The sequence below is a fragment of the Streptomyces sp. NPDC048462 genome, from assembly GCF_043200175.1.
GTDB lineage: Bacteria > Actinomycetota > Actinomycetes > Streptomycetales > Streptomycetaceae > Streptomyces.
Genome location: NZ_JBICXG010000014.1, coordinates 111,830 through 206,611 on the forward strand (window position 1 = coordinate 111,830; position 94,782 = coordinate 206,611).

The following is a 94,782-nucleotide window of genomic DNA, read 5'->3' on the forward strand; positions in this document are numbered from 1 at the left end:
CGATTCCCCAAGGGCACGTTCAAGCTCCAGTCCATCCCGTCGACCGTCGTCATCGACCGGGACGGCAAGCTGGCCGCCCGGTTCGTGGGCCCGCTCGACGACACCAACCTGCACAAGATGCTCGACCCGCTGATCGCGGAGAAGTGATCAGGTGATCACCCTCGCCTCCGCCACACAGAACGAGACGGTCCTGAACGGGGCCCTGCTGGTCGCCCTGCCCGTCGCCCTGCTCGGCGGGCTCGTCTCCTTCTTCTCGCCCTGCGTCCTGCCGCTCGTCCCCGGCTACCTCAGTTACGTCACCGGAGTCAGCGGCGCCGATCTGGCGGACGCGCGGCGGGGGCGGATGGTCGCGGGTGCCTCGCTCTTCGTGGCCGGATTCACCGCCGTGTTCGTCTCCGGCGGCGCGCTCTTCGGTTACTTCGGCGACACGCTCCAGGCGAACAGCGGCCCGCTCACCAAGGTCCTCGGCGTGCTGATGATCCTGATGGGCGTCTTCTTCATGGGCCTGATGCCGTGGATGACCCAGCGCGAGTTCCGTATCCACAAGAAGCCGGTGACCGGCCTGCTGGGCGCCCCGCTGCTCGGTGCGCTCTTCGGGATCGGCTGGACGCCCTGTCTCGGGCCGACCCTGAGCTCGGTGAGCATCCTGGCGATGGGCCAGGGCACCGCCGGACGCGGGGCGATACTGACCGTCGCCTACTGCCTCGGCCTCGGCATCCCGTTCGTGCTCGCCGCTGTCGCCTTCCGCAAGGCACTCGGCGCGTTCGGCTGGGTCAAGCGCCACTACGCCTGGGTCATGCGCATCGGCGGCGGCATGATGATCGTGACCGGACTGCTCCTGCTGACCGGCGTGTGGGGCAGCATGATGCAGGAACTACAGGGCTGGTCCGCCGGCTTCACGGTGGGGATCTGAGTACCGATGAGCAACACCAAGTCCAACCCGTCCCAGGAGCGCGAGCGCCCCGACGAGCGTGAGGTACGTGCCGAGCAGGACCGGGAGACCGCCCGTGAGCTGGGCGCCGCCGGCTCCCAGCTCTCCACCGCCCCGCGCGAGGAGTCCCTGGCGAACCTCCCCGCCATGGGGGTCATCGGCTGGGTCCGCTGGTTCTGGCGGCAGCTCACCTCCATGCGGGTCGCCCTGATCCTGCTGTTCCTGCTGTCGCTCGGCGCCATCCCCGGCTCGCTGATCCCGCAGAACAGCGTCGACGAGCTCAAGGTGCAGACCTTCAAGGGCCTCCACCCCACCGTCTCGCCGATCTACGAGAAGCTCCAGTTCTTCGACGTCTACAGCTCGGTGTGGTTCTCCGCGATCTACATCCTGCTGTTCATCTCGCTCATCGGCTGCATCGTGCCGCGCACCGGCACCTTCGTCGGCCAGCTGCGCAGCCGTGCCCCCGGCGCGCCCAGGCGGCTGACCCGGCTGCCCGCGTACACCACCTGGCGCACCGAGGCCGAACCCGAAGACGTCCGCGAGGCCGCCCGCGCGATGCTGCGCAGGCGCCGCTACCGGGCCCATGTCGAGGGTGACGCGGTCGCCGCCGAGAAGGGCTATCTGCGCGAGGCCGGGAACCTGATGTTCCACATCGCGCTGATCGTGATGCTGGTGGCCTTCGCCTGGGGGCAGCTGTTCAAGTCCGAGGGCGCCAAGCTGATCGTCGAGGGTGACGGGTTCTCCAACACGATCACCCAGTACGACGACTTCAAGTCCGGCTCCCTCTTCGACCAGGATTCGCTGGCCCCCTTCAGCTTCACCCTCGACAAGTTCGTCGGCACGTACGAGCGCAGCGGCCCGCAGATCGGCACTCCCCGGACGTACGAGGCGCACGTGACGTACGCCGACGGCGCCTACGGCAAGCCGAAGAAGAAGGTCATCAAGGTCAACGAGCCGCTCGTCGTCGACGGTACGAAGGTCTACCTCAACGCCCACGGCTACGCGCCCGTCGTCTCCGTACGGGACGGCCGGGGCAAGGAGGTCTACAAGGCCGCCGTGCCGCTGCTGCCCATCGACAACAACGTCACCTCGTCCGGTGCGATCAAGGTGATGGACGGCTACCGCGACAAGAACGGCAAGAAGGACCAGCTGGGCTTCCAGGCCTTCTTCGTGCCGACCTTCGCCGGCAACGGCAAGGGCACGATGTTCTCGCAGTTCCCGGCCGCCGACATGCCGGTCCTCGCGCTCAACGGCTTCCACGGCTCGCTCGGCGTCGACTCCGGCCTGGCGCAGAACGTGTACCAGCTCGACAAGACCAAGATGAAGGAGTTCAAGGACTCCAAGGGCAAGCAGCTCAAGCAGCGCCTCCTGGTCGGCGAGACGATGAAGCTGCCCGAGGGCGCCGGCTCCATCAAGTTCGAGGGCATCCAGGAGTGGGCCAGCTTCCAGATCTCCGAGCAGCCCGCCAGCGGCTGGGCGCTCACCGGTGCGATCGGTGCGATCGCCGGGCTGGCCGGCTCGCTGTTCATCCAGCGGCGCCGGATCTGGGTCCGTGCCGTGCGTGGCGCCGACGGTGTCACCGTCGTCGAGATGGCGGGGCTCGGCCGCAGCGAGTCCGCGAAGCTTCCCGAGGAGCTGGCCGATCTCGCGGTCACGCTCAACGCCGCGGCGCCCATGGCGTCCGGCCCCGACAACGACCCCGACACCGATCCGGACCCCGACGTAGTCGACGCGTCCTCCGCAGAACCTTCCGAAGGGGCTGAGAAGTGAATCTCGCCGCCGCAACCAACGAGAATCTGGCACACACCAGCAATGTGCTGATCTATTCGTCGATGGCCGTCTACACGCTGGCCTTCTTCGCGCACATCGCGGAGTGGGTGTTCGGCAGCCGCAGCAAGGTGGGCCGCACCGCCGCCGCGCTGACCACCGAGGAGTCCGCCGCAGCGACGGTGAAGGTCGAGGTCGCGCAGAAGTCCGGGGGCACCGCCGTACTGGACCGGCCGAAGATCGTCACCCGGTCCGCAGCCGGATCCCGCGATGTCCCGGACGGGCCCGGCGCGGCCGGCGGCACGTTCAAGGGCGACCTGTACGGGCGGATCGCGGTCTCGCTGACCGTGCTCGCCTTCCTCGTCCAGGCCGGCGGGGTCATCGCCCGCGCGATGTCCGTGCAGCGTGCCCCCTGGGGCAACATGTACGAGTTCTCCATCACCTTCTCCGTGGTGGTGGTGGCCGCGTACCTGGTGCTGCTCGCGCTGAAGAAGAACGTGCGCTGGATGGGGCTGCTGCTGGTCACGGCGGTGCTGCTGGACCTCGGTATCGCGACGACGCTGCTGTACACCTCCAGCGACCAGCTGGTGCCCGCGCTGCACTCGTACTGGCTGTGGATCCACGTCTCCACCGCGATCATCTGCGGTGCGGTGTTCTTCATCGGCGGGGCCGGCACGCTGATGTACCTCTTCCGCGACAGCTACGAGAGCAAGATCGCCAACGGGGGCCGGCCGGGCGCGTTCGCCGAGTCCGTGCTCTCGCGGCTGCCCGCCGCCTCCAGCCTCGACAAGTTCTCGTACCGGATCAACGCGGCGGTCTTCCCGCTGTGGACGTTCACGATCATCGCGGGCGCGATCTGGGCGGGCGACGCCTGGGGCCGGTACTGGGGCTGGGACCCCAAGGAGGTCTGGTCCTTCATCACCTGGGTCGCGTACGCCTGCTACCTGCACGCCCGCGCCACCGCCGGCTGGAAGGGCCGCAAGGCCGCCTACCTGGCGCTGATCGCCTTCGGCTGCTGGATCTTCAACTACTACGGCGTGAACATCTTCGTCACCGGCAAGCACTCCTACGCCGGAGTCTGATCCGGCCGGTACACGGCGACGGCCCGCATCCCTTTTCTCCGGGGTGCGGGCCGTCGCCGTTGCCGCGCTCAGGCGAGAGGCGTGTCCAGGACCGCCTTGCGGTGGCTGAACGTCTCCAGTGAGTAGCGGCCGTGGTAGCTGCCCATGCCGCTCTCGCCGACCCCGCCGAATGGCAGGTCCGAGACGGTCAGGTGGGCCAGCGGCAGCCCGATCCCGACGGCGCCCGAGGACGTCTCGGCGACCAGCCGTTCGCGTACCGCGTCCGATTCGGTGAACGCGTACAGGGCCAGCGGCTTGTCCCGGTCGTTGATGAACGCGATCGCCTCGTCGAGGCCGTCCACCGTGACGACCGGCAGCACCGGGCCGAAGATCTCCTCCCGCATGACGGGCGCGTCCGGTGCCACGTCGGCCAGCACGGTCGGGGCGATGTACTTGCCGTCCCGGTCGTACGTGCCGCCGGTCACGGTGCGGCCCGAGCCGAGGAGGGCGGTCAGCCGGTCGAAGTGGCGCCGGTTCACGATCCGGCCGTACTCCGGGTGCGTGGAGGCGTCCGCCCCGTAGAGCTCCTCGACGGCGGTGGCGAGCGCGTCCGCGAGGGCGGGGGCGGTCTGCGGGTCGGTCAGTACGTAGTCGGGGGCGACGCAGGTCTGGCCCGCGTTCAGGAACTTGCCTGCTGCCAGCCGTCCCGCGACGGCCTTCAGGTCCGTGTCCCGGTCGACGAAGACCGGCGACTTGCCGCCCAGTTCGAGGGTCACCGGGGTCAGGTGCTTCGCCGCGGCGGCCATCACGATCCGGCCCACCGTGCCGTTGCCGGTGTAGAAGATGTGGTCGAAGCGCTCGGCGAGCAGCGCGGTGGTCTCGGGGACCGCGCCCTCCACGACGGCGACCGCGTCCTCGTCGAGGTAGCGGGGCAGCAGCCGTGCGACGGCCGCGGAGGTGGCGGGCGCCAGTTCGCTCGGCTTGGCCAGCACGGTGTTGCCGGCGGCCAGCGCGCCGACGACCGGGGCGAGCAGCAGCTGGACCGGGTAGTTCCAGGGCGCGATGACCAGGACGACGCCGAGCGGGTCCTGCACGGTGCGTGCCGTGGCCCCGCCGAGGCGGGCCGGTACGGGGGCGGGCTCGGGCCGCAGCCACTCGGCCAGGTGCTCCAGTGTGTGGTCGATCTCGCGGACCGTGAAGTCGATCTCGGTGCGGTAGGCCTCCTTGCGGCTCTTGCCGAGGTCGGCGTGGAGCGCGTCGGCCAGTTCGTCACCGCGTTCGGTGAGCAGCGCGCGCAGCTGCGTGAGCTGGGCGGTGCGCCAGTCGAGGCTCTTGGTGCGGCCGGTACGGAAGGTGCAGCGGAGGCGGTCGACGGTCTCGGCCGGGGTCTCGACGGGGGCGAGGGCGTCGACGATCTCGTGGGCGAGCTGCTCGGAGGAGGCCGGGTTCTGGCCGGTGTGCAGGGTGCGGTCGGTGACGGTGTTCGGGGCGAAGGGGGCGGCGGCGGTGTAGTCGGCGCCCAGTTGGACGAGCCGGTCCTCCAGCAGCCAGGGCGCCTTGTCGGCGAGCCCGCCGATGGACTCCTCGGCGTTGCTGAAGCCGGTCATGCGGTAGCCGGCGAAGGGCCAGGAGCCGTCCTCGCGGCGGGCGGCGAGCAGGGCGGCCGGGGCGTGGCAGAGCATGCCGAGGTGGGTGCCGGAGTCGAGCGCGGCGGTCAGCAGCCGCCCGGAGAGCTCGCTGACGGCGAGGTCCTCCATGGGCCCGTGGCCGCCCGGGTAGAACACGGCGTCGTAGCGGTCCGGGTGGATGTCCTCCAGCCGGGCCGGTGCGCGGAGCTCGGGGCCGATCGAGTCGAGGTACGCGGCGACGGTGTCGGCCTGCGCCTGTCCGCCGTTGGCGGCGGCGCTCAGGCTGCCCGCGTCGACGGTGGGGGTGACGCCGCCGGGGGTGGCGAGGGTGACGGCGTATCCGGCTTCGGTGAAGACCCGGTGCGGTGCGGCCAGCTCCTCGGCCCAGAACCCGGTGGGGTGGGTGGTGGCGTCGTTGAGGGTCCAGTGGTCGGCGCCGGTGAGAACGAACAGTACGGAGGGCATGGGGGTACTCCCTGCAAAGCTGGCGAGCGGGTCTGGCTCAGAACTTGATATGCTCAAGCAATTCATTTCATGTAACTGCCAAATATTGAGCATGTCAAATAAATGTCGGCTGATGCCGATCGAAGAATGGCCGACCATGACCACCGAACCGACGCCCCGCGCCGACACTGCTCCGGACGATCGGGCCGCCCCCGCCCCGGAAGACCTCCTGGAGCCGCTGGCCCTCGTCGTGCGCGGCCACCACGACGACCTCACCGCCGTCGCCGCCCGCCACGGACTGTCCACCTCGCAGGCCCGCGCGCTGATCGCGCTCAACGCGCCCATGCCGATGAGCGCCCTGGCCGCCCACCTCGTCTGCGACGCGTCCAACGCCACCGGCCTCATCGGCCGCATGGAGGCCCGCGGCCTGGTCGTCCGCACCCCCGCACCTGGCGACCGCCGCTCCAAGGTCGCGAGCCGCACCCCCGAGGGCACCGCGCTCGCCCACACCATCCGCGCCGAGATGCGCGCCGTGCACGGCGCCCTCGAAGCGCTCACACCGCAGGAGCGCACAGCGCTGCTGCCGCTGCTCGAACGGCTGGGGCGGCTGCTGTACGCGCGGTAGCCGGCGGGGGCCGCCGGCGCCCGGTCAGGCTCCGGCGGGCCCGGGACGCCCGTAGCGCCCCGGGGTCGTACCCGTGTGCCGTACGAAGTGGCGGTTCAGGTGGGCCTGGAGACGGGCGAGCTGTTCGTCGTTCCCCGAGGAGTGGAGCACTGCCCCGTGGCGGACGGGGAGACCGCGATCCTGCTGTTCGAACCGGCCGGAACGCTCAACACCGGTGACGCCGGGGGCCCGATGACGAAGGCGGCCGAACCGCTCGACCGCCCGTGAAGCACCGCGGGGCCGGGGCCGGGCATCCTGCCCGGACCCGGCCCCGCACACACCGGTCAGACGCCGGGCGCGGGATCGTCCAGGCCGCCGCTCTCACGCCGCTTGAGCTCGTCCTCGCGGCGGCGCAGGTCCGCCTCCCAGTCCTTGAGGACCGCCTCGTCCTGCTGGTTCTCTTCCTTCAGGGACTTGAGGAACTCGGGATTGTCGTCCGGCGCCACCCACCGGGAGCGCCCGTTGCGGTGCCACTCCGAGGGCGTACGGCCGTCGGCCGGCACCTCGCGCACCTTGCCCGCGGCCAGCCACACGATCGGGCCGACGATCCAGAACAGCAGGATGATGAAGACCCAGGCGATCTTCGGCAGGTGCTTCGCCTCGTCCTCCGGGGTGTTCAGGCAGTCGATGAACGCGAAGATCGTCAGCGCCAGCGGCAGGAGATAGATCAGGGCCCGGAGCATGGTGGAAGTTTCCCCCCGAGGAGAGTTGGCGGGGCGAAGCCCCGCCCCGGTGACGGGCCCAGGGTAGCGGGTGGCCGATACTGGGGCGTATGGCTTACGACGATCTTCGATCCCTCCTCCGGGCTCTGGAGCGCGAGGGCGAGCTCAAGCGCATCAAGGCCGAGGTCGACCCCTATCTGGAGGTCGGTGAGATCGTCGACCGGGTGAACAAGGCCGGCGGGCCCGCGCTGCTCTTCGAGAACGTCAAGGGCTCCTCGATGCCCCTGGCCATGAACGTGTTCGGCACCGACAAGCGGCTCCTGAAGGCGCTCGGGCTGACGTCCTACTCCGAGATCAGCGACAAGATCGGCGGGCTCCTCAAGCCGGAGCTGCCGCACGGCTTCGTCGGCGTCCGGGAGGCCTTCGGCAAGCTCGGCACGATGGTCCACGTACCGCCGAAGAAGGTGAAGGCGGAGAACGCCCCCGTCCAGGAGGTCGTCCTCACCGGCGACGACGTGGACCTGGACCAGCTGCCCGCACTGTTCACCTGGCCCAAGGACGGCGGCTCGTTCTTCAACCTCGGGCTCACCCACACCAAGCACCCCGAGACGGGCGTGCGGAACCTGGGGCTCTACCGGCTCCAGCGCCATGACCGCCGCACCATCGGGATGCACTGGCAGATCCACAAGGACAGCCGCAACCACTACCAGGTCGCCGCCAGGCGCGGCGAACGCCTGCCGGTCGCCATCGCCTTCGGGGCGCCGCCCGCGGTGACGTACGCCTCCACCGCGCCGCTGCCCGGCGACATCGACGAGTACCTGTTCGCCGGGTTCATCCAGGGCAAGCGCATCGAGATGGTCGACTGCAAGACCGTCCCGCTCCAGGTCCCGGCCAACGCCGAGGTCGTCATCGAGGGCTGGCTGGAGCCCGGTGAGACGCTGCCCGAGGGACCGTTCGGCGACCACACCGGCTTCTACACGCCGCAGGAGCCGTTCCCCGCGCTGACCATCGACTGCGTGACCATGCGCAAGCGTCCGCTGCTCCAGTCGATCGTGGTCGGCCGGCCGCCGACCGAGGACGGGCCGCTGGGCCGGGCCACCGAGCGGTTCTTCCTGCCGCTGCTCAAGATCATCGTGCCGGACATCGTGGACTACCACCTGCCCGAGTCCGGTGGCTTCCACAACTGCGCGATCGTCTCGATCGACAAGAAGTACCCGAAGCACGCCCAGAAGGTGATGAGCGCCATCTGGGGCGCCCACATGATGTCGCTGACCAAGCTGATCGTCGTCGTGGACTCCGACTGCGACGTCCACGATCTGCACGAGGTGTCCTGGCGGGCGCTCGGCAACACCGACTACGCGCGGGACCTGACCGTCGCCGAGGGGCCCGTCGACCATCTCGACCACGCCTCCTACCAGCAGTTCTGGGGCGGCAAGGCGGGCATCGACGCGACGGAGAAGTGGCCCGAGGAGGGCTACACCCGGGACGGGGGCTGGCCGGACATGGTCGAGTCCGACCCGGACACGGCGGCGAAGGTCGACCGCCGGTGGAAGGAATACGGACTGTGAGCGCCGCCGAAGCGACCCTGGGCTCCGAGCCCGCGCGACCGAACAGCAAGGTCAGAGCGTTCCTGCGGCTCGTGATGATCGAGCACTCGGTCTTCGCGCTGCCCTTCGCGTTCATCGCCGCCCTCACCGCGATGTTCCACGACGACGAGTCGATCCACTGGGTCACCCTGCTGCTCGTCACCGTCGCGATGGTCGGGCTGCGCACCTTCGCGATGGCCGCGAACCGGATCATCGACCGGGAGATCGACGCCCGCAATCCGCGCACCGCCGGGCGTGAGCTGGTGACCGGCGCGGTGTCGGTGCGCTCGGCGTGGACGGGGGCGCTCGTCGCCGTCGTCGTCTTCCTCGGCGCGGCGGCGCTGCTCAACCCGCTCTGTCTGGCCCTCGCACCGCTCGCGGTGATCCCGATGGTCGTCTACCCGTACGGGAAGCGGTTCACGAACTACCCGCACGCGATCCTGGGTATCGCCCAGGCCATGGGGCCGGTCGGCGCCTGGCTGGCGGTGACCGGGAGCTGGTCGTGGGACGCGGTGATCCTGGGGCTCGCCGTCGGGATCTGGATCGGCGGCTTCGACCTGATCTTCGCCTGCCAGGACGTGCAGGCCGACCGCGCCCACGGGGTGCTGTCGTTCCCGGCGCGCTTCGGCATCCCGGCGGCGCTGTGGGGCGCGCGGGTCTGTCACGCGGTGACGACGGGACTGCTGGTCTGGTTCGGCCTGGCCACCGGGGCGGGGCTCTTCTACTGGATCGGCATGGTGATCGTCGCCGTCGCCTTCGTGTACGAGCACCGGGTGGTGCGGCCGCACGATCTGTCGCGGCTGAACCGGGCGTTCTTCTCGGTCAACGGGTTCATCGGAATGGCCCTGTTCGCGTGTGCCCTGCTGGATCTGCTGCTGCGGGGCCTGACGGTCTGAGCGGCCGGGCGCCCCGGCGCAGGACGAACGCGGCCAGCGCCCCGCCGGCCAGGCCGAAGAGGTGGCCCTGCCAGCTGACGCCCGGGTCGGTCGGCAGGACGCCCTGGAGCAGCGAGCCGTACACCGCGGCGACGATCACGCCGATGACCACGTCCAGCGGGCGGCGGTCCACGAAGCCGCGGACCAGCAGGTAGCCGAAGAGGCCGAAGACCACGCCCGACGCGCCGAGCGTGATCGTGTTCGCAGGGGCGACGAGCCAGACGCCCAGGCCGCCGGTGACGATCACGGTGAGCACCACGCCGGCGAAGCGGCGCAGCCCGCCCAGCGCGGCTATGAAGCCGAGGACCAGCAGCGGGACGCTGTTCGACGCGACGTGGGCCCAGCCGCCGTGCAGGAAGGCGGCGGGCACGATGTCGAGCAGTTCACCCGGCTCGCGGGGGCTTATCCCGTGGCTGTCGAGGCTGTGGCCGGTCGCGAGGTCGATGCCCTCCAGGACCCAGAGCAGCCCGACCCAGCCCAGCATGACCGCGCCCGCCGCGAGGACGCGGGCCCCGGTCGTCATGCGCATGCCGTTCATGGAACGCCCCCCTTCACACGTCGGAACGCACGGAGCCCCTGGCTCGGTTCCGGATGGCGCGTGCCGGATAGGCTCGGTTCTGTGGATTCCGGGATTTCAGTGAGTCAGCAGCAGCGGCAGCCTTGGATTGTCGGGGTTTCGGGCGCTTCGGGCACGCCATTCGCCGCCGCGGTGCTGCGTGGTCTGCTGGCCGCGGGGGAGAGCGTCGATCTCGTGGTGAGCCGGGCGTCGCGGCTGACCCTGCTGGACGAGACGGGGATCGCGTTCCGCGACGCGCACTGGCAGGAGGACCTGCGCGGCTGGCTGGCGCGTGGCGCCGACGGCAAGCCGCACACCTTCGACGTGGACGTGTCGGGGGTACGGCACTGGGCGGCCGGTGACCTGGCGGCCGGGCCGTCCTCGGGTTCGTACCCGGCGAAGGGCATGCTGATCGTCCCGGCCTCGACGGCGTGCGTGGCCGGGGTGGCGCTCGGGCTCTCGAAGGATCTGCTGCAGCGGGCCGCGAGCGTGACGCTCAAGGAGCGGCGGAAGCTGGTCGTCGCCGTCCGCGAGACCCCGCTCAGCGGACAGACGCTCAAGGCGCTGGTGGCCCTGGACGAGGCGGGCGCGGTCGTGCTGCCCGCCTCTCCGGCGTTCTACGCGGGTGCGACGCACATCCAGGATCTGGTGGACTTCGTCGCGGGGCGGGTGCTGGACGCGGCAGGGGTGCCGCACCAGCTGTACCGCCGCTGGGAGGGAGAGCTCGGTGGCGGCTCCCGTGGCTGAACCGGGAGGGGTCAGCGCTTCTTGGGCGCGCGCGGGGTGCGGGTCCGGTCGACCCGGTGCGCGGCGGCGGGCTGATGGGCACGCGAGCGGTTGGCCAGGTCCTGCAGCTCGCGCATCCGGGCGTAGGCCATCTCGATCGTGTACACGGTGTTCTCACTCCTGAAGATTCGAAGATTCGAAAGCATTTTTTGGATGCTCGGGAAGATTTGCAGGCTCTGACGCCTGCGTGCCTTAGATTCTACACATAGACTCGCGATACTGCTGATTAATGGAAGGTTCCATTCACATGGACGCGGTGGACAGGCAGCTCATCCAGGCCCTCAGGGAGAACGGCAGGGCCTCGTACGCCGAGCTGGGCCGGCTCGTGGGGCTCTCCGGGCCCAGCGTCACCGACCGCATCAACCGGCTGGAGTCCGCCGGGGTCATCACCGGCTACCGCGCCACCGTCGACGCGGCCTCCCTGGGCCTCGGCGTCACGGCCCTGATCGGCATCTCGCTCTCCGACGCCGCCGACCACGAGGACGTCGCGCACCGGCTGAAGGACCTCGCCGAGATCGAGGACGCCTGGTTCATCGCGGGGGACGACTCCTACATGCTCAAGGTGCGCGTCGGCGACGTGGACGGCCTGGAGAAGACCATCCGCCGCCTCAGCGGCACCCGGGGCGTCTCGCGCACCCGCACCACGATCGTGCTGTCCACCAAGTGGGAGAACCGCGTCGGCGAGCTGCCCGAAGAGGGCTGACGGGGAGAGCCGAGGGGGTCCCCGGGCCGCTCCGGGCGGGGGAGTACGGTGAGCGAAGTCTGTTACGTAGAGAAATGGGAGGCGCCCTAGTGGACGCGGGACTCAAGCGCGAGCTGGAGCAGAAGGTCCGGGCCGGCGAGCGGCTGACCCGCGAGGACGGGATCGCGCTCTACGAGTCCGACGACCTGGCCTGGCTCGGCGGTCTGGCCCATGAGGTGCGTACGCGCAAGAACGGCGACGTCGTCCACTTCAACGTCAACCGCCACCTCAACATGACGAACGTGTGCACCGCGTCCTGCGCGTACTGCTCGTTCCAGCGCAAGCCGGGCGAGAAGGACGCGTACACGATGCGCATCGAGGAGGCCGTGCGCCTCGCGAAGGCGATGCAGGGCGAGAACCTCACCGAGCTGCACATCGTCAACGGGCTGCACCCCACCCTGCCGTGGCGCTACTACCCGCGTTCGCTGAGCGCGCTGAAGGAAGCGCTGCCGGAGGTCTCCCTCAAGGCGTTCACCGCCACCGAGATCCACCACTTCGAGACCATCTCCGGGCTCTCCGCCTCCGAGATCCTCGACGAGCTGATCGACGCCGGTCTGGAGTCGCTGACCGGCGGCGGCGCGGAGATCTTCGACTGGGAGGTCCGTCAGCACATCGTCGACCACGCCACCCACTGGGAGGACTGGTCGCGCATCCACCGGCTCGCGCACGAGAAGGGTCTCAAGACCCCGGCGACGATGCTGTACGGGCACATCGAGGAGCCCCGTCACCGCGTCGACCACGTGCTGCGGCTGCGTGAGCTCCAGGACGAGACCGGCGGCTTCCAGGTCTTCATCCCGCTGCGCTACCAGCACGACTTCGTGGACATGAAGGACGGCAAGGTCCGCAACAAGCTCCAGGCGCGCACGACGATGGCGACCGGCGCGGAGGCGCTGAAGACCTTCGCGGTCTCCCGGCTGCTCTTCGACAACGTCCCGCACGTCAAGGTGTTCTGGGTGATGCACGGTGTGCAGACCGCCCAGCTCGCGCTGCAGCACGGCGCGGACGACATGGACGGCTCGGTCGTCGAGTACAAGATCACGCACGACGCGGACAACTACGGCACGCCGAACAAGCTCGGCCGCGAGGACCTGCTGGACCTGATCCGCGACGCCGGCTTCCGGCCCGTCGAGCGCAACACCCGGTACGAGATCCTCCGCGAGTACCCGGGCCCGGACGCGGACCGGCGCGAGTCGCCGCAGCCCATGCGGGTCTGAACCCCGGCGCGCCCCCGGGGTGCGCGCAACGCCGTACGAGAGCTCCGGCCGCCGTCCCCGGCCGGAGCTTTCTCGCGTTCCGGACAGGGTTTGAGGGCAGCGTCCGTAATAGTTAATCTGCCTGTATGGCACTTACGTTTGAGTTGGACCCGCCGTTCGACAGGCCGCTGCGGGACGGCATCGCCGCACTCTGGGCCGATGTGTCCAACGCGGGCGGCGCGGTGGGCTTTGTGCCGCCCGTCACGGTCGAGGACGTCCGGCCCGAGCTGGTCAAGCACCTCGTCGCCATGACCGAGGAGCGCACCCGGCTGCTGGTCGGCCGCGACGAGGACGGCGCCGTGGCCGCCACCGCCTTCCTGACCCGCAACACCCACCGGCTGATGACGCACTGGGTCTGGCTCTACACGGTGATGGTCCACCCCCGCCACCAGGGCCGGGGCTACGGACGCGACCTGATGGCCTCGGCCGCCGACGCCGCACGCTCCATCGAGGGCATCGAGGCCATCCGGCTCACCTGCCGGGGCGGCACGGGCGCCGACCGCTTCTACGCCGCCTGCGGCTACAAGGAGGTCGGGCGGGTGCCGGGGGCGATCCGGGTGGCCGACGGGGACGACCGCGACGACATCGTCATGCTGCTGCCGCTCGGCTGAGGAGGGCGGGCTCCTCAGGGGTCCTCGGAGCCTCTCGTCGAACCGGCCCTTGTGCGGAGCCCCGCGAACCGCTCGATTACGGGGCATGCTTCACTGGACGGGCAGGACTGTCACGTAGAGAGAAGGCGAGCTGTGTCCGCTGCAAAGCCGAGCGCAATGATCCGGTACACCGCGATGCGTCTCAGTATCTTCGTCGGCTGCTTCGCGCTCGCCGCCGTGGCCGTCAACTACGGGCTGCTGCCGTCCGGGGCGGGCGGCTCGAACATCATCTGGGTCATCCTGCTCGCCCTCGTGCTCTCCGCGCCGCTCAGCTACGTACTGCTGCGCAAGCAGCGCGACGAGATGTCCGAGCAGATCGTGTCCAAGGTCGACCGGACCAAGGCGCGCCTGGAGGCGAACCGGACCCGCGAGGACAGCGTCACCCAGTAGGGGAAATGTAAGCTGCCTCACACCCGCACCAATTCTTCCCGAAACCCCAGCGCTGGAGCGAACGCTCCTGTACTGGGGTTTTCGCGTTCCCCCGGGGCCAGTTGGGGACTGCTGCCGGGTGTCGCCGGGTGTACAGGCGCAGTCTCACATCAAAGAAGACCTTTGAGGTTCTCAAAGTTCAAGTGTTAACGTGTTCGGCATGAAGACAGCTGTGCGCCTACGACCTGCCCCGAGCATCCCGCTCGTGGCGCGCCTGCATGTCGATCTCTGCCGCTGTATGTCCGCGGTCTGTTGCCGCAACGTCTGAACGGCATCATGCAGCGGCGCCGCCTCTGACGCGGGCGCCGCACCCCGTCCCCTCCGCACACCGTCCCCGTGCGTCCCGATGCGTCACATCTGGAGTGTGTCCGTGTCCGCGAACCCCGCGTCCGCCACCACCGAAGAGCCCTCCGGCTCCGGTTTCCGCATACCCAAGGTCCCGTTCTGGGCCCAGATAGTCGCCGGTCTCGTCCTCGGCGTACTGCTCGGCTGGCTCGCCCGCAGCCAGGACATCGGCTGGCTCTACACCACGCTCGACAAGGTGGGCCACATCTTCGTCCAGCTGCTGAAGCTGGCCGTCGCCCCCCTCGTCTTCTTCGCGATCCTGGTGTCGGTCACCAATCTGCGCAAGGTCAACAACGCCGCCCGGCTGGCCGGCCGCACCGTCCTCTGGTTCATGATCACCTCACTGATCGCGGTCGCCATCGGCCTCGCGATCGGCCTGATCACCAACCCGGGCTCCGGCACCGGCCTCTCGCCGAAGGACGGCAAGCTCTCCGAGACCAAGGGCTCCTGGCTCGACTTCCTGACCGGCATCATCCCGGACAACGTGATCACGCCGTTCACCGAGCTGAACGTCCTCCAGATCGTCTTCATGGCCGCCGTCGCGGGTATCGCCGCGATCCAGCTCGGCGAGAAGGCCAAGCCGATCCTCACCCTCAGCGAGTCGATCCTGGAGCTCCTCCAGAAGGCCCTGTGGTGGGTCATCCGGCTCGCCCCGATCGGCACCATCGGCCTCATCGGCTACGCCATCGCGGACTACGGCTGGGACCTGATCGGCAAGTACGCGACCTTCACCGCCGACGTCTACATCGGCTGCGCCCTGGTCATGTTCGGCGTCTACCCGCTGCTCCTGGCCACCGTCGCCAAGGTCAGCCCGCTCCAGTTCTTCAAGGGCGCCTGGCCCGCGATCCAGCTGGGCTTCGTCTCGCGCTCCTCGGTCGGCACCATGCCGGTCACCCAGCAGGTCACCGAGCGCCTCGGCGTCCCGAAGGAGTACGCCTCCTTCTCGGTCCCGTTCGGTGCGACGACCAAGATGGACGGCTGCGCCGCGATCTACCCGGCACTGGCCGCGATCTTCATCGCGCAGATCTTCGACGTCCAGCTGGGTGTCGGTGACTACATCCTGATCGCGTTCGTCTCCGTGATCGGCTCGGCGGCCACCGCCGGCCTCACCGGCGCCACGGTCATGCTGACCCTGACCCTGTCGACCCTGGGCCTCCCGCTGGAGGGCGTCGGCCTGCTGATGGCCATCGACCCGATCCTGGACATGATGCGGACCGCCACCAACGTGACCGGCCAGGCCCTCGTCCCGGTGCTGGTCTCGGCCCGCGAGAAGATCCTCGACCACGACATGTACAACTCGGCCTCGGCCTCCCCGGTCGACGGAGCCGAAGCCGAGGTCCGCGACAGCGAGCCGGACCGGGTGCCCGTCGCCGTCTGACCGGCTCCCGCCCGTCGTTCGCGTGTGGGCCTCTCCCCCCTTGTGGGGGAGGGGCCCATTTCGCGTTGCCGGGCGGTTTGCGCCCGGTGGCTCGCAGAGGGCCTGTTTCGGTCACCCGCGTTGCTCCGGATGTCGCGTAACGGGTGATTCGCGAGGGCTGAACTCATCGGAATCAGCCAGCCCGAATGGTCCATACCATTGACTTGCGGGGGGTCGCCTTCTAGCGTTGCGGTTGCCGCGAGGCCGATGCCAGACGGGGCCCTGGGAAGCACAACTCCCTTACCCGTCAAGGAATATGACGGTCCGTCGGCGGATTCCTGCGGCGTGGACCCCGTCTTCCTCGGGGTCCGTGCCGCGCGGCACACGGGGGGCACGGCACATGAGGGGCACTACCGGTACGGACTTCACGGGAGGCGGCGGTCTGCCGCTGAGCCACGGACAGGAACGGCTCTGGTTCCTGGACCAGCTGGACCCCGGGGACGCCTCCTACAACATTCCACTGGTGCTCCGGCTGTCCGGTCCCCTGTCCGTGGAGGCGCTGCGGACGGCGTTCGACGGGACCGTGGCCCGGCACGAGGCACTGCGCACCAGGTTCCCCGACGCGGACGGCCGCCCCGTCGCGGTCGTCGAACCGGCGGCCGCCTTCCCCGTCGAGGTCCTGGACCTGCGGGCGGACGGCGCGGCGGGGCGGGCCGACGCGATCCTCGCCGCCCGGACCAACGGCGCGTTCGACCTCGCAGGCGGCCCGTTGCTGCGGGTCACCCTGCTGCGCACCGCCGACGAGGAACACCTGCTGTGCGTGGTGCTCCACCACATCGTCGCCGACGGCTGGTCGCTGAACCTGCTCCGCACGGAGCTTGAGACCCGGTACGCCGCACACCTGGACGGCCGCGTCGTCGAGCTGCCGGACGTCCTGCCGTACACCGTCCACGCGGCCCGCGAGCGGGAGTCCGCGCAGGGCCCCGAGGCGCAGCGGGCGCTGGACTACTGGCGGGAGCGGCTGGCCGGTGCCCCGGTGCTGGACCTGCACTCCGGGGACGGGACCGCGGGGCCGGACGGGCCCGACGGGCCGGACGGACAGGGCGGACTCGGCAGACAAGGTGCCTTCCACACCCGGCGGCTGGCCGGAGCGGCGGCCGGGGTGGACGCGCTCGCCAAGGAACGCCGCTGTACGCCGTTCATGGTGCTGCTGGCCGCCTACCAGTGCCTGCTGCACCGCTGGACCGGGCAGGACGACTTCTGCGTGGGCGTCCCGGCGGCCGGCCGGGGCGAACCCGAACTGGAGGAGCTGATCGGCTACTTCTCCACCACGCTCGTCCTGCGGGCGGAGCTGGCGGACGGCCCGGCCTTCGGTGAACTGCTGCGGCGCGTGCGCAGGTCCGCGCTGGCCGCCTTCACCCACGACCGGGTGCCGTTCGAGCGCCTCATCGACGAACTGGGCGTCGAACGCAGGCTGGGAGGCAGCCCGCTGTTCCAGACCCTGCTCACCGTCCACACCCAGGACGAGGGCGACGGCGGCGAGCGGACGTTCGCCGGTCTGCGGTGCGCGGAGGCCGACGGCGGGCATGCGGCGAGCAAGTTCGAACTGATGCTGGACATCCGCCGCGAGGGCGCCGACCTGGTCACCGTCTTCGGCTACCGGACCGGCCTGCTGGACGCGGACCGGGTGGCCGTGCTCGCCGGGAGCTTCGAGACGCTGCTGCGCGGCGCGCTCGGCGCGCCGGACACCCCGGTACCCGAGCTGCCCGTCCTCACCGGGCCGGAGCGCGAGGAACTGCGCACGCTGGGCACCGGTCCCGAGGCGCACGCGGCCGACGCCGTCGCGCTGCCCCGGGTACTGGCCGGGGTGGCGGCCGGGGAACACGGCGCGTCCGTCGCCGTGCGGGGGCCGGACGCCACGCTGACCCACCGCGCACTGTGGGACGCGGCCGGGGCGCTGGCCGTGCGGCTGCACGGGGCCGGGGTGCGGCGCGGCGATGTCGTCGGGGTCTGCCTGCCGCGTGGTGCGGCGGCCGTCACGGCGATGCTGGGCGCGTGGCGGGCAGGTGCCGCGTATCTGCCGCTCGACCTCGCCTACCCGGCGCCCCGGCTGGAGTTCATGGTCCGGGACGCGGGTGTCCGCGTCGTGGTCGGGCCCGCCGCCGGCACCGCGCCCTGGCTCCCCGACGGGGTCGCCGTACTCGGCGAGGAGGCCGGCGAGCCCGGCACCCCCGACCCCGCCTGGCAGGCCGGGCCGGACGACGCCGCCTACCTGATCCACACCTCCGGCTCCACCGGCACTCCCAAGGGCGTGGTGGTGCCGCACCGCGCGCTGGCGGCCCGGGTCGCCGGGATGCGCCGGGACTACGGGATCACACCCGGGGACCGGATCCTCCAGTTCGCCTCGCTCAGCTTCGACACCCACGCGGAGGAGATCTACCCCGCGCTCACCGCGGGGGCCCGCCTCGTCGTCGCGGAGAGCGGCGACACCCTGCCGGACCTGCTCGCCGCCGGGCACGGGCGGGAGGTGACGGTGCTGGACCTGCCCACCCCGTACTGGCACCAGCTGGCCGACACCGTCGACACCGTGGCCTGGCCGCCCGGACTGCGGCTGCTGATCCTCGGCGCCGACCAGGTCTCACCCGCGGCGGTCGCCGCCTGGCGGGCGCATTTCGGGGAGCGGGTCCGCGTCGTCAACTCCTACGGCCCGACCGAGACCACGGTGATCGCCAGCGCGGCGGACCTGGGCCCGGCCGACGCGACGCGCCGGCCCCCCGTCGGACGCCCGCTCGACGGAACGACCCTTGCGGTGTGCGACGCGCGGGGCCGGCTGCTGCCGCGCGGCGCCGCCGGTGAGCTGCTGATCGGCGGCGCCGGGGTGACGTACGGCTACCGGGGCCGCCCGGGTGCCACCGCCCGGGTCTTCGTGCCCGACCCGTGGGGGCCGCCGGGCGCGCTGCGCTACCGGTCCGGGGACCTGGTGCGGTGGCGGTCCGACGGGCAGCTGGAGTTCCTGGGCCGGATCGACGCGCAGATCAAGGTACGCGGCTTCCGGGTGGAGCCCGGGGAGGTCGAGGCGGCACTGCTGGGCCTGCCCGGCGTGGGCCGGGCCGCTGTCGTCGTCCGCGACGAGGCCCTGGTCGGCTATGTCGTCGCGGCGGCGGAGCACCGGGGCGATGCGCTCCGGCCCGCGTCGCTGCGGGCCGCCCTCGCCGACACCCTGCCGGCCCATCTGGTGCCGAACTCGCTGGTCGTGCTGGACGGTCTGCCGCTCACCCCGAACGGCAAGCTGGACCGGCGGGCGCTGCCCGCCCCCGAACGGCGGCCCGAACTCCGGGGCGGCTACGTGGCCCCGCGTACGGACGCCGAGTCCCTGGTCACCGACGTCTGGGCGGAGGTCCTGGGCCTCGACCGGGTCGGGGCCCTGGACGACTTCTTCGACCTCGGCGGGCATTCACTGCTCGCCACCCGGGTGGTCGCCCGCATCCGCGCGGCGGCCGGTCTCACGGTGCCGCTGCGGGTGCTGTTCGCCCACCGGACCGCCCAGGCCTTCGCCGTCGCGGTGGAAGACCTCCTGCTGGCGGAGATCGACGCCCTGTCCGAAGCGGACGCGGAGGAACTCCTCGCGGCCTCGGCCGCACCGGAAAGAAACGGAACCACGGCGTGAGCAGCACCGAAGCCATATCCGGTACGGACGCGGCGGGACCGGACACGGGGACCGCCGCGCCGGAGCCCGCCGGGACACCGGAGCCCGCCGGTCCCCCCGGCAGACCGTCAGCGGCCGCGCTCTCCGAGGCCAAGCGGGCGCTGCTCGCCCAGCGGCTGCGCGGCCGGGACCGCACCGTACGGGCGATCCCCGCCCGTACCGCCGGGAGCGTGCCGCCGCTGTCCTTCGCGCAGGAGCGGCTCTGGTTCATGGAGCAGTTCGCGCCCGGCACCGCCGCGTACAACATCCCCGTCGCCAGGCGGCTGCGCGGCCCGCTGGACCGTCCCGCGCTCCAGCGGGCGCTGGACGCGGTGACCGCCCGGCACGAGACCCTGCGCTCCCGCTACCCGTCCACCGACGACGGCCGCCCGGTCCTGGAGATCGCCGAACCGGGCCCGTTCGCGTTGCGCACCGCCGACGCCGGCAGCGTCGAGGAGGCCGGCCGGCTGGTGGACGAACTGGCGGCGGAACCCTTCGACGTGGTCACCGGCCCGCTGGTCAACGCGGCTCTGATCCGGCTGGCCGACGACGACCACGTGCTGCTCCTGGTCGTGCACCACAGCGTCAGCGACGGCTGGTCCAGCGAGGTGCTGGTCTCCGAGATCCTGCGCGGCTACACCGCGTACGCCTCGGGCCGCCCCGACCCGCTTCCCGAACTCCCCGTCCAGTACGGCGATTTCGCCGTCTGGCAGCGGGAACGGCTCACCGGCGCGCGGCTCGCCGGGGAGGTCGCGTACTGGCAGGAGGAACTCGCCGGCGTCCAGCCGCTGGAGCTGCCCCGCGCCCGCCCCCGCCCCGAGCGGCAGACCTTCGACGGAGCCGGCTACGGCTTCGACGTCGACCGTGAGCTGCTGGACCGGCTCACCGAGCTCGGCCGGGCCCACGGCGCGACCGCGCACATGGTGCTCCTCGCCGCGTTCCAGCTGGTGCTCGCCCGGTTCAGCGGACAGCGGGACTTCGCGGTCGGCTCACCGGTCGCCGGCCGCCCCGAGCCGGAACTGGAGGGCCTGGTGGGGATGTTCGTCAACGTCCTGGCCTTCCGCGCCCGGCTGGACGGCGACCCCACCTTCACCGAGCTCGTCGCCAGGACCAGGGAGACCTGTCTGGAGGCCTACGCACACCAGGAACTGCCGTTCGCCCAGATGGTGTCGGAGCTCAAGGTGGAACGCGACGTCTCGCGCTCCCCGGTGTTCCAGGCGGTGCTCGCCATCCAGAACTACGCGGTGCGCGGCGACGGGGCCGGCGAGCGGACGGACCTGGACGTGGAGGCGTTCGGGCTGCGCGCCGCAGGCACCCGGTTCGACATCGAGCTCTTCCTGATGGAGTGGCCCGACGGGCTGCACGGCGCCTTCAACTACAACACCGACCTGTTCGACGAGGCGGACGTCGCCCGGATCGGCGGCTGCCTCGGCCGGCTGCTGCGGGCCGTCGCCGACCGTCCCGACGTGCCCCTGTCCACGCTGGACCTCCTCGCACCCGATGAGCGGGAGCAGTTGGTCGTCGAGTGGAACGACACCGCGCGCGCCTTCCCGGACGACGCCACCCTCCCCGGGCTCGTCGCCGCGCAGACCGCCGCCACCCCGGACGCCGTCGCCGTCGACTTCGAGGGCGCCACCCTCACGTACGCGGAGCTCGACCTGGCCGCCGCCCGGGTCGCCAGGCGGCTGCACGCCGAGGGCGTGGGGCCCGGCTCGCTCGTCGCGGTCAGCGCGGAACGCTCGCCGGAGCTCGTCGCCGGGCTCCTCGGCGTGCTGCGGACCGGGGCCGGCTACACCCCGCTGGACCCGGAGTACCCGGCCGAACGCCTCGCGTCGATGCTGGCCGACAGCGGTGCCGCGGTGCTGCTCACGCAGGCCCGGCTGCCCGTCCCCGAGGAGTGCGGGGCGCGCGTCCTGCTGCTGGAGGAGTCGGCGTCCTGGCCCGGCGACGGACCGCTGCCCGGGGGGCCGGCCGCCGACGACACCGCGTACATGATCTACACCTCCGGTTCGACCGGCCGGCCCAAGGGGGTGCCCAACACCCACCGTGCCCTCGTCAACCGGCTGCTGTGGATGCGCCGCACCTACGGGGTGGGGCCGGACGACGCGGTGCTGCACAAGACCCCGACCGGCTTCGACGTCTCGGTGTGGGAGCTGTTCCTGCCGCTGCTGTCCGGGGCCCGTCTGGTCGTCACCAGGCCGGGTGGTCACAAGGACGCCGCCCACCTGCGGGACACCATCGCCGACCGGGGCGTCACCCTCGCCCACTTCGTGCCCTCGATGCTCGACATGTTCCTCGCCGAGGACGGCATCGAGCGCTGCGCGGGGCTGCGCCAGGTCGTGTGCAGCGGTGAGGAGCTCCCGCCGCGCACCGCAAGGGAGTTCACCGCCAGGCTGCCGCACTGCGGGCTCGCGAACCTGTACGGCCCGACCGAGGCCGCCATCGACGTCAGCAGCTGGGAGTGCGCGGGCCCGCTGGAGACCGTGCCGATCGGCGCGCCCGTCGACAACACCCGGCTGTACGTCCTGGACGCGGACCTGCGCCCCGCCCCCGTCGGCACCCCGGGCGAGCTGCACATCGGCGGCGTACAGGTCTCGCTGGGCTACCACCGCAGACCCGGGCTGACGGCCTCCCGCTATGTCCCCGACCCGTTCGGTGAGCCCGGCTCCCGGCTCTACCGGACCGGTGACCTGGCCCGCTGGCGCCCGGACGGGCAGCTCGAACACCTCGGCAGGATCGACCAGCAGGTCAAGCTGCGCGGCATGCGCATCGAACCCGGCGAGATCGAGGCCGCGCTGTGCGCCGAACCCGAGGTGGCCGCCGCCGCGGTCGTCGTGCGCGAGGACAACCCGGGGGACAAGCGGCTGGTCGCATACGTGGTGCCCCGGCCGGACACCGCCGCCGGTGAGGCCCCCGAGCCCGACACGAAGGCGCTGCGGACCGCGCTGCGGCGCACCCTTCCCGACTACATGGTGCCGGCCGCGTTCGTCGGCCTGGCCGCGCTGCCGCTCTCCCCGAACGGCAAGCTTGACCGCCGCGCCCTGCCCGCCCCGCAGATCCGGCGGTCCGGCGGCGACGCGCCCGTCGCGCCCGGGACCGGGACCGAGCGGGTGCTGGCGGACATCTGGGCCGAGGTGCTGACCCTGCCCGAGGTCGGCATCGACGACGACTTCTTCGACCTCGGCGGCCACTCGCTGCTCGCCACCCAGGTGGTGGCACGGGTCCGCAAGCGGCTGCCCGGTGTGGGCGCCCGACCGGTCAGTGTGATGGACCTGTTCACCTGCCGCACGGTGCGCGAACTGGCCGCCCTCGCCGACCTCGACGAGTCCGAGCGCGGCCCCAGCCGGCTGCTGCACCGGCTCACGAAGCCGGCTCCCGAGGCCACCCGCACCCTGTCGCTGGTCTGTGTGCCCTACGGCGGCGGCAGCGCGGTCGTCTACCAGCCGGTCGCCGACGAACTGCCCGACGGCTACGACCTGTGGTCGGTCGCCATCCCCGGACACGACATCGGGGTCACCGAACGCCACCTGCCGTTCGGTGAACTCGCCGAGGGCATCGCCGCCGAGGTGGCCGAACGGGTCGCCGGCCCCATCGCCCTGTACGGGCACTGCGGCGTCGGCAGCGCCCTGACCGTGGCGGTGGCCCGGCTCCTGGAACGCTCCGGCCGGGAGCTGGAAGCCGTCTACATCGGCGCGCAGTTCCCCTTCGCCCGGCCCCGCAGCAAGGTGCTCGGCGCGCTCAGCAGGATCTCCGCCCTCGAACCGCTGCTGGGCGACCGGGTGTACGTCAACTGGCTGCGCTCCATGGGCGCCGAGGTCGGCGAACTCGACGAGACACAGACGCGGTTCATCATCGGCAACATGCGCAGCGACTCCAAGGCCGCCGAGGAGTACTTCACCTCGGTGCTGGACGAGGTCGAGCGGGGCGGCGACCGGCTGCGGGCACCGGTGATCTCCGTCATCGGCAACCGCGACCCGGCCACCGACTTCTACCAGGAGCGCTACCGCGAGTGGCAGATGCTCGCCGAACGCTCCGCCGTCGCCGTCCTCGACGAGGGCGGGCACTTCTTCCTGAAGTACCGTGCCGCCGAGCTCGCCGAGATCGTCACCCGTACCCACCCCGCCCTCGTGACCGGGACGGCGGCCGACGAGCTGCCCGCGCGGGCCGACGACGGTCCGTGGTGGTTCCACGGCGTCAGCGACCGCGTCCCGGAGGGCCCGGACGGGACGGGGACCGGGCAGGCACCGCCGGGCACCCCGCCACCACCGGCGCCGGAGAGCGGCCCGGCCCCCAGCATGGTGCGCTTCCTGCTGGTCGCCCTCGGCCAGCTGCTGTCCATCACCGGCTCCGCGCTCACCGAGTTCGCACTGCCCGTCTGGATCTACCTGGAGACCGGCTCGATGGGCCGGTACGCGCTGTACGCCGTGATCGGGATGCTGCCCGGCATCCTGATCGGCCCGGTGGCCGGGGCGATCGTGGACCGGCTCGACCGTCGCCGGGTGATGCTGGTCAGCGACGTGGTCGCCGCCGTCACCCAGGCAGCGCTCCTCACCCTGCTGCTCTCCGGACACCTCCACTCCTGGCACATCTACGTACTGCTCGCCGTCCTGTCGATGGCGCTGACCTTCCAGCGCCTGGCCTACGCCTCGGCGGTGCCGCAGCTGGTGCCCAAGCAGTACCTCGGCCACGCCAACGGCATCGTCCAGATGGCCTTCGGCGTCGCGCAGTTCGTCGTCCCGCTGGTCGCGGTCGCCCTGATGGCGGCGATCGGACTGAAGGGCATCCTCATCCTGGACGTGGCGAGCTACGCGGTCGCCATCGGTGTGCTGCTGTGCGTGAGGTTCCCCGTCACGATGGCCTGGAGCCGTCGCGAGTCCCTGATCGCCGAGATCAAGCACGGCTTCCAGCACTCCTGGCACAACCGGGGCTTTCGCGCGATGCTGCTCTGGTTCGCCGGACTGAACATCTTCCTCTCGCCGCTCTTCCTGCTGCTCACCCCGCTGGTGCTGTCCTTCGACTCGCTGGCGGCGGCGGCCCGCGTCGCGGTGGCCGGCGGCGCCGGAGCCATCCTCGGCGGAATCGCGATGGGCTTCTGGGGCGGGCCGGTGCGCCACCGGCTGCGCGGCATGCTCGGCCTCGCCGCGCTGCTGGCGGTGGCCTGCGCCCTGGTGGGCGTCCGGGCCGACCTGTGGGTGATCGGGGCCGGGGCGTTCGGGATGTCGTTCGCCCTGTCCATGGTCAACGGCGTCTACACGACGATCGTCCAGATCAAGGTCCCGCAGCGCTTCCACGGGCGGGTGTTCGCGCTCAACACGATGGTCGCCTGGTCGACCCTGCCGATCGGGCACGGGATCATCGCCCCGGCCGGTGCCGCGCTGTTCGGGCCGCTGCTGGAGGACGACGGACCACTCGCGTCCACGGTCGGCGCCGTCATCGGCACCGGGCCGGGCCGGGGCATCGGCTTCATGTACGTGCTGTTCGGCGCGGCGATGCTGGTCCTGGTCGCGGTGGGCCTGCGGATGCGGGTGCTGTCCCGCTTCGACCTGGACGTCCCCGACGCGCTCCCGGACGACCTGGTGGGCATCCAGGAACTCGAACGCCGGATGGCCGGGGCGCGCGCGGGGAAGGCGAAGGCCGGGGCCCGGGGCGGTGGCCTCGTCACCACCGGACCGGCAGGCTCCGCAGGCCGTTCGCAGGGCGAGGCATGAGCGCCGCCCCGGCCCCGGCGCGGCGGGTGCGGCCCGCCGGCCCCACGAGCCTGCCTGCCCTGCTGGAGCACCGCGCCGCCACCGCCCCAGACCGCCCGGCGCTGCTGTGCGGCCCCCACCGGCTGGCCTTCGGCCAGTGGCACGACCGGGCGCGGGCGCTGGCGTCCGGGCTGCGGGCCCGGGGGCACGCGGCCGGGGACCGGGTGGCGCTGCGCTACGGGAGCGCAGACTGGGCCGAGTACGCGGTCGCCTACTGCGGGGTCCTGATGGCCGGCTGCGTGGCCGTCCCGGTGTCGGACCGTCAGGCCCCGGCGGTGTTCGCCCATGTGCTGCGGGACAGCGGGGCCGCTCTGGTGCTGCACGCGGCCGGGGAACCCCCGCCGGCCCTCCCGGCACCGGACGGCCCGGCCCCGCCGGTCCGTACGGCGACCGTCGCCGAGGTCACCACGGCCCGTGACCCGAGCGCCGGGGCGCTCCCGCTCCCCGCCCCGGACACGCTCGCCCAGATCCTCTACACCTCCGGCACCACAGGTGTGCCCAAGGGGGTCACCGCCACCCACGGCAACCTGGCGCACGGCTGCACCCTCGACGAACGCCGCCGCCCGCTGCGGCACTCCGCGTACTTCCTGCACGCCTTCCCGGTGGGGACGAACGCGGGACAGACGATGCTGGTCAACGCGCTGGACTCGGCGGCGGCCGGGATCGCCGCACCCCGGTTCACGCCCGCCCGCTTCGCCCGCCTCATCGAGGAGCACGCCGTGGGCAGCGTCTTCCTCGTCCCGGCCATGGCCATCGAACTGCTCGGCTCGGGCCCCGCGCGGCGGTTCTCCACCGACAGTGTCCGGCTGGTCGGCTCGACCGCCGCCGCCCTCCCGCAGCCCGTCGCCGTCGGGCTCGCGGACGCCTTCCCCCGGGCCCAGATCGTCAACTACTACACCTCGACCGAGGCGGCCCCCGCACAGGTCACCCTCCTGTTCGACCCCGAGCGGCCCGAGTCGCCCGGCCGCCCCGCATCCCTGAGCGAGCTGCGGATCACCGCCGCCGACGGCACCCCGCTGCCGGCCGGGGAACCCGGCGAGGTGTGGCTGCGTACCCCCGCGTCGCCGCGCACCTACCTCGGGGACCCGGAGGCCGGCGCCGAGGTGTTCCAGGGCCGCTGGGTCCGGATGGGAGACCTCGGCCGGCTCGACGACGAGGGCTACCTGCACCTGCTCGACCGCGAACGGGACGTGGTCAAGTCCGGTGCCCACAAGGTGTCCACCCTCCAGGTGGAGAACGCGCTGCACGCCCACCCGGCCGTGGCCGACGCCGCCGCCCTCGGAGTGCCGCACCCCGTGCTCGGATCCGTGGTCGCCGCCGTCGTCGTGCCACGCGGCGAGGTGACGGTGCCGGAGCTGCGCACCTTCCTGCTGGACCGGCTGGCCCCGCACGAGCTCCCGGCCCGGCTGCTGTTCCGTTCCGGCCTGCCCCGCAACGAGGGCGGCAAGATCCTCAAGCGCGAACTGCGCCTGCTCCTGGACGACGAGGCACCGCGATGACGAATACCGCCCCCCAGGGCCTCAGCCCGGCCCAGCACGGCATGTGGGTCACCGAACAGGTGCTGCACGCCGGTTCGGCCCACCACCTGTCGCTCACCGTCCGCTTCACCGGCCCGCCGGACGCCGCAGCGCTCGCCGCCGCCTGCGCGCGCGTCACCCGCCTCCACCCGGTGCTGACGGCGCGCCTCGACCCGGCCGGCCCCGCTCTCGAACCGGGCGTCGCCGGCGCGGAGCTGCGCCGGCTCAGCTGCGCCCCGCAGGAGGTGGAGGCGGTGCTGCGCGCGGAGACGGTGCGCCCCTTCGACCTGTCCGGGGGACCACTGGTGCGGTTCGCACTCGTGGCCGGCGGCCGCGACCGGCAGCTGCTCCACGTCGTCGCCCACCACCTGGTGTTCGACGGCACGTCCAAGGACGTCCTGCTGGCCGCGCTGGGCGGCGCCCCCGCTCCCGCCGCGCGGCCGGGGCCGCCCCCGGTGCCGGAGGAGTCCGCCGTCGCCGCCGCGGCCGCGTTCTGGTCGGGCCGCGACCACGACACCGGCACCCCGGCTCTTCCCGGACTGTCCGCCGCGCCGAAGGACACGTGTGCGCCCGCGCCCGGCGCGTCCGTCCCCTTCACCATGGACACCGCGCTGCGTGACCGCCTCACCCGGGCCGCCGCAGACCTGGGTGCCACCCCCTTCGAGGTGCTGCTCGCCACCTGGCACACCCTGCTCCTGCGCTACGGCAGCACGGCGCCCGCCACCGCCCTGGAGCTGAGCATCCGCCGCCCCGAGGACGCCGGGCACATCGGCCTGTACGTCAACGAACTGCCGGTCCTCACCCACCCGGACCCACAGCGCCCCTTCGCCCTGTTCGTCCAGGACGTACGGACCGAACTGCGGGCCCTGTACGAGCACCGCACCGTCCCGCTGGCCCGCGCGGTGCGCGGGCTCACCCCGCGCACCGCGCTCACCCCGGTCTCGGTCAGCTACCGGCGCCGCGGCGGAGGGGACCTGCCGGAACTCGGCTTCGGCCGCGCCGAGACGGTGGACTGGACGGGCTTCACCCACACCGTCCGCAACCTGCTGCACCTCCAGCTCGTCGACGGCCCCGCCCGGATCGACGGCTCACTCCAGTACCGCGCCGACGCCTTCGCCCCCGGCGCACCGGAACGCATCGCCGGCCACTTCCTCACGCTGCTCGACGCGGCGCTGGCCGCACCGCGCACCCCGCTCGCCGGACTCCCCCTGCTGACCGGGCAGGAGCGGCGGCGGGTCCTGGGCTCCGCCGGCGCCGGGCCCGCCGCCTGCCCGCCCGGTGCCACGGTCGTCGGCATGTTCAGCGCGCAGGCCGGCCGGACCCCGGACTCGGTCGCCGTGACCGGAACCGACGGCGAGGAGCTGACGTATCGCGAACTGCACGCCTCGGCAGCCGCGTTCGCCGCCCGGCTCGGCGCGCGCGGGCTGGGCGCCGGCGACCTCGTGGGTGTCCTGCTGCCACGTTCCGTCGACCAGCTGGTGGCCGTGCTCGGCGTGCTGACGGCGGGCGCCGCCTACCTCCCGCTGGACCCGGACCACCCGGCCGAGCGGCTCGCCCTCATCCTGGGCGACGCCGCACCGGCCGCCCTGGTCACCGGGGGCGACGTCCCCGCGGGGCTCCCGGCCGGCGTGCCCGTGCTCACCGTCGCCGGGCCCGCCGCCCCGGCCGCCGCCGACCCCGCACCGCCGGAGGCCGGCGATCCCGCCTACGTCATCTACACCTCGGGCTCGACCGGAACCCCCAAGGGGGTCGAGGTCCCGCACCGGGCGCTCGCCAACCTCCTCGCCACGATGGCCGAGCGGCTGGGGACGGGCGCGGCCGACCGCTGGCTCGGACTGACCACCCTGTCGTTCGACATCTCCACCGTGGAGCTGCTTCTCCCCCTGACCGCCGGGGCCCGCGTGGTCCTGGTCCCCGAGGCGCAGCAGCGCGACGGCGCGGCCCTGCTGAAGCTGATCGACGCACAGGACGTCACCCATGTGCAGGCGACGCCGAGCAGCTGGCGGCTGATGCTCGCCGCCGGGCTGCACCGGCCCGACCTGGTCGCCGTCGCCGGCGGTGAGGCGCTGCCCGGCCCGCTGGCGCGTGGTCTGGCGGACGCCACGGGCAGGCTCGTCAACGTGTACGGGCCCACCGAGACCACGGTCTGGTCGACCCTGGCCGAACTCACCGCAGGCGAGCCGGTCACCATCGGCGGCCCGCTCGCCGCCACCTCCGTCCAGGTGCTCGACGCGTACGGCGCACCGGTGCCGGACGGCATCACCGGCGAGCTGTACCTGGGCGGCGCGGGTGTCGCGCACGGCTACCGGGGGCGTCCCGGGCTGACCGCGCAGCGCTTCGTCCCCGACCCGTACGGGCCGCCCGGCTCGCGGCTGTACCGCACCGGCGACCTCGTACGACGGACGCGGGACGGCCTGCTGGAGTTCGCCGGACGCGCCGACACCCAGATCAAACTGCGCGGCCACCGCATCGAACTCGGCGAGATCGAGGCGCGGATCGGCGAGCACCCGGCGGTGGCCCAGGCGGTCGTCGTCCTCGACGCGGGCACGGACGACCCGGACGGCGGGCAGGCCCGGCTGGTCGCCTACACCGTCCCGGCGGCCGCGCCGGGCGCCCCCGCCTCGCCCGAGGCGCTGCGCGCCCATGTGGCGGCCGCCCTCCCGGCGGCGATGACCCCGGGGGTCTGGGTGTCCCTCGACACGTTCCCCCTCACCCCGAACGGCAAGCTCGACCGGGGCCGCCTGCCCGCACCGCCGCGCACCCGGGAGCAGCCGGTACCGCCGGTGTCCGGTGCGCGGGGCGCGAGCGCGGCGGACGGCGGGACGGACCGGGTCACCTCGGTGGTCCGTGACATCTGGCAGCACGTGCTGCGGCTCGACGACATCGGCCTCGACGAGGACCTCTTCGACCTCGGCGGGCACTCCCTGACGGTCACCGCCATCGCCGGCCGGATCCGCCGGGAACTCGGCGTCGACGTACCGCTCGACGTCTTCTTCGACACCCCCACGATCAACGGCGTAGCGGCCGAGGCGGCCCTACTTCAGCAGGAGGAACAGCGATGAGCGAGCAGGCGTCGTACCAGGTCGTCGTCAACGACGAGGAGCAGCACGCACTGTGGCCCGCCGGCGGCGAACTCCCCGCCGGGTGGCGGGCCGAGGGTTTCACCGGTTCGGAGGAGGCGTGCATGGCACACGTCGACGAGGTGTGGGAGGACATCCGGCCGCTGAGCCTGCGCCGCCGGCTGGCCGAGTCCGCGACGGGCGCGCGGTGACCGCCGTGCGGGAGCGGCTGGCCGGCCTCGTCGAGGTGGCGACCGACGGCGAGATCACCGCGACGGATGTCCTGGCCGAGGGGGGTTCCCTCACCGCGATCGGGGTCACCTCGCTGGCCATGCTGCGGCTGATCGATGCCCTGGAGGAGGAGTTCGGCGTGCTGATCGACCTCGACGGATCGTTCCGGCAGCTGGACGACTTCGACGCGCTCGCGGACCGGCTGGCCGCACCGGACGGGGGAGGCGGACGTGGCTGACACCGTCACGGCCGACGCCCCGGCGGACTCGTACCCGTCCGGCGTCGGCGTCGGCGTCGTGGAGGTGGCCTTCCGCGGCGAGCGGTCCGGGCGGGCCCCGCTGACCTGGGGGCAGCGGGCGATCTGGCACGCCGTACTGAGGACCGTCCCCAACGACCACTACTTCAACCTGGGCCGCGTCCTGCCCCTGGGTTCGCGCGGAAGGACCGTCGCCGTGCCCGCGGCCCTGACCGCGCTCAGCGCCCTGATGACACGTCACGAGGCGCTGCGCACCAGGCTGGTGAACGATGACGGCAGTGCGGAGCAGTCGCTCTCCGCTGACGGGACGCTGCCGGTGGCCCTCGTGGCGGCACCGGACGCCGACGCCGCGTCGCGGGTCGCGGACGACCTCCTGGACCGGCTGTCCGGCACCCGCTTCGACTACACCGGTGAGTGGCCGCTGCGCGTCGCCCTCGTCACCGTGGACGGCCTGGTCACCCACGTGGTGCTGGTCCTGTGCCACCTGGCCGCGGACGGGCACGGCGCCGAGGTCCTCGTACGGGACCTGCGCCTGCTGGCCCTGCGCGGCTCCGCAGGCCGGCCGCCCGCCACCGGCCCCCTCGACCTGGCACGCGAGCAGCACGGCGAACGGGGCAGGCGACGCGGTGCGGCGGCCCTCGACCACTGGGAGCGGGGGTACCGGTCGGCGCCGCCGACGATGTTCCCCACCGAGGTCGCCGAGCCCCGCAGCCCGCGCTTTTGGACCGGGCGGATCGTCTCCGCGGCGATGGCCCGCTCCGTCGGAGCCGTCGCGGCCGCCCACCGGGTCAGCGGCTCCACCGTGCTGCTCGCCGCGTCCGCCGCCCTGGTGGCCGCGGACCAGGGCCACCGCACCGCCGCCGTGATGCCCATCGTCGGGAACCGGACCGCCCCCGCCCTGCGCGACCTCGTCTCGACCCTCTCCCAGGACGGGCTGTTCGTCCTCGATCCGGGGGCGGTGGACGCGGACGCCCCGTTCACCGATCTGCTCCCGGACGCCTACCGGACCGCGCTGCGCACCTACCGGGCCGCCGGGTACGACCCGGTGGAGTGGGACCGGCTCGGCGAGCGGATGAGCCGGGAGCGGGGTACCGAGGTCCACCCGTACTGCTGCTTCAACGACATGCGGCTGGTGGACCGGCACGGGCCCGCCGGACCGGCGCCCACCCGGGAGGAGCTCGCGGGGGCGCGCGGGTCGACCCGGTTCGACTTCCCCGCCACCCAGGAACGGGTGGCGTGCCGCTACTGCCTGCACATCACGGAGGTCGGACCGGCCCTCGCCGTGACGCTCACCGCGGACACCGCGTATCTGCCGCCGGACGCCATCCGAGGCCACCTGTACGCGATGGAGCACCTGATCGTCGCGAGCGCGACGGGCGATGCGCCGTCCCTCGGTGAACTGCCGGAGCTGCTGAGGCGATCGTGGGGGGACGAGCGGCCATGACCCACAGCACCCACGCGACCGGCGGCGGGACGGAGCCCGGTGCGCCGGCCGTGATCCGCGCCTGGGCCGAGCGGACGTCCGCCGTGCAGGGCGGCACCCTGGCCTTCCACCGCACCGGCGGGCCCGCCAGGGTCGTCGTCACCGACGCGGTCGGCGGCGAGGTACGGCTCACCGCACCGGTCACCGGCCCGGACTGGACCCTGCGGATCCCGGAGGACTGGCCCAGCTCCCTGTACCGGGCCACGTTCGAACCGCTCGTCGACACCCCGGGGGCGCTGCGGGGCGGTGCGGACGGCGGCCTTCTCGACGAGACCGAGCACGAGGTGTGGTTCGTCGTCCGGGCCGCCCGGCCGGGCACCGGCTCGGCGATCCTCGTCTCCATCCCGTTCGCCACCTGGCGGGCGTACACCCACAGCGGCCGGCCCGGCCGGGGCCTCTACTACACCGAGCAGCCCGACCGGGCGGCCCGGGTCTCCTTCGCCTCGCCCGGCGGCGGCCCGCCCCCGGAGCGCTGGGAGGAGGGGCTGCTGCGCTGGCTGCCCCGCGCCGGATACCGGGTCGACTTCTGTTCGGGTCTCGACCTGCACGAAGGCGACGAACTCCTCTCCCACTACCGGCTGCTGGTCGTCAACGGCCACGACGAGTACTGGACGATGGAGATGCGCGACAGCGTCGAGACGTTCGCCCGGCGCGGCGGCAACCTCGCGTTCTTCGCGGCCAACACCGCGTGGTGGCAGATGCGGCTGGAGGACGGCCTGAGCACGATGGTCTGCCACCGGGACGCGGTCACCGACCCGATGACCGCGACCGACCCGAGGCGGGTCACCGTCGAGTGGTCGAGCTCCCCGGTCGACCGCCCGGAGAACTCCATGACCGGGCTCAGCTTCCGCCGGGGCGCGGGAGCCTGGGGCGAGGGCATGAAGGTGATGCTCAAGGACGCCTACACCGCACGGTTCGCCGGGCACTGGGTCTTCGAGGGGACCGGACTGGCCCAGGGCGAATCGTTCGCCCGGGGCGCGCTCGGGTACGAGACCGACGCCTGCGACCTGGAGTGGACCGGGGACGTGCCCCGGGCCACCGGCGCCGACGGCACCCCCTCCTCCTTCGTCGTCCTCGCCACCGCGGACCTGCGGCACTGGCGCGACTACGGCCAGGGCGGCGCCGCCACGATGGGGACGTTCCGGCTGGGCGCGGGCACGGTGTTCAACGCGGGCACCATCAACTGGGGCAGCGTCCTGGCGGAGGACCCGGTCGTCGACCGCATCACCCGCAACGTCCTGGACCGCCTCACGGGCGCGGTGCCCGGCGACGCCTGGGAGGTGGCGTCCGCCCCCGACGGGGTGCGCGCACTCGCGGTCTGCGAGGGCATCCTCTTCGGCGCGGACGCGGACGGCGCGCTGCTGTGCCGCGAGCCGTCCGGCCAGAACCTGCCCTGGCGCCGGATCGGCGACGCGCCGGGAGTACGGGCCCTGGCCTCGTCCCGCGAGGCGTCGGGCGCGTTCCCGCTGGAGCTGTACGCGGCCACCGACGACGGACGGCTGCTGCGCCGCGACCCGGTTCCCGGCCCGGCCGAATGGCACCCGGTCACCACGGTCCCGGCGGGCACGGCGGCGCTGGCGCTGTGCGACGCCGGGGCCTTCGCGATCACCCCGCACGACGACACACTGCACCACCTGTCCGCCCTCGACGTGGACGCGCCCTGGCGGGCGCTGGGGCCGGCGGGCGGAGCCGTCGCGCTCACCACGATGAACAGCCGCCTGTGGGCGGCGGACGCGCGGGGGACACTCCTCACCAGGCTGCCCTCGGTGGACGCCACCGGCTTCGCGCCCTGCGCGGCGCCTGGGCCGAGGGGCGGCTGCGAGGGGCTGGCCGCCCGTGCCGGGACGCTGTACGCCACCCGCTCCGGCGGGCCGTTGCGACTGCGACGGCAGCCCGTCGTCTGACGGTGCGCCCGCGCGGACGCCGCACCCCCGTCCCGTCGGGGCGCCGTACTCTTACCGTGGAGTAGTGCATCGGGGGCGGGAGGAGTCCGGCATGGGTGCTGTGAAGGGCAAGCGGATGCCGCGCGCCGTGCGCGAGCAGCAGATGATGGACGCCGCGGTGCAGACGTTCGGGCGGCGCGGCTACCGGGCCGCCTCCATGGACGAGATCGCCGAGCTGGCCGGAGTGTCCAAGCCACTGGTGTACCTGTACCTGAATTCAAAGGACGAACTGTTCACCGCGTGCATCCGCCGCGAGGCGCGGGAACTGCTCGCCGCCGTCCAGGCGGGCGCGGAACCGGGACTCCCCGCCGACCGGCAACTCTGGTCCGGGCTGCAGGCGTTCTTCACCCACACCGCGCAGAACCCGGACGGCTGGGCGGTGCTGTACCGCCAGGCGCGTACGCACGGGGAGCCCTTCGCCACCGAGGTGAGCGTGATGCGCGACGAGATCGTCGCGTTCGTCACGGGTCTGATCGGTGCCGCGGCCCGCGAGGCCCACCACGACCCGGCCCTCCCCGACCGTGACGTGGCAGGCCTCGCACAGGCGCTGGTGGGCGCCGCGGAGTCGCTCGCCGGCTGGGCCAACGAGACCCCGGGCGTCTCGGCGAAGGAGGCGGCGGCCACCCTGATGAACTTCTCCTGGGCCGGCCTGGAGAACCTGATGAACGGCCACTCCTGGCAGCCGCAGGGCCCGGGGCGCGCGCGTCCGGCCTGATCGGCGGGGGCGGAGCCCCCTCGCCCCCGCCGATACGCTCGGCCCATGAAGGTACTCATCACCGGCGGGGCCGGGTACATCGGCAGTACGGTCGGCTCCGCGTGCATCGACGCCGGGATCGAGACCGTCATCCTCGACAGTCTCGTCACCGGCCGTCGCGAATTCACCGCAGGGCGGGCCTTCTACGAGGGGGACATCGCCGACGGGCCGCTTGTCGACCGGGTCTTCGCCGAGCACCCGGACATCGAGGCCGTCGTCCACTGCGCGGCGCTGATCGTCGTCCCCGACTCGGTCGCGGACCCCGTCGGCTATTACCGGAACAACGTCACCGCGAGTCTGGAGTTCGTCGGGCACCTGCTGCGCAACGGCTGCCACCGCCTGCTGTTCAGCTCCTCCGCCTCGATCTACCGGACCGGTGACGACTTCACGGTCGACGAGGACTCCCCGCACGCCCCGCAGAGCCCCTACGCCCGTACCAAGGCCGTGTGCGAGTCGATGTTCGCGGACATCGCCGCTGCCGAGCCGGTACGGGTGCTGTCGCTGCGCTACTTCAATCCCGTCGGGGCTGATCCGATGCTCCGTACCGGTCTGCAGCTGCGCCGCCCCAGCCACGCCCTCGGCATGCTGATCTCCGCCCACGAGGCCGGAGTTCCCTTCAGCATCACCGGTACCGACTGGAACACCCGCGACGGTTCCGGCATCCGCGACTACGTCCACGTCTGGGATCTCGCCGCCGCACATGTCGCCGCGCTGCAACGTTTCGACGGGCTGTTCGGCGACGGAACCACGTCCATGGCGATCAACCTGGGCACCGGGACCGGGACCACGGTCCGCGAGCTCGTCGATGCCTTCAACGAGGTTGTCGACGAGCCGGTCAAGACGCGGGACGTCGAGTCACGGCCCGGTGACGTCGCCGGTGCCTGTACCGGCGGCGACCGGGCCGCCCGCCTCCTCGACTGGCGCCCTCGGTATTCGGTCGCCGACGGGATCCGCGACTCACTGCGCTGGGCCGAGGTCCGTGACGACCGGCTGAGCTGAACCGCGGCCGGGGATCGGGGCCGGGCTCAGGCCTGCCCCGTGATGGTCACCACCACCCGTACCGCGTCCTCCTTGCCCGGGAGCAGGGTGGCCAGGCAGTGGTCGACCGCTCTGCGGGTGGCCCGTGCGACCTCCACCGCGCGGGCGTCGCGGCGGGCGACGATCTGGATGTCGAGCCTCGGGGGCGAGGTGGCGCTGCCCCGGCTCATCCGCACCCCGGCGTGACGGGTGCCGGCCGCGGTCCGGGCGGTGGCCGGCAGGGCCGAGCGCAGGAGCTGGGCGACACCCGGTTTCAGGAACGCCACGCCCTCCACGCCCTCCACGGCCCTGGCGACCTCCTCGGTGAGCGTTCTCCGGCGGGTCCGCTCGGTGTCCTGGGTCATCGGGCGGCCCTTTCCTCGGGGGTGTCCTCTTCGGGGTCGAGCAGATCGGTGATGCGGATGTCGAGTTCCGTGATGTCGAGGCCCAGTCCGTCGTCCACCGCCTCGCGCACCCGCCGCCGTACCCGGTCGGCGAGTTCCGTCAGGTCGTGGGTGAGCGGGACGTGGAGTTCGAGGCGTACGTCGATCCTGGCCGGGCCTGCGGGGTGCGGGGCGCCGGGGACGATCCAGCAGGAGCCGGCGCGTACGCCGGTCACCGTCTCGGCGGCCGTGCGGACGGTGCGCGCGGCCACCGCCTCCATGATCCACAGGTCCTCGTCGGGTTCGCCCAGCGGGAGCGGGCGCCCCGGGCGCAGTTCGAGCCGTACGACGTCCATCACGCGCTGGGTCAGCGGCGTGGCGTCGTACGTCTGCGTCGTGTCGGTCTCCTCCCGCAGGCCGCGGACCGCGGACTCCAGGCCCGCCAGCTCGTCCACGGCGCGCCGGCAGTGCGGGCAGCCGTCCAGGTGCGGATCGGCCGTGCCCCGTTCCCAGAGGTCCCAGACGTGGGAGAGCAGGCGGCCGCAGGGCAGCCGCTCGTCGTCCGCGTCATCGGTGGCCTCGGGGTGGGGCGGGTCGGTATGGGTGGTCATCGCCAGGCCCCCAGTTCCTGTGTCAGACAGCGTCGTGCGCGGAAGACGCGGGCCCGGACAGCCTCCTGGCTGATGCCGACCGCGTCCGCGATGAATTCGTAGGACTGGCCGTCCAATTCTCTCAGCACCCAGCAGGTGCGCTGCTCGGGAGAGAGTGAGGACAGGGCCTCGTGGAGGTCCCCGGCGGCGGCCCGCGACTCCGCGAGCCTGGTCGGGGACACGGCGTGGTCGGGGGCCGCCACCTCGCCCGCGGCCTCCAGCGGCGCGAGCGGTCTGCGGCGGCGCAGGACGTTGAGGCAGCGGTTGGTGACGATCCGGTACATCCAGGTCCCGAACGACGACTGGTGCTGGAAGCCGGGCAGCTTGCGCCAAGCGCTGATCAGCGCGTCCTGCACCGCGTCCTCCGCCTCGGGCACGCTGCCCAGGAGCCGGGTGGCCAGGCGGATCAGCGGCGGCGCGTGCCGGCGCACGAGTGTCGCGAACGCCTCCTCGTCGCCCTCCGCCGCGCGCACGGCGAGCAGGCCGTCATCGGTGTCGGCCCGGTCCTCGTCGGCCGCTGATGCGATCTGTCTGCGGGCCCCCGGCACAGGGCGGCTCCTTTGTCGTTCGGTCGTCGGGCGGTGGTGGCAGTGGCGTATCGGGCGGTGGGTCTGTGGGGCGGCCGGTCGGGGCCCCTGAGGGTGGGACACGTGAACTGCGGTTCTGTGACGCGCGGACCGCGCGGACCGGGCGGACCGGGCGGACCGGGCGGAAAGAAAATCCGGGATTCCGCGTCACGGACCGCGCCCGCCGGGGTCGAACGGTGTGAGAGCAGTTCACAGACCCTGCAGAGAGGACCTCCTCATGACCACGCAGACGGCACCAGTATCCAAGAACGCCTCCGTTCCCCAGGCGGTGAAGGCCCCCCAGGGCACGACCGCGCTCTCGGGCGGCGCCACCGGTGCCGACGAGCCGGCCGCGACGCGCGGCCGCACCTCCATCGCCGATGTGGTCGTCGTGAAGATCGCCGGCATGGCGGCGCGGGAGATCCCCGGGGTCTTCGACATGGGCGGCGGGCTGTCACGCACGCTCGGCGCGGTCCGCGACCGGGTGCCCGGCGGGCGCCCCAACGTCGGGCGCGGCGTCAAGGTCGAGGTGGGCGAGCGGCAGACCGCGATCGATGTCGACCTGGTCGTCGACTACGGGGTGGCCATCACCGACGTGGCCCGTGACGTGCGGGAGAACGTCATCGCGGCCGTGGAGCGGATCACCGGCCTGGAGGTCATCGAGGTCAACGTCACCGTCAACGACGTGCACCTCCCCGACGACGGCGAGAGCGTCCCGGCCGACTCCCGGGTGGAGTGATCCCGCGGCCCCGGAGGCAGCCGGGCAGTACGGGAGCCGGGAATCGCGGGAGTTGGACATCAGCGGGCCATCGCGTGAGGGGTGAAGCAGGATGAGCAGTGCGGCCGTCGGAATGATCGCGGGTATGGCACTGGCGTTCGCCGGCTGGTTCGGTGGCTTCGGGGCGTTCCTGCTCGTGGCCGCCCTCGGCGCGGTCGGCTGGCTGGTGGGCAGCCGGCTCGACGGCGAGGGCCTGCCGGACGAGCTGCGGGCGCTGTTCGAGCGGAGCCGCCGATGACGACGCCGGGGCAACTGGGCACGACGACCGTCTCGGACCGGGCGGTGCGCAGGATCGTCGAGCGCGCCGCCGAGGAGGCCACGCCCGGCCGCACCGGTCCGGCCGCACGCGGTTCGGTGGCGGTGCACGGGCCCCGGGCGGACGTGCGGCTCACCGTCGGCCTGGCCTATCCGGCGCCGCTGGCCGACACCGTGCGCCGGGTGCAGGGGCACGTCACCGAGCGCACCCGGTACCTCGCGGGCCTCGACGTACGCCGGGCCGCCGTCACGGTGGACACCCTGACGGTCCGCGCCGCCCCGCTCCCGGCCGTGAACGCGGATGTGGACGAGCCCGCGCAGCGCCCCTCGCGGCGGTCGTCGGGCCGGCTCCGCGCCTCGCGGCGCGGGCCCGTGGCCGGGCTCCTGCTGGCCGCCGCCCTCGGCTGCGGCGCCCTGGCCGTCGACGTGGTCCGGGTACACACCGGCCGGCCGCCCGCCGCCTGGCGCACGGCCGCGGTGGACTGGCTGTCGGGGCACGGCCCGGGGGACCTGCCCGTGGTCCTGGGCGGCGCCGCCGCGGCCCTCGCCGGGCTGTGGCTGCTCGCCCTGGCCGCCCTGCCGGGACGGCGCGGCCTGCTGACCCTCGCGACCCCGGACACGTACCCGGCCACAGCCATCGACCGCCCGGCGCTGGCCGCGCTGCTCCACGGTGCGGCGAGCGGTGTCGCCGGGGTCGGCGCGGTGCGGGTACGGGTCCGGCGCCGGAGCGTCACGGTCCGGGTCGCGCTCGCCTTCGGCGCGGTGGACGCGGTGCGGGACGAGGTCACCGCCGCCACCCGCCGGGTGCTGGCCGACTGCGTGCTGCGGCGCCCGTTGCGCCCCCGCGTGCGGATCAGGCCCGAGCCGACGTGGCGCCCGCCCGAGCCGGACCTCCCGAAGCCGCGCGCGGCCGGGACGCCCGGGAGTTCGGACATCCCTGAGGCGGCGCGGCTCGTGCGGCCGGGCGGTGACGCATGAGCGCCCGGCCGCGCCCCGCCGCGAACCGGGCCGTCCTGGCCGTGGCCGGGCTCGCCCTCCTGCTGGGCGGTGTCTGGCTGGCCGGTACCTGGCCGGAGCTCGGCTCGCGGCTGCCCGGCTGGTGGCCGACGGCCCGCCCCGACAGCGTCCTGCTGGACCGGGAGGGCCTGGCCGGGCTGCGTACGCGCGGCTGGTGGACGCCCGCCGCCGTGGCCGGTTCGGCGGGGCTGACGCTGCTGCTCCTGTGGCGGTTCACCAGCCGCTTCCGAGGCGGCGGCAGCACGTCGCTGGGCCTGCCCTCGGCAGGCGGTGCGATGCGTGCGGGCGCGCTGGCCGAAGCGCTGGCCCAGCGGACGGCCTCCCTCGCCGGGGTCTCCCGCTGCCGCGTGGACATCACGGCCCGGCGGACCGGGCTCCACGTCCGCACGCACCTCTGGCTCGATCCGGACATGCCCCCGGCGGCCGTGCTCGGTCCGCTGGCCGCCCTGCGCGACGAGGCGGAGGAGTCGGCGGCGCCGTACCGGATCGTCGGCAGCGTCCGGATCAGGAGCCGGACCCGGCGGACGTCCCACGTCCGCTGAACGCGCCGGACCGGGGCGGCCGCCTGCGGTCAACTCCGCTGCGTGGCCGTCCCGGTGAGGTGGACGCGCTCGCCGCCGCGCAGCTGGAAGGCGGCGCCCTCGCACGCGTAGGTGACGGTGCCGGGCAGCAGGACCGGCGCCCTGAAGTCCGCCCGTACCGTGTGGATCAGGTCGGGCCGAGGAGCTTCCGCGAGGCAGCGGGCCACGGTCCACATGCCGTGCGCGATGGCGCGCGGGAAGCCGAACAGCCGTGCCGTCAGCGGGTACAGGTGGATGGGGTTGCGGTCGCCCGACGCGGCGCCGTAGCGCCGGCCGAGGTCGGCGGGCAGCCGCCACTCCGCGACGGCGGGGAGGTCCGGTTCCGGTGCGGGGCGCACCGGTTCGGCGGCGGTACGCGTCGCGTGCCGGGACAGGTAGCCGCTGCGGGACTCCCACACCAGCTCGCCCGCGAGCCGGGCCTCGGTGACCACGGTGACCTCGGTGCCGCGCCGGTGCGGGGCCAACCTGTCGGCATACACCGTCAGTTCGAGTGCGTCCGAGGCGTGCAGCTCCCGGTGTGCGGTGATCTCGATCCAGGTGTGGACGAGTCCGGTGACCGGCAGCGGGAAGCGGCGCCTGGTCATCAGCCGCATGGCGAGCGGGAAGGCCAGGACGTGCGGGTAGGTGACCGGCAGGGCGTCCGGGGCCGCGAAGCCGCAGATCCTGCGGTACGCGGCCAGCGGACCGGCCGCGAGGGGCGCGGCCGGGCTGCTCGCGCGGTCGGCGGGCAGTACGGCGTCCGGCCGGCCCGGCCGTTTGAACGGGGACGTGGCGGCTCCGCGCGCCAGGAGGAGGATCAGGCTCGGCACCGGTTCACGCCCCCAGCAGGCTCTGGCCGCAGACCCGGACGACCTGCCCGTTGACGGCGCTGGAGGCGGGCTGGGCGAACCAGGCGGTCGTCTCGGCCACGTCGACCGGAAGCCCGCCCTGCGAGAGGGAGTTCATCCGGCGGCCCGCCTCGCGGATGAACAGTGGGACGGCGGCGGTCATCTTCGTCTCGATGAACCCGGGGGCCACCGCGTTGACCGTGACGCCGTGGTCGGCGGCGGCGCGCGGGCCGAGCGAGCGGACCAGGCCGATGATGCCGGCCTTGCTCGCCGCGTAGTTGGTCTGGCCGTTGTTGCCGGCGATGCCCGCGATGGAGGCGGTGGCGATGATCCGGCCGCCCCGGTTGACGGTGCCGGTCTTCAGCAGCGCGTCCGTGGTGCGCAGGACGCTGTCGAGGTTGACGTCGATGACCGGGGCCCAGCGGTCGGCGGCCATGTTCGCGAGCCGCCGGTCGCGGGTGATGCCGGCGTTGTGGACGAGGATGTCGAGGCCGTCCGGGACGGCGGCGGTGATCCGGGCCGCCGCGTCGGGCGCGGTGATGTCCAGCGGCAGGGCGCTCGCGCCGAGCCGGTCGGCGGTGCGCACCAGGTCCTCCCGGGCCTGCGGGACGTCCAGGCAGATGACGTGGGCGCCGTCCCGGGCGAGCACCGATGCGACCGAGGCGCCGATGCCGCGCGCCGCGCCGGTGACCAGCGCGATGCGTCCGGCGAGCGGGGCGGCCCAGTCGCTGACGGGGTCGGGGGCGGCCGAGGTCACCTCGATGACCTGGCCGCTGACGTAGGCGGACCGGGGCGACAGCAGGAAGCGCAGGGTGGACTCGGCACCGGCGACCGCGCCGGGTGCGACGCGTACGAGCTGCGCGGTCGAGCCCCTGCCGATCTCCTTGCCCAGTGAGCGCACGAAGCCTTCCAGGGCCTGCTGGGCGGCGGCCTGGTGGTGGTCGTCCGGGGACGGGCGCACTCCGACGACGACGACGCGGCCGCCCGGTGCGAGGGAGCGCACGACGGGGTGCAGCGCGGCGTGCACGTCCCCGAGCCCGGCGGCGGTGTCGACGGCCGTGGCGTCCAGGACGATCGCGGCGGGCCGTTCGGCGCTCGCCCGCACCTGGAGGCCGGTCGTGGTGAGGACCGCGCCGAGTTCCTCGGCCACGGTGGAGTCCCCGGCGGTGAGGTGGAGGACGGGGCCGGTCAGCGACGGGGTCTCCAGCGTCCAGCGGCGCAGGGGCGCGGGCTGCGGCAGCCCGGTCCGCCGGGTCAGGAACCGGCCGGTCGCTGTGCCGGAGAAGTACAGATAGCGGTCGGCCATTGTCCAGACTCCCTGCTCGGTCTTAGATTTACTCCAGAGTAAGGTTACTCAAGAGTCAGGAGTTGGTCGAGATGAGTTGGTCGAGTTGATCCCCCTCGCACTCCCGCAGCCCCGCAGGGTCGCGGTCATCGGTGGCAGCCGTATCCCCTTCGCCCGCTCGGACGGGCCGTACGCGCAGGCCTCCAACCAGCAGATGCTCACCGCCGCGCTGGACGGTCTGGTCGAGCGGTTCGGGCTCCAGGGGCAGCGGGTCGGGGAGTTCGCCGCCGGCGCGGTCCTCAAGCACAGCCGGGACTTCAACCTGGCCCGGGAGACCGTGCTCGGCTCACGGCTGGACCCGCGCACGCCCGCGTACGACGTCCAGCAGGCCTGCGGCACCGGCCTCCAGGCCGTCATCGCCGCCGCCAACAAGATCATGCTCGGCGCGGTCGACTCCGCGGTCGCGGGCGGCGCGGACACCACGAGCGACGCGCCCCTCGGCGTCAACGACGAACTGCGCCGGCTGCTGCTGTCCGCCCGGCGCGCGAAGTCGGCGGGCGGCCGGGCGAAGGCCCTGGCGGGGGTGCGCCCCCGCCACCTCGTCCCGGACATCCCGCGCAACGCCGAACCCCGCACCGGTCTTTCGATGGGCGACCACGCGGCGCTCACCGCCCGGCGGTGGGACATCGCCCGCGCGGACCAGGACCTGCTCGCCGCCACCAGCCACCAGCGCCTCGCGGCCGCGTACGAGCGCGGGTTCCTGGACGACCTCGTCGTCCCGTACCTCGGCCTGGACCGGGACCAGAACCTGCGCCCCGGCTCCACGGTGGAGAAACTCGCCACCCTGAAGCCGGTGTTCGGCGCGGACCACCCGGACGCGACGATGACCGCGGGCAACTCCACCCCGCTGACGGACGGCGCCGCGACCGTGCTGCTGGCGAGCGAGGAGTGGGCCGAGCGGCACGGGCACGAACCGCTGGCCTACCTCTCGCTGTACGAGAGCGCCGCGGTCGACTACGTGGGCGGCGAGGACGGTCTGCTGATGGCGCCCGCCCACGCCGTACCGAGACTGCTGGAGCGGGCCGGTCTTACGGTCGGGGACTTCGACCTCTTCGAGGTCCACGAGGCCTTCGCCTCCCAGGTGCTCGCCACGCTGGCCGCCTGGGAGAAGGCGGGCCTGGCCCCCGTCGACCGGGCGAAGCTCAACGTGGCGGGCTCCTCGCTCGCCACGGGACACCCGTTCGCCGCGACGGGCGCGAGGATCGTCGCCACCCTCGCCAAGCTCCTCGCGGAACGCGGCGCCCCTGGCAGGGGGCTGATCTCGATCTGCGCGGCCGGCGGCCAGGGCGTCACCGCGATCCTCGAACGCGCCTGATCAGTGACCCGGCCGGACCATGAACCGGCCGGACCGCACGTGGCTTGACCCCGACCCCGATGCCCGAGGAGCCGCACGTGTCCACGCCACCCGCCACCACCAACGCGCCCGTCCTGGTCGAGCCGACCAAGGTCAGGGCCGCCGACGGAAGCGTCCAGCAGGTCTCCGTACCGGCGTTCGCCCCGCCCGTCCGTCGCGGCTCACTCGCCGAGATCCCCTTCGACAACGCCCGCGAGGCCCCGGCCGACGCCGTCCTCAGCCGCAAGCAGCCGGACGGCAGCTGGCTGGACGTGACGGCGGCGGAGTTCGCGGGCGAGGTGCTCGCCGTAGCCAAGGGCCTGATCGCCGAAGGGCTGCGGGGCGGCGACCGCATCGCGATCATGGCCCGCACGACGTACGAGTGGACGCTGCTGGACTTCGCGTCGTGGGCCGCCGGACTGGTCACCGTCCCCATCTACCCGACCTCGTCCGCCTTCCAGGCCCGCTGGATACTCCAGGACTCCGGCGCCGTCGCCTGCGCGGTCGAGACGGCCGAACAGGGCCGCGTCATCAGCCAGGAACGCAAGCAGCTCGGCGGCCTCACCCACCTCTGGCAGTTCGACACGGGCGTACTGGGGCGGCTGAAGTCGGCCGGCCGGAACATCCCCGACGACGCCGTCGCGGCCCGCCGCGCCACGCTGGAACCCCAGACCCCCGCCACCCTCATCTACACCTCGGGCACCACCGGCCGTCCCAAGGGCTGCGTGCTGACCCACGGCAACTTCTTCGCCGAGGTCGACAACGCCATCGAACTGCTGCACCCGGTCTTCAAGTCGGTCAGCAAGTACCCCGCGTCCACCCTGCTGTTCCTGCCCCTGTCGCATGTCTTCGGCCGGATGGTCGCGATCGGCTGTCTGCGCGCGAGGGTCCGTCTCGGCCACGCGCCGTCCATCAGGACCGAGGACCTGCTCGCGGACCTCGCGGGCTTCAGACCGTCGTTCCTGCTGGCCATCCCGTACGTGCTGGAGAAGGTGTACAACACCGGCCGGGCCACCGCCGAGAAGATGGGCCGCGCCTCGTCCTTCGACCGGGCCGCCCGGATCGCCCAGCGCTACGGCCAGGCCGTCGAGGCCGCCGAACACGGCACGGGCCCCGGCCCCGGGCTCGGCCTGCGGGCGGCCCGCGCGCTCTACGACCCGCTGGTCTACCGCCGCATCCGGGCCGCGCTCGGCGGCCAGGTCCGGTACGCGATCTGCGGCGGCTCCCCGCTGGGCAGCCGGCTCGCCGCCTTCTACGCGGGCGCCGGCATCGAGATCTTCGAGGGGTACGGCCTGACGGAGACCACCGCGGCCGCCACCGTCACCCCGCCCCTCAGGCCGCGCCTGGGCACGGTCGGCTGGCCGATGCCGGGCACCGCCGTCCGCATCGCGGGCGACGGTGAGGTGCTGCTCAGCGGCGGCCAGGTGTTCCAGGGCTACTGGGACGCCGAACGCGGCGAGGCGGTGCCCGCGCTGGACGGCGGCTGGTTCGCCACCGGGGACCTGGGCGCGCTCGACGAGGACGGCTACCTCACGATCACCGGTCGCAAGAAGGACATCATCATCACCTCGGGCGGCAAGAACGTCACCCCGGCCCCGCTGGAGGACTGGCTGCGCGCCCATCCGCTGGTCAGCCAGTGCATGGTGGTCGGCGACAACCGCTCGTTCATCACCGCCCTGATCACCCTGGAGCCGGACGGGCTGTCGCACTGGCGCCGGATGAAGAAGAAGGAGGGCGTCCCGGTGCGCGAGCTGATCCACGACGAGGAACTGCACACCGCGCTGCAACGCGCGGTCGACGAGGCCAACCGGCTCGTGTCCCGCGCCGAGTCGATCCGGAAGTTCACCGTGCTGCCGGTCGACTTCACCGAGGAGGGCGGCCATCTCACGCCCTCGCTGAAAGTGAAGCGGGACGCGATCGCGCGGGACTTCTCGGCGGAGATCGAGGAGCTGTACCGCAAGTGAGCCACCGTGCCCGCCCCCGTCCGTGATCCGGCCCGGGGGCGGGCCCGGTGGACCGCCCCCGGGCCAGGGGGGCGATGCGAACCAGGGGCGCCTTGGGGGGCGACCTTCGGCACCCGGCCGGCTACTTTCGTCCCCCCGGCCTGGCCCATCGGCCGATGCCCGCCCCGGGGCGCCCCGTCTAGCTTCGGAGGCATGGCCACCGAACGCGCACGTCACCACCGCCTCCGGTCGGCGATCGCCCTCTTCCTGCTGGCCCCGCTGATCGGGGAGTTCCTGCTGGGCAACCAGCCGATCACGGCGCTCCCCTCGGTGTTCCTGCTCGCGCCCCTGTACGGGGGCGGCGCGCTGCTGGTCCGGGAGGCGACCCGGCGCGCCGGGCGCGGCTGGCCCACCATGATCCTGCTCGGCGCGGCCTACGCACTGATCGAGGAGGGCCCGGTCGACCAGATGCTGTGGAACCCGCACTACGGCGGCTTCGACCTGGGGGCCGCGTACGCCGGGATGCGGGTACCCCTGCTGGACACCGGGGTCCAGCTGCTCCAGGACGTGCTGACGCTGCACACCGTGTGGAGCGTCTGCGTGCCCATCGCGCTCGTCGAGGCCTTCGCCCGGGACGGCGACCGCACCCGCCCCTGGCTCGGGCTCCCCGGCCTTTCGGCGACCGCCCTCGTGTTCACCGCGGGCTCGGGCTTCCTCGCCCTGGCCCAGGTGCAGTCCGAGGACTTCGTGGCCACGCCGGCGCAGTTCACCGCGGCGGGCGTACTGATCGCCGTACTGATCACCGCGGCCTTCCTCTGCCGCCCGCCGCAGGCGCGGCACACGACCGGCCGGCCGCCGCCCGCCCCCTGGGTGGTCGGTGCGCTCTCGTTCGCCGCCACCAGCGCGTACTGGGGCCGGGAGTACCTGCCGGACGGGGTGCCCGCGGCGGTGCCCGTCCTCGGCTGGGCGCTGCTCGTGGCGGCGGTGCTGGTGCCCTGCGTCCGCTGGGCGCGCGGCGAGCGGTGGACCGGGGCGCACCGGCTCGGGCTCGCCGGGGGCGCGCTGCTCACCTACGCCTGGGTGGGGTTCGAGCAGGCGCGGTACCTGGAGGTGTCCCGCGCCACCGGCCTGATCGGCAACGCGGTGTTCGCGACGGGCGCCCTGGTGCTGCTGGCTGCGGCGGTGTCGGCGGTGCGTCCGGCGCGGGCGCCGCACTGAGCCCGAAGCGCCCGCTGCCGGGTCCCGACGGGGGTTTCGTCGCGAGGTGAAGGTGCCCGTGGACAGGGGGGACGGCTACGACAAGCCCCGCTTCCGGGTCTGGAGCGTGACCGACGTGGACAGCGAGAACACGGCCGGCACCCCCTTCACCTACCTCGACCGAGCCCGCCCTTCCCCTTGTCTGATGCAGCATCAGGTACGACGATGGCCCCGCGTGCCGTCATATGACGATGCGTCAGATCTGGTCCAGGGGAAGGAGGCCGGACGGTGCCGATCACGCCCGCCGGGCCGCTGTCGTACGGGATGCAGCTCCCGATCCAGTCGCAGAGCGTCATCTACGCAGAGCCGTGGGAGGCCGGGGCCACCCCGGCCGACCTCGCCGAGATCGCCCGCACCGCCGACCGTACGGGGTTCGCGTACATCGCGAGCTGCGACCACGTCGCCATTCCGCGCCGGCTCGCGGACGGCATGAGCACCGTCTGGTACGACCCGGTGGCCACGCTCGGGTTCCTCGCCGGGGTCACCGAGCGCGTGCTGCTGATGAGCCATGTCGCCGTCGTCGGGCTTCGGCACCCGCTGGCCACCGCCAAGCAGTACGCGACCCTCGACCACCTCAGCGGCGGCCGGCTGGTCCTCGGGGTCGGGGCCGGGCACGTGCGCGAGGAGTTCGAGGCGCTCGGGGCGGACTTCGACGCGCGCGGCGCTGTGCTCGACGAGACCATCGACGCGCTGAAGGCCGCGCTCGGGCCCGAGGAGTACCCGGAGTTCGCGGGGGAGCGGTTCTCCTTCAGCGGGCTCGGCCAGCTGCCCAGGCCCGCCCAGGAGCGGGTGCCGGTCTGGGTGGGCGGCTCCTCGCCCGCCGCGGTGCGCAGGGCCGCCGTGCGCGGCGACGGCTGGCTGCCGCAGGGCGATCCGCGGGAGAAGCTGCCGCAGCAGATCGCCCGGCTGCACGAGCTGCGCGACGCGGCCGGGGTCGCCGAGCCGGTCGTCGTCGGGGCCATCACCGAGCCGCTGTACGTGGGCGAGCCGGACTGGTCCGTGGGGCGGCGCACCCTCAGCGGGAAGCCGGAGGCCCTCGCCGAGTCGCTGCGGGAGTACGCGGCGATGGGCGTGCACCAGATCCAGGTGCGGTTCCGCAGCCGCAGCCGGGCCGAACTGACCGATCAGATGGCGGCGTTCGCCGCCGATGTCGCACCTCACCTCGACAGGTAGGAGTCAGGTCATGGGGAAGCTGGACGGGCGGACCGTGCTGATCAGCGGTGCGGCACGCGGGCAGGGCGAGCAGGAGGCGCGGCTCTTCGTCGCCGAGGGTGCCCGGGTGGTGATCGCCGATGTGCTCGACGAGCAGGGCGCGGCACTCGCGAAGGAGCTGGGGGAGGAGTCCGCGCTCTTCGTCCACCTGGACGTGAGCCGGGAGGCGGACTGGCAGGCGGCGGTCGCCGCGGCGAAGGCCGCCTTCGGGCGGATCGACGGGCTGGTCAACAACGCGGGGATCCTGCGGTTCAACGAGCTGGTGACCACGCCGCTGGAGGAGTTCCAGCAGGTGGTGCAGGTCAACCAGGTGGGGGCCTTCCTGGGGATACGGACCGTGGCGCCGGAGATCGTGGCGGCGGGCGGCGGGACGATCGTCAACACCTCCTCGTACACCGGGCTCACCGGCATGGCGTTCGTCGGCGCGTACGCGGCGACCAAGCACGCCGTCCTCGGCCTGACCAAGGTGGCCGCGGTGGAGCTGGCGGCGAAGGGGGTCAGGGTCAACGCCGTCTGCCCCGGGGCGGTGGACACCGCTATGTCCAATCCGGCGGCGCTGGACCCGGACGCCGACCACGCGGCGTCGAAGGAGGCCGTGGACGGGCTCTACCGCAAGCTCGTCCCGCTCGGGCGGATCGGCAGGCCCGAGGAGGTCGCGGCGCTCGCCCTGTTCCTGACCTCGGACGACTCCTCGTACATCACCGGGCAGCCGTTCGTCATCGACGGCGGGTGGCTGGCCGGGGTCAGCCTCTTCTGACCGTGCCGCGCAGCCTGCCTGACGGAGTGTCAGGTATTGACGGGCCGGGGTGTCGGTGGAACAGTCGGACGCACCAGGATCTGACGGATCGTCAGAAATGATTGAGGACGGTGAACTCCCTTGGAATTCGGGCTCTTTGTGCAGGGGTACGTGCCAGCCGCGCGGTCCAGGGTGGATCCCGGGGCAGAGCACAAGGCGCTGATCGAGGAGACCGAGTACGTCATCCAGGCGGACAAGTCCGGCTTCAAGTACGCCTGGGCCTCCGAGCACCACTTCCTGGAGGAGTACTCGCACATCTCGGCCAATGACGTGTACCTCGGCTATCTCGCCCACGCCACGGACCGCATTCACCTCGGGTCCGGCATCTTCAACCCGCTGGCCCCGGTGAACCACCCGGTGAAGGTGGCCGAGAAGGTCGCCATGATGGACCACCTGTCGGAGGGGCGCTTCGAGTTCGGCTCCGGGCGCGGGGCGGGCAGCCACGAGATCCTCGGGTTCATGCCGGGCATCACCGACATGAACCACACCAAGGACCTCTGGGAGGAGACCATCTCGGAGTTCCCGAAGATGTGGCTCCAGGACGAGTACGTCGGTTTCCAGGGCAAGAGCTGGTCGCTGCCGCCGCGCAAGATCCTGCCCAAGCCGTACGGGAAGTCGCACCCGGCGATGTGGTACGCGGCCGGCTCGCCGTCCTCGTACGCCATGGCGGGCAGCAAGGGGCTCGGGGTGCTGGGCTTCAGCGTGCAGAAGGTCTCCGACATGGAGTGGGTCGTCGACTCCTACAAGACGGCCGTCAAGGACGCCGAGCCGATCGGTGACTTCGTCAACGACAACGTGATGGTCACCTCGACGGCGATCTGCGCCGAGACCCACGCCAAGGCCGTCGAGATCGCGGTGGGCGGCGGGCTGAACTACCTCCAGTCGCTGCTGTTCCGCTACCACGACACCTTCCCGCGTCCCGAGGGCATCCCGCAGTGGCCCGAGCTGCTGCCCGAGTACTCCGAGGAGATCATCGAACTCCTCATCGCCGAGGAGCTGATGATCTGCGGCGACCCGGACGAGGTGCTGGCACAGTGCCGGCGCTGGGAGCGGGCGGGCGCGGACCAGCTGAGCTTCGGGCTGCCGATCGGGATCAGCCCCGAGGACACGCTGAACTCGATCAAGCTGATCGGTGAGCACGTGATCCCGAAGATCGACACGGATCCGGTGCACCGGACGACACGGTTCCGCGACGCGGCGTGAGTCGCGGGGCGTCTACGGGGGTGCTGCCCCCGTACCCCCGCTCCTCAATCGCCGGGGGGCTCGATTTTTGCCCGGCGGGGCTTGGTTTGGCCCGGTGGGGCTGAGAGACGAGCGGCGTCTTCCCGGACCGCCGCTCCGCGAGCCGGGGTGCGTACCGCGGCCGTACGCACCCCGGCGCACCACCATCAGCATCAGCACCACGTGAACTCCCCGCACCATCACGGAGAAAGGGACCCCGTCATGCTCGACCACCTCATCCGCGGAGCGACCGTCGTGGACGGCACCGGCGGACCCTCCTACCTGGCGGACATCGGCATCCGCGACGGCCGGATCGCCGTCGTCGCGGAACCCGGCACGGCGCCCGGGCCCGCCGCGACCACCGAGGACGCCACCGGCCTCGTCCTGGCGCCCGGTTTCGTCGACCCGCACACCCACTACGACGCCCAGCTGTTCTGGGACCCGTACGCCACCCCGTCGATGAACCACGGCGTGACCACCGTCGCCGGGGGCAACTGCGGATTCACCCTCGCCCCGCTCCACCCGGACCGGCCCGAGGACGCCGACTACACCCGGCGGATGATGTCGCGGGTCGAGGGCATGGCGCTCAAGGCCCTGGAGGAGGGCGTGGACTGGACCTGGTCCAGCTTCCGCGAGTACCTCGACGCGCTCGACGGGCGGATCGCCGTCAACGCCGGTTTCATGGTCGGGCACTGCGCGCTGCGCCGCCACGTCATGGGCGCCGACGCGGTCGGCGGACAGCCGACGCCCGCCCAGATGGACGCCATGCTGGCCCTGTTCCACGACGCGATGGACGCCGGGGCCTGGGGCCTGTCCACCACCCAGTCCTCCACCCACGCCGACGGCGACGGGCAGCCCGTCGCCTCCCGGCACGCGCTGCCCGAGGAACTCCTCGCGCTGTCCCAGGCCGTCGGCGAGCACGAGGGCACCCAGATCGAGGCGATCGTCGCGGGCTGCCTCGACCAGTTCTCCGACGACGAGATCGACCTGTTCGTCGACATGACGGCGGCCGCCGGGCGCCCGCTCAACTGGAACGTCCTGACCATCGACGCCGCCGTGCCCGAACGCGTGCCGCGCCAGCTGATCCCCAGCGAACGCGCCCGCCGCGCGGGCGGCCGGATCGTCGCGCTCACGATGCCGATCCTGACGCCGATGAACATGTCGCTCGGCACGTTCTGCGCGCTCAACCTGATCCCCGGCTGGGGCGACATCCTGTCCCTGCCCGTCCCCGAGCGCATCGAGCGGCTGCGGGACGCCGGCACCCGTACCGAGATGCTGCGCCGCGCCAACAGCAAGGAGGCCGGCGTCTTCCGCCGCCTCGCGAACTTCGGCCGGTACGTCATCGGCGACACCTACAGCGCGGCGAACGAAGGTCTCGGCGGGCGCGTGGTCAACGACATCGCCGCCGAGCGCGGCCAGGACCCCTTCGAGTGTCTCGTCGAGATCTGCGCGGCCGACGAACTGCGCACGGTCCTGTGGCCGATGCCCACCGACAACGACCCCGACTCGTGGGCGCTGCGGCAGCGGACCTGGGAGCACGAGGACGTGATGCTCGGCGGCTCCGACGCGGGCGCCCACCTGGACCGGATGTGCGGAGCCCCGTACACCACCCGGTTCATCGGCGACTGCCTGCGCGGCCGCAGGCTCATGCCGCTCGAAGCGGCCGTGAAGATGCTCACCGACGACCCCGCGCGCCTCTTCGGCCTGCGCGAGAGGGGCAGGATCGCGGAGGGCTACCACGCCGACCTCGTACTCTTCGACCCCGAACGCATCGACGCGGGCCCGGCCACCCTCGTCCACGACCTGCCGGGCGACAGCCCCCGGCTCGACTCCAAGGCGCTCGGCATCGTGTCGGTCCGGGTCAACGGTGTGGAGACACTCCGCGACGACAAGGTGACCGGCGCGGTCCCCGGCACGGTGCTGCGCTCCGGACGCGACACCCGGACGGTGAGCACCCAGTGACCACGACTCCCCAGCGCCTCTTCATCGGCGGCGAGTGGACCGAGCCTGCGAACGGCCACTACGAGGTGATCAACCCGGCCACCGAGGACGTCGTCGGCCTCGCCCCCGAGGCGAGCAGCGCGCAGGTGTACGAGGCGGCGGCCTCGGCCCGCGAGGCCTTCGCGAGCTGGTCGCTGACCCGCCCCGAGGAGCGCGCCGCGATCCTCGACCGCGCCGCCGACCTGATGCAGCGCGACTTCGCCGCCAACGCCGCACTCGCCCAGGCGGAGAGCGGCGCCACCACCGGAACGGCCCGCGGCATGCAGGTCGCCGTGGGCGCGGCCCGCTTCCGGCGGTACGCGAAGGGCGCCCTGGAACCGGCCGAGGAGGCGGTCCCGCCGCAGATCAACGAGGCCGGTCCGATGGGCCGGGCCGGGATCTTCGGGGCGCTCGCGGTCCGCCAGCCGGTGGGCGTGGTCACCTGCATCACCTCGTACAACAACCCCTGGGCCAACCCGGCGGGCAAGATCGCCCCGGCGCTCGCGATGGGCAACACGGTCCTGGTGAAACCGGCCCCGCAGGACCCGCTCTCCGTCTACCGGATGGCCGAGGCCCTCGCGGAGGCGGGCGTGCCGCCGGGTGTCGTCAACGTCGTCAGCGGTTCGGGGGCGGAGGTGGGCGAGGCGGCCGTCGACTCGCCCGATGTGGACATGGTCAGCTTCACCGGCTCCACCTCGGTCGGGCAGCGCATCGCGGAGGTCTGCGGCCGTTCCATGAAGCGGCAGCTGATGGAGCTGGGCGGGAAGGGCGCCGCGGTGGTGCTCGACGACGCCGACCTCGATTCGGCGGTGGCGGGCATCGGCACCACGTTCTCGTTCTACAGCGGACAGATCTGTACGGCTCCGACCCGCGTCCTGGTCCAGCGGGCGGCGCACGACGCCCTGGTCGAGAAGCTCACGGCGTACGCCGGGTACCTGCCGGTCGGGGACCCGACGGCGAAGGGCACGGTCGTCGGCCCGGTCATCTCCGCCGCCCACCGCGACCGCGTCGAGTCGTACGTCGAACTGGGCCGCAAGGAAGGGGCCCGGATCGTCACGGGCGGCGAACGCCCCGCTCCCACCGGCCGGGGCTTCTACGTCGCGCCGACGCTGCTGGCCGACTGCAACCCCGGCATGCGGGTGGTGCGGGAGGAGATCTTCGGCCCGGTCGTGGTGGTGGTGCCCTTCGACGACGAGGAGGAGGGCATCGCGCTGGCCAACGACAGCGACTACGGGCTGATCGACTATGTCTGGTCCGGCGATGTGGCCCGCGCCTTCCGGGTCGCCCGCAGGCTGCGGGCCGGCGGGGTCGGCGTGAACACCATCGGCCGGAACATGGAGGCCCCGTTCGGCGGGTTCAAGCGCAGCGGGGTGGGCCGGGACGTCGGCTCGTACGCCCTGCACGCGTACAGCGAACTCCAGGCGATCGTCTGGCCGGGCTGAGGCGACAGGCCCTCCCGGCCGGGCCCGCGACCGCCCGCCTCACCCCTCGGGCTCCGGGGTGAGGCGGGCGTCCAGCCGTGCCAGCACCCGGCGGCCGGCCCGCCCCACGCCGACCGGGACCAGGGCCGCCCGGCCCGGGACGCGTACCCCGCCGGTGAAGGCGACCAGGGTGCGGCCGGGGTCGGTCGCGGACGGGGTGGCGGCGATGCCGATCAGGACGAAGCGGCTCTGCAGCCAGAGCCAGCCGGGCCGCCGCACCCCGTGGAAGCGGGCGTGCATCCCGAACCTGCTGCGGGCGACCGCCTCGACCCGGTCGCCCTCGGTCCGGGTGAGCCGCAGCCGCCTCATGTCCGGTACGAGGAAGCCGAGTTCGCCGCCGATGTCGGCGATGAGAGGTTCGACGGCGGTGCAGGGGGCGGGGATCTCGCGGGTGCTGACCCGGGCGCCGCGCACCCCGGCCGCGAGGGCGTGCAGCCGGCGGACCGGGTCCAGCGGGGCGGCGGCCGGCCACTGGGGGAGCGGGGTGTCGGTCATGACGTCCATGCCTTCCGGAAGGAGTCCCTGGCCCGGGACAGACGGGACTTGACGGTGCCCACCCGCAGACCGAGCAGGGCGGCGGCGGACTGTTCGTCGAGCCCTTCGACATCGCGCAGCACGAGCACGGCCCGGTGCTCGGGGGAGAGCCGGGCCAGCACGTCACCGATATCGGCGGCGAGCTGCGGATCGCCGCGCTGGGGAAGCGCGGCGAGGTCGGCGGGCACGGACCTGGCGGTGCGGCGGGCGACCCTGACCGCCTCCCGGCAGGCGATGGACCGCACCCAGCCGTACAGCGCGGCCGGCTCCTTGAGCGAGCGCAGCCCCCGGAAGACGGCGACCAGGGTCTCCTGGACGGCGTCGGGCCCGTCGGCGAGCGCGATCGGGGTGCAGATGCGGCCCGCGTACGGGGCGAGGACGTCCAGCAGCTCGTTCATGGCGATCGTGTCGCCGCGCTGGGCGGCCACCACGAGGGCCACCGCGTGTTCGCGGAGCTGGTCATCGGGCACGGATCGGCGCTTCCTCCCTGGCCGCGACCCGGAGCGCGGCTGCCGCGAGCACCAGGCAAAGGGGCGTGTACAGCGTCCAGTTGAGCAGATGGAAGGTGTGTCCTGCGCCGGGGTCCAGCCCGGTGCGCAGCCCGGCCGCCCAGCCGATCCCGGCCAGCCCGCGCAGCGCCGTACCGCCGGCGACGGCGAGCGTCCCGGCCTGGAGCAGCCGTCCGAGGCGGTGCGCGCGGCCGAGCCGGGCGCGGGCGGTGACGAGCGCCGCCCCGCCGAACAGGACGGCGGCCAGGGGCAGTACGACGGGCGGCGTGAACGGGGCGTCGATGCCGAGCACCGCGTACGAGAGGGCGGTGGAGTCCCCGGCGGGCCAGGTGCGGCCGGTGGACCAGAAGACGTGCAGCAGCGCGTCGGCGGTGAGCACCCCGGCGACGACAAGGGCGGTGGTGCGGCGGCCGGGCAGCAGGCGGTCGGGTGTCACGGGGCTCCTCCGGAGGGCTGTGGACGGGGCTGACGGGTTGGCGTCACCCCACAGAGGAGCCGGGCGGGCGATTCGTTCCCACGGACCCGGGACAGGACCCGGGAAAAGTATCTCGCCATCAAGTATCTTGACATCGAGAATATCTCGCGGCAGGCTTCCCCCGGACTACGCGGGCGTCGAGGGACTCGGGGGTGGGGCGGTGCGAGGCGCCATGAACGGCAAGGGCAGGGACAGTGATGAGCGCCGGGGCGAGGGTGAAGGCCCGGGCGACGGCGAGCGGACGCCGACGGCGAGCGGGGCCGGGCTGCTGGCGCAGCTGCGCAACCCGCCCGGCGGCCGGAACGCCCGGATCATGCTGCTCGCCCTGTCGGTCGACCGTACCGGATCGGGCCTGTGGGCCGCGTCCTCGGTCCTGTACCTCACCTTCGTCACGCATCTGAGCGCCCAGCAGATCGGGGTGCTGCTGGGAGCGGCCGGAGTGGCGGGCATCGCCGGTTCGCCCCTGGCCGGACGGCTGGCCGGCCGCTTCCCGCTGCGCCTGCTGCTGATCGGCTGTCATCTGTTGCGGCTGGTGACCCTGACCCTGGTGCTGCTGTGCACGGGCTTCGAGGCGCTGCTGCCGGTCGTCGCCGCGACCTACCTGGGGGACAGGGCGGCCAAGACGCTGGAGATGCTGTTCGCCACCCGCGCGGCGGGCGAACGGCGCACCGCGTACCAGGCGTTGTCCCGCAGTGCGGCCAACGCGGGCTACGGGGTCGGCGCCGGGATCGCGGCCATCGGCCTGGCCGTGGGCACCACGGACGCCTACCGCGCGCTGATCCTCGGCGACGCGCTCTCCTTCGTCGTGGCGGCGGTGCTGGTGTGGCGCACGGGGGAGCTGCGGGAGGCGACGGTCGAGGTGGCCCGGTCGACGGCGGGGCCCGGGGCGGCGTCGGAGCCTGCCGCCGGGCGCACCTCCGGGCGGCCGAAGAGCCCCTGGCGGGACCGCGGCTACCTCCGGTTCGTCCTGCTCGACATACCGATGAACCTCGACGACTCCGTACTCGGTGTCGGCCTGCCGCTGTGGCTGGTCAACCGCACCTCCGCGCCGCACGCGCTCGTACCGGCCTTCCTGGTCATCAACACCGTACTGGTCGTCGTGCTGCAACTGACCTTCTCCAAAAGGGCCGAGGGCCCGCGCCGGACGGTCCGCGCGCTGCTGCTGTACGGCGCCCTGATGTTCGTGTGCTGCGCGCTGCTGGCCGGCGCCACCCGCTGCGGGACCTGGACGGCCGCGGCGGTCCTGCTCGGCGCGGCGGTGCTGGTCACCCTGGCGGAGCTGATGCGGTCGGTGAGCTCCTGGGAGCTGGCCGTCCTGCTCGCGCCCCCGGAAGCGAGGGCCTCCTACCTCGGGGTGGCGGGCATGTCGCAGTCCATCCAGAAGTCCGCCGGGCCCCCGCTGCTGACCGGTGTGGTGATGGCTGCCGGTCCGGCGGGGTGGCTGGTGCTGGGCACGGTGATCGCGGGCCTCGCGGTCGCGCAACGGCGTTCCTGCGCACAGCGGTTCCGCGCCCTCGCGCACCCCGTCCCGGACCGCGCGCGGGCCGCCGCACCGGTCGGACCGGAGTAACGGGCGGCCGGGCGGGCGGTGTCCGGCGAGTGCAGCGGCGGTGCCCCGGGACCGACCCGGGCGTCCATTGGCGGGGCGGGCGCGACGCGGTATCAATGGCAGGGACCGATGGCTGGAGGCCCCATGCCCGCGCACGAGCAGGAACGCCGTACCACCCGCGCCCAGCGTCCACGCGCACAGGACCGCGAGTCGGACCGCCCGCCGGGCCGGGACGCAGCGCCGGGCGCCCCCGCCGAACTGGCAGTGCTCCAGCGGACCGTGGGCAACGCGGCCGTCGCGCGCATGCTCGCGGACCGGGAGCAGGACCGGGAGCAGGCGCAGGGCCGGGACCGGGAGCAGCCGGTGCAGCGCTCGGCGGTGCGCGAGGTGCTGGGCGCGGCGGGCCGCCCGCTCGAACAGCCGGTGCGCGAGGACATGGAGGCCAGGTTCGGCACGGACTTCTCCGATGTCCGGCTGCACACGGACGCCACCGCCCAGCGCTCCGCCGCCGAGATCGGCGCCCGCGCGTACACGTCCGGCAGCCACATCGTCCTGGGCGGCGCGACGACCGACGAACACACCCTGGCCCACGAACTGACCCATGTGGTCCAGCAGCGTCAGGGCCCGGTGGCGGGGACGGACGACGGCACCGGGCTGAAGGTCTCGGACCCCTCCGACCGCTTCGAGCGCGCGGCCGAGGCCAACGCGCACCGCGTCATGGCCGCACCGCACGCGCACGACGCCGCCGAGGCCGGGCTGCAGCGCAGCAAGGCGACGGCGGTACATGACCACGCCGTGCAGCGGGCCCCGGCCGCCGGAGGGGCCGCACCGGTGCTCGGCGCCCCGGTCCTGGGCGCCTACAACGAGGAAGGGGTCTGCGGCAACTTCTCCCGGGTACGGGAATGGCAGCTCGCCAACCCGCAGCAAGGGGTGATCATCCAGCAGGTGACCAGGCGCTTCGCCGTGGAGCGGCACACCGGCCAGGGCTGGGCCCCGATCGACGGCCCCGGGCTTGACGCCTATGTGTCGGCCGTCGGCGGGACGGCCAACGGGAGCGAGCTCCAGTACTGGGAGCTGTGGGTGGTCAACGCGGACGGCACGATCAGCGACGGGGGTGACGACACCTTCGGCATGACCTCGCTGATCCAGAACGCGGGACAGATCCACAACACCACCCGGGGAGCCTTCACGATCGGCGGCGAGGCGCACTTCTTCGCCACGAACCAGGCTCCGGCGGCCATGGGGTTCCAGCGCGGCGGGGCGGTATCGGCGGGCGGCCTGTACAGCCGCACCACCGATCCGCAGTCGGACCTGACCGCCCTCGGCCTGACCCCGGCGGCCGGGCCGGTCCGGTACACCGCCCAGTCCACCTGGGACAGCTCGGACCTGCGGACGCCAGCGGCGGCTGCCAAGCCGAGGAACACTGTGTACACCCCGAAGGCGGCGTGGTCCAAGGTGCAGGAGAGCACGACCTGACCCGGGGGACGGCCGGGCCTCAGCTCTCCAGGAACACCGGATTGGTGAGCGCCGCCAAGGCTCCGGGCAGCCCGGCCACCGTCACCGGATGCCGGACCTCGGCCCGCACGTAGGCGGCGTTGGCGGGCGTCGTACGCCACTCCACCGCCCCCGTACCGGACTTCGGGAGCGTCGAGGTGAAGAGGGTCCCCTGGTCGGTGACGAAGTGCGCCGTGCAGCCCGGGGCCCCGCCGACCTCCAGCCGTACGGTGACCGGGGTGGCGTCCCCCGTGGCCCGCAGCCGCTCACCGATTCCGGCGTGGCGCCCGCGCCCGTCCGAGACGCCGAAGGAGAGGCTGACGGCCGAGGACTCGGCGATGTAGGAGTGCCCGGCCCTGATGCCCGCCACGATCGCCTCGCGCGACAGGTCGTCGGCCAGGACGACGGTCTGCGGGAGCCCGATCCGGTCCGGCTCCCGGTGCGCGTCGCTGTTGCCCATCGCCGGAACCCACCGCTTCGACGAACGGGACGCCGCGACGAGCGAGTTGTCCCATTCGGCCAGCGCGATCTCGTCCTCCGGGGTGTACGCCCCGTTCCACACCTCCACCGCGTCGGCCTCACCGAGGCCGAACTTCCAGTGGCAGCCGATGCAGGTGGCGTGCGGATGCGCGGGCACCACCAGCCCGCCGGCCCGGCGCACGGCCTTCGCGTAGTGCCCGAAGCGGTTGTCCCGGGCCCGGTAGCGCCAGTCGACGAACGTGCCCGGATCGGTGGCGAGCGCGAGCACGTGCCCGTTGCGGGTGGTGATCTCCTCGCCCGTCAGGACGAGCAGGTCCTCACCCCACAGCCCGCCCCACGCACCGTGCGCGGAGTTGGTGTTGTGCTCGCTGCTGTTGATGAAGTCGAGCCCGGCGGCGCGGGCCCCGGCGGCGATCTCGGCCGGGGTCCGCCCGCCGTCCGAGTGCACGGAGTGCAGGTGGCAGTCCCCGCGGTACCAGGCGCGCCCGCGCCCCTTCGCGCGCTGCGGCGGATATCCGGGACGCGGGGTGGGCGCGGTGGGCCCGGGGCGCAGGGTGACCGTCACCTCGTACGGCAGACCCTGCGGGGCGACGGTGTACGGACCGAGGGCGATGTGCCAGGTCCCGGCCCGCACCGGCCCCGCGAGGTAGCCGGGCGTCGCCTCGTCGCCCCGGATGAAGAAGCTGCCGCGCGCCCCGCCGGACCACCCCCGGAACCCCGGCCCGCCCGGCTCCGTACCGCGCTCGTCGAAGATCCCGATGTCCAGGGCGTTGCCCTGCGTCCCGGCCGGGACGGGCGGCTTCTCGTACGTGTAGGAGACGGCGATCTCGGCGACCCCGCGCGGGACCTCGACCGGCAGGTACACGTAGTCGGGGGACCCGGGCGGCAGGACGCCGCGCACGGTGCTGGACCGGTTACCGCCCTCGTCGGCGGCGGCGAAGCTCACGGCCCCCAACGTTAGGGCGGTGGCGGCGGTTCCGACGAGAAGGCCACGCCTGGCGATCGGGCGGTGTGCGGGAGTCGGTGCGGCAGTCGGTTCGGGCATCGGGCGCTCCCCGGGATGTGGTGGACGAGACGAGGTCTGCGTACCGGTGCATCGTGCTGGAGAGCGGTGAATGCCGTGTGAACGCGGGTAGTTCGTTCCTACTTGGCCGTGTGCGTGGGGTAGACCTGCACGTCGGTGTAGGCGCCCTTGATGTCCGCCGCGCCCTCGGGCCACTTCAGGCTCAGGGTGTGGGTCTCGTTCGGCGGCGTCACCAGGATGTTGGTCGGGTGCGAGAGGCTGTTGCCACTGCTGTCGATGGTGTAGGAGAGGTTGAAGACGGCGGCGTCGCCGGGCTTCAGGGTGGTGATGCGCGGCTGGGCGTGGCCCCGCTCGATGGGGTTCGAGGTGTTGTCGGTGTCCTTGATGTCGACGCCGGCGAAGCCCGTTGCCGAGCAGGTGGCCGAACCCCGGTTGATCATGGTGATGTCGATGTTGCCGGTCTGCGCGTCGGGCGCGGTGTCCATGGCGTCGATGGCCAGGTCCTCCGTCTTGCAGAACGTGACCTTGCTGCCGGTCTCCCTCGCGCCGTTCGCGGCGTCGTCCGGGGCCCCGGTGCTGTCGCCGGACCCCGACTGCGCGCTGCCGGTCTCCGAGCCGCCGTCCGAGCCGCCGTCCTGCTTAGAGTCACCGCCGGAGGACGAGGAGGACGCGGAGGACGAGGAGCCCTGGGAGGAAGAGGCCGCTCCGGTGTCGTCACCGTTGCAGGCGGTGAGCGAGAGGGTGGCGGCGACTCCGATGGCGGCGATGGCTGCGATGCGGTTGTGCTTCACGGTGTTCCCCCAGAACGGGTGTGGTGCATGTGGTCAGAAATATTTGTATCCCGCACCGGGTTACAGGCGGTCTTCAGCGACGTTCGCGTTCTGTCACAGGCCCATTGACCTCGCGCTCCGCCGAAGCGTCGACGACTTGCCGACGGGAGGGGGAGCAGCCCCGGGCCGGCCGCTCGCCCTCCAGCGGGCGCTAAGGGCTGTCCTCTGGGGGAAACGGTCCGGCGAGATCCCGGGGGCTGCGGCGGCGGAAGCGGGACCAGCGCGGGTGATGTGTGTTGGCATGGTGACGGGGTGCGAGGACCAGGTGCCCACCGATACGCTCCACCACGAAGTCCCGCGCGTCGTCGCGGACCGCATCCGCTTCCCAGCCGGAGTGGTTGAGCAGGCGCTGGACGCCATCGGGACGCAACTGCCCGACGCGCTCGGAATCCGTCCAGCCGTTCTTCCGCTCCAGCGGCGCCGGCAACCCGTTCACGTACTCCACGAAGCGGCCGTCATCCTCGCGTCACTCCTGATGTGAGCGTGAAGGCTGACGAACCGACTCAGTCCTCGTCCTCCTCCATGCTCTCGTACCCGGAGCGGATCAACGCGGAGAAGCTGGGGTACTTCGTCGGATTGCCGTACTTCGGTGCGAACTCGTAGGCGGCCCACTCGCCGTCCGGCCCGACGTCGGTCGGATCGAGCAACCAGAAGTCCTCTCCCCGGCCGATCTCGACTGACCGGCGGAACAACTGAACGTCGTCCTCGTTGCCGGGTATCGAGTCGTAGATATCGGTCACGCGCCTGCCGGCCTCGCCGTCCCGCATCCACAAGACGCGGCCGCAGGAATAGACACCGTCCACGTAGTCATCGAGGTGCGTCCACCCGTCGCTCGCCAGGAAGAACCCCCGCAGGCTGGGCGGGAACCGCACTCCGAGCCGCTCCTCGGATGCCGCCAGAGCTTCCTCCCGGGCAGGGGCTTCGCCCAGCCACAGCTCAACCCGCCCCCCTTCGTCCAGAACCTCCAGCTGATCGTCATCCAGCAGATCGACCAACTCTTCCTCGTCGGCACGGACCTTCACGTACAGCTCGCCGTACCGCTGGAGAAAGACACGCCACTCTTCCGGCGTGGTCAGAACACCGGCAACTTCACTGTCTTCAGGTGCGGTTGTCTCACTCATGCCGATCATGGTGCCAGGTAGCCATGACAATGCCGATGGCTGCCGGCCGTACCTGGGGCGAGGGCCAGCTCGTAGTTGCTGCCTCTGATGCGGACGTGGCATTGACGCCACCGTCTAGAAGGCCCCTCCGCTGTCCACCCAGAAGACGTCCTCGCGCGGCCCCGACTCCCTGCGCCCAGGGCGGCGGCTCATCCGCAGCCGCTCGCGCCGCTCCTCGTCGAGCGCCGCCGGTTCCGGGCCGGGGAGGCCGGCGCAGTGGGCGCGGAAGGGGTCGCGGCGGGCGGGCCAGAAGCGGATGGCGAGCCAGACCAGCGGGACGGCGAGCATCAGCCCGGTGAGCACGATGAGGAACAGCCCGAAGAGGAGGTCCCCGGCCCCGTCCGGGGTGTCGTCCCCCAGGAACACCCGCTGCACGGGGAAGAAGAAGGACAGCGCGAGCGCGGTCGCGCAGGCCGCCGTCCCGAGGCCGTCGTTCCTTCGGCGCGACCAGCGCGGTACCCGCGCGTCCTGCTCCCGCAGGAAGCCGGCACGTGCGTCACGCAGCCCGGGATCGTCGCGCAGCCGTCGCAGCGTGACCGGCCCCTGCCGCCGTACGGCGTCCAGCAGGGCGCCGGCGACGGGGTGCCCGGGAGCGCCGGTGACACCGCAGTCCGTCACGCGCAGCCGCCCTTCGGCGTCTATCGTCAGGCGTCCTTCGAGCATCAGGACTGCGGCCGCGTGCCCGTCGGCGTCGTGTGCCTCACCCGCCGTGGCGACGGCGTGGTAGGGGTCGATGTCCAGGCGCCCGAGCGAGGAGGCGGCGGCCAGGTCGGACCGGTTCCGCACCAGCCACAGGACGGCCAGTACCCCGTAAACGCCTGCGGCGACCGCCAACGCGGCCCCGGAAAGCTGGAGTTGGGTCACGTTTTCCATGATGGCAGCGCCGCCCGACCCGAACCAGGGGGCATCCGGAGCCGCCCCGTCCGCGCCCGCGCCGCCCCCTTCCGCGCAGCCGGCTCGGTACGGTGGCTGCGGACGTCGCCGGTTCGCGCGGGGATTGGCTCCCTCACGGGGACGAAGGAGAAGTGATGAGCAGGCAGCCCGCCGTTCCCGTACGCCTGGTTCCGCTCCTGGACCAGTTCGACTTCGGCTGCGAGCGCCTGCTCGGCCGCATCGGCGGCCCGGTGGTGGACACCGGCAACGGGGTGGAGGTCGAGGCCACCTCGATGACCGACGCGGAGTACCTCTGGGAACCGGTACCCGACTGCTGGTCGGTCCGGCGCCGGACGGACGGGCCGGGTGCGCGCGCCACCCGGCTGGTGGGGGCGGGCGACTGGGGCCGGGATTCGGCGGACTCACCGCACCCCGAGCCCCCGCCCTTCACCACCATCGCCTGGCGGCTGACGCACCTCGGCGAGATGCTGGCCGTCCGTGCCGACCACGCCAACGGCACCCGCACCCTGACCAGGAGCGACTACCGGGTCAGCCCCGACGCCGCCGGAGCGATCGCCGGCCTCTCTACCGCCGCCGCGGCCTGGCGCCAGGCGCTGCTCGCCGCCGACGACGCCGTGCTCGACAGGATCGGCCACTGCACGTACCCCCACGGCAGTGACGCCGAGGAGCCGTTCATCGACATCATCTGGTGGGTGAACCAGGAACTTCTGCACCACGGGGCCGAGATCGCCCTGCTCCGCGACCTCCACCTGCGCCGGCCGTAGGCTCTGTCCGGCGGATCGTGGCCGGAGCCGTGTCGAGCAGTAGAGCCAGCTCATCGGGACTTCCCGGTTGGGACGTGTCCGGTCGATCATGTTCGTAGCCAGATGGTGAGGGCTGCGGCCGTTGCGGTGCCGAGGAAGACGTAGCCGCGCTTGTCGTATCTGGTCGCGACGGGCCCGGTGTTGTCTGAGCCGGTTGATTGATCGTTCGACGGTGTTGCGTTTCTTGTAGCGCTCCTCGTCGAAGCCGGGTGGTCGTCCGCCGAGCGATCCTTCGCACAGGCGGACGGCCTGACTGCCGGTCTTCTCGCGTCTTCACCGAGGCCGAGCCCCGCACACCCAGAGGGAGAGAAATCATGAAGCACCTGCCGGATTCGGACAACACCCTGCTGATCCGCACCGACTTCTCCGACGAGGCCGCCTGGCGAGCCCTTCAGGAAGCGATAGCGACGCCCAACGACGACGGATTCCTCGCGTATGTCGACCTGATCGACGACCCCGCCTACCGCGACCTGACGACCGACCAGATCGTGTCGCTGGCACCCGGAAGTGATCTGTTGATCGTGGCCGACGGGACCGCCCTCACCACGCCCGGGATGCAGCTGCTCGCCGTCCAGCCCTGGGAGGAGGACGACGAGAAGGGGGACGAGAAGTACGGCGAGCTGCGTGTCGTGGCCGAGGACCTGTGGGTGATCGAGAACAACATCTCGATCGGCAACGTGAGTTGGGAGGAGTACGTGGACGCCGCGGGTGAGAACGGCGTCTACGGGGGCTAGTGCCGCGGCAGCCAAGGTCCGCCCCGTCGCGACGCCCGGCACGCACTCTCGCCGCACCGGCCGAAAACCCAAGTACATCCAGTACAAGGGCTTCCGGCCGGCACGCCGAGAGCACGCACCTGACGCCGCTCCTTGACGGGCAAACCTTGACTGACGCGGCACTAGGCGTGTTTTGAACGTAGCGCCGTCCGCCCGAAGGGCGGGCCCGGCGGCGTCTGGTGCGTGCGATCGCAAGGCGCGGACATGGTCTCGGATGGGGCCCCTCCCATGCCCTTCAGGCTATGGGCGAGGAGCTACTAGGGCATTTCCGCAACGCCGCGAGCGTGCGTGCCAGACGCCGCCGGGCAGACGGGACTCTCAAAACACGCCCTAGTCCAATGTCGTTGCTCGCCGGGCGGGTTCACCACCAAGGTCCATCTGAGTGCCGACGGCCGCTGCCGCCCGCTGTCCCTGATCGTCACGCCGGGACAGCGGGCGGACTGCACCCAGTTCGAGCCGGTGCTGGAGAAGATCCGGGCCCCTGGCGGCGCCCGGGCCGGCCCCGCAAGAGACCCGACAGCGTCGCGGCGGACAAGGCATACAGCAACCGGCCCTGCCGCGAATACCCGCGACGACGCGGCATCCGGCACACCATCCCGGAGAAGACCGAAAGTCAGGCCGTCCGCCTGCGCGAAGGATCACTCGGCGGACGACCACCCGGCTTCGACGAGGAGCGCTACAAGAAACGCAACACCGTCGAACGATCAAGCAACCCGCTCAGACAACACCGGGTCGTCGCGACCAGATACGACAAGCGCGGCTACGTCTTCCTCGACACCGCAACGGCCGCAGCCCTCACCATCTGGCTACGAACATGATCGACCGGACAAGTCCCAACCGGGAAGCGTCTGCCAACAGGCCGCGCCGTGCCGGGCGATCGCTGCAAGCCAAGACGTACCCGCCGCAGGATCCGCCGGGGCCGCGCCGCGTCCCGAGCGGCGGCTTCAAGGGCCAGGTCACTGCCGGGCCGGCACACGCTTCGATTGTCAGTGGGTCGTGTGAGGCTGTCAGAGACCCACCGTACGAATCACCGGAGTTCAGGTATGACGACCCCTTCGCCCATGACGGTCGCGGAATGGCGCGCGTTCCTCAGCGACTACAACTCCAGGCACATCAACTCGGACGAGGTCCGTGAGGCCATCGAGGAGCATCGGCAGGTCATCAGCAAGGAGCGGCTGGAGGCCGGGTGGGCCGGTGCCGAACCGGCGGGCGAGCAGGCGATCGTGGCCGCCGAGGAGCGGCTCGGGGTGAGGTTTCCTCCCTCGTACCGAAACTTCCTCCAGGTCAGCGACGGCTGGGAAGACATCGGGTTTGTCAACCTGTTCCAGGTCGGCGCAATCGGCTGGTTGACCGACCTCGACGCCGAGCTCTTCGAAGCATGGTCGGACGTCGAGAGCTTCGAGGAGCAGCTCACCGTACTCAGGCGATGCCTGCTGGTCGGCGACGACGACGGCGGTAGCGGCTGCTACTGGCTGCTGCACGCCGACAGCATCGGGGATAACGGCGAGTGGACCGCGTATGTGTGGTGGCCCGGCGACGGTGACGACCCCGAGCCGCACCACGACTTCGCCGCCATGGTGCGGGAAGCGGCGCGCCCCTAGGCTCTGTGCGGCCGATCATGGTCGGAGCCATATGCGGATCGCCGCAGCGGTGATCGTGCCGTGGAAGACGTAGGCCCTCTGATCGTAGCGGGTGGCGACGGCTCGGGAGTTTCTCAGCTGGTTGATTGTCCGCTCGACCTCGTTGCGGCGCTTGTAGACCTCGCCGTCGAAGCCAGTGGGCCGGTCGCCCTTGCTGCCGTGTCGTTGGCGGTTGGCCCATTGGTCCTCCGGCTCGGGGATGGTGTGCCTGATCTGTCGTCTGCGCCGGTAACGTCGGTTTCGGCGTGAGCTGTATGCGTTCTCGCTGCCCACGTGGTCCGGCCGGGTGCGTGGGGCGGCCGCCCTGCGGGCGGGAGACACGGATGTGTTCGAGGGCCTCGATCATCTGTGGCGCGTCGCCCCACTGGCCGGGGGTGAGCAGGAAGGCCATCAGCCGGCATCCGCCTTCACCCGCGAGGTGGATCTTGCAGGTCAGACCGACCCGGGAACGTCCAAGTCCTTCGTCCGGGCGGTGGTGCCGGGGCGTTGTCCTATTTTCGGGACGCGTGACTTCCTCTTTCGGGCCCCGGCCGCGTGTTGATGGGCGCGGCAGGACGTCGAGTCGACGCTGACCATGCTCCAGCCGCACCCACTCCGCATTCGTCAGATCATCCCGCCCCATGCCGGATATGGCGAGCAGGCAATCCGAGGGTGACATGACCCGCCGGACACTGCCTAGAAGCCCGAGCCCTCGCACGGAACCTGCCGGCCGCACGGTGCCCTAGGGTCGCCGCATGCGACGCAGGACAGGACTGGCGATGGCCGGGGCTGCGGCCCTGGTCTGGGGCGAGTGGTTGAACTGGCGTTGGTCCCGGGCCCTCGTGGGGGCCGGCGGGGGCACGTCCGAAGCGGTGGTGGTGCTGGGCTATCGCAACCCCGGGCCGAAGGCGAACCTCATCAACCGCCGGCGGGTCCGGGCCGCAGCCCGCTCCGTCGCCGCCGGTAGCGCACAGGACACCCGGGTGGTCTTCAGCGGTGGTGCGATCGGCGGCGGCGCCTCGGAAGCCCGGCTGATGGCCGACTACGCCTCGTCGGCGCCGGAGTTCGACGGCATCGTTCTCCTGGAGGACCGGAGTACGACGACCTGGGAGAACATCACGAACGTGATCCCGCTGGTCGAGGACGTCGACCGCATCAAGATCGTCTCCCAGCCGGCTCACGCGCTCAAGGCCCGCGCGTACCTGCGGCGACAGCGCCCCGATCTGGCCGCGAAGCTCGTGCGTGCGGACGACTACCGGCTCGGCGAGTACGTGCTCGCCAAACCCCTGCTGGCTCTGTACGGACTCTGGACACTCCGAGGGCTCAGGGCCGACGAGCGGAAGGTCTCGCCGTAGCCGGATGCCGACCGTACCGGCGGTACGGAGGTGGCACAGGTACGGCCCGGACGCGGCCCGGCCCCGGTGTCTTCCACAGTCGCTCGTCCGTGGGTGCCTGAGGCTCGGTTTTGCGCGCCGGACGGCATACCTTTGGGCCGTCATTCGACGACGACGGAGGTGTTCTCGCATGCGGATCGGTACAACGATCTTCCTCACCGACGAGACGATCACACCGGTACGGCTCGCCCGCCAGCTCGAACAGCGGGGGTTCGACGGGCTCTACCTGCCGGAGCACACCCACATTCCGGTGAGCAGGAAGACCCCGTACCCGCAGGGCGGCGAGCTGCCGCCCGAGTACGGCCGCACCCTGGACCCCTTCGTGGCTCTCGGACAGGCCGCCGCCGTCACCGAACGCCTCACGCTCGGCACCGGCATCACCCTGATCGCCCAGCACGACCCGATCGACCTGGCCAAGCAGATCGCCACCCTCGACCACCTCTCCGGCGGCCGCTTCACCCTGGGGCTCGGCTTCGGCTGGAACGTCGAGGAGGCCGCCGATCACGGCGTGGACTGGCGCACCCGCCGCGACCTCGGCCGGGACCGGATGGCGCTGATGCGGGCCCTATGGTCCGAGGAACCGACGGCGTACGACGGCGAGTTCGGCTCCGTTCAGGCGAGCTACGCGTACCCGAAGCCGTTCCAGCAGCCCCGGGGTCCGGTGGTCGGCCCGCGCACCCTGATCGGCGGTGCGGCCGGACCGAAGCTGTTCGCGAGCATCGCGGAGTACGCGGACGGCTGGATGCCGATCGGCGGCGGAGGCCTGACGGAGTCCATCCCCCGGCTCCGTACCGCCTGGGAATCGGCGGGCCGCGACCCGAAGGACATGCGGGTGGTCCCGTACGCGGTCCTGCCGGAGGCGGGCAAGCTGGCGCACTACGCGGACCTGGGCATCGAGGAGGTCGTGCTCCAGCTGCCCCCGGCGGGCGAGGCGGAAGTGCTGCGGACGCTGGACGCGTACGCGGAGTACCTCTAGAGGTCTGTCCTGAGGCCTGCCCCGGGGCCCGTCCCGGGGCAGGCCTCAGGACAGCGCGCCCACGGAGACGGGTGACACGGAGCGGAGAGGACACGCGCGGGGTTCCAAGGAGTACAAGGAGCCTGACCAAGCGTGGCGTTCAGGGGGAGCCGGGGCTCGTGCGGGCCGCGCGCATCAGCAGGTGCCCCCGGCGGAACCGCTCCCCTTCGAGGGGCTCGCGCAGCATCCGGCCGACCTCGGTGAAGCCGGCGTCGCGGGCCAGCGCGGCGAGTTCGTCGATGGGCCAGCGGTAGGCCGTCGTCACCTTGTGGTCGAAGGCCTCCACCGGCCCGTCACCGGCCTCGAAGAAGGCGAACAGCAGGACGCCGCCCGGGGGCAGCAGGCGACGGAACTCGGCGAAGTGGGGCGGGAGTTCTGCCGGCGGGGTGTGGATGACCGAATACCAGGACACGATGCCGCCCAGCTCGCCGTCGGCCCGGTCCACCGCGTCCATCGACCCGACCTCGAAGCGCACGCCCGGGTACGCCTCGCGGGCCAGGTCGATCATCACCGGCGACAGGTCGAGCCCGAACGCGTCCAGTCCCAGCCCCCGCAGGTGCGCCGTGAGGTACCCGGGTCCGCAACCCAGCTCCGCGACCTGCCCGGTGGCCTCCGCCCGTACGAGGTCGGCGAAGGCGGCGAGCATCGCGCGGTCCAGGGGGAGGGTGTCGAGGCTGCCACGGGCGAAGTCGGCGTAGACGGCCGCCATGGCGTCGTAGGCCTCCGCTGTCGCGCGGAGGTAGGAGGGGGATTCGGTCATGGGGCACGACCCTAGGGCCTCTTGAAGGGCCATCTGCGGGGCCTCTTCTCCGGATCAGGTCAGGCACCACTGCGACTCGCGCCCGGAGGGCGGAGGGGTGGAGGTCGAGATTCCGGAACGGGCTGTCAGACTACGACTACACGCGGTGTGATGTGACCGGAATATGTGACTCGTGTGCAGAGATTACGCCTCCGCCGATTGAACTGATTACGAGATGGTCACTATGGTTGGGCCTCGAACCTTCGCACGGTTGACCACCCATCCGGGGTGGCAGCGAAGGAACCGCCGATTCCGTGACGTACACGGAGCCGGGGATTCCCGTCCCCCCATAGCCCGGTAGGCGGCTCGAGGAAGAAGGAGCTCGCCTTCGTGGCGTCCCACCGTCGTCCCAAGAACCCGAGCCGCGCCCGTGTGACCGTGCTCACCGCGACCGCCGCTGCGGCCGTGGCCCTGACCTCTCAGGCCGCTCACGCCGACCCCAAGCCGACCAAGAGCGAGGTCAAGGAACAGGTCGACAAGCTCTACCACGAGGCAGAGGTCGCCAACGAGCACTACAACGAGGCCAAGCAGAAGCAGGAGAAGCTCGAGAAGCAGGTCGGCGCGCTGCAGGACAAGGTGGCGCGTGGTCAGCAGGAGCTCAATTCCCTTCGTGCCGGGCTCGGTTCGCTCGCCGCCGCCCAGTACCGCTCCGGCGGCATCGACCCCTCGGTGCAGCTCTTCCTCGCCTCGGACCCGGACAGCTTCCTCGACCAGGCTTCCGCGCTGGACCAGTTGACGGCGAAGCAGACCGAGTCGCTGACGAAGATCCAGGGCAAGCAGCGGACCCTCGCGCAGGAGCGCAAGGAGGCCCAGGGCAAGCTGAGCGACCTGGCGGACGTCCGCGAGACGCTCGGTTCGAAGAAGAAGGAGCAGCAGGGCAAGCTCGCTGCGGCCCAGAAGGTGCTCAACACCCTGACCGCCGCCGAGCGCGCCAAGATGCGCGAGGACGACGCGCGCGCCAGCAACGCCGCCGCCGACAAGGTGCGCGCCAGCCGGGGCGCCGGTGACCGGGTCGAACTCGGCAACGAGGCCCCCGCGTCCGCCCTCGGTGCGTCGGCCCTCCAGGCCGCCGCCTCGCGGATCGGCATGCCGTATCAGGCACGTGCCACCGGACCCGGCGCCTTCGACTGCTCGGGCCTGACCCAGTGGGCGTACCACCAGGCCGGTGCCGAGATCACCCGCACCACGTACACCCAGATCAACCAGGGCACCCGCATCTCGACGAGCCAGCTGAAGCCGGGCGACCTGGTCTTCTTCAACGGCAACTCGCACGTGGGGCTCTACGCGGGCGGCGGCAGCGTGCTCCACGCCCCGTACCCGGGCGCCTCCGTCCGCTACGAGTCGATGGGCACCATCGGCTCCGTCTTCGGCGCCGTGCGCATCTGATCACGCTCCGGCGGGCGAACTTCCGCGCCCCGTAACGTCTTTCCTGCCCGCCGTCGACCACTGGTCACGGCGGGCAGGCCGCGTCCGGGAGCCGTCCGGCCTCAGGCCGATGCGGAACGGCTGCCGAACGCCGCGCATTCACCGCAGTGGCCCGGTTCGGGCGCCCTGAACGCGCGGTCGCAGTCGTCGCAGTTCTGGAGCGGCTCGGCTCTGAATGCGGCGGGGAGCGTACGCCCCGACGGGAGCAGCGCCGTGAGCCGGTGCCGCAGCAGCTTCGCCGGGAACCTCAGCGGATGCGGCAGATCCGCCGTGAGGGCGTGACGTACGGAGGCGGGCGAGGCGTCCCGCTCGAACCAGGCCGCCACCGCAGGCGCGAGCTGCGCGATGTCCGCCTCGGTCAGGGTGAGTTGGGCCGCCTGCTGCCGGAGCCCCGCGAGCAGCGCCGCAGCGGCGTGCATGAGCTGGGGCGTGGGGTTCCGGGGCGCCGGAAGAGGCGGAGGCGGCGGCTTCTGCGCCGTGGGTACGGGCACGAGCCGGGGCGCGACGGCCTCTGCGGGCGGCTGCGGCTGGGGCTGGGGTGTTGGTGTTGGTGCCGGAGGCTGGACCTGCGCTGCGGGGGCCGGAGCCGGGTGCCTTCGTGGCTGCTCCTTGCCGAGCGAGGCTGCGTCGGGGTGGTTGTAGGACACCGTGCGGGTGTGCACCCGGCCGTCCCGTCCGCGCTGCCGGGTGCGCTTCAGGTACCCGAACTCCTCCAGCTCGCGCAGGGCGGCGGCGATGCGGTGCTCACTGTCCGGCAGCCGCTCGACGAGGGTCTTGATGCCGACCCTGGCGCCGGGCGGCAGCGACTGGATGTGCACGGCCAGGCCCCTGGCGGCGAGGGAGAGCTCGTCGTGCTGGCTGAGGTGATTGCCCACGATCGTGAAGCCGGTCGTGTGGCGAAGATTGACATGCACCACACCAGCGGACAGGGCGTGGGAGGGCGCGATAATCTGCGGGGTATCCATCGAGAAGGTGTCGCTTCCTCGCTGGTCAGGCCCTCGTTCGGGATTGCTGTCCCGCCGGGGGCCGACTCATGTCTGAAGTTTGGTGCGGCGAGCATATGCCAGGCAACCCGGGCGAAATCCAGCTCAGTTGGGAAACCTCACCCGGGAGAGTGACGGGCCCACAGGGTGGGGTCGGGTTGGTGAAATTTCTTTACCCAAGTGCTTTAAAGCCTTTTACGTCGTGGATCACCGCGACGCGGGGAACCGGGTCGCGGCTCGTGGATCTACCGGGTCGCGGTTTCCGGTCCGGGTGCGGATCAGAGCGCGGTGGGCGGTGAGGGCCCCGGTGATAGCTTGGCGCGCCAAGTTTTTGACGTGCGTGTTTGATCAAGGGGGACCCATGCGGAAGTCGGGGCGGAGTCGAATAGCGATTCGAGCGGCGGCGGGGGCACTTGCGGTGCTGTGCGCCGCGGGCTGTTCGGTGAGTGCGGGATCGAAAGCGGTGAGCAGGGAAGAGGTCGCGAAGCAGGCGAAGGCCGGCCTGAGCAAGGAGGTCGGCCGGGAGCCCGACGCCGTTACCTGCGAGCACGACCTCAAGGCCGAGGTGGGCGAGACCGTCCGCTGCACGCTCACCGCGGACGGCAAGAAGCAGGGCATGACGGTTACCGCGAAGTCGGTGGACGGCGACAACGTGAAGATGGACTTCAAGGTGGACGACGCCCCCGGCACCGGTGGCAGCGGGGCGAAGGCGGTGGACAAGGCGGAGGTCGCCCGCCAGGGCAAGGCAGCGCTGGCGGCGCAGGTGGGCCAGGAGCCCGATACCTTCACCTGCCCCGAGGACCTGCCGGCCCGGGTGAACGCCGAGGTCCGCTGCCAACTGGGCGCGGACGGCGCGCAGTACGGCGTCACGGCCACCGCGACATCCGTCGTCGACGGCCAGGTCAAGATGAACTTCAAGGTGGACGACACTCCCAGCGGCTGAACCCGGGAATTGCACTGGCTTGCGGCCATGGACGACTTCACAGGCTCCGGGACAGCACTGCTCGCAGCGGTGGCCGGACTCGCCGACGCGCTCGACGACGTCGGCTCCGCGGCGGGCCGCGCGGCCGGGCTCGCCGGCCCGGGACTTCGGGTCGGCACCCGGGGCGAGGTGTTCGCGGTGGCCGACTACCTCTCCGTGTACGTACTGGAGAGCACGCTGCACCACCTCGACCTGATCGCGCACCTCCCGGCGGCTCCCCCGCCGCCCGCCGAAGGCCTGGCCCGCGCCCGCGAGCTTCTGGAGGCGATCGCCGGGACCGCGATTCCGTCGTCGTCCTCCGACCGGGACGCCCTGCTCATCGGCACCGGACGCCGCGCCCCGACGGAGCCGGAGAAGGCGGAGCTGGGCTAACTCGCCCCGAGGTTCGCCCTGTTCCTGGGCTGACCCGCTGACCCGCTGACCCGCTGACCTCTCCGGTCAAGCCGTGTCCTAGCCATGCACTTGATGATGCACGCACCGCGTGCATAATGAGGATACGCAACACCGCACCCCCGAACACCGCAGCCCGACGACGGAGATCCTCAAGCATGCGAACGACCGAGCCGCGGACCGGCGGACTGACCAGCACCGACCTGGTGGAGGGATGGCGCAGGACCGGGGTCCGGGAGGGGATGAGCGTGATCGTGCACTCGTCCCTGTCCAGCATCGGCCGCGTCGACGGCGGAGCCGCCACTGTGATCGACAGTCTGCGCACCGTACTCGGCCCGGCCGGGACGCTCGTCACGCCCGCCTTCACCTGGCAGGTCACCGATCCCGACCACGGCCACACCGGTGTTCCCGACGCTGCGGTCATCGAACGGCGTGCGGCCGTACCCACGTTCCGTCCCGACCTGCCGTCCACCGGCATGGGCGCCGTCCCGGAACTCCTGCGCACCCTGCCCGGGAGCGTGCGCAGCTCGCACCCGCAGGCATCCGTCGCGGCCATCGGGGCTCGGGCAGCGGACATCGTCCACCGTCAGACGCTCGGATTCGCGATCGGCCGCACCTCGCCGTTCGGCCGGCTGCACGACCTCGGGGGCCACATCCTCCTCGTGGGGGTCGGCCACGACCGCAACACCTTCCTGCACTACGCCGAATCGCTCACTCCCGGCCCGCGCCTGAAGGTCCGCCGCTTCCCCCTGGACGTCGACGGCGAGCGGGCGTGGGTCGAGACGCTCGACGTCGGCAACGACAACGGCAGGCACTTCCCCGTCGTCGGCCGCGAATTCGAGGAGCGCGCGGGCATCGAGGAGGTCCTGGTCGGCAACGCCCCGTGCCGGCTCATTCCGGTGCGGCCGCTGGTCGCCTTCGCGGTCCGCCGGCTCACCGAACTGCTTGACGCGGACGAACGGCACTCACATCACCAGTAGCACCCACAAGGCCCTAGCACTCACAACACCGGCAGGTCCGCAGGTTCCCGCCCTGGCGGGCGCACTGCACACCACGGAGGAAGCACTGTGAAGCGCATCGGCATCATCGGAGTGGGCGAGATAGGCCGGGCCATCGCCACGGGCCTGCGCCACGGGGGCGGAGACGGGGACGGCACGGTGCCGGAGATCTGTCTCTCCCCGCGGGGAGCCCGCGCGGCGGCCGAACTGTCCTCGCGGTACGAGGGCGTACGGGTCTGCGCCGGCAACCAGGAGGTGGTGGACCGCTCGGAGTTGGTGATCATCGCCGTACGCCGCCGGGACCGCCGCGAAGCGCTCGCCGGGTTGGCGGTGGGCGCCGACAGGATCGTGGTCAACGTGATGGCGGGCGTCAGCAACGACGAGGTGCGGCAGATGCTCGGCACCGATGCCGCGATCGTCCGCGCCATCCCCCTTCCGGCCATCCGCGAACGCCGCTCCATCACGGTCACGTATCCCCCGCACCCGGAGGTGGACGCCCTCTTCGAGCAGATGGGAGGAGTGCTCCCCGCCGAGGACGAGGCCGCCTTCGACGCCTTCTCCGCGCTGACGGGGACGCTGACCTCGCACTACGCGTACCTCGCCACGCTCACCTCATGGGCCGCCGCCCAGGGCATCGACGGCGGCGACGCGGACCGCTACGTCCGCAGCCTGTTCCAGGGCGTCGGCCGCTCCCTGAACGACGGGAGCCGCACCCTGCACCAGCTCGCCGCCGACCACGAGACCCCGAACGGAAACAACGAACGCGTACGCACCACATGGTTCGACCCGGCCAACGCCGAAGCGCTCACGAACGCCTTGGACGGCCTCCTCGCCGCGCTGAGGCAGCAAGGCCGCCCGACGCGTCCCACCTGAACCACGACGGCGCCGGCCGGTTGACCGGGAAGCCGCTGGGCCGTGGAATGTCGTTGCCCGTCCCGGTTCCAGGGGCGGGCATCGAGCGGAGGATGCGCATGTACGACGTCAGCGGCTTCAAGGACATCTCCCCGACCACGCTCGCCGACCTCCTGGGTCGCGGGCAGGTCATGGACGCGGGCATCCGCCCGCTGTGGCCGTCGGGGCAGCGGGTCGCCGGTCCGGCGTTCACCGTCAGGTGCCCTGCGGGGGACAACCTCATGCTGCACGCGGCCATTCACCGCGCCGAACCCGGATCGGTCGTCGTCATCGAGGCGGGGGACGTGGACTACGCGCTGGCCGGCGGGAACGTGTGCGCCGTCGCGCAGCGCCGGGGGATCGCGGCGTTCGTGACGGACGGGGTGATCAGGGACCTCGCGGAGGTGCGGGAGATGGGATTTCCCGTCTTCGCCCGGGGCATCGTCCCCTTTCCCGGTACCAAGAAGGCCGTGACGCCCCTCAACGGACCTGTGCGGTGCGGCGGGGTGACCGTGCACGCCGGGGACATCGTTGTCGCGGACGAGGAGGGCGTCGTCGTCACGCCGGGGGCGCGTCAGGAGCAGGTACTGCTCGACGCCCGTGCGAAGGCGGCCAGGGAAGCGGCCGAGACCCTCGACGCCTGGGAGGCCGCGCACCGCGCCCGTATCGACAAGATCCTCGCCGCCAACGGCTACGAGGGCTGAACGGCTAAGAGGGCTGATCGGCTAAGAGGGCTGACGGGTCCGGGCGGCCGAAAAGGCCTGGGCCCGCATGCCGCGGTCTCGGTAGCCTGCGGCATGGACCTCAACGATCTGCCCCTGGCCGAGTTCGCGTTCCCCGGACCGCTGCGGGACCAACTCGTCGCCGCCGTCCTCTCCGGAGCCAAGACCTCCACCTCGGCGCTGGTGCTGGGATACGAGCGGGACGACGAGCCGTTGCCCGAGGCCGGCCGGCGGTCGGCGGTGGTCGACTCCGAGGGGCGGCGGGTCGCGGTGATCGAGATGACCGAGGTCCGGGTCGTCCGGCTCGCCGACATCGATCTGCGGCACGTCGTCGACGAGGGCGAGGGCGACGAGTCGGTCGCACAGTGGCGGGCCGGGCACGAGGAGTTCTGGCACAGCCCCGAGTCGCGCGAGGAGTTGGGGGACCCCGGCTTCACCGTCGACGACGACACCCGCGTGCTGGCCCAGCGCTTCCGGCTGGTGCACACGGTCTGACGGGGCCCGGACACTCCGCCGTCCCCCCGTGAGGCCGTGCCGCGTGAGGCCGTGCCCTTGGGCCGCAGGCCGTAGGTCAGCTCTCCTCCAGCCGAGCGGCGCCACCTCGGACGGGGCGGACGTGCGGGCGGACCGGCGCGCCCGCTCCCCCCTACAGGGCTCGCAGGGCCCTCGGCCGGGGCGGCTCCGGCACCTGGTCCAGCAGCGCCGGGAGGTCCGTCAGCGCGTCGATGCGGAAGTCCGCGGCGGCGACGACATCGGGGTGGTCCGCCCACCAGTACCCGCAGGCACCGCGCCGGATGTGCGCGGCGAGCAGCCCGCACGACTTGGCCGGGAACAGATCGCCGGCCGGGTGGTCACCCACGTACAGCGTCGACCCCGGGGCCGCCCCGGACACTTCGAGCACCCGCGCGAAGAACTCCGGGTCCGGCTTGGCGACGCCCCACTCGTCCGAGGTGACGACGAGATCCGCAGGCAGGTCCAGCGCCCGCAGGAGCTCCCCGGCCAGCACCGTCCCGTTGCCCGCGACCACCACCCGTACGCCCAGGGCGCGCAGCTCCGCCAGCACCGGCCGCACGTCCGGGTACAGGTCCGGCTCGGCCAGGTGCTCGCCGCGCCCGGCGGCGGTCCGGGCGAGCGAGGCCTCGTTGATGTCTATGTCGGGGCGCAGGAGGCTCAGCGCGTCGGCGCTGTCCCGCCCCTGGGCGACCGAGGCACCGACCAGCGCACTCAGTGTGTGCGGCGGGACGCCGAGCCAGTTGGCCCAGGAGGCCCAGTAGCGGTCGTCGCGGATGAGTGTCTCGCCGATGTCGAAGACGATCGTTTCCATCACCGTGCCGACCCTACGGGGCGCGGACCGCTGTACGGCCGAGGCGCCAGGGGCGGGTGCGGCCTGCGAGCGCCGGGGCGCCGGGGGCGGGTGTGGCCTGCGGGAGATCCGGCCGGTCACCGGCCGGCTACTCGCTCGTATGCTCGGTTCATGACCGATCCTCAGAGCGGACGCCCCACCACCAATTCCATGCGCCGTGCCCTGCGGCGGGCCCGCGACGGTGTCGCCCTCGACGTGACCGAGGCCGCCGTCCTGCTCCAGGCGCGTGGCGACGATCTGACGGATCTCGCCGCCTCCGCCGCCCGGGTCCGGGACGCGGGCCTGGACGCGGCGGGCCGGCCGGGCGTCATCACGTACTCCCGCAAGGTCTTCATCCCGCTCACCCGGCTCTGCCGCGACAAGTGCCACTACTGCACCTTCGTCACCGTGCCCGGCAAGCTCCGCCGCGAGGGCCACGGCATGTTCCTCTCGCCCGACGAGGTCCTCGACATCGCCCGCAAGGGCGCGGAGACGGGCTGCAAGGAAGCGCTGTTCACGCTGGGCGACCGGCCCGAGGACCGCTGGCCGGAGGCGCGCGAGTGGCTGGAGGCCGAGGGGTACGACGACACCCTCGCCTACGTACGCGCCATGGCGATCCGGGTACTCGAGGAGACCGGTCTCCTCCCGCATCTCAACCCCGGGGTGCTGACCTGGACCGACGTCCAGCGGCTCAAGCCCGTGGCCCCGTCCATGGGCATGATGCTGGAGACGACCGCGACCCGCCTGTGGTCCGAGCCGGGCGGCCCGCACCACGGCTCACCGGACAAGGAACCGGCCGTACGGCTGCGCGTGCTGGAGGACGCGGGCCGCTCCAACGTCCCGTTCACCACCGGCATCCTGATCGGCATCGGGGAGTCCTACGAGGAGCGTGCCGACTCCCTCTTCGAGCTGCGCAAGACCGCCCGCGCCTACCACGGCATCCAGGAAGTCATCGTCCAGAACTTCCGCGCCAAGCCCGACACCGCGATGCGCGCAATGCCGGACGCGGAGCTGGAGGAGCTGGCGGCCGCCATCGCCGTAGCCCGCCACATCCTCGGCCCGTCGGCCCGCATCCAGGCCCCGCCGAACCTGGTGGACGCCGAGTACGCGCTGATCGTCGGCGCCGGGATCGACGACTGGGGCGGGGTCTCGCCGCTCACGCCCGACCACGTGAACCCCGAGCGCCCCTGGCCGCACATCGACGAGCTGGCCGCGAAGACCGCCGAGAGCGGCTTCACGCTGCGTGAACGGCTCACCATCTACCCGGAGTTCATCCAGCGCGGCGAACCCTGGCTGGACCCGCGCCTGCTCCCGCACGTCCGCGCGCTCGCGGACCCGGAGACCGGGCTCGCGAAGGAGGGGGCGATCCCCGTCGGGCTGCCCTGGCAGGAGCCCGACGAGGGCTTCAACGCCTCCGGCCGCACCGACCTGCACCACACCATCGACACCGAGGGCCGCACCGCCGACCGCCGCGACGACTTCGACGAGGTGTACGGGGACTGGGAGGCGCTCCGCGAGGCTGCGGCGCCCGGCATGGTCCCGTCCCGCATCGACGGCGATGTTCGCGGGGCGCTGAGCCAGGCCGCCGACGACCCGACGAAGCTCACCGACGAGCAGGCGCTCGCCCTGCTGCACGCGGACGGGCCGGCGCTGGACGAACTGTGCCGGATCGCGGACGCCCTGCGCCGGGACGTGGTCGGCGACGACGTCACCTACATCGTGACGCGCAACATCAACTTCACCAACGTCTGCTACACCGGCTGCCGCTTCTGCGCCTTCGCGCAACGGCGCACCGACGCCGACGCGTACACCCTCTCCCTGGACCAGGTCGCCGACCGTGCCGCGCAGGCCTGGGACGTCGGCGCGGTCGAGGTCTGCATGCAGGGCGGCATCCATCCGGACCTGCCCGGCACCGCCTACTTCGACATCGCGCGGGCGGTGAAGGAACGCGTGCCGGGCATGCACGTCCACGCGTTCTCACCGATGGAGGTCGTCAACGGCGCGACCCGCACCGGAATGTCGATCCGCGACTGGCTGACCGCCGCGAAGGAGGCCGGACTCGACTCGATCCCCGGCACGGCGGCCGAGATCCTGGACGACGAGGTCCGCTGGGTCCTCACCAAGGGCAAGCTGCCCACGGCGACCTGGCTGGAGGTCATCAAGACCGCCCACGAGGTGGGCCTGCGCTCCTCGTCCACGATGATGTACGGCCACGTCGACCAGCCCCGCCACTGGCTCGGCCACCTGCGGACCCTGGCCAACCTCCAGCAGGAGACGGGCGGCCTCACCGAGTTCGTGACGCTGCCCTTCATCCACACCAACGCCCCCGTCTACCTGGCCGGCATCGCCCGGCCGGGCCCGACCGACCGGGACAACCGCGCGGTGACGGCGATGGCCCGCCTCCTTTTGCACCCGCACATCACCAACATCCAGACCAGCTGGGTGAAGCTGGGTACGGAGGGCGCGGCCGAGATGCTGCGCTCCGGCGCGAACGACCTGGGCGGCACGCTGATGGAGGAGACGATCTCCCGCATGGCGGGCTCCGGTTACGGCTCGTACCGGTCCGTCCAGGACCTGGTCGCCATCGCGGATCTCGCGGGCCGGCCGGCGAAGCCGCGTACGACGCTGTACGGGGAGGTGCCCGAGGAGCGGGTCGCGGCGGCGGCCGCCTCGGACGGCCACCTGCCGGAGCTGCTGCCGGTGCTGCCCGCGTAGCCGCTGTTCAGGAGGGGCCGGGGCGGTCCTGGAGCCGCCGGTCCGGGTTCCGGACCGGCGGCTCAGTGGATCTGCGGGCTGATCTCCTCGCGGATCAGGCGCGCTTCGAGCGGCGGCGGGAAGCCACCACCAGGCCGGCACCCGCCGCGAGCACCACCGCGGTGCCCGCGATCAGCGGGAGGGTGCCGCTGCTGCCGGTCGTGGCGAGGTCCCCCTCGGCGGGGGCGGTGCTGCTCTGCGACGGGGTGGGCGTGCCCGCCGCCGCAGGCTGCGAGGCGGATTCGGACGGCGAGGCGGAGCCCGACGGGGTGTCGCCCGGGGCGGGCGTCGCGGAGCCGGAGGGGGTGCTGACGACCGGCGGCGTGGCCTTCGGGGTCTCACTGGGGACCGGGGTCTCCCCGGTCCCGGGCAGGCAGCCGCTGAACGGGAAGTGGTGCGTCTCCGCACCGCCCGAGCCGTGCAGCGAGGCCACCCACACCGAGCCGTTGACGGGTGCGGCGGTGCCCAGTTCGAGGTGCGCGCGAGGCGCCAGCACGCTGCCGGGCCAGGCCGCCGAGCTGTTCTTGGTGATGTCGCGGGCGTCGGGGAAGTTCCACAGCAGGCGGGCGCGGACCTTGCCGTCGGAGGCGCTCTGGAGCTTGTCGTCCAGCACGTAGTCCTGACCGCCGGACAGGAAGAACCCGGTGGTGCCGGCCGTGGCCATGTCGTAGCTCTCGCCGCTGACGTTGACGAGGGAGGTCGCACCCGCGGGGACCTTGAGGTACACCTCCTTGGCCTGCTCCAGCTGACCGGCGGTCACCCGGAAGACGTTGCGGGTGGCGTTGTCGCCCGTCAGCGTGAGCCGGCTGCCGTCCGCCTTCACCTGGGTGCCGCTGGTCGCCGCTTCCCCGGCCAGTGCTGCGGAGTAGCCCCGGAGCTTGGTGAACTCGGCGTCGAAGTCGATCAGCCCGGCGTCCTTGCGGAAGGACCCGGAGTGCAGTTCGACGGCACGGTCGCTGACCTTGCCGCCGACGACCGCGTTGCCCTTCATCACGGCGGTGACCGAGCCGCTGTTGAGCAGGTCGCCGCGCACGACGAGCGACGCCTGTCCGGGCAGGGCGGCGACCTCCGGCGCCGTCAGCTCGTTGGCGACGCTGAAGCCGCCTCGGAAGTCGGCGTTGCCGCCCACGGCCACCGCCCCTTCCGCGTCGGGGGAGTGGACGTCGTCACCGAGGACGAACTCGCCGTACTTCCCGGCGACTCCGAACGCGTCGGCGGCACACTCCGACGGGCCGGCCGGCGTGGCCTGCGCCGCCGGAACGGAGATGAGGCCCAGGGCGAGGCTCCCGCCGAGCACGGCGGCTGCGGTGGCTGCGGTGGCTGCGGATATGCGCATGGTGCGTGGTTCTCCTGCGGGTCGGATGCGAAGAGTGAATGCGAAGGCCTGGTGAAGGCGTCGCACATGATCTCCGCATCCTCGCGCATTGGTCAAGACCAATGCGCGAGGGGGTGCGCAGGGAACCGGCCGGGTCAGTCCAGGCGGCGCGGGACTCCGAGGAGTCCTGCCTCGATGTCGGTCGGCTGCAGCTTGACGAGCTTGCGGTGCTGGGTCGTGCACCACAGCACCATGTCGTCACCGAGCGAGGGCAGCGCCTCCGCCTGCACCTGCGGCAGCCGCAGGAGCCGGCCCAGGACCGCGGCCTCCTCCGGGGAGACCCGCTGGATCCCGACGAGCCCCGCGTTCTCGATCAGCTTCGGCGCTGTCGGACCCAGGAACGGCATCAGCGTCAGCACGGACTGCCAGGGCCCCGTCGCCAGCCGGCTGCGGGGCGGGCGCATACCGCAGTCCCGTACGACCAGGACGGGGCTGGTGACCGAAGCGCCCTGCGGGCCGACCTGCTTCACGTCGTGCACCGTCATGCACTGCTGCCCGCCGCCCGCCGCCTGCGCGAGACCCGTCCAGGCCTGCGGCCTGGCCGTCTCGACGGCGACGCGCGCACCGGTACCGGCCGTGCGCAGCGCCAGCACCTGCGCCGTCCACACGCTGCCGATGACCACGACATCGAGCTGCGTGGGGCGGAACAGGCCGAGCACCGCGGGCTGCCCCTTGGCGTCGACGCCCGCCACGACCCCGTCGTCGCCGAGCGGAAGCCTCAGCGCGGCGAGCTGCTCCACGGGCAGTACGTGCCGGTCGCGGCGCGGCCCGAGCAGCCCGAACCCGGGCCTGTCCCGCCCGGCCGCCGGCTGCGGAACGGAACGGGCCGGGGCGGAAGGAACCGGAACGCCGGGCATCGGACCGGCAGGAGCCGGACCGGTGGGGCCGGCGGTCGTCGTACGACGGGGGCTCAACGGGTACCTCCGAGGGGCAGGGTGGCCAGCACGCCGGGCAGCTGCTCGCGGTCCAGCCGTACGAGGCTGACCTTCACGCCTCGCGCGGCGCGCTCCAACTGCCGCCGCACCGAAACGAGTTCGTTGCTGCCGCGCGCCGTGAGCCGGACGTGGCCGCTGACGGCCGGAGAGCCTCCGGTCCCGCGCGACACCGCCAGACTGAACGTGCTGGCCAGCGCCGGCATCGAGGTGAGCAGCGCCACCAGCTGCGCCGTGGGCGCCGCACCCGCGCCCAGGTGCGGCCAGCGGCCGACCCAGTACGTGGTGTGCCAGCGGTCGTCGCAGCGCCAGGCACGGGTGGACTCCGTGGTGCGCCGCAGTGGGGCATCCGCCCGGACCGCCAGCGCGCTGGCCTGCGGGCTCACCCCGGCCGACGTCGCGAGCGCGGACGTCACCTGCGCCTCGGTCATGACCGAGGCGTCGAACCCCGCCCCCGCCAGCCGGCTCGCCAGCTGGTCCGTGGCGCGCAGCAGCGCCCGCTGCGCCCCGCCGATCCCGCCACCGCGGGCGCGTACCGCCTCCGGGCACAGCTCGGGGGCGAGCTTCAGCGCGATCCACGTCAGCCGGATCGCGGGGGTACCGGCCTGGGCCTGGAGCGGCGCGTACGAACGGGCCGCCGCGGCCTGTTCCGGCAGATGCGGTCCGGGCGCGGGCTGCGTGTGCTGGACGACCTGCACCGACTCCAGCCGGATGTCGTCCACCTCGAGGGCGTCGTGCAGCAGGCCGAGCTCCAGCGGCCGGGCGTCCCGCGCCGACCGCAGCGGTTCGTCGCGCGGCTGCACGAGCAGCAGAGCCGTCAGGAACGTCCCGTCACCCACCAGCCCGATGGAGCGCTCACGCTGCCGGTCGGTGTAGGTGTACGTCCGCAGCGCCGCCTCGCACTCGACGACCGGCGCGAGCGCCGGGTCCAGCCCGTCCGCGGACCACGGCTGCCGGGCGGCCCGCAGCCGCCCGCGCAGCGCCATGACCGCGCTGAGCCACTCCACCACCGGGCGTCCCCGCCGCCGCAGGACCGCCAGCAGCACCAGCACCGCCGCGATCAGGCCCATCGGCACCAGCATGACCCTGTTCGTCACCCACGCGATCAGCATCAGCGCGCCGGCGACCTCCATCAACACCACCTGGTGCAGCCGAACCCCACCGATGCGTCCTGGCTTCGGGTGCACACTCATCACTGCGGTCGTCGCGCTGCTCATCCCCCGGTATGTCCCTCCGTGTCACGGCACTACGGCGTGTGCGAGGCGGACCGGCGCGATTCGCACACGGGCCCGCGACCGCCAACTGTCCCACGCCCGGCGTCGAGGCGTTCGAATGGGGGCTCGGGGCCCACGGCCGGACGGGAGCGTTTGGCAGACTCCCTGAATCATGTACCCGCACGGCGGCGGACGAGGGTCGGCGGGCATAGTGGTGGCGGTTCGCGAGGCATCAACAACCACGGGGAGAATTCGGGCAGATGGCATCACGGCGGGACGAACTCAACGCCTACACCTTCGCGAAGAAGCGGCTGGTCGCCGCCTTTCTGCAGCCCTCCGCAGCCGGTACGGACGAGGCGGCACCGCGCCCGCTGCGCGCGCTGGTGCCGGGAGTGGTGGTGGGCGCCCTGCTGCTCGCGGGCTTCGGGGCCTGGGGGATCTTCAAGCCCAAGGTGCCCGACGGCTGGGACAAGCCCGGTGCCCATGTCATCGTCGGCAGCGATTCGACGACCCGCTACGTCGTCCTGGAGACCAAGGGCGTCAAGCGCCTGCACCCGGTGCTGAACTTCTCCTCCGCGAAACTCCTCCTGGACCCGGGTGCCTCCTCGGTGCTCCAGGTGGATGAGTCCGAGCTGGACAGCGGGAAGCTGCAGCGCGGTCCGATGCTCGGCATACCGTACGCACCCGACCGGCTGCCCAGCGAGGAGGACGCCGGCCGGAACAAGCTCTGGGTCGTCTGCGAGCAGCCCGGCGCCGGTTCGGGCGGGGCCGTGCAGAAGGCGGTCTTCCTGCTCGCGGACCGGGACGCGGAGAAGGTCGGCGGCAAGAAGCAGCTCCACGGCGGCCAGGCCCTCTACGTCGAGGCGGACGGCGCCAACGGCACCAGGTACCTGGTGGACGCTGACGGCACCCAGCACGTCATCGGGACCACCGGCGGCGACAAGCCCTCCGCCCGCGACGAGGTGCTGCGCCGCTCGCTGTTCAGCGAGGGCGCCCGGCCCCAGAAGGTCACCAAGGACTGGCTCGGCACCCTGCACGCCGGCGCCCCCATCGACTTCCCCAAGCTGCCCGGCAAGGCCGGCGCCCCGGCCGGCGTCAGCGGCCTGGACGCCCGCCTGAACAAGGTGGGCACGGTGCTCAAGGCCGTGGCCGGCAACAGCATGCAGCAGTACGTCGTCCTGCCGGGCTCGGTCGCGCCCGTGTCCGACCTCGTCGCCAGGCTCCTCCTGACGAGCCCGGAAGCGGCGGTGCTGGGCCAGAAGGCGCAGGCCACCGAGGTCGGGCCGCAGTCCTTCACCTCGTCCCCGGACGAGTTCTACGCGAAGTACGGCTGGCCGAAGAGCGTCCCGACGCAGGCCAATGACACCGCCTCCGCGACCGGGACCGTCTGCAACGTGCTGCACGGCGTCACCCAGACAGGCGTCCCGAAACTGACGACCTGGGCAGGTTCCGGATACCCGGTCCGCTTCTTGGACGGGGCCACCAGCGCGTACGTCACGCCGGGCAGCGGTGTGCTGTACCGGCAGTTCAACGGTGCGTCCCCCACCACCGGATCACTCTTCCTGGTGACGGACACCGGACTGCGTTACGCCGTACAGACGAACAACGACAGCAGCGCGGACCCCTCGAAGATCGGTGCCACCGGGAAACCCACGACGCCGGAGGAGCAGGCCGCCCAGGTCAACCAGGCCCAGACCAGGCTCGGCTACGCGAACGTCAAGCCGCTGCCGGTGCCGGACAACTGGTCCAACCTCCTGCCCAAGGGGCCACGACTCGACACGAACAGTGCCAAACAGCCGCAGAGTTCCTGAGGGCGGAGAAGGGGGGAAGCCCATGATGACCACTCGCAAGACTCATAACGCCCTTAACACCCGTAACGCCCGCCATATTCACAACTCTCGCAACGGACTCCGTTCGTCGGCCGTCGTGCTGCTCCTGGCAGTCGCGGCGGGCGCCGGCCTGCCGGGGCTCGCGGCCGCGGACGACTCCGACCCGCAATCGGGTTCGGAGGCCAGCGGCGAGTGCACCTTTCCCATGAAGAAGCAGATCCAGGGCCGCCCCTGGGCACTCCAGCGGCTGGTCTTCGACCAGCTCTGGCAGGACACCAAGGGCAAGGGTGTCCGGGTCGCGGTGATCGACACCGGTGTCGACGACACGAACCCGCAGCTGAAGTCCGCCGTCGACCGGGCGGCCGGAACCGATCTGCTGCCGCCGCCCAAGGACGGTTCCCAGGACCCGGCCGCGAAGGGCAAGGCGAAGGGCAAGCCGGGCGGTGGTGACGGCACCGTCGATCCCATCGGCCACGGCACCAAGGTCGCCGGCATCATCGCGGCCCGCCCGCGCGCGGGCACGGGGTTCGTCGGGCTCGCCCCGGAGGCGACGATCATCCCGATCCGGCAGAACGACGACAAGAGCACCGGCACCGCGACGACGATGGCCGCGGCCATCCGGCACGCCATCGCGAAGCGCGCCCAGGTCATCAACATCTCCCAGGACACCGCCAAGCCGCTGCGGGCCGACTCGGACCTGGAGCTCGCGGTGCGCGAGGCCCTGAACAAGGACATCGTCGTGGTCGCGTCCGCCGGCAACGACGGTCTCGCCGGACAGGTCAAGGTGACGTACCCGGCGGCCTACAAGGGCGTCCTTGCGGTGGCTGCCTCGGACCGCAACGACGAGCGGGCGCCGTTCTCCCAGACCGGCGACTTCGTCGGGGTGGCGGCGCCGGGCGTCGACATGGTGTCCACCGTCCCCAAGGGCGGCCAGTGCGTCGACAACGGCACGAGCTTCTCGGCCCCGTACGTCGCCGGAGTCGCCGCGCTCCTGCGGGCCAAGCACCCGGGCTGGAAGCAGTACCAGGTGGTGGCCCAGATCGAGCAGACCGCGGAACGCGCGGTCAACGGCCGTGACAAGTTCGTCGGGTGGGGAGTGGTCGACCCGGTGCGCGCCCTCAACGACGACGAACATCCGCTGAACGCCCCCACCCCGGACCGGGCGGTATCAAATGGTCCCGCCGGCCCGGAACCAATCGCGCTTCAGATGGGTGAAACAAGGAAGGAACGGATCGCCCGGATCTCGATCTACGTGTTGGCTGCGACAGGCCTACTCGTGGCAGTGATCGCGGGTGTCGCGATCGTGTTGCGTGACCGTCGCAGCCGAGTAATTAGGTGAATTTCCAACAACTCAGTTCAAGACTAAGGCTGTTGGAATGAGTGGCGGCCGCAGCTAAACTGATAATTGACAACTTTGGTCCGATGTACGCGTGGTAGCGACAGGTAAGCAGCCTGCGACATCCGATTCATGGGGGAAGGTACGTTATGTCAGACAAGCTCAAGCACTCAGCTGATCAGATCGACAGTCTCATCCGCGAGCTCGGCCACATGAATGACACTCTCCAGGGCAGGATCACTCACCTCAACGGGGTCATCGACGCCGTGGAAGGTCACTGGAAGGGTGTCGCGGCCAACGCGTACAACGGCCTCCAGACGCAGGTCAACCTCGATGTGCGCGGCCTGAAGGACCTCCTCGACTTCACCCAGGAGGCCGTCCGGATGAGCAAGGACGGCTTCGACGCGGAGGAAGTGGAGCAGCTCAACAAGTTCAAGGGCGTTGACGGCGCCGACAACACGGGCAGCAACGGCGTCCTGGACCGCTTCCAGGTCTCCTAGTAACCCGTCCTCGCAGCCCGCCCTCACCTCGCTTCGCATCAGGAGACTGTTCCATGGAGATTACGTACTCAGGGGTCGTAGAAGCCTCGAACCAGGTCAAGTCGACCGCCAACACCATCAAGGGCCAGCTCGACGACCTGAACACCAAGGTCAAGGCAGTCGTCGCCACCTGGGACGGTGAGACGCAGCGCGCGTTCTACGACCGTCACCGCGGCTGGGACGTCAAGGTCAACCACATGCACGAGACGCTGCTGACGATCTCGACGAGGCTAATGGAAGCCACCGAGGGCTACCGGGCGAACGACCTCGCCCAGTCCCGGCGCTTCCAGGGCTGACCCAGGCTCAGATGAATCACGACGGAACCGGCACGATGTGGGTGTGGGATGCGGCCGACGCATCCCACACCCACGCCTGCGGTTCCGCGGCACTTTAGGGGAGGTGCTTGCATGAGAGCTGAACTTCCGGGCGACGGATCACCCGCGTCCGATCTGGCGACGCCCAGCGAGTCTCTGCAGAAGTTCAAGATTCGCGTGGACAAGCTGCTGACGAAGCTCGACGGCTCACCGGCCGCGCACAGCCGCATCACCGAACAGAAGGTCGACAAAGCCGCGTACGGCACCGGTTTCCCGGAGGCCATGGGGCTGTCCAGCGCCTACGACATGGTGCACGCGCGCCTGGCGCTGCTGTCCAAGACGCTCGGTGATCAGCTGGAAGCGATGGGCATCACGGTCGATCTGGCCGACCGCGGGTACGACGGCGTCGACCAAGAGCACTCCGAGCGGCTGCACGCCATCCAGCAGCGCACGGAGGTCTACTACAGGAAGCCGGAAACCGACAAGGACTCCGGTGCGCCTGCAGAGGGCAACGACAAGCCCGGCGACGGTTCGTCCAGCGGTACAGACGGCTTGTAACACCTGAAGTGAACGGGGGACAGGGAAAACCATGGGCGAAAAGCTGCCACCACTCAACGCCTGCTACAACACCAGCAACTTTGAGAACGCGTCGTACCAGGAAATGCTCAACATGGTCACCGGCGTCAACGCCACGGCGATCATGGCCCGGGGCACCGCCCTCGTCGACGCGCAGACCGAGATCGAGAAGATCGGCACCGAGCTCAAGGAGCACGTCGGCCGTACCACCTGGAAGGGCGCGGGCGGCGACGCCTTCCGCGAGTGGGGCAACGGCTTCGCCAACGAGACCCTGAAACTCGCCGACTACGCCGGCACCGCGGGCACCTCGCTGCAGACGGCCGGCCAGGCCCTCAGCGAGGTGGCCAAGGTGGTTCAGGGGCACCCTGACGCCGTGGCGATGTGTTACGCGGACGAGGCGAAGGAAAAGGCCCGGATCAAGGCCGTCGAGACTGCGCGGAACGAAGCCATTCCGCAGATGAACAAGCTCGCCTCGTATTACATGATGGCGGAGCAGTCGATCTCCTCGCAGGAGGAGCCGAACTTCAAGCCGCTACCGGATGCAGCGGTGCCGAAGAGTCCGTACGAGGGCGGAAAGAGGGGTTACGGCTCCCCGGGAAGTAACTCCGGAACCACGGACTCGGTCGCAGGTACTCCGGGCGGTAACACGTCGAGGGTCGATCACCAGTACAGCACCGTGCGTCCTGATGGCGTCAGCCCGTCCTCCCCGGACGGCACCCCTGTCGTCCACACGCCGCAGCACGTCAGCGCGGTGCCCGAGGCCCCGGACAACACGGGCACGAACATCGACACGGTGACGATGCCGCAGACCCCGACGCCGACCACGCCCACCGGCGGGCCCCTGCCGCAGGGCCCGGGCGGCGGCGGGCACCAGTCGCCTCTTCCGCCCGTGATCCCCCCGCGCACCGGACCGTTCGGTCCCGGAGGCGGCCCGGTGCGTACGTCGCCCACGGGGCCGGGTGGCAAGGGTGACGTCGGACGCGTCCGGCCTCCGACGAACAACCCCGAGAGGAGCACCGTCTCTCCGACGGGCACCCCCGGCAGGGGTGGCGTCGAAGGCGCCCGGCCTCCCATGGGCACGCCCGGCAGGGGTGGCGTCGAAGGAGTCCGGCCCCCCATGAACACCCGGACCGACACCGGCATTCACGGCGGCACGCCGGCTCAGGGCGGCCGGGGCGGGGTCGGCCCGGCCCGGGGCACCGCGCGCGGGACGGTCATCGGTGGCGAGAAGCCTTCGACCTCGACCGGCCGCGGAATGATGCAGGGCCACGCCGGTGGCGCGCCCGGAATCGCCGGGGGCCGCGCCGGGGCCACGCGCCCCGGTGGCAACGCGCAGCGCCTGGTCAACGAGCCGGGCGGCACCGTGCGGGCACCACGCGGAACGCAGTCGGGGGCCGGCGGGGAATTCACCCCGGGCGGCACCGGGCTTGTCCGTGAATCGCCGCGATCAGGCGGAGCGATGGGCTCGATGGGCGGCGCAATGGGCGGGTCCCAGGGCAAACGGCGACGTCCTCAGCGGCGTGACGGCGAGATCCCGGACTATCTTGCCGAGGACGAAGAGACCTGGGGCACGGGAGACGACGGCGTGGTTCCCCCCGTGATCGACTAGTTCCGGTTTCGAAGCAGCAACGCCGGACGGCGGACAGAGAACGAGTGGGTGGCATGAAGTCAACGGTCAGGCGTCACCGCAGGCGAGCCTCGGCGGTGGTGTCCGCGCTGGGTGCCCTGCTCCTCCTCGGTGGCGCCATCGCCCCGGCCGCGTCCGCGGACACCATGCGCGATCGCGAGTGGTACCTGGACCGGATGCAGGCCGCCGAGATGTGGAAGGTCAGCACCGGTAAGGGGATCACTGTCGCTGTTCTCGATACCGGTGTGATTCCTTCTGTTTCCGAACTGACAGGAGGAAAGGTCCTCCCGGGGAAGAACTTCGTCGATCCGAAACTGGGTGCGCACATCGACGTGGAAGGGCATGGCACCGCCATGGCGATGCTCATTGCCGGGAACGGTGTGAATGGTCAGGGTGTGAAGGGCCTCGCGCCGGATGCGCGCATCCTCCCCTTGACCGTTTTCGGGTCCACCAAGGAATCGGTCACCAATAGCGCTCCGGCTGTCATCGCCGCCATCCGATATGCCGCCGACAGCGAAGCCAGAATCATCAACATGTCTTTGGGGTTCGAGGACTTCGCCCTTGAGGGGGGTGAGAAGGGCCAGATCCAAGAGGCAGTGGATTACGCCGTGAGGCGTGGGAAGCTGCTTTTGGCAGCGACCGGCAACAGGGGCGACAAGGACAACGGCGTCTCGTACCCTTCGGCGAGCGTTGGCGTCGCCGGCATCGGGGCCGTCGATAAGACGTCCTCGGTCACGAAGTTCTCGGTGTCAGGGCCTCAAGTGGCGCTCGCCGCCCCGGGCGAGGAAATCCCGATCCTCTGCGGTGGCGGTCAGGCGGGCTACTGCAGCAGCTGGGGCACCAGCCAGGCAACAGCCATCGCCTCCGCGTCCGCCGCCCTCATCTGGTCCAAGCACCCCTCCTGGACCGGTAACCAGGTCCTCCGCGTCCTGATGAACACCGCGGGCAAGCCGACCAAGGGCAAGGTCCCCAGCCGCTATATCGGCTACGGCACGGTCCGCCCCCGCCTGGCCGTCCTCGGTGACCCCGGGGACCCGGGCCCCGCCGATGTGAACCCCCTGGTCGCCGCCCGGACCCCCAAGAAGTCCCCGTCGCCCTCGGCGTCTGCGTCGGAGGCCGGCGGTTCCGGCTCCTCGAACGCCTCGAAGCAGCCGTCGTCCTCCGCCGCCTCGGAGACGTCGGATGACGGCAAGGGCATCGGCGCGATCGTCTGGATCATCGTCGGAGTCGGCGTGGTCGTCGTTGTCGGTGCGGTGCTCCTGCTGCGCCGAAGAGCCGCCGGTACCGGGCGTTGACCGAGCCATCGTGCACCACCCACCCCATCATTCCTACGCACCTGTACGCCCACAGGCCAGGAGGAGGCATTGTGAACGACGAATTCATAGAAGGCCTGAGGCAGTTCCAGCAGCAAGCCCTGAACCTGCAGAGCATGATGACGGACATGCAGCAGCGGGTGCCCCTGGGCGTCGAAGGGACGGACGCCCAGGGTGCCGTGACCGTACGGCTGGCGACGGACGGGCTTCCGGAATTCATCAGGGCCGCATCGGACTGGCAGCGCAGGCAGGAACCCGAGGCTGTCGGTGCCGCCGTCAGTGAGGCTTATGGAGCGGCCATGAGTCAGCAGATGACGGCATGGGCCCAGGCTTTCGAGGACAGCGACTGGCAGGGCAAGGCGGACCGACTGGACAGCCAGTCCGCTCAACCGGAGGCCTCGGCCGATCCCGCAGCGCAGCCCGACATTCCTGAGCGGGACCTGCGCTATGTCGTCTCTCGTCCCCTCGACGTGCTGGCCGAGGATGTTCTTTCGGCCTTCGACGTGGTGGACCGGATGGACGAGACGGCGTCCGAGCCGGCCGAGGTCGAGGGAACGTCCGCCGGCCGCCATGTGACCCTCGCGGTGACCAAGGGCGCTCTGCGCTCCTGCGAGGTAGATCGGCAATGGGCGGCCGGACAGTCGTACATCGCACTGAACCAGGCTTTCGAAGAGGCCCTCGGAGATGCCAGGGGCAAGCTGAACAGCGCTGAGGCTGCCGGCGCGGATGCCATTGCGGGCCTGCAGGTGGACAGCTTGCTTGATGAGGCGCTGGCCATACTCCGAAATCCGCAACGTTTCATTGACTGAGTTCCGAAGGGTAGGTCGAAATGGCAGATCTGAAGCACATCACCGATGCGCTGCGGACCGAAGCGGGTATGTGGGACAAACAGAGCGCTTCCATGGGGGAGGTGGCCCGCGCGGCTGACGGGATGAGGCTCACACGCCTTGAGGCCGGCCTGTTCCAACTCGTTGTCACCAACTACAACGGGGCCATCGATCACATCTCGGCCCGATGCTCCGAGGGAGAAAGTCGCATGGCGGAGGTCGCGGATGCATTGATCAAGAACGCGAACGCCTACGACAATCACGAGGCGGAAACCACCAAATCCGTCGAAGACGCCTACTGATAAGAGGAGTTCGAAATGGCGTTCAATGTGGCTCAAACGCAGGCGACAACAGAGAAGTTGAACACCGGCGTTACGACGATGTCGGCCAAGTTGGATCTCATCGGGCCGGCCGTCGAAAAGGCGATGAACCATTGGTACATTCCGGATGCCATCGCCAAGCCGGTGATCTGGGCTGCGAACAAGCTGATCGAGCTCGGATCCTGGATCCTGGACAAGGTCATCGAATGCCTCAAGGGCGTTGCCGCGCCAGTGATGTTCTTCTTGGACGCGCAGGACTGGCAAGGGTCGTCGATCCGGGGGAAGGCCTCGGGCGTTGCCGGGAACGTTGCGGGGGAAGCACTCAAGGCACCCCTCAGCTGGACGGGCGAAGGCGCCACGGCGTACACCGGGGCCGTGAAGGGTCAGCCCATCGCAGCCACTCAGATTGAGACGACCTCCGACAAGCTTGCCACGGCATTGACGCTCTGCGCGGTGGCCGGAGCGGCATTCTATTTGGCGCTGCTGGCCGTTCTGATCAAGGCCATCCTTGTCATGATCGCGGCTGCTGCTGCCGCGGCCACCGGAGTAGGGGCGCCGGTGGGCTTTGCGGCTGCCGTAGGCGAAGCGCTGTCGGATGCCGGCATCATCACCGGCCTTGTGGTAACGCTGGTGGGGGTGCTCACAGCGCAGGCTGGTCAAATGGCCGTTGCCAAGGGTGAAGCAAACGACAACAGTGCCTTCCCGGGAGGCAAGTGGCCGTCCGCGACTGTTTGATGCAGGTGCGGCGCTGCCGAATTGATTCTGCTAGCTCGGCAGTGCTTGATGATGCCGAGAAGGCAGGATCTTCTGAATGACGGGTGATGGTTCCGCATGTACTGGATTCGAGTACCGCTTTGGTGTGCCTCCCTGGCCTGCTTCTATGTGGTGTTCGCTGTTCGGCCTCATAGTCTGCCGCTGATTATCCTTCTTTGCGCCCTGTTCGTTCTCCTTCCGAGCTGTGCCGAGGGCTACGCGCAGCGGCGGCGCCAGAAGGACTGGTACGGACAGTACGGGTCCACCGACGCATTGCGGTCGATCGTGACGGACGAGGCGGAACTTCGCCGGATCCGTGACGAAAAGGGGTTGCTGGTGGCTGCCCGCCGATTCAGGCGCCAATTTCCTCGGTGCCCCTTGCCCGAAGCCCTGAAGCTGGTTCAGTCGCTGTGACCGCTCCCGGCCCTGCCCTGCGGCCGACAGCGTTTCGTCGTCGGTGAGTTGCGCGCCGCGCGCTGGGTGTCCGGGACCAAGTGAAGGAGAGCGTCATGGCCACACCGTTCAGGGATGTCGCCGAAGGGCTGTTTCTCCCCGCCGAGCGGGCGCGGCGGGGCTGGTTCTACGTCGGCTTGGTTCTCGCCGGGATGCTCTGTCTGATTCTTCTGGAAGTGCTGACGGCCTTTGTGGTCGCCTTGCTGATGGGGGATGACGCCATGGAAACGGTGGGCTTGCTGGGAATCTTCGGATATGCGGCCATACCGGGGTTCGCGGCAGTGGTGGCCGTGGTGTGGCTGATCGTGCTTGTGGGCCGGCATCCGGGGCTGCGCATCGATTCGGCAGGTGTGAGCAAAGTGTGGGGTGACCGCACTCAGACCGTCCCGTGGGCCGTTATCGACAAGGTCCGGTTCAATAGCAGGCGGAGCTACCTGCTACTGGTGCCGAAGCCGGGCGTGTACCCGGGGGTGCCGAATGGCGTTGTCGGGGAGCGGGTGATTCTGATCCACTCACTCGGGCACGCCCTCTGGAGCCGCCGGAGGCCGACTCACCCTGACTTGATCATTGACGCGGTCGAGCGGTTCGCCCCCGGAAAGTTCACCGATCCCTGGAACCCGGGCAAGGGCCGCGCCAACGGTGCGAGCGCCTCGGCGTAGTCGGGACAGAGGCAGTCCGGGACCCCGCTTTTGGACTTGCAGGTCCATTTTTGTCGTCGCACAGTGGCTGTGCGCCCTGATCGTCATGGGGCGACCCGTCCGGTCGAACGCTGCCGGCGGTCCAGCCGTTCGGTTTCGCAGCGGCGAACCAGAAAATGGAGAGAACCATGTCTGTGCGGCTTGCGGGCAAAACCGCCCTTGTCACCGGAGCGACCAGCAACCTTGGGCGTGCCATCGCGGAGGCCTTCGCCGCCGAGGGGGCGTACGTCGTCGTCTCGGGCCGCAGCGCCGAGCGCGGCGCGGAGGTCGTCGACGGGATTCGTGCGCGCGGTGGCCGCGCGGAGTTCGTGCGGGCCGACCTGGACGGCAGCGCCGACGCTTCGCGGGCGCTCGCCCGGGAGGCCGCGCGGGTGCTCGGCGGGCGCATCGACGTCCTGGTCAACAACGCCGGCATCTACCCCCGCAACACCACGGTGACCGTTGACGAGAAGACCTTCGACCAGGTCTACGGGGTCAACGTGAAGGCTCCGTTCTTCCTGACCGCCGCTGTCGCGCCCGCCATGGTGGAGGCCGGGGGCGGGGTCATCGTCAACCTGGGTTCCTGGATCGCGCGTTTGGGCATTCCCGGCGCCCTGTACAGCTCCACCAAGGGGGCGGTGGAGACGCTGACCCGGGCCTGGGCCGCCGAGTTCGGGCCGCAGGGGGTCAGGGTCAACGCGATCTCCCCGGGCGTGGTCCAGACGCCCGCACCCGGCGAGACCCACCCCGGCGAGATCATGATGAAGGGCACCCCCGCAGGGGAGATGGGCACCCCTGAGGCCATCGCGAACGCCGCCGTGTACCTCGCCAGTGATGAGTCCTCGTTCGTGCACGGCATCGTGCTCGACGTCGACGGCGGCCGCACCACCGTCGCCGTCATCGCCGCCTGACGCACCCCGCACCGCCGGTCCCGGGCTCCAGGCGTTCCGGGGCGGCCGCCCAGCTCACGCCGTAGCGCCGCCCGCGCGGCGCAGGTCCGCGATCCCCTGGTCGAGAGCGGCGCGCAAGTGCGTGGACCGGCCCGTCGACAGCAGGATCGACACGCCTCCCTGGATCCCGGCCAGCAGCGCCGCGGCCCTCGTATCGGCATCGACGTCTGCGGGCAGCTCACCGGCGGCCTGCAGGGCCCGGATCCCCGCCGCGAGGCTCTCCTGCCAGCGGCGCAGCAGCTCGACTACGATCGCCCGCGCACCGGGAGTCGAGCGCCCGATCTGGAGGAACAGCGAGCCGAGCGGACACTGGTCGCCCTGCGCCTCGTAGCGCCGGACCACCGCGTCCCGCCACTGTTCCCAGGACTCCCACGAGTCGAGGCGGCCCAGGTAGGGCTGCTGGTCCTCCAGGACCTGGTCCGCCTCGAACTGGGCTACGGCGACGAGGAGTTCGTCCTTGCCCGTCGGGAAGTAGTGGAACAGCTGGCTCTTGCTGGTGCTGGTCCGGGCCATGATGTCGTCCAGGGTCGCCGAGGCGATGCCCCGCTCCCGCAGCACCGCCGCGGCCCCCACAACGATGCGGCTCCGCGTCGCCCTGCCCTTCGCCGTCAGTTTTCCGGGCACGACCCACCTCCACGAACGTAATGGACTAACTGGTCCAGTGTAGGTGTGCACACGGAGGAGGGGCCGACCCCTGATCGGATGCTGTTGGCGAATGCCCCTTCGTTCCGCCCCATCGGATTTATCCGGTGGGGCGGAGTGCTGCGAAGTGTGAGGTGCGTGTTGGGGCGAGTG

Annotated in this window: 85 protein-coding genes and 5 pseudogenes (1 of these 90 running past the window's edge); 63 read left to right on the forward strand and 27 right to left on the reverse strand. The window is 71.8% G+C overall.

What is annotated here, in order from left to right:
- The 4 genes in view from ACGFU6_RS23455 to ccsB are tightly spaced (at most 6 nt apart) and all read left to right on the forward strand, a layout consistent with a single transcriptional unit that may run on beyond the window.
- On the forward strand, positions 1-147 hold the 3' portion of the coding sequence (locus tag ACGFU6_RS23455; RefSeq protein WP_393613537.1) for a TlpA family protein disulfide reductase. Its footprint begins 462 nt before the window's first position; 147 of the gene's 609 nt are visible here — the last part of the coding sequence; its start codon lies off the left edge, out of view; it ends in the stop codon at positions 145-147.
- A gap of 4 nt (positions 148-151) precedes the next feature.
- A complete protein-coding gene (locus tag ACGFU6_RS23460; protein WP_393613539.1) occupies positions 152-913 on the forward strand; it encodes a cytochrome c biogenesis CcdA family protein in 762 nt (253 codons plus the stop codon).
- Between the two features lie 6 nt (positions 914-919).
- Complete coding sequence (locus ACGFU6_RS23465) at positions 920-2,701, forward strand: cytochrome c biogenesis protein ResB (protein ID WP_393613541.1); 1,782 nt, start codon at positions 920-922, stop codon at positions 2,699-2,701.
- A complete protein-coding gene (ccsB, locus tag ACGFU6_RS23470) occupies positions 2,698-3,780 on the forward strand; it encodes a c-type cytochrome biogenesis protein CcsB (RefSeq protein ID WP_393613542.1) in 1,083 nt (360 codons plus the stop codon). The genes ACGFU6_RS23465 and ccsB overlap by 4 nt, the downstream gene beginning before the upstream one ends.
- Positions 3,781-3,848: 68 nt before the next feature.
- Here ccsB and ACGFU6_RS23475 read toward each other — a convergent pair whose 3' ends face one another.
- Entirely contained in the window at positions 3,849-5,174 is a 1,326-nt protein-coding gene (locus ACGFU6_RS23475) for an aldehyde dehydrogenase family protein (protein ID WP_393613662.1), read from the reverse strand.
- Positions 5,160-5,852: pseudogene (locus tag ACGFU6_RS23480) on the reverse strand (type 1 glutamine amidotransferase domain-containing protein); the annotation flags it as partial. The pseudogene ACGFU6_RS23480 and the gene ACGFU6_RS23475, both read right to left, overlap by 15 nt.
- Before the next feature lie 136 nt (positions 5,853-5,988).
- Here ACGFU6_RS23480 and ACGFU6_RS23485 point away from each other — a divergent pair.
- Together ACGFU6_RS23485 and ACGFU6_RS23490 are read left to right on the forward strand one after the other, a co-directional pair.
- On the forward strand, positions 5,989-6,456 hold the full coding sequence (locus tag ACGFU6_RS23485) for a MarR family winged helix-turn-helix transcriptional regulator (RefSeq protein WP_393613544.1): 468 nt from the start codon (positions 5,989-5,991) through the stop codon (positions 6,454-6,456).
- Positions 6,457-6,531: 75 nt separating this feature from the next.
- Positions 6,532-6,723 carry a hypothetical protein gene (locus tag ACGFU6_RS23490; protein ID WP_393613546.1) on the forward strand — a complete coding sequence of 64 codons (192 nt, stop codon included), beginning with the start codon at positions 6,532-6,534 and terminating at the stop codon, positions 6,721-6,723.
- 56 nt (positions 6,724-6,779) lie between these two features.
- On the opposite strand, the gene ACGFU6_RS23495 is transcribed toward ACGFU6_RS23490, so the two are convergent.
- Positions 6,780-7,178: a PLD nuclease N-terminal domain-containing protein gene (locus ACGFU6_RS23495; RefSeq protein ID WP_393613548.1), complete on the reverse strand. Its 399-nt coding sequence runs from the start codon at positions 7,176-7,178 to the stop codon at positions 6,780-6,782.
- A gap of 89 nt (positions 7,179-7,267) precedes the next feature.
- Between ACGFU6_RS23495 and ACGFU6_RS23500 the strand changes: the two genes are divergently transcribed.
- Together ACGFU6_RS23500 and mqnP are read left to right on the forward strand one after the other, a co-directional pair.
- Positions 7,268-8,725, forward strand: a complete 1,458-nt coding sequence (locus ACGFU6_RS23500; protein ID WP_393613550.1) for a menaquinone biosynthesis decarboxylase — start codon at positions 7,268-7,270, stop codon at positions 8,723-8,725.
- Positions 8,722-9,639, forward strand: a complete 918-nt coding sequence (gene mqnP / locus ACGFU6_RS23505; RefSeq protein ID WP_393613551.1) for a menaquinone biosynthesis prenyltransferase MqnP — start codon at positions 8,722-8,724, stop codon at positions 9,637-9,639. The genes ACGFU6_RS23500 and mqnP overlap by 4 nt, the downstream gene beginning before the upstream one ends.
- Here mqnP and ACGFU6_RS23510 read toward each other — a convergent pair.
- Entirely contained in the window at positions 9,575-10,216 is a 642-nt protein-coding gene (locus tag ACGFU6_RS23510) for a rhomboid family intramembrane serine protease (protein WP_393613553.1), read from the reverse strand. The genes mqnP and ACGFU6_RS23510 overlap by 65 nt on opposite strands.
- Before the next feature lie 99 nt (positions 10,217-10,315).
- Here ACGFU6_RS23510 and ACGFU6_RS23515 point away from each other — a divergent pair, with 99 nt between their 5' ends.
- Positions 10,316-10,981 (forward strand): UbiX family flavin prenyltransferase, encoded by a 666-nt coding sequence (locus ACGFU6_RS23515; protein ID WP_123525385.1) that lies wholly within the window; start codon positions 10,316-10,318, stop codon positions 10,979-10,981.
- Between the two features lie 11 nt (positions 10,982-10,992).
- On the opposite strand, the gene ACGFU6_RS23520 is transcribed toward ACGFU6_RS23515, so the two are convergent.
- Positions 10,993-11,127 (reverse strand): hypothetical protein, encoded by a 135-nt coding sequence (locus ACGFU6_RS23520; RefSeq protein WP_260255715.1) that lies wholly within the window; start codon positions 11,125-11,127, stop codon positions 10,993-10,995.
- A 140-nt stretch (positions 11,128-11,267) separates the two neighbouring features.
- Here ACGFU6_RS23520 and ACGFU6_RS23525 point away from each other — a divergent pair, with 140 nt between their 5' ends.
- The 15 genes from ACGFU6_RS23525 to galE all read left to right on the forward strand — a co-directional run bounded on the left by ACGFU6_RS23525 (position 11,268) and on the right by galE (position 35,470).
- Positions 11,268-11,723: an Lrp/AsnC family transcriptional regulator gene (locus tag ACGFU6_RS23525; RefSeq protein ID WP_073737182.1), complete on the forward strand. Its 456-nt coding sequence runs from the start codon at positions 11,268-11,270 to the stop codon at positions 11,721-11,723.
- Positions 11,724-11,812: 89 nt separating this feature from the next.
- The gene (gene mqnE / locus ACGFU6_RS23530; protein WP_073737183.1) at positions 11,813-12,976 is read left to right on the forward strand and encodes an aminofutalosine synthase MqnE; all 1,164 of its coding nucleotides are present in this window, start codon (positions 11,813-11,815) and stop codon (positions 12,974-12,976) included.
- A gap of 125 nt (positions 12,977-13,101) precedes the next feature.
- Positions 13,102-13,626 carry a GNAT family N-acetyltransferase gene (locus ACGFU6_RS23535; protein WP_393613555.1) on the forward strand — a complete coding sequence of 175 codons (525 nt, stop codon included), beginning with the start codon at positions 13,102-13,104 and terminating at the stop codon, positions 13,624-13,626.
- A 174-nt stretch (positions 13,627-13,800) separates the two neighbouring features.
- Positions 13,801-14,055 carry a DUF4229 domain-containing protein gene (locus ACGFU6_RS23540; RefSeq protein ID WP_051386654.1) on the forward strand — a complete coding sequence of 85 codons (255 nt, stop codon included), beginning with the start codon at positions 13,801-13,803 and terminating at the stop codon, positions 14,053-14,055.
- A 409-nt stretch (positions 14,056-14,464) separates the two neighbouring features.
- On the forward strand, positions 14,465-15,817 hold the full coding sequence (locus ACGFU6_RS23545; protein WP_393613557.1) for a dicarboxylate/amino acid:cation symporter: 1,353 nt from the start codon (positions 14,465-14,467) through the stop codon (positions 15,815-15,817).
- Positions 15,818-16,196: 379 nt separating this feature from the next.
- On the forward strand, positions 16,197-19,463 hold the full coding sequence (locus ACGFU6_RS23550; protein ID WP_393613559.1) for an amino acid adenylation domain-containing protein: 3,267 nt from the start codon (positions 16,197-16,199) through the stop codon (positions 19,461-19,463).
- Positions 19,460-25,189, forward strand: coding sequence for an amino acid adenylation domain-containing protein (locus ACGFU6_RS23555; protein WP_393613560.1), 5,730 nt, complete (start codon positions 19,460-19,462; stop codon positions 25,187-25,189). The genes ACGFU6_RS23550 and ACGFU6_RS23555 overlap by 4 nt, the downstream gene beginning before the upstream one ends.
- On the forward strand, positions 25,186-26,727 hold the full coding sequence (locus tag ACGFU6_RS23560; protein ID WP_393613561.1) for an AMP-binding protein: 1,542 nt from the start codon (positions 25,186-25,188) through the stop codon (positions 26,725-26,727). Before ACGFU6_RS23555 ends, ACGFU6_RS23560 begins: the two co-directional genes overlap by 4 nt.
- Positions 26,724-29,807 (forward strand): amino acid adenylation domain-containing protein, encoded by a 3,084-nt coding sequence (locus tag ACGFU6_RS23565; protein ID WP_393613563.1) that lies wholly within the window; start codon positions 26,724-26,726, stop codon positions 29,805-29,807. The genes ACGFU6_RS23560 and ACGFU6_RS23565 overlap by 4 nt, the downstream gene beginning before the upstream one ends.
- Positions 29,804-30,016, forward strand: coding sequence for an MbtH family protein (locus tag ACGFU6_RS23570; protein WP_393613565.1), 213 nt, complete (start codon positions 29,804-29,806; stop codon positions 30,014-30,016). The genes ACGFU6_RS23565 and ACGFU6_RS23570 overlap by 4 nt, the downstream gene beginning before the upstream one ends.
- Positions 30,013-30,273 (forward strand): phosphopantetheine-binding protein, encoded by a 261-nt coding sequence (locus ACGFU6_RS23575; protein ID WP_393613566.1) that lies wholly within the window; start codon positions 30,013-30,015, stop codon positions 30,271-30,273. The genes ACGFU6_RS23570 and ACGFU6_RS23575 overlap by 4 nt, the downstream gene beginning before the upstream one ends.
- Positions 30,266-31,735 carry a condensation domain-containing protein gene (locus ACGFU6_RS23580; protein ID WP_393613568.1) on the forward strand — a complete coding sequence of 490 codons (1,470 nt, stop codon included), beginning with the start codon at positions 30,266-30,268 and terminating at the stop codon, positions 31,733-31,735. Before ACGFU6_RS23575 ends, ACGFU6_RS23580 begins: the two co-directional genes overlap by 8 nt.
- Positions 31,732-33,678 (forward strand): N,N-dimethylformamidase beta subunit family domain-containing protein, encoded by a 1,947-nt coding sequence (locus ACGFU6_RS23585; protein ID WP_393613570.1) that lies wholly within the window; start codon positions 31,732-31,734, stop codon positions 33,676-33,678. Before ACGFU6_RS23580 ends, ACGFU6_RS23585 begins: the two co-directional genes overlap by 4 nt.
- 91 nt (positions 33,679-33,769) lie before the next feature.
- Positions 33,770-34,432, forward strand: a complete 663-nt coding sequence (locus ACGFU6_RS23590) for a TetR/AcrR family transcriptional regulator (RefSeq protein WP_393613572.1) — start codon at positions 33,770-33,772, stop codon at positions 34,430-34,432.
- A gap of 45 nt (positions 34,433-34,477) precedes the next feature.
- Positions 34,478-35,470, forward strand: coding sequence for a UDP-glucose 4-epimerase GalE (gene galE / locus ACGFU6_RS23595; RefSeq protein ID WP_393613573.1), 993 nt, complete (start codon positions 34,478-34,480; stop codon positions 35,468-35,470).
- A 26-nt stretch (positions 35,471-35,496) separates the two neighbouring features.
- Here galE and ACGFU6_RS23600 read toward each other — a convergent pair whose 3' ends face one another.
- From ACGFU6_RS23600 to ACGFU6_RS23610, 3 genes are read right to left on the reverse strand one after another with little or no spacing between them, the layout of a single operon-like run.
- Complete coding sequence (locus ACGFU6_RS23600; RefSeq protein ID WP_393613575.1) at positions 35,497-35,853, reverse strand: hypothetical protein; 357 nt, start codon at positions 35,851-35,853, stop codon at positions 35,497-35,499.
- Positions 35,850-36,482: an Asp23/Gls24 family envelope stress response protein gene (locus tag ACGFU6_RS23605; RefSeq protein WP_393613576.1), complete on the reverse strand. Its 633-nt coding sequence runs from the start codon at positions 36,480-36,482 to the stop codon at positions 35,850-35,852. Before ACGFU6_RS23605 ends, ACGFU6_RS23600 begins: the two co-directional genes overlap by 4 nt.
- Positions 36,479-37,069, reverse strand: a complete 591-nt coding sequence (locus tag ACGFU6_RS23610) for an RNA polymerase sigma factor (protein ID WP_393613578.1) — start codon at positions 37,067-37,069, stop codon at positions 36,479-36,481. Before ACGFU6_RS23610 ends, ACGFU6_RS23605 begins: the two co-directional genes overlap by 4 nt.
- A gap of 256 nt (positions 37,070-37,325) precedes the next feature.
- Here ACGFU6_RS23610 and ACGFU6_RS23615 point away from each other — a divergent pair, with 256 nt between their 5' ends.
- The 4 genes from ACGFU6_RS23615 to ACGFU6_RS23630 all read left to right on the forward strand — a co-directional run bounded on the left by ACGFU6_RS23615 (position 37,326) and on the right by ACGFU6_RS23630 (position 39,679).
- Entirely contained in the window at positions 37,326-37,826 is a 501-nt protein-coding gene (locus ACGFU6_RS23615; RefSeq protein ID WP_393613580.1) for an Asp23/Gls24 family envelope stress response protein, read from the forward strand.
- 91 nt (positions 37,827-37,917) lie between these two features.
- Complete coding sequence (locus ACGFU6_RS23620; protein WP_393613581.1) at positions 37,918-38,103, forward strand: hypothetical protein; 186 nt, start codon at positions 37,918-37,920, stop codon at positions 38,101-38,103.
- On the forward strand, positions 38,100-39,098 hold the full coding sequence (locus tag ACGFU6_RS23625) for a DUF6286 domain-containing protein (RefSeq protein WP_393613583.1): 999 nt from the start codon (positions 38,100-38,102) through the stop codon (positions 39,096-39,098). Before ACGFU6_RS23620 ends, ACGFU6_RS23625 begins: the two co-directional genes overlap by 4 nt.
- The gene (locus ACGFU6_RS23630) at positions 39,095-39,679 is read left to right on the forward strand and encodes a hypothetical protein (protein WP_393613584.1); all 585 of its coding nucleotides are present in this window, start codon (positions 39,095-39,097) and stop codon (positions 39,677-39,679) included. Before ACGFU6_RS23625 ends, ACGFU6_RS23630 begins: the two co-directional genes overlap by 4 nt.
- Positions 39,680-39,708: 29 nt before the next feature.
- On the opposite strand, the gene ACGFU6_RS23635 is transcribed toward ACGFU6_RS23630, so the two are convergent.
- Both ACGFU6_RS23635 and ACGFU6_RS23640 read right to left on the reverse strand, forming a co-directional pair.
- Positions 39,709-40,527 carry a MaoC family dehydratase gene (locus ACGFU6_RS23635; protein WP_393613586.1) on the reverse strand — a complete coding sequence of 273 codons (819 nt, stop codon included), beginning with the start codon at positions 40,525-40,527 and terminating at the stop codon, positions 39,709-39,711.
- A gap of 4 nt (positions 40,528-40,531) precedes the next feature.
- A complete protein-coding gene (locus ACGFU6_RS23640) occupies positions 40,532-41,851 on the reverse strand; it encodes a 3-oxoacyl-ACP reductase (RefSeq protein WP_393613588.1) in 1,320 nt (439 codons plus the stop codon).
- A 76-nt stretch (positions 41,852-41,927) separates the two neighbouring features.
- Here ACGFU6_RS23640 and ACGFU6_RS23645 point away from each other — a divergent pair, with 76 nt between their 5' ends.
- The 8 genes from ACGFU6_RS23645 (at position 41,928) to ACGFU6_RS23680 (ending at position 53,074) form a co-directional block, all read left to right on the forward strand.
- A complete protein-coding gene (locus tag ACGFU6_RS23645; protein WP_393613590.1) occupies positions 41,928-43,205 on the forward strand; it encodes an acetyl-CoA C-acetyltransferase in 1,278 nt (425 codons plus the stop codon).
- A 59-nt stretch (positions 43,206-43,264) separates the two neighbouring features.
- Positions 43,265-45,187: an AMP-dependent synthetase/ligase gene (locus ACGFU6_RS23650; protein ID WP_393613664.1), complete on the forward strand. Its 1,923-nt coding sequence runs from the start codon at positions 43,265-43,267 to the stop codon at positions 45,185-45,187.
- A gap of 192 nt (positions 45,188-45,379) precedes the next feature.
- Positions 45,380-46,384: a hypothetical protein gene (locus tag ACGFU6_RS23655; RefSeq protein ID WP_393613591.1), complete on the forward strand. Its 1,005-nt coding sequence runs from the start codon at positions 45,380-45,382 to the stop codon at positions 46,382-46,384.
- 267 nt (positions 46,385-46,651) lie between these two features.
- Positions 46,652-47,596, forward strand: a complete 945-nt coding sequence (locus ACGFU6_RS23660) for an LLM class F420-dependent oxidoreductase (protein ID WP_393613592.1) — start codon at positions 46,652-46,654, stop codon at positions 47,594-47,596.
- Positions 47,597-47,606: 10 nt separating this feature from the next.
- Positions 47,607-48,392 (forward strand): SDR family NAD(P)-dependent oxidoreductase, encoded by a 786-nt coding sequence (locus tag ACGFU6_RS23665; protein WP_393613594.1) that lies wholly within the window; start codon positions 47,607-47,609, stop codon positions 48,390-48,392.
- Positions 48,393-48,512: 120 nt separating this feature from the next.
- Positions 48,513-49,634: an LLM class flavin-dependent oxidoreductase gene (locus ACGFU6_RS23670; RefSeq protein ID WP_393613596.1), complete on the forward strand. Its 1,122-nt coding sequence runs from the start codon at positions 48,513-48,515 to the stop codon at positions 49,632-49,634.
- Positions 49,635-49,874: 240 nt separating this feature from the next.
- Entirely contained in the window at positions 49,875-51,614 is a 1,740-nt protein-coding gene (locus ACGFU6_RS23675) for an amidohydrolase family protein (protein ID WP_393613597.1), read from the forward strand.
- A complete protein-coding gene (locus tag ACGFU6_RS23680; RefSeq protein WP_393613599.1) occupies positions 51,611-53,074 on the forward strand; it encodes an aldehyde dehydrogenase family protein in 1,464 nt (487 codons plus the stop codon). The genes ACGFU6_RS23675 and ACGFU6_RS23680 overlap by 4 nt, the downstream gene beginning before the upstream one ends.
- 39 nt (positions 53,075-53,113) lie before the next feature.
- Here ACGFU6_RS23680 and ACGFU6_RS23685 read toward each other — a convergent pair whose 3' ends face one another.
- The 3 genes from ACGFU6_RS23685 to ACGFU6_RS23695 form a co-directional block, all read right to left on the reverse strand.
- Positions 53,114-53,608 (reverse strand): hypothetical protein, encoded by a 495-nt coding sequence (locus ACGFU6_RS23685; protein ID WP_393613600.1) that lies wholly within the window; start codon positions 53,606-53,608, stop codon positions 53,114-53,116.
- Positions 53,605-54,045: an RNA polymerase sigma factor gene (locus ACGFU6_RS23690; RefSeq protein WP_393613666.1), complete on the reverse strand. Its 441-nt coding sequence runs from the start codon at positions 54,043-54,045 to the stop codon at positions 53,605-53,607. The genes ACGFU6_RS23685 and ACGFU6_RS23690 overlap by 4 nt, the downstream gene beginning before the upstream one ends.
- 61 nt (positions 54,046-54,106) lie before the next feature.
- On the reverse strand, positions 54,107-54,592 hold the full coding sequence (locus ACGFU6_RS23695) for a DUF3995 domain-containing protein (RefSeq protein ID WP_393613602.1): 486 nt from the start codon (positions 54,590-54,592) through the stop codon (positions 54,107-54,109).
- Between the two features lie 199 nt (positions 54,593-54,791).
- On the opposite strand from ACGFU6_RS23695, the gene ACGFU6_RS23700 reads away from it, so the two are divergent.
- Both ACGFU6_RS23700 and ACGFU6_RS23705 read left to right on the forward strand, forming a co-directional pair.
- Positions 54,792-56,201, forward strand: a complete 1,410-nt coding sequence (locus ACGFU6_RS23700) for an MFS transporter (RefSeq protein ID WP_393613604.1) — start codon at positions 54,792-54,794, stop codon at positions 56,199-56,201.
- Positions 56,202-56,324: 123 nt separating this feature from the next.
- On the forward strand, positions 56,325-57,656 hold the full coding sequence (locus tag ACGFU6_RS23705; protein ID WP_393613605.1) for a DUF4157 domain-containing protein: 1,332 nt from the start codon (positions 56,325-56,327) through the stop codon (positions 57,654-57,656).
- A 19-nt stretch (positions 57,657-57,675) separates the two neighbouring features.
- Here the strand turns inward: ACGFU6_RS23705 and ACGFU6_RS23710 are convergent, their stop codons facing one another.
- The 5 genes and pseudogenes from ACGFU6_RS23710 to ACGFU6_RS23730 form a co-directional block, all read right to left on the reverse strand.
- Positions 57,676-59,199, reverse strand: a complete 1,524-nt coding sequence (locus ACGFU6_RS23710) for a CehA/McbA family metallohydrolase (protein ID WP_393613607.1) — start codon at positions 59,197-59,199, stop codon at positions 57,676-57,678.
- A gap of 98 nt (positions 59,200-59,297) precedes the next feature.
- Positions 59,298-59,969, reverse strand: coding sequence for a DUF4232 domain-containing protein (locus ACGFU6_RS23715; RefSeq protein WP_393613609.1), 672 nt, complete (start codon positions 59,967-59,969; stop codon positions 59,298-59,300).
- A gap of 310 nt (positions 59,970-60,279) precedes the next feature.
- Positions 60,280-60,459, reverse strand: a pseudogene (locus tag ACGFU6_RS23720) (IS701 family transposase); the annotation flags it as partial.
- Positions 60,460-60,511: 52 nt separating this feature from the next.
- Complete coding sequence (locus ACGFU6_RS23725) at positions 60,512-61,138, reverse strand: SMI1/KNR4 family protein (RefSeq protein ID WP_393613611.1); 627 nt, start codon at positions 61,136-61,138, stop codon at positions 60,512-60,514.
- A 105-nt stretch (positions 61,139-61,243) separates the two neighbouring features.
- Positions 61,244-62,032: a hypothetical protein gene (locus ACGFU6_RS23730; RefSeq protein WP_393613613.1), complete on the reverse strand. Its 789-nt coding sequence runs from the start codon at positions 62,030-62,032 to the stop codon at positions 61,244-61,246.
- Between the two features lie 164 nt (positions 62,033-62,196).
- Between ACGFU6_RS23730 and ACGFU6_RS23735 the strand changes: the two genes are divergently transcribed.
- A complete protein-coding gene (locus ACGFU6_RS23735) occupies positions 62,197-62,826 on the forward strand; it encodes a DinB family protein (protein ID WP_393613614.1) in 630 nt (209 codons plus the stop codon).
- Between the two features lie 86 nt (positions 62,827-62,912).
- Here ACGFU6_RS23735 and ACGFU6_RS23740 read toward each other — a convergent pair.
- A pseudogene (locus ACGFU6_RS23740) lies at positions 62,913-63,096 on the reverse strand (IS5/IS1182 family transposase); the annotation flags it as partial.
- Positions 63,097-63,179: 83 nt separating this feature from the next.
- On the opposite strand from ACGFU6_RS23740, the gene ACGFU6_RS23745 reads away from it, so the two are divergent.
- Both ACGFU6_RS23745 and ACGFU6_RS23750 read left to right on the forward strand, forming a co-directional pair.
- The gene (locus ACGFU6_RS23745; protein WP_393613616.1) at positions 63,180-63,599 is read left to right on the forward strand and encodes a DUF6924 domain-containing protein; all 420 of its coding nucleotides are present in this window, start codon (positions 63,180-63,182) and stop codon (positions 63,597-63,599) included.
- Between the two features lie 1,082 nt (positions 63,600-64,681).
- Positions 64,682-65,239, forward strand: coding sequence for an SMI1/KNR4 family protein (locus tag ACGFU6_RS23750; RefSeq protein ID WP_393613618.1), 558 nt, complete (start codon positions 64,682-64,684; stop codon positions 65,237-65,239).
- Positions 65,240-65,254: 15 nt separating this feature from the next.
- Here the strand turns inward: ACGFU6_RS23750 and ACGFU6_RS23755 are convergent.
- A pseudogene (locus ACGFU6_RS23755) lies at positions 65,255-65,860 on the reverse strand (IS5 family transposase); the annotation flags it as partial.
- A gap of 152 nt (positions 65,861-66,012) precedes the next feature.
- Between ACGFU6_RS23755 and ACGFU6_RS23760 the strand changes: the two are divergent.
- Entirely contained in the window at positions 66,013-66,612 is a 600-nt protein-coding gene (locus ACGFU6_RS23760) for a YdcF family protein (protein ID WP_393613620.1), read from the forward strand.
- Positions 66,613-66,781: 169 nt separating this feature from the next.
- Positions 66,782-67,627 carry an LLM class F420-dependent oxidoreductase gene (locus ACGFU6_RS23765; RefSeq protein WP_393613622.1) on the forward strand — a complete coding sequence of 282 codons (846 nt, stop codon included), beginning with the start codon at positions 66,782-66,784 and terminating at the stop codon, positions 67,625-67,627.
- Between the two features lie 139 nt (positions 67,628-67,766).
- Here ACGFU6_RS23765 and ACGFU6_RS23770 read toward each other — a convergent pair whose 3' ends face one another.
- Positions 67,767-68,426 carry a class I SAM-dependent DNA methyltransferase gene (locus ACGFU6_RS23770; RefSeq protein ID WP_393613624.1) on the reverse strand — a complete coding sequence of 220 codons (660 nt, stop codon included), beginning with the start codon at positions 68,424-68,426 and terminating at the stop codon, positions 67,767-67,769.
- Between the two features lie 369 nt (positions 68,427-68,795).
- Here ACGFU6_RS23770 and ACGFU6_RS23775 point away from each other — a divergent pair, with 369 nt between their 5' ends.
- Complete coding sequence (locus ACGFU6_RS23775) at positions 68,796-69,851, forward strand: NlpC/P60 family protein (protein WP_393613625.1); 1,056 nt, start codon at positions 68,796-68,798, stop codon at positions 69,849-69,851.
- A gap of 101 nt (positions 69,852-69,952) precedes the next feature.
- On the opposite strand, the gene ACGFU6_RS23780 is transcribed toward ACGFU6_RS23775, so the two are convergent.
- Entirely contained in the window at positions 69,953-70,804 is an 852-nt protein-coding gene (locus tag ACGFU6_RS23780; protein ID WP_393613626.1) for a helix-turn-helix domain-containing protein, read from the reverse strand.
- Between the two features lie 430 nt (positions 70,805-71,234).
- Here ACGFU6_RS23780 and ACGFU6_RS23785 point away from each other — a divergent pair, with 430 nt between their 5' ends.
- The 6 genes and pseudogenes from ACGFU6_RS23785 to ACGFU6_RS23810 all read left to right on the forward strand — a co-directional run bounded on the left by ACGFU6_RS23785 (position 71,235) and on the right by ACGFU6_RS23810 (position 75,351).
- Positions 71,235-71,816: a DUF4333 domain-containing protein gene (locus ACGFU6_RS23785; RefSeq protein ID WP_393613627.1), complete on the forward strand. Its 582-nt coding sequence runs from the start codon at positions 71,235-71,237 to the stop codon at positions 71,814-71,816.
- A gap of 90 nt (positions 71,817-71,906) precedes the next feature.
- Positions 71,907-72,227 (forward strand): annotated as a pseudogene (locus tag ACGFU6_RS23790) (maleylpyruvate isomerase); the annotation flags it as partial.
- Positions 72,228-72,403: 176 nt separating this feature from the next.
- On the forward strand, positions 72,404-73,225 hold the full coding sequence (locus ACGFU6_RS23795; protein ID WP_393613629.1) for an aminoglycoside N(3)-acetyltransferase: 822 nt from the start codon (positions 72,404-72,406) through the stop codon (positions 73,223-73,225).
- A gap of 87 nt (positions 73,226-73,312) precedes the next feature.
- Positions 73,313-74,116: an NAD(P)-binding domain-containing protein gene (locus tag ACGFU6_RS23800; RefSeq protein WP_393613630.1), complete on the forward strand. Its 804-nt coding sequence runs from the start codon at positions 73,313-73,315 to the stop codon at positions 74,114-74,116.
- A gap of 98 nt (positions 74,117-74,214) precedes the next feature.
- Positions 74,215-74,838 carry an RraA family protein gene (locus tag ACGFU6_RS23805; RefSeq protein WP_393613631.1) on the forward strand — a complete coding sequence of 208 codons (624 nt, stop codon included), beginning with the start codon at positions 74,215-74,217 and terminating at the stop codon, positions 74,836-74,838.
- 93 nt (positions 74,839-74,931) lie between these two features.
- Entirely contained in the window at positions 74,932-75,351 is a 420-nt protein-coding gene (locus ACGFU6_RS23810; RefSeq protein WP_393613633.1) for an ASCH domain-containing protein, read from the forward strand.
- A gap of 151 nt (positions 75,352-75,502) precedes the next feature.
- On the opposite strand, the gene ACGFU6_RS23815 is transcribed toward ACGFU6_RS23810, so the two are convergent.
- Positions 75,503-76,180, reverse strand: a complete 678-nt coding sequence (locus ACGFU6_RS23815) for an HAD family hydrolase (RefSeq protein ID WP_393613668.1) — start codon at positions 76,178-76,180, stop codon at positions 75,503-75,505.
- Between the two features lie 150 nt (positions 76,181-76,330).
- Between ACGFU6_RS23815 and ACGFU6_RS23820 the strand changes: the two genes are divergently transcribed.
- A complete protein-coding gene (locus ACGFU6_RS23820; RefSeq protein WP_393613634.1) occupies positions 76,331-78,913 on the forward strand; it encodes a bifunctional FO biosynthesis protein CofGH in 2,583 nt (860 codons plus the stop codon).
- Positions 78,914-79,007: 94 nt separating this feature from the next.
- Here ACGFU6_RS23820 and ACGFU6_RS23825 read toward each other — a convergent pair whose 3' ends face one another.
- From ACGFU6_RS23825 to eccE, 3 genes are all read right to left on the reverse strand, one after another.
- Entirely contained in the window at positions 79,008-80,288 is a 1,281-nt protein-coding gene (locus ACGFU6_RS23825) for a choice-of-anchor A family protein (protein WP_393613635.1), read from the reverse strand.
- Between the two features lie 134 nt (positions 80,289-80,422).
- The gene (locus ACGFU6_RS23830; RefSeq protein WP_393613637.1) at positions 80,423-81,184 is read right to left on the reverse strand and encodes a hypothetical protein; all 762 of its coding nucleotides are present in this window, start codon (positions 81,182-81,184) and stop codon (positions 80,423-80,425) included.
- Between the two features lie 53 nt (positions 81,185-81,237).
- The gene (gene eccE, locus ACGFU6_RS23835) at positions 81,238-82,476 is read right to left on the reverse strand and encodes a type VII secretion protein EccE (protein ID WP_393613638.1); all 1,239 of its coding nucleotides are present in this window, start codon (positions 82,474-82,476) and stop codon (positions 81,238-81,240) included.
- A gap of 257 nt (positions 82,477-82,733) precedes the next feature.
- Between eccE and eccB the strand changes: the two genes are divergently transcribed.
- The 12 genes from eccB (at position 82,734) to ACGFU6_RS23895 (ending at position 93,948) form a co-directional block, all read left to right on the forward strand.
- Entirely contained in the window at positions 82,734-84,284 is a 1,551-nt protein-coding gene (gene eccB / locus ACGFU6_RS23840) for a type VII secretion protein EccB (RefSeq protein WP_393613640.1), read from the forward strand.
- A 223-nt stretch (positions 84,285-84,507) separates the two neighbouring features.
- Entirely contained in the window at positions 84,508-85,641 is a 1,134-nt protein-coding gene (mycP, locus tag ACGFU6_RS23845) for a type VII secretion-associated serine protease mycosin (protein ID WP_393613670.1), read from the forward strand.
- Between the two features lie 146 nt (positions 85,642-85,787).
- Positions 85,788-86,138: a WXG100 family type VII secretion target gene (locus ACGFU6_RS23850; protein WP_393613642.1), complete on the forward strand. Its 351-nt coding sequence runs from the start codon at positions 85,788-85,790 to the stop codon at positions 86,136-86,138.
- 53 nt (positions 86,139-86,191) lie between these two features.
- Entirely contained in the window at positions 86,192-86,473 is a 282-nt protein-coding gene (locus ACGFU6_RS23855) for a WXG100 family type VII secretion target (RefSeq protein WP_393613644.1), read from the forward strand.
- A 111-nt stretch (positions 86,474-86,584) separates the two neighbouring features.
- The gene (locus tag ACGFU6_RS23860; protein ID WP_393613645.1) at positions 86,585-87,049 is read left to right on the forward strand and encodes a hypothetical protein; all 465 of its coding nucleotides are present in this window, start codon (positions 86,585-86,587) and stop codon (positions 87,047-87,049) included.
- Between the two features lie 31 nt (positions 87,050-87,080).
- Complete coding sequence (locus ACGFU6_RS23865) at positions 87,081-88,676, forward strand: WXG100 family type VII secretion target (RefSeq protein ID WP_393613647.1); 1,596 nt, start codon at positions 87,081-87,083, stop codon at positions 88,674-88,676.
- 53 nt (positions 88,677-88,729) lie between these two features.
- Complete coding sequence (locus ACGFU6_RS23870; protein ID WP_393613648.1) at positions 88,730-89,989, forward strand: S8 family serine peptidase; 1,260 nt, start codon at positions 88,730-88,732, stop codon at positions 89,987-89,989.
- Between the two features lie 71 nt (positions 89,990-90,060).
- Positions 90,061-90,816: a hypothetical protein gene (locus ACGFU6_RS23875; RefSeq protein WP_393613650.1), complete on the forward strand. Its 756-nt coding sequence runs from the start codon at positions 90,061-90,063 to the stop codon at positions 90,814-90,816.
- Positions 90,817-90,836: 20 nt separating this feature from the next.
- A complete protein-coding gene (locus ACGFU6_RS23880; protein ID WP_073737214.1) occupies positions 90,837-91,136 on the forward strand; it encodes a hypothetical protein in 300 nt (99 codons plus the stop codon).
- 15 nt (positions 91,137-91,151) lie between these two features.
- The gene (locus tag ACGFU6_RS23885) at positions 91,152-91,889 is read left to right on the forward strand and encodes a hypothetical protein (protein ID WP_393613651.1); all 738 of its coding nucleotides are present in this window, start codon (positions 91,152-91,154) and stop codon (positions 91,887-91,889) included.
- Positions 91,890-92,416: 527 nt separating this feature from the next.
- Positions 92,417-93,019 carry a PH domain-containing protein gene (locus ACGFU6_RS23890; RefSeq protein WP_393613653.1) on the forward strand — a complete coding sequence of 201 codons (603 nt, stop codon included), beginning with the start codon at positions 92,417-92,419 and terminating at the stop codon, positions 93,017-93,019.
- Between the two features lie 167 nt (positions 93,020-93,186).
- Positions 93,187-93,948 (forward strand): SDR family NAD(P)-dependent oxidoreductase, encoded by a 762-nt coding sequence (locus tag ACGFU6_RS23895; RefSeq protein ID WP_393613655.1) that lies wholly within the window; start codon positions 93,187-93,189, stop codon positions 93,946-93,948.
- A gap of 54 nt (positions 93,949-94,002) precedes the next feature.
- On the opposite strand, the gene ACGFU6_RS23900 is transcribed toward ACGFU6_RS23895, so the two are convergent.
- Positions 94,003-94,611 (reverse strand): TetR/AcrR family transcriptional regulator, encoded by a 609-nt coding sequence (locus ACGFU6_RS23900; protein ID WP_393613657.1) that lies wholly within the window; start codon positions 94,609-94,611, stop codon positions 94,003-94,005.
- Positions 94,612-94,782 lie beyond the last annotated feature (171 nt).

Coding starts and splice junctions, on each gene's coding strand:
- ACGFU6_RS23465 (WP_393613541.1), top strand. CDS start 920: ATGAGCAACACCAAGTCCAACCCGTCCCAGGAGCGCGAGCGCCCCGAC.
- ACGFU6_RS23485 (WP_393613544.1), top strand. CDS start 5,989: ATGACCACCGAACCGACGCCCCGCGCCGACACTGCTCCGGACGATCGG.
- ACGFU6_RS23495 (WP_393613548.1), bottom strand. CDS start 7,178: ATGCTCCGGGCCCTGATCTATCTCCTGCCGCTGGCGCTGACGATCTTC.
- ACGFU6_RS23500 (WP_393613550.1), top strand. CDS start 7,268: ATGGCTTACGACGATCTTCGATCCCTCCTCCGGGCTCTGGAGCGCGAG.
- ACGFU6_RS23510 (WP_393613553.1), bottom strand. CDS start 10,216: ATGAACGGCATGCGCATGACGACCGGGGCCCGCGTCCTCGCGGCGGGC.
- ACGFU6_RS23525 (WP_073737182.1), top strand. CDS start 11,268: ATGGACGCGGTGGACAGGCAGCTCATCCAGGCCCTCAGGGAGAACGGC.
- ACGFU6_RS23535 (WP_393613555.1), top strand. CDS start 13,102: ATGGCACTTACGTTTGAGTTGGACCCGCCGTTCGACAGGCCGCTGCGG.
- ACGFU6_RS23540 (WP_051386654.1), top strand. CDS start 13,801: ATGCGTCTCAGTATCTTCGTCGGCTGCTTCGCGCTCGCCGCCGTGGCC.
- ACGFU6_RS23550 (WP_393613559.1), top strand. CDS start 16,197: ATGAGGGGCACTACCGGTACGGACTTCACGGGAGGCGGCGGTCTGCCG.
- ACGFU6_RS23560 (WP_393613561.1), top strand. CDS start 25,186: ATGAGCGCCGCCCCGGCCCCGGCGCGGCGGGTGCGGCCCGCCGGCCCC.
- ACGFU6_RS23565 (WP_393613563.1), top strand. CDS start 26,724: ATGACGAATACCGCCCCCCAGGGCCTCAGCCCGGCCCAGCACGGCATG.
- ACGFU6_RS23570 (WP_393613565.1), top strand. CDS start 29,804: ATGAGCGAGCAGGCGTCGTACCAGGTCGTCGTCAACGACGAGGAGCAG.
- ACGFU6_RS23585 (WP_393613570.1), top strand. CDS start 31,732: ATGACCCACAGCACCCACGCGACCGGCGGCGGGACGGAGCCCGGTGCG.
- ACGFU6_RS23590 (WP_393613572.1), top strand. CDS start 33,770: ATGGGTGCTGTGAAGGGCAAGCGGATGCCGCGCGCCGTGCGCGAGCAG.
- galE (WP_393613573.1), top strand. CDS start 34,478: ATGAAGGTACTCATCACCGGCGGGGCCGGGTACATCGGCAGTACGGTC.
- ACGFU6_RS23600 (WP_393613575.1), bottom strand. CDS start 35,853: ATGACCCAGGACACCGAGCGGACCCGCCGGAGAACGCTCACCGAGGAG.
- ACGFU6_RS23605 (WP_393613576.1), bottom strand. CDS start 36,482: ATGACCACCCATACCGACCCGCCCCACCCCGAGGCCACCGATGACGCG.
- ACGFU6_RS23615 (WP_393613580.1), top strand. CDS start 37,326: ATGACCACGCAGACGGCACCAGTATCCAAGAACGCCTCCGTTCCCCAG.
- ACGFU6_RS23620 (WP_393613581.1), top strand. CDS start 37,918: ATGAGCAGTGCGGCCGTCGGAATGATCGCGGGTATGGCACTGGCGTTC.
- ACGFU6_RS23625 (WP_393613583.1), top strand. CDS start 38,100: ATGACGACGCCGGGGCAACTGGGCACGACGACCGTCTCGGACCGGGCG.
- ACGFU6_RS23630 (WP_393613584.1), top strand. CDS start 39,095: ATGAGCGCCCGGCCGCGCCCCGCCGCGAACCGGGCCGTCCTGGCCGTG.
- ACGFU6_RS23640 (WP_393613588.1), bottom strand. CDS start 41,851: ATGGCCGACCGCTATCTGTACTTCTCCGGCACAGCGACCGGCCGGTTC.
- ACGFU6_RS23650 (WP_393613664.1), top strand. CDS start 43,265: ATGCCCGAGGAGCCGCACGTGTCCACGCCACCCGCCACCACCAACGCG.
- ACGFU6_RS23655 (WP_393613591.1), top strand. CDS start 45,380: ATGGCCACCGAACGCGCACGTCACCACCGCCTCCGGTCGGCGATCGCC.
- ACGFU6_RS23665 (WP_393613594.1), top strand. CDS start 47,607: ATGGGGAAGCTGGACGGGCGGACCGTGCTGATCAGCGGTGCGGCACGC.
- ACGFU6_RS23675 (WP_393613597.1), top strand. CDS start 49,875: ATGCTCGACCACCTCATCCGCGGAGCGACCGTCGTGGACGGCACCGGC.
- ACGFU6_RS23685 (WP_393613600.1), bottom strand. CDS start 53,608: ATGACCGACACCCCGCTCCCCCAGTGGCCGGCCGCCGCCCCGCTGGAC.
- ACGFU6_RS23690 (WP_393613666.1), bottom strand. CDS start 54,045: ATGAACGAGCTGCTGGACGTCCTCGCCCCGTACGCGGGCCGCATCTGC.
- ACGFU6_RS23705 (WP_393613605.1), top strand. CDS start 56,325: ATGCCCGCGCACGAGCAGGAACGCCGTACCACCCGCGCCCAGCGTCCA.
- ACGFU6_RS23710 (WP_393613607.1), bottom strand. CDS start 59,199: ATGCCCGAACCGACTGCCGCACCGACTCCCGCACACCGCCCGATCGCC.
- ACGFU6_RS23725 (WP_393613611.1), bottom strand. CDS start 61,138: ATGATCGGCATGAGTGAGACAACCGCACCTGAAGACAGTGAAGTTGCC.
- ACGFU6_RS23735 (WP_393613614.1), top strand. CDS start 62,197: ATGAGCAGGCAGCCCGCCGTTCCCGTACGCCTGGTTCCGCTCCTGGAC.
- ACGFU6_RS23745 (WP_393613616.1), top strand. CDS start 63,180: ATGAAGCACCTGCCGGATTCGGACAACACCCTGCTGATCCGCACCGAC.
- ACGFU6_RS23750 (WP_393613618.1), top strand. CDS start 64,682: ATGACGACCCCTTCGCCCATGACGGTCGCGGAATGGCGCGCGTTCCTC.
- ACGFU6_RS23760 (WP_393613620.1), top strand. CDS start 66,013: ATGCGACGCAGGACAGGACTGGCGATGGCCGGGGCTGCGGCCCTGGTC.
- ACGFU6_RS23765 (WP_393613622.1), top strand. CDS start 66,782: ATGCGGATCGGTACAACGATCTTCCTCACCGACGAGACGATCACACCG.
- ACGFU6_RS23770 (WP_393613624.1), bottom strand. CDS start 68,426: ATGACCGAATCCCCCTCCTACCTCCGCGCGACAGCGGAGGCCTACGAC.
- ACGFU6_RS23785 (WP_393613627.1), top strand. CDS start 71,235: ATGCGGAAGTCGGGGCGGAGTCGAATAGCGATTCGAGCGGCGGCGGGG.
- ACGFU6_RS23795 (WP_393613629.1), top strand. CDS start 72,404: ATGCGAACGACCGAGCCGCGGACCGGCGGACTGACCAGCACCGACCTG.
- ACGFU6_RS23805 (WP_393613631.1), top strand. CDS start 74,215: ATGTACGACGTCAGCGGCTTCAAGGACATCTCCCCGACCACGCTCGCC.
- ACGFU6_RS23810 (WP_393613633.1), top strand. CDS start 74,932: ATGGACCTCAACGATCTGCCCCTGGCCGAGTTCGCGTTCCCCGGACCG.
- ACGFU6_RS23815 (WP_393613668.1), bottom strand. CDS start 76,180: ATGGAAACGATCGTCTTCGACATCGGCGAGACACTCATCCGCGACGAC.
- ACGFU6_RS23820 (WP_393613634.1), top strand. CDS start 76,331: ATGACCGATCCTCAGAGCGGACGCCCCACCACCAATTCCATGCGCCGT.
- ACGFU6_RS23825 (WP_393613635.1), bottom strand. CDS start 80,288: ATGCGCATATCCGCAGCCACCGCAGCCACCGCAGCCGCCGTGCTCGGC.
- ACGFU6_RS23830 (WP_393613637.1), bottom strand. CDS start 81,184: ATGCCCGGCGTTCCGGTTCCTTCCGCCCCGGCCCGTTCCGTTCCGCAG.
- eccE (WP_393613638.1), bottom strand. CDS start 82,476: ATGAGCAGCGCGACGACCGCAGTGATGAGTGTGCACCCGAAGCCAGGA.
- eccB (WP_393613640.1), top strand. CDS start 82,734: ATGGCATCACGGCGGGACGAACTCAACGCCTACACCTTCGCGAAGAAG.
- mycP (WP_393613670.1), top strand. CDS start 84,508: ATGAAGAAGCAGATCCAGGGCCGCCCCTGGGCACTCCAGCGGCTGGTC.
- ACGFU6_RS23850 (WP_393613642.1), top strand. CDS start 85,788: ATGTCAGACAAGCTCAAGCACTCAGCTGATCAGATCGACAGTCTCATC.
- ACGFU6_RS23855 (WP_393613644.1), top strand. CDS start 86,192: ATGGAGATTACGTACTCAGGGGTCGTAGAAGCCTCGAACCAGGTCAAG.
- ACGFU6_RS23860 (WP_393613645.1), top strand. CDS start 86,585: ATGAGAGCTGAACTTCCGGGCGACGGATCACCCGCGTCCGATCTGGCG.
- ACGFU6_RS23865 (WP_393613647.1), top strand. CDS start 87,081: ATGGGCGAAAAGCTGCCACCACTCAACGCCTGCTACAACACCAGCAAC.
- ACGFU6_RS23870 (WP_393613648.1), top strand. CDS start 88,730: ATGAAGTCAACGGTCAGGCGTCACCGCAGGCGAGCCTCGGCGGTGGTG.
- ACGFU6_RS23880 (WP_073737214.1), top strand. CDS start 90,837: ATGGCAGATCTGAAGCACATCACCGATGCGCTGCGGACCGAAGCGGGT.
- ACGFU6_RS23885 (WP_393613651.1), top strand. CDS start 91,152: ATGGCGTTCAATGTGGCTCAAACGCAGGCGACAACAGAGAAGTTGAAC.
- ACGFU6_RS23890 (WP_393613653.1), top strand. CDS start 92,417: ATGGCCACACCGTTCAGGGATGTCGCCGAAGGGCTGTTTCTCCCCGCC.
- ACGFU6_RS23895 (WP_393613655.1), top strand. CDS start 93,187: ATGTCTGTGCGGCTTGCGGGCAAAACCGCCCTTGTCACCGGAGCGACC.